The organism is Bacillus sp. A01H (genome assembly GCF_045277205.1).
GTDB classification, from domain to species: domain Bacteria; phylum Bacillota; class Bacilli; order Bacillales; family Bacillaceae_G; genus Bacillus_A; species Bacillus_A paranthracis.
In genome coordinates, this window is record NZ_CP117702.1 from 1,925,095 (window position 1) to 2,040,437 (window position 115,343).

General features: G+C 33.9%; 112 protein-coding genes, 2 pseudogenes, 2 riboswitches and 2 other annotated features (2 of these 118 only partly in view). Of the genes and pseudogenes, 92 read left to right on the forward strand and 22 right to left on the reverse strand.

What is annotated here, in order from left to right:
* The 3 genes from PSR14_RS10195 to PSR14_RS10205 all read left to right on the forward strand — a co-directional run.
* On the forward strand, nt 1 holds a 1-nt sliver of the coding sequence (locus tag PSR14_RS10195; RefSeq protein ID WP_000695279.1) for a cell wall metabolism sensor histidine kinase WalK. Its footprint begins 1,067 nt before the window's first position; just 1 of its 1,068 coding nucleotides falls inside the window; its start codon lies beyond the left edge, outside the window; only part of the stop codon is in view: it crosses the left edge, with 1 base visible at nt 1.
* Between the two features lie 82 nt (nt 2-83).
* Nucleotides 84-944, forward strand: a complete 861-nt coding sequence (locus PSR14_RS10200) for a M23 family metallopeptidase (RefSeq protein WP_000265703.1) — start codon at nt 84-86, stop codon at nt 942-944.
* Between the two features lie 12 nt (nt 945-956).
* Nucleotides 957-1,805 carry an alpha/beta fold hydrolase gene (locus tag PSR14_RS10205; protein ID WP_000263701.1) on the forward strand — a complete coding sequence of 283 codons (849 nt, stop codon included), beginning with the start codon at nt 957-959 and terminating at the stop codon, nt 1,803-1,805.
* 68 nt (nt 1,806-1,873) lie between these two features.
* On the opposite strand, the gene PSR14_RS10210 is transcribed toward PSR14_RS10205, so the two are convergent.
* Nucleotides 1,874-3,169 (reverse strand): Nramp family divalent metal transporter, encoded by a 1,296-nt coding sequence (locus PSR14_RS10210; RefSeq protein WP_001030647.1) that lies wholly within the window; start codon nt 3,167-3,169, stop codon nt 1,874-1,876.
* Between the two features lie 476 nt (nt 3,170-3,645).
* Here PSR14_RS10210 and PSR14_RS10215 point away from each other — a divergent pair, with 476 nt between their 5' ends.
* Nucleotides 3,646-4,605, forward strand: a complete 960-nt coding sequence (locus PSR14_RS10215) for a rhodanese-related sulfurtransferase (RefSeq protein WP_000246227.1) — start codon at nt 3,646-3,648, stop codon at nt 4,603-4,605.
* Nucleotides 4,606-4,797: 192 nt separating this feature from the next.
* Here PSR14_RS10215 and PSR14_RS10220 read toward each other — a convergent pair whose 3' ends face one another.
* The gene (locus PSR14_RS10220; protein WP_000387465.1) at nt 4,798-6,273 is read right to left on the reverse strand and encodes a hypothetical protein; all 1,476 of its coding nucleotides are present in this window, start codon (nt 6,271-6,273) and stop codon (nt 4,798-4,800) included.
* A 175-nt stretch (nt 6,274-6,448) separates the two neighbouring features.
* Between PSR14_RS10220 and panE the strand changes: the two genes are divergently transcribed.
* Nucleotides 6,449-7,393 (forward strand): 2-dehydropantoate 2-reductase, encoded by a 945-nt coding sequence (gene panE / locus PSR14_RS10225; RefSeq protein ID WP_001221880.1) that lies wholly within the window; start codon nt 6,449-6,451, stop codon nt 7,391-7,393.
* A 55-nt stretch (nt 7,394-7,448) separates the two neighbouring features.
* On the opposite strand, the gene PSR14_RS10230 is transcribed toward panE, so the two are convergent.
* A complete protein-coding gene (locus PSR14_RS10230) occupies nt 7,449-7,577 on the reverse strand; it encodes a hypothetical protein (RefSeq protein ID WP_000031869.1) in 129 nt (42 codons plus the stop codon).
* Nucleotides 7,578-7,716: 139 nt separating this feature from the next.
* A riboswitch (cyclic di-AMP (ydaO/yuaA leader) is annotated at nt 7,717-7,863 on the forward strand.
* A gap of 144 nt (nt 7,864-8,007) precedes the next feature.
* On the opposite strand from PSR14_RS10230, the gene PSR14_RS10235 reads away from it, so the two are divergent.
* The 11 genes from PSR14_RS10235 to PSR14_RS10285 all read left to right on the forward strand — a co-directional run bounded on the left by PSR14_RS10235 (nt 8,008) and on the right by PSR14_RS10285 (nt 20,858).
* Nucleotides 8,008-9,834, forward strand: a complete 1,827-nt coding sequence (locus PSR14_RS10235) for an APC family permease (protein ID WP_000254902.1) — start codon at nt 8,008-8,010, stop codon at nt 9,832-9,834.
* 599 nt (nt 9,835-10,433) lie between these two features.
* Complete coding sequence (gene nheA, locus PSR14_RS10240; RefSeq protein WP_000751839.1) at nt 10,434-11,594, forward strand: non-hemolytic enterotoxin NHE subunit A; 1,161 nt, start codon at nt 10,434-10,436, stop codon at nt 11,592-11,594.
* Nucleotides 11,595-11,625: 31 nt separating this feature from the next.
* On the forward strand, nt 11,626-12,834 hold the full coding sequence (nheB, locus tag PSR14_RS10245) for a non-hemolytic enterotoxin NHE subunit B (protein WP_000162969.1): 1,209 nt from the start codon (nt 11,626-11,628) through the stop codon (nt 12,832-12,834).
* A 107-nt stretch (nt 12,835-12,941) separates the two neighbouring features.
* Nucleotides 12,942-14,021, forward strand: coding sequence for an HBL/NHE enterotoxin family protein (locus PSR14_RS10250; RefSeq protein WP_001172007.1), 1,080 nt, complete (start codon nt 12,942-12,944; stop codon nt 14,019-14,021).
* 162 nt (nt 14,022-14,183) lie between these two features.
* Nucleotides 14,184-14,810 (forward strand): LysE family translocator, encoded by a 627-nt coding sequence (locus PSR14_RS10255; RefSeq protein ID WP_000433004.1) that lies wholly within the window; start codon nt 14,184-14,186, stop codon nt 14,808-14,810.
* Between the two features lie 356 nt (nt 14,811-15,166).
* The gene (locus tag PSR14_RS10260) at nt 15,167-16,117 is read left to right on the forward strand and encodes a sugar-binding transcriptional regulator (RefSeq protein ID WP_000356563.1); all 951 of its coding nucleotides are present in this window, start codon (nt 15,167-15,169) and stop codon (nt 16,115-16,117) included.
* A 306-nt stretch (nt 16,118-16,423) separates the two neighbouring features.
* Nucleotides 16,424-17,095, forward strand: a complete 672-nt coding sequence (deoC, locus tag PSR14_RS10265) for a deoxyribose-phosphate aldolase (RefSeq protein ID WP_001017431.1) — start codon at nt 16,424-16,426, stop codon at nt 17,093-17,095.
* Between the two features lie 104 nt (nt 17,096-17,199).
* Nucleotides 17,200-18,381: a NupC/NupG family nucleoside CNT transporter gene (locus PSR14_RS10270; protein ID WP_000876184.1), complete on the forward strand. Its 1,182-nt coding sequence runs from the start codon at nt 17,200-17,202 to the stop codon at nt 18,379-18,381.
* 36 nt (nt 18,382-18,417) lie between these two features.
* Nucleotides 18,418-19,719, forward strand: coding sequence for a pyrimidine-nucleoside phosphorylase (locus PSR14_RS10275; protein ID WP_001983022.1), 1,302 nt, complete (start codon nt 18,418-18,420; stop codon nt 19,717-19,719).
* Nucleotides 19,720-19,752: 33 nt separating this feature from the next.
* Nucleotides 19,753-20,148, forward strand: a complete 396-nt coding sequence (locus PSR14_RS10280; protein ID WP_000358525.1) for a cytidine deaminase — start codon at nt 19,753-19,755, stop codon at nt 20,146-20,148.
* 230 nt (nt 20,149-20,378) lie between these two features.
* The gene (locus PSR14_RS10285; RefSeq protein WP_000561052.1) at nt 20,379-20,858 is read left to right on the forward strand and encodes a CcdC family protein; all 480 of its coding nucleotides are present in this window, start codon (nt 20,379-20,381) and stop codon (nt 20,856-20,858) included.
* 47 nt (nt 20,859-20,905) lie between these two features.
* Here PSR14_RS10285 and PSR14_RS10290 read toward each other — a convergent pair whose 3' ends face one another.
* Nucleotides 20,906-21,136, reverse strand: coding sequence for a DUF896 domain-containing protein (locus tag PSR14_RS10290; RefSeq protein ID WP_000789848.1), 231 nt, complete (start codon nt 21,134-21,136; stop codon nt 20,906-20,908).
* A 188-nt stretch (nt 21,137-21,324) separates the two neighbouring features.
* On the opposite strand from PSR14_RS10290, the gene PSR14_RS10295 reads away from it, so the two are divergent.
* Complete coding sequence (locus PSR14_RS10295) at nt 21,325-22,608, forward strand: aminopeptidase P family protein (RefSeq protein ID WP_000842993.1); 1,284 nt, start codon at nt 21,325-21,327, stop codon at nt 22,606-22,608.
* Nucleotides 22,609-22,705: 97 nt separating this feature from the next.
* On the opposite strand, the gene PSR14_RS10300 is transcribed toward PSR14_RS10295, so the two are convergent.
* Nucleotides 22,706-23,341, reverse strand: coding sequence for a pentapeptide repeat-containing protein (locus PSR14_RS10300; RefSeq protein ID WP_000687264.1), 636 nt, complete (start codon nt 23,339-23,341; stop codon nt 22,706-22,708).
* A 281-nt stretch (nt 23,342-23,622) separates the two neighbouring features.
* Entirely contained in the window at nt 23,623-24,168 is a 546-nt protein-coding gene (locus PSR14_RS10305; RefSeq protein ID WP_000458505.1) for a hypothetical protein, read from the reverse strand.
* 321 nt (nt 24,169-24,489) lie between these two features.
* Between PSR14_RS10305 and topB the strand changes: the two genes are divergently transcribed.
* The 3 genes from topB (at nt 24,490) to PSR14_RS10320 (ending at nt 29,662) form a co-directional block, all read left to right on the forward strand.
* Nucleotides 24,490-26,634 carry a DNA topoisomerase III gene (gene topB / locus PSR14_RS10310; protein ID WP_098486992.1) on the forward strand — a complete coding sequence of 715 codons (2,145 nt, stop codon included), beginning with the start codon at nt 24,490-24,492 and terminating at the stop codon, nt 26,632-26,634.
* A gap of 204 nt (nt 26,635-26,838) precedes the next feature.
* Nucleotides 26,839-28,086 carry a DUF4153 domain-containing protein gene (locus PSR14_RS10315; RefSeq protein ID WP_001024717.1) on the forward strand — a complete coding sequence of 416 codons (1,248 nt, stop codon included), beginning with the start codon at nt 26,839-26,841 and terminating at the stop codon, nt 28,084-28,086.
* Nucleotides 28,087-28,219: 133 nt separating this feature from the next.
* A riboswitch (SAM riboswitch) is annotated at nt 28,220-28,325 on the forward strand.
* A gap of 107 nt (nt 28,326-28,432) precedes the next feature.
* Nucleotides 28,433-29,662 (forward strand): MFS transporter, encoded by a 1,230-nt coding sequence (locus PSR14_RS10320; protein ID WP_000389107.1) that lies wholly within the window; start codon nt 28,433-28,435, stop codon nt 29,660-29,662.
* A 55-nt stretch (nt 29,663-29,717) separates the two neighbouring features.
* On the opposite strand, the gene PSR14_RS10325 is transcribed toward PSR14_RS10320, so the two are convergent.
* On the reverse strand, nt 29,718-30,683 hold the full coding sequence (locus PSR14_RS10325; RefSeq protein ID WP_000103770.1) for an arsenic resistance protein: 966 nt from the start codon (nt 30,681-30,683) through the stop codon (nt 29,718-29,720).
* Between the two features lie 294 nt (nt 30,684-30,977).
* Here PSR14_RS10325 and PSR14_RS10330 point away from each other — a divergent pair, with 294 nt between their 5' ends.
* The 5 genes from PSR14_RS10330 (at nt 30,978) to PSR14_RS10350 (ending at nt 36,460) form a co-directional block, all read left to right on the forward strand.
* Complete coding sequence (locus PSR14_RS10330) at nt 30,978-31,670, forward strand: FMN-dependent NADH-azoreductase (RefSeq protein ID WP_098486991.1); 693 nt, start codon at nt 30,978-30,980, stop codon at nt 31,668-31,670.
* 239 nt (nt 31,671-31,909) lie between these two features.
* Complete coding sequence (gene brnQ / locus PSR14_RS10335; protein WP_000182720.1) at nt 31,910-33,268, forward strand: branched-chain amino acid transport system II carrier protein; 1,359 nt, start codon at nt 31,910-31,912, stop codon at nt 33,266-33,268.
* Nucleotides 33,269-33,351: 83 nt separating this feature from the next.
* The gene (locus tag PSR14_RS10340) at nt 33,352-33,771 is read left to right on the forward strand and encodes a VOC family protein (RefSeq protein ID WP_000750841.1); all 420 of its coding nucleotides are present in this window, start codon (nt 33,352-33,354) and stop codon (nt 33,769-33,771) included.
* A 329-nt stretch (nt 33,772-34,100) separates the two neighbouring features.
* Nucleotides 34,101-35,750, forward strand: a complete 1,650-nt coding sequence (locus tag PSR14_RS10345; protein WP_113732775.1) for a copper resistance CopC/CopD family protein — start codon at nt 34,101-34,103, stop codon at nt 35,748-35,750.
* Between the two features lie 89 nt (nt 35,751-35,839).
* Nucleotides 35,840-36,460, forward strand: coding sequence for a YcnI family protein (locus PSR14_RS10350; protein WP_000821410.1), 621 nt, complete (start codon nt 35,840-35,842; stop codon nt 36,458-36,460).
* Nucleotides 36,461-36,512: 52 nt separating this feature from the next.
* Here the strand turns inward: PSR14_RS10350 and PSR14_RS10355 are convergent, their stop codons facing one another.
* Complete coding sequence (locus PSR14_RS10355) at nt 36,513-37,418, reverse strand: DMT family transporter (RefSeq protein ID WP_000192793.1); 906 nt, start codon at nt 37,416-37,418, stop codon at nt 36,513-36,515.
* Nucleotides 37,419-37,515: 97 nt separating this feature from the next.
* On the opposite strand from PSR14_RS10355, the gene PSR14_RS10360 reads away from it, so the two are divergent.
* From PSR14_RS10360 to PSR14_RS10390, 7 genes are all read left to right on the forward strand, one after another.
* Nucleotides 37,516-38,385, forward strand: a complete 870-nt coding sequence (locus tag PSR14_RS10360; protein WP_061536834.1) for a LysR family transcriptional regulator — start codon at nt 37,516-37,518, stop codon at nt 38,383-38,385.
* Nucleotides 38,386-38,505: 120 nt separating this feature from the next.
* Nucleotides 38,506-38,937 carry an Rrf2 family transcriptional regulator gene (locus tag PSR14_RS10365; protein ID WP_073541027.1) on the forward strand — a complete coding sequence of 144 codons (432 nt, stop codon included), beginning with the start codon at nt 38,506-38,508 and terminating at the stop codon, nt 38,935-38,937.
* Between the two features lie 71 nt (nt 38,938-39,008).
* Nucleotides 39,009-39,659: a DsbA family oxidoreductase gene (locus PSR14_RS10370; protein WP_000216672.1), complete on the forward strand. Its 651-nt coding sequence runs from the start codon at nt 39,009-39,011 to the stop codon at nt 39,657-39,659.
* A 57-nt stretch (nt 39,660-39,716) separates the two neighbouring features.
* A complete protein-coding gene (locus tag PSR14_RS10375) occupies nt 39,717-40,319 on the forward strand; it encodes a nitroreductase family protein (protein ID WP_001277021.1) in 603 nt (200 codons plus the stop codon).
* A 126-nt stretch (nt 40,320-40,445) separates the two neighbouring features.
* Nucleotides 40,446-40,577: a hypothetical protein gene (locus PSR14_RS10380; protein WP_001012837.1), complete on the forward strand. Its 132-nt coding sequence runs from the start codon at nt 40,446-40,448 to the stop codon at nt 40,575-40,577.
* Nucleotides 40,578-40,688: 111 nt separating this feature from the next.
* Nucleotides 40,689-42,299, forward strand: a complete 1,611-nt coding sequence (locus PSR14_RS10385; protein WP_000759428.1) for an amidase family protein — start codon at nt 40,689-40,691, stop codon at nt 42,297-42,299.
* Between the two features lie 178 nt (nt 42,300-42,477).
* A complete protein-coding gene (locus PSR14_RS10390; protein WP_001006585.1) occupies nt 42,478-43,491 on the forward strand; it encodes an AI-2E family transporter in 1,014 nt (337 codons plus the stop codon).
* Between the two features lie 54 nt (nt 43,492-43,545).
* On the opposite strand, the gene PSR14_RS10395 is transcribed toward PSR14_RS10390, so the two are convergent.
* Entirely contained in the window at nt 43,546-44,490 is a 945-nt protein-coding gene (locus PSR14_RS10395; protein WP_000715321.1) for an L-lactate dehydrogenase, read from the reverse strand.
* Nucleotides 44,491-44,691: 201 nt separating this feature from the next.
* Between PSR14_RS10395 and PSR14_RS10400 the strand changes: the two genes are divergently transcribed.
* From PSR14_RS10400 to PSR14_RS10450, 11 genes are all read left to right on the forward strand, one after another.
* Nucleotides 44,692-46,128: a flavin monoamine oxidase family protein gene (locus PSR14_RS10400; protein ID WP_098486990.1), complete on the forward strand. Its 1,437-nt coding sequence runs from the start codon at nt 44,692-44,694 to the stop codon at nt 46,126-46,128.
* 104 nt (nt 46,129-46,232) lie between these two features.
* Entirely contained in the window at nt 46,233-47,156 is a 924-nt protein-coding gene (locus tag PSR14_RS10405; RefSeq protein WP_001044949.1) for a GTP-binding protein, read from the forward strand.
* A gap of 128 nt (nt 47,157-47,284) precedes the next feature.
* Entirely contained in the window at nt 47,285-47,890 is a 606-nt protein-coding gene (locus PSR14_RS10410; RefSeq protein WP_001290794.1) for a TetR/AcrR family transcriptional regulator, read from the forward strand.
* Nucleotides 47,891-47,905: 15 nt separating this feature from the next.
* Nucleotides 47,906-49,396 (forward strand): o-succinylbenzoate--CoA ligase, encoded by a 1,491-nt coding sequence (locus tag PSR14_RS10415; RefSeq protein WP_001161515.1) that lies wholly within the window; start codon nt 47,906-47,908, stop codon nt 49,394-49,396.
* Nucleotides 49,397-49,400: 4 nt separating this feature from the next.
* Nucleotides 49,401-49,817 (forward strand): MaoC family dehydratase, encoded by a 417-nt coding sequence (locus tag PSR14_RS10420; protein ID WP_000219483.1) that lies wholly within the window; start codon nt 49,401-49,403, stop codon nt 49,815-49,817.
* Entirely contained in the window at nt 49,817-50,812 is a 996-nt protein-coding gene (locus PSR14_RS10425; protein ID WP_001020494.1) for a 3-oxoacyl-ACP synthase, read from the forward strand. The genes PSR14_RS10420 and PSR14_RS10425 overlap by 1 nt, the downstream gene beginning before the upstream one ends.
* A gap of 179 nt (nt 50,813-50,991) precedes the next feature.
* Nucleotides 50,992-52,209, forward strand: coding sequence for a substrate-binding domain-containing protein (locus PSR14_RS10430; RefSeq protein ID WP_406644198.1), 1,218 nt, complete (start codon nt 50,992-50,994; stop codon nt 52,207-52,209).
* A 90-nt stretch (nt 52,210-52,299) separates the two neighbouring features.
* Entirely contained in the window at nt 52,300-53,073 is a 774-nt protein-coding gene (locus PSR14_RS10435) for an ABC transporter ATP-binding protein (protein ID WP_000149327.1), read from the forward strand.
* On the forward strand, nt 53,051-53,752 hold the full coding sequence (locus tag PSR14_RS10440) for an ABC transporter ATP-binding protein (RefSeq protein WP_001196704.1): 702 nt from the start codon (nt 53,051-53,053) through the stop codon (nt 53,750-53,752). The genes PSR14_RS10435 and PSR14_RS10440 overlap by 23 nt, the downstream gene beginning before the upstream one ends.
* Nucleotides 53,753-53,773: 21 nt before the next feature.
* On the forward strand, nt 53,774-54,634 hold the full coding sequence (locus PSR14_RS10445; RefSeq protein WP_000382790.1) for a branched-chain amino acid ABC transporter permease: 861 nt from the start codon (nt 53,774-53,776) through the stop codon (nt 54,632-54,634).
* 49 nt (nt 54,635-54,683) lie between these two features.
* Complete coding sequence (locus PSR14_RS10450; protein WP_001997236.1) at nt 54,684-55,637, forward strand: branched-chain amino acid ABC transporter permease; 954 nt, start codon at nt 54,684-54,686, stop codon at nt 55,635-55,637.
* Between the two features lie 98 nt (nt 55,638-55,735).
* On the opposite strand, the gene PSR14_RS10455 is transcribed toward PSR14_RS10450, so the two are convergent.
* Nucleotides 55,736-56,524: a LysR family transcriptional regulator gene (locus PSR14_RS10455; RefSeq protein WP_000405015.1), complete on the reverse strand. Its 789-nt coding sequence runs from the start codon at nt 56,522-56,524 to the stop codon at nt 55,736-55,738.
* 120 nt (nt 56,525-56,644) lie between these two features.
* Between PSR14_RS10455 and PSR14_RS10460 the strand changes: the two genes are divergently transcribed.
* The 15 genes from PSR14_RS10460 to PSR14_RS10530 all read left to right on the forward strand — a co-directional run bounded on the left by PSR14_RS10460 (nt 56,645) and on the right by PSR14_RS10530 (nt 72,906).
* Complete coding sequence (locus PSR14_RS10460; protein WP_000579921.1) at nt 56,645-57,184, forward strand: DUF4865 family protein; 540 nt, start codon at nt 56,645-56,647, stop codon at nt 57,182-57,184.
* 41 nt (nt 57,185-57,225) lie between these two features.
* Nucleotides 57,226-57,633: a tautomerase family protein gene (locus tag PSR14_RS10465; protein WP_001117244.1), complete on the forward strand. Its 408-nt coding sequence runs from the start codon at nt 57,226-57,228 to the stop codon at nt 57,631-57,633.
* 1 nt (nt 57,634) lies between these two features.
* Nucleotides 57,635-57,958, forward strand: coding sequence for a carboxymuconolactone decarboxylase family protein (locus PSR14_RS10470; protein WP_000980847.1), 324 nt, complete (start codon nt 57,635-57,637; stop codon nt 57,956-57,958).
* Nucleotides 57,959-58,111: 153 nt separating this feature from the next.
* Nucleotides 58,112-58,555 (forward strand): MarR family winged helix-turn-helix transcriptional regulator, encoded by a 444-nt coding sequence (locus tag PSR14_RS10475; protein WP_001205511.1) that lies wholly within the window; start codon nt 58,112-58,114, stop codon nt 58,553-58,555.
* A gap of 120 nt (nt 58,556-58,675) precedes the next feature.
* Complete coding sequence (locus PSR14_RS10480) at nt 58,676-59,731, forward strand: LLM class flavin-dependent oxidoreductase (protein WP_000417578.1); 1,056 nt, start codon at nt 58,676-58,678, stop codon at nt 59,729-59,731.
* Nucleotides 59,732-60,332: 601 nt separating this feature from the next.
* Nucleotides 60,333-61,736, forward strand: coding sequence for a cytochrome ubiquinol oxidase subunit I (gene cydA / locus PSR14_RS10485; RefSeq protein ID WP_000448876.1), 1,404 nt, complete (start codon nt 60,333-60,335; stop codon nt 61,734-61,736).
* Entirely contained in the window at nt 61,723-62,739 is a 1,017-nt protein-coding gene (gene cydB, locus PSR14_RS10490) for a cytochrome d ubiquinol oxidase subunit II (RefSeq protein ID WP_000950063.1), read from the forward strand. Before cydA ends, cydB begins: the two co-directional genes overlap by 14 nt.
* A complete protein-coding gene (gene cydD, locus PSR14_RS10495) occupies nt 62,739-64,454 on the forward strand; it encodes a thiol reductant ABC exporter subunit CydD (RefSeq protein ID WP_098486989.1) in 1,716 nt (571 codons plus the stop codon). The genes cydB and cydD overlap by 1 nt, the downstream gene beginning before the upstream one ends.
* A 2-nt stretch (nt 64,455-64,456) precedes the next feature.
* Nucleotides 64,457-66,181 carry a thiol reductant ABC exporter subunit CydC gene (gene cydC, locus PSR14_RS10500; protein ID WP_000073477.1) on the forward strand — a complete coding sequence of 575 codons (1,725 nt, stop codon included), beginning with the start codon at nt 64,457-64,459 and terminating at the stop codon, nt 66,179-66,181.
* 312 nt (nt 66,182-66,493) lie between these two features.
* Nucleotides 66,494-67,642 carry a hypothetical protein gene (locus PSR14_RS10505; protein ID WP_000662729.1) on the forward strand — a complete coding sequence of 383 codons (1,149 nt, stop codon included), beginning with the start codon at nt 66,494-66,496 and terminating at the stop codon, nt 67,640-67,642.
* A 106-nt stretch (nt 67,643-67,748) separates the two neighbouring features.
* Nucleotides 67,749-70,310 carry a glycosyltransferase gene (locus tag PSR14_RS10510; RefSeq protein WP_098486988.1) on the forward strand — a complete coding sequence of 854 codons (2,562 nt, stop codon included), beginning with the start codon at nt 67,749-67,751 and terminating at the stop codon, nt 70,308-70,310.
* Nucleotides 70,311-70,329: 19 nt separating this feature from the next.
* On the forward strand, nt 70,330-71,460 hold the full coding sequence (locus PSR14_RS10515; protein WP_000427955.1) for a DegT/DnrJ/EryC1/StrS family aminotransferase: 1,131 nt from the start codon (nt 70,330-70,332) through the stop codon (nt 71,458-71,460).
* Nucleotides 71,453-72,019, forward strand: coding sequence for an acyltransferase (locus PSR14_RS10520; protein ID WP_073536142.1), 567 nt, complete (start codon nt 71,453-71,455; stop codon nt 72,017-72,019). The genes PSR14_RS10515 and PSR14_RS10520 overlap by 8 nt, the downstream gene beginning before the upstream one ends.
* A 128-nt stretch (nt 72,020-72,147) precedes the next feature.
* The gene (locus tag PSR14_RS10525; RefSeq protein WP_000459104.1) at nt 72,148-72,369 is read left to right on the forward strand and encodes a hypothetical protein; all 222 of its coding nucleotides are present in this window, start codon (nt 72,148-72,150) and stop codon (nt 72,367-72,369) included.
* Nucleotides 72,370-72,459: 90 nt separating this feature from the next.
* Entirely contained in the window at nt 72,460-72,906 is a 447-nt protein-coding gene (locus PSR14_RS10530; protein ID WP_000695301.1) for a DUF6376 family protein, read from the forward strand.
* 35 nt (nt 72,907-72,941) lie between these two features.
* Here the strand turns inward: PSR14_RS10530 and PSR14_RS10535 are convergent, their stop codons facing one another.
* From PSR14_RS10535 to PSR14_RS10545, 3 genes are all read right to left on the reverse strand, one after another.
* Nucleotides 72,942-73,280 carry an EamA family transporter gene (locus PSR14_RS10535; protein WP_001089868.1) on the reverse strand — a complete coding sequence of 113 codons (339 nt, stop codon included), beginning with the start codon at nt 73,278-73,280 and terminating at the stop codon, nt 72,942-72,944.
* The gene (locus tag PSR14_RS10540; RefSeq protein WP_000805123.1) at nt 73,273-73,614 is read right to left on the reverse strand and encodes an EamA family transporter; all 342 of its coding nucleotides are present in this window, start codon (nt 73,612-73,614) and stop codon (nt 73,273-73,275) included. The genes PSR14_RS10535 and PSR14_RS10540 overlap by 8 nt, the downstream gene beginning before the upstream one ends.
* 143 nt (nt 73,615-73,757) lie before the next feature.
* Nucleotides 73,758-74,759: a S66 peptidase family protein gene (locus tag PSR14_RS10545; protein WP_001130816.1), complete on the reverse strand. Its 1,002-nt coding sequence runs from the start codon at nt 74,757-74,759 to the stop codon at nt 73,758-73,760.
* 205 nt (nt 74,760-74,964) lie between these two features.
* Here PSR14_RS10545 and PSR14_RS10550 point away from each other — a divergent pair, with 205 nt between their 5' ends.
* Together PSR14_RS10550 and PSR14_RS10555 are read left to right on the forward strand one after the other, a co-directional pair.
* Complete coding sequence (locus PSR14_RS10550; RefSeq protein WP_000825889.1) at nt 74,965-75,918, forward strand: D-alanyl-D-alanine carboxypeptidase family protein; 954 nt, start codon at nt 74,965-74,967, stop codon at nt 75,916-75,918.
* 243 nt (nt 75,919-76,161) lie between these two features.
* Nucleotides 76,162-76,764, forward strand: a complete 603-nt coding sequence (locus tag PSR14_RS10555) for a nitroreductase family protein (protein WP_001993708.1) — start codon at nt 76,162-76,164, stop codon at nt 76,762-76,764.
* Nucleotides 76,765-76,872: 108 nt separating this feature from the next.
* Here PSR14_RS10555 and PSR14_RS10560 read toward each other — a convergent pair whose 3' ends face one another.
* The gene (locus PSR14_RS10560; protein ID WP_001059583.1) at nt 76,873-77,043 is read right to left on the reverse strand and encodes a hypothetical protein; all 171 of its coding nucleotides are present in this window, start codon (nt 77,041-77,043) and stop codon (nt 76,873-76,875) included.
* A 677-nt stretch (nt 77,044-77,720) separates the two neighbouring features.
* Between PSR14_RS10560 and entFM the strand changes: the two genes are divergently transcribed.
* Nucleotides 77,721-78,989, forward strand: a complete 1,269-nt coding sequence (gene entFM, locus PSR14_RS10565; RefSeq protein ID WP_000755535.1) for an enterotoxin EntFM — start codon at nt 77,721-77,723, stop codon at nt 78,987-78,989.
* 98 nt (nt 78,990-79,087) lie between these two features.
* Here entFM and PSR14_RS10570 read toward each other — a convergent pair whose 3' ends face one another.
* The gene (locus PSR14_RS10570; protein WP_001194298.1) at nt 79,088-79,852 is read right to left on the reverse strand and encodes an alpha/beta fold hydrolase; all 765 of its coding nucleotides are present in this window, start codon (nt 79,850-79,852) and stop codon (nt 79,088-79,090) included.
* 240 nt (nt 79,853-80,092) lie between these two features.
* Here PSR14_RS10570 and PSR14_RS10575 point away from each other — a divergent pair, with 240 nt between their 5' ends.
* From PSR14_RS10575 to hitS, 3 genes are all read left to right on the forward strand, one after another.
* The gene (locus PSR14_RS10575) at nt 80,093-81,853 is read left to right on the forward strand and encodes an ABC transporter ATP-binding protein (protein ID WP_406644201.1); all 1,761 of its coding nucleotides are present in this window, start codon (nt 80,093-80,095) and stop codon (nt 81,851-81,853) included.
* Between the two features lie 88 nt (nt 81,854-81,941).
* Complete coding sequence (gene hitR / locus PSR14_RS10580; RefSeq protein WP_000937025.1) at nt 81,942-82,619, forward strand: envelope stress response regulator transcription factor HitR; 678 nt, start codon at nt 81,942-81,944, stop codon at nt 82,617-82,619.
* Nucleotides 82,616-83,689 carry an envelope stress sensor histidine kinase HitS gene (hitS, locus tag PSR14_RS10585; RefSeq protein WP_001254318.1) on the forward strand — a complete coding sequence of 358 codons (1,074 nt, stop codon included), beginning with the start codon at nt 82,616-82,618 and terminating at the stop codon, nt 83,687-83,689. Before hitR ends, hitS begins: the two co-directional genes overlap by 4 nt.
* Before the next feature lie 24 nt (nt 83,690-83,713).
* Here the strand turns inward: hitS and PSR14_RS10590 are convergent, their stop codons facing one another.
* The gene (locus PSR14_RS10590) at nt 83,714-84,238 is read right to left on the reverse strand and encodes a DUF3139 domain-containing protein (protein WP_001997270.1); all 525 of its coding nucleotides are present in this window, start codon (nt 84,236-84,238) and stop codon (nt 83,714-83,716) included.
* Nucleotides 84,239-84,496: 258 nt separating this feature from the next.
* Here PSR14_RS10590 and PSR14_RS10595 point away from each other — a divergent pair, with 258 nt between their 5' ends.
* From PSR14_RS10595 to PSR14_RS10610, 4 genes are all read left to right on the forward strand, one after another.
* Complete coding sequence (locus tag PSR14_RS10595; RefSeq protein WP_000818985.1) at nt 84,497-85,216, forward strand: 3-ketoacyl-ACP reductase; 720 nt, start codon at nt 84,497-84,499, stop codon at nt 85,214-85,216.
* A gap of 362 nt (nt 85,217-85,578) precedes the next feature.
* Complete coding sequence (locus tag PSR14_RS10600) at nt 85,579-86,451, forward strand: aminoglycoside 6-adenylyltransferase (protein ID WP_001258495.1); 873 nt, start codon at nt 85,579-85,581, stop codon at nt 86,449-86,451.
* Between the two features lie 117 nt (nt 86,452-86,568).
* Nucleotides 86,569-87,396 (forward strand): peptidoglycan-N-acetylglucosamine deacetylase, encoded by an 828-nt coding sequence (locus tag PSR14_RS10605; protein ID WP_000291229.1) that lies wholly within the window; start codon nt 86,569-86,571, stop codon nt 87,394-87,396.
* A 75-nt stretch (nt 87,397-87,471) separates the two neighbouring features.
* Nucleotides 87,472-87,810 carry an SdpI family protein gene (locus tag PSR14_RS10610; protein ID WP_000271090.1) on the forward strand — a complete coding sequence of 113 codons (339 nt, stop codon included), beginning with the start codon at nt 87,472-87,474 and terminating at the stop codon, nt 87,808-87,810.
* Nucleotides 87,811-87,858: 48 nt separating this feature from the next.
* On the opposite strand, the gene PSR14_RS10615 is transcribed toward PSR14_RS10610, so the two are convergent.
* A complete protein-coding gene (locus PSR14_RS10615) occupies nt 87,859-88,467 on the reverse strand; it encodes an NUDIX domain-containing protein (RefSeq protein ID WP_000141389.1) in 609 nt (202 codons plus the stop codon).
* An 82-nt stretch (nt 88,468-88,549) separates the two neighbouring features.
* Here PSR14_RS10615 and PSR14_RS10620 point away from each other — a divergent pair, with 82 nt between their 5' ends.
* From PSR14_RS10620 to PSR14_RS10685, 14 genes and pseudogenes are all read left to right on the forward strand, one after another.
* Nucleotides 88,550-89,188: a pyridoxamine 5'-phosphate oxidase family protein gene (locus PSR14_RS10620; RefSeq protein WP_000510734.1), complete on the forward strand. Its 639-nt coding sequence runs from the start codon at nt 88,550-88,552 to the stop codon at nt 89,186-89,188.
* Nucleotides 89,189-89,424: 236 nt separating this feature from the next.
* Nucleotides 89,425-89,656: a binding site (T-box leader), on the forward strand.
* A 114-nt stretch (nt 89,657-89,770) separates the two neighbouring features.
* Nucleotides 89,771-90,002 (forward strand) — a binding site (T-box leader).
* Between the two features lie 151 nt (nt 90,003-90,153).
* Nucleotides 90,154-91,448, forward strand: a pseudogene (locus PSR14_RS10625) (homoserine dehydrogenase).
* On the forward strand, nt 91,441-92,499 hold the full coding sequence (gene thrC, locus PSR14_RS10630; protein WP_000276440.1) for a threonine synthase: 1,059 nt from the start codon (nt 91,441-91,443) through the stop codon (nt 92,497-92,499). The pseudogene PSR14_RS10625 and the gene thrC overlap by 8 nt, the downstream one beginning before the upstream one ends.
* Nucleotides 92,496-93,389 (forward strand): homoserine kinase, encoded by an 894-nt coding sequence (gene thrB / locus PSR14_RS10635; RefSeq protein WP_000612668.1) that lies wholly within the window; start codon nt 92,496-92,498, stop codon nt 93,387-93,389. Before thrC ends, thrB begins: the two co-directional genes overlap by 4 nt.
* A 113-nt stretch (nt 93,390-93,502) precedes the next feature.
* Nucleotides 93,503-93,712 (forward strand): DUF6366 family protein, encoded by a 210-nt coding sequence (locus tag PSR14_RS10640; RefSeq protein ID WP_000711907.1) that lies wholly within the window; start codon nt 93,503-93,505, stop codon nt 93,710-93,712.
* A 211-nt stretch (nt 93,713-93,923) separates the two neighbouring features.
* A complete protein-coding gene (locus PSR14_RS10645; protein ID WP_000738160.1) occupies nt 93,924-96,221 on the forward strand; it encodes a glycoside hydrolase in 2,298 nt (765 codons plus the stop codon).
* Between the two features lie 205 nt (nt 96,222-96,426).
* On the forward strand, nt 96,427-97,428 hold the full coding sequence (locus PSR14_RS10650) for an LCP family protein (RefSeq protein ID WP_002163688.1): 1,002 nt from the start codon (nt 96,427-96,429) through the stop codon (nt 97,426-97,428).
* Between the two features lie 69 nt (nt 97,429-97,497).
* Nucleotides 97,498-97,962, forward strand: a pseudogene (locus PSR14_RS10655) (sensor histidine kinase); the annotation flags it as partial.
* Between the two features lie 101 nt (nt 97,963-98,063).
* The gene (locus PSR14_RS10660) at nt 98,064-98,885 is read left to right on the forward strand and encodes a peptidoglycan-N-acetylglucosamine deacetylase (RefSeq protein WP_000409387.1); all 822 of its coding nucleotides are present in this window, start codon (nt 98,064-98,066) and stop codon (nt 98,883-98,885) included.
* 14 nt (nt 98,886-98,899) lie between these two features.
* On the forward strand, nt 98,900-99,556 hold the full coding sequence (locus PSR14_RS10665) for a YkyA family protein (RefSeq protein WP_000873557.1): 657 nt from the start codon (nt 98,900-98,902) through the stop codon (nt 99,554-99,556).
* 159 nt (nt 99,557-99,715) lie between these two features.
* A complete protein-coding gene (locus tag PSR14_RS10670; protein ID WP_000119508.1) occupies nt 99,716-100,396 on the forward strand; it encodes an MgtC/SapB family protein in 681 nt (226 codons plus the stop codon).
* 93 nt (nt 100,397-100,489) lie between these two features.
* Entirely contained in the window at nt 100,490-101,014 is a 525-nt protein-coding gene (locus PSR14_RS10675) for a GNAT family N-acetyltransferase (protein WP_073536147.1), read from the forward strand.
* 266 nt (nt 101,015-101,280) lie between these two features.
* Nucleotides 101,281-101,487, forward strand: coding sequence for an alpha/beta-type small acid-soluble spore protein (locus tag PSR14_RS10680; RefSeq protein ID WP_000113545.1), 207 nt, complete (start codon nt 101,281-101,283; stop codon nt 101,485-101,487).
* 236 nt (nt 101,488-101,723) lie between these two features.
* The gene (locus PSR14_RS10685) at nt 101,724-102,953 is read left to right on the forward strand and encodes an MFS transporter (protein WP_033670231.1); all 1,230 of its coding nucleotides are present in this window, start codon (nt 101,724-101,726) and stop codon (nt 102,951-102,953) included.
* Between the two features lie 53 nt (nt 102,954-103,006).
* Here PSR14_RS10685 and PSR14_RS10690 read toward each other — a convergent pair whose 3' ends face one another.
* Nucleotides 103,007-103,621 (reverse strand): LysE/ArgO family amino acid transporter, encoded by a 615-nt coding sequence (locus PSR14_RS10690; protein ID WP_001287306.1) that lies wholly within the window; start codon nt 103,619-103,621, stop codon nt 103,007-103,009.
* A gap of 150 nt (nt 103,622-103,771) precedes the next feature.
* Between PSR14_RS10690 and PSR14_RS10695 the strand changes: the two genes are divergently transcribed.
* Nucleotides 103,772-103,939, forward strand: a complete 168-nt coding sequence (locus PSR14_RS10695) for a DUF3933 family protein (RefSeq protein ID WP_000816383.1) — start codon at nt 103,772-103,774, stop codon at nt 103,937-103,939.
* Between the two features lie 106 nt (nt 103,940-104,045).
* On the opposite strand, the gene PSR14_RS10700 is transcribed toward PSR14_RS10695, so the two are convergent.
* Together PSR14_RS10700 and PSR14_RS10705 are read right to left on the reverse strand one after the other, a co-directional pair.
* Nucleotides 104,046-105,011, reverse strand: a complete 966-nt coding sequence (locus PSR14_RS10700; RefSeq protein WP_000686816.1) for a patatin-like phospholipase family protein — start codon at nt 105,009-105,011, stop codon at nt 104,046-104,048.
* Between the two features lie 88 nt (nt 105,012-105,099).
* On the reverse strand, nt 105,100-105,240 hold the full coding sequence (locus PSR14_RS10705; protein ID WP_000540423.1) for a YjcZ family sporulation protein: 141 nt from the start codon (nt 105,238-105,240) through the stop codon (nt 105,100-105,102).
* A gap of 224 nt (nt 105,241-105,464) precedes the next feature.
* Between PSR14_RS10705 and PSR14_RS10710 the strand changes: the two genes are divergently transcribed.
* The 4 genes from PSR14_RS10710 (at nt 105,465) to PSR14_RS10725 (ending at nt 108,317) form a co-directional block, all read left to right on the forward strand.
* A complete protein-coding gene (locus tag PSR14_RS10710; protein ID WP_001041265.1) occupies nt 105,465-106,217 on the forward strand; it encodes a YwqG family protein in 753 nt (250 codons plus the stop codon).
* 145 nt (nt 106,218-106,362) lie between these two features.
* On the forward strand, nt 106,363-107,523 hold the full coding sequence (locus PSR14_RS10715) for a transglutaminase domain-containing protein (RefSeq protein ID WP_000520841.1): 1,161 nt from the start codon (nt 106,363-106,365) through the stop codon (nt 107,521-107,523).
* A 103-nt stretch (nt 107,524-107,626) separates the two neighbouring features.
* Nucleotides 107,627-107,824, forward strand: a complete 198-nt coding sequence (locus tag PSR14_RS10720) for a DUF4083 domain-containing protein (RefSeq protein ID WP_001048096.1) — start codon at nt 107,627-107,629, stop codon at nt 107,822-107,824.
* Nucleotides 107,825-107,855: 31 nt separating this feature from the next.
* The gene (locus tag PSR14_RS10725) at nt 107,856-108,317 is read left to right on the forward strand and encodes an NUDIX hydrolase (RefSeq protein WP_000035006.1); all 462 of its coding nucleotides are present in this window, start codon (nt 107,856-107,858) and stop codon (nt 108,315-108,317) included.
* Between the two features lie 48 nt (nt 108,318-108,365).
* Here PSR14_RS10725 and nadE read toward each other — a convergent pair whose 3' ends face one another.
* Nucleotides 108,366-109,184 carry an ammonia-dependent NAD(+) synthetase gene (gene nadE / locus PSR14_RS10730; RefSeq protein WP_000174879.1) on the reverse strand — a complete coding sequence of 273 codons (819 nt, stop codon included), beginning with the start codon at nt 109,182-109,184 and terminating at the stop codon, nt 108,366-108,368.
* Nucleotides 109,185-109,455: 271 nt separating this feature from the next.
* On the opposite strand from nadE, the gene PSR14_RS10735 reads away from it, so the two are divergent.
* The 3 genes from PSR14_RS10735 to PSR14_RS10745 all read left to right on the forward strand — a co-directional run bounded on the left by PSR14_RS10735 (nt 109,456) and on the right by PSR14_RS10745 (nt 112,965).
* Nucleotides 109,456-111,336, forward strand: coding sequence for an ABC transporter permease (locus PSR14_RS10735; protein WP_001026023.1), 1,881 nt, complete (start codon nt 109,456-109,458; stop codon nt 111,334-111,336).
* A gap of 116 nt (nt 111,337-111,452) precedes the next feature.
* A complete protein-coding gene (locus PSR14_RS10740; protein WP_000648330.1) occupies nt 111,453-111,740 on the forward strand; it encodes an AbrB/MazE/SpoVT family DNA-binding domain-containing protein in 288 nt (95 codons plus the stop codon).
* A gap of 274 nt (nt 111,741-112,014) precedes the next feature.
* Nucleotides 112,015-112,965: a serine protease gene (locus PSR14_RS10745; RefSeq protein WP_001089047.1), complete on the forward strand. Its 951-nt coding sequence runs from the start codon at nt 112,015-112,017 to the stop codon at nt 112,963-112,965.
* Between the two features lie 40 nt (nt 112,966-113,005).
* On the opposite strand, the gene PSR14_RS10750 is transcribed toward PSR14_RS10745, so the two are convergent.
* Complete coding sequence (locus PSR14_RS10750) at nt 113,006-113,314, reverse strand: helix-turn-helix transcriptional regulator (RefSeq protein ID WP_001259894.1); 309 nt, start codon at nt 113,312-113,314, stop codon at nt 113,006-113,008.
* Between the two features lie 107 nt (nt 113,315-113,421).
* On the opposite strand from PSR14_RS10750, the gene PSR14_RS10755 reads away from it, so the two are divergent.
* Nucleotides 113,422-114,357, forward strand: coding sequence for an aldo/keto reductase (locus tag PSR14_RS10755; RefSeq protein WP_000877956.1), 936 nt, complete (start codon nt 113,422-113,424; stop codon nt 114,355-114,357).
* Between the two features lie 49 nt (nt 114,358-114,406).
* Nucleotides 114,407-115,343: the 5' portion of an MFS transporter gene (locus PSR14_RS10760; protein ID WP_000832291.1), read on the forward strand. The gene runs 239 nt beyond the window's last position; only the first 937 of its 1,176 coding nucleotides appear in the window; it begins with the start codon at nt 114,407-114,409; the stop codon falls past the right edge of the window.

Here is a 115,343-nt window from a genome sequence, read left to right on the forward strand (position 1 = left end):
AGAAAGTCGTAAGTATTTCTTACGTATGTTGTAATTTTCAATTCGTATCATGTAGAACAAGGATATGAGAGTGGGGATATAACATGTGGAAGAAATATGTGTTGGTAATTTTAGTTGCTTTTTTACTTACAAGTTGGAGTGTAATTTATTTAGTTAATGGTATTATATCAGTCGTTTTTTGGTGGAGTATACAAGCCTTTAGCTTCGTATTAAGCTTTATTTTGATAGGGTCAGTATTACTATTTGTGTGGAAAGGCATTTTCAGAAAGCGAATAGATAGAACGCTACTCTTCATTGTGCTTTTTTCTATAATTGGAGCTTGGCCCTTAGGATGGTTCGCTAACATAGGCGGACTTGCTTACCCGGCAGATGTACATTCTACGAGCCCTAAAGTAGTCGTGCGCTTTCCTTTAAATGAACGAGCATTAATAGGTTGGGGTGGTGATCGTTTAGAAACGAACTATCACGTTATCAAACCAAATGAGCGCTGGGCATATGATATTCTCATTCCTCCTGCTGAAGTGAAAAGTAGTAAGTTGGATGATTATGGAATATATGGAGCGAAAGTAATGGCACCAGCTTCTGGAACAGTTGTATCAATTAATAATGATGAAAAAGATTTAGTTCCGGGATCGGATGATTTTCAGTCAATGGCGGGAAATCATATTTATTTACGACTAGATGAAACAGGGACATTTTTGGTTCTTGCGCATTTAAAGAAAGGGTCAATTAAAGTGAAGGAAGGACAACATGTAAATGAAGGAGAATTTCTTGCTCAAGTAGGTAACTCAGGAAGTTCAAGTGAGCCACATTTACATATTCATCATCAAAGGCAGGATCCATCCAAGGTAAGCATATTTTTTTCGGAAGGATTACCACTTTACTTTCGAACTGAGAAGGGTGTGATAATGCCGGAAAAAGGAGAATATATAAAAAGACATTAGGGGGAAACGCTGATGTGGGAGAAATATTATATCGAAACTGATAGAGGGAAATTTGAGTATTTTCAAAAGGGAGAAGGAAAACCACTTTGTGTAACACATCTATACAGTGAGTTTAATAGTAATGGTAATTTATTTGCTTCTGCATTTACGAATCATTACACAGTGTACCTTATAAACTTAAGAGGATGCGGAAATTCTACACATGACACCACCAAATATAATTTGGGAATGGTAGATGCAGTACGTGATTTAGAAGCGATACGTGAGGCGTTGAATTTTAAAGATTGGACATATGCAGGTCATTCAACAGGTGGAATGCTAGCTTTACAATATGCGATAATGTGTCCAGAGAGGCTTGTAAAAATTATAGCTGGCGGATTATGTGCATCAGCTGAGTATATGAATCATAAAAATAGTATTTATTGTAGAGATAATGATCAAAATGCTCGTTTAAGAGAAATATTTGCAGTGCTCAGGGACGTAGCTTCTACAATTGATGAGAGGCGTGCCGTAAATAAAGAGTGGACAATGATGTCTTTATATAATGAAACAGCGTATGATGAAATGATTGCTAGACCGAACAGCGGTAAAACAGTATCAAAGCGTCTTGATTATTTTTCTTATAAGGAGTTACCTACATTTGATTTACGTTTACAATTAGAGAATGTAAATATACCAGCCCATATTTACGCTGGAATTTATGATGCACAGTGTCCGTATGAATTTGCAGTGGAAGTAGCGGAGCTTATGCCAAATGCGATAATGTCGACATTTGAATATAGTAATCATTTTCCATTTATTGAGGAGGAAGAAGAGTTTATAAAATTTGTTGAAAGCACGGTCTGTCATGTAAATGGATGATGAAAATCTATAATTTAAAAAGAAGAAGGCTGTCTTTAACAGAAATTTGAGACAGCCTTCTTCTTTCATTACCCTACAAATGTTTGATACAGTAAGAAAATATTTAAAATGATAACAAGTACAGCAATGATCCAAGCGATAAAGGTAGTTATGCGATGGTTAACGAGTGCCCCCATAATTTTTTTACTACTTGTAAACATAATAAGTGGTACTAATGCAAAGGCAATACCGAATGATAAGACGACTTGACTCATGACTAGAGCGTAAGTTGGATTTACACCTAAAGCGATAATAACTAATGGTGGAATCATTGTAATAAATCGGCGTAAGTATAACGGAATATGCATTCGAATGAAACCTTGCATAATAATATCACCTGACATTGTACCGACAGAAGAGCTAGATAGTCCTGCTGATAAGAGACCAATTCCAAATAAAGCAGCTGATACAGGACCGACTAAGTTGCTAAACTGGTTAAAAGCGACATCAAGATCTTCGACATGCAAGCCGTTTTTAAAGAATAGTGCAGCAGCAACAATTAACATACTTGCATTAATTGCTCCAGCGATAATCATTGCGATAATGATATCTATAAATTCGAATCGGAAAATCTTTTTCTTTTGTTCATCATTTGTTCCGACTACGCGGCGCTGCGTTAAGGCGGAATGTAAATAGATTGCGTGTGGCATAACTGTCGCACCTAAAATTCCGGCTGCAAGTAATATACTGTCTACGCCTTGGAATTTTGGGATGAAAAGTCCTGAAAGTAGGGGACTTAATTCCGGTTTTGCATAAAAGACTTGTACACCAAAAGCGATAACAACGATAAAAATCATTCCTGTTATAATAGCTTCTAATGGACGGAAGCCTCTACGTTGAAATTCAAGAATAATAAATGATCCAGCAGCTGTAATTAAAGCTGCCGGTAACATCGGAATCCCAAATAATAAGTACAATCCGAGTGCAGCTCCAATAAATTCAGCTAAATCAGTCGCCATAATAACGAGTTCACCTTGTATCCATAAGCCGATGGAAACAGGTTTTGGGAAGTTTTCTCGAGCAATTTCAGGAAGGTTTCTACCTGTAGCGATTCCTAATTTAGCTGATAAAGTTTGGATTAATACAGCCATTAAATTAGAAGCAAGAATTACCCAGAGTAATAAATATCCATATTGTGATCCAGCGGCAATATTTGTCGCGAAATTGCCAGGGTCAATATAAGCGACTGAAGCAATGAAAGCAGGACCTAAGAATGGTAAAAGTCTTTTTAAGCCTTTCGTTTGTCCGCTTAATGCTAAATGCGCTGATTGAACAGTTGTACTTTGAGAAGGGACATGTTCATCTTTTGATATATCTTTATTCATAGTAGTTTTCCCCTTTGAAATGTTAACTTGATGAAATTATTGTAAGTATTCTTATTGTTTATTTCAATACATTTAAATGTATTAGATGATATTTTTATTTGAACATAAATGTTTCCTTAGTGCAAATTATATGTCTTTATACAATGAATGGTGTGGCATTATTAAAAATTGGGAGTTTATGGTGTGATGAGGCGGGGAAACATAATGAATTAAAGGGCTATTTTTGAAATTTATGTGAACATAAAGCCGATAATACAGCATATTAATTGATGGAATTGCATTTGTATGATATATAATATATTGGGATTACAACATAACCACAGTGTTTTGGTGTGTAATCTTGTTTTTTATTTTTGTTAACTGATAGAAAATAGTATAAAGAGAAGGAAATGGGATTCATTTTCTTATTATATATGTTTTGATATGAACGTTAACTTATACATGATTTTAAAAATTAGATAGGTGGTAGAAATACATTGGCAACTACAAAACCATACAGAGTATTACTATATTACATGTACACAACAATTGAAAACCCAGAAGAATTCGCGGCAGAGCATTTAGAATTTTGTAATTCACTTGAGTTAAAAGGAAGAATCCTTGTAGCTAAAGAAGGTATTAACGGAACTTGTTCTGGTACTGTAGAGCAAACAGAGAAATACATGGAAGCAATGAACAATGATCCACGTTTTGACGGTATCGTGTTTAAAATAGATGAAGCTGATGGTCATGCATTCAAGAAAATGCACGTGCGTCCTCGTCCAGAGTTAGTTACACTTCGTCTAGAAGATGACATTAACCCACACGAAATAACTGGGAAGTATTTAGAGCCAAAAGATTTTTATGAAGCAATGAAACAAGAAGATACAGTTATCATTGATGCGCGAAATGATTATGAATTTGATTTAGGTCACTTCAAAGGTGCGATCAAACCTGATATCGAATCATTCCGTGAATTACCAGATTGGATTCGTGAAAATAAAGAAATACTTGAAGGCAAAAAGATTTTAACTTATTGTACAGGTGGAATTCGTTGCGAGAAGTTTTCTGGTTGGTTAGTTCGTGAAGGCTATGAAGATGTAAGTCAGCTTCACGGCGGTATTGTAACGTACGGAAAAGACCCAGAAGTACAAGGTGAGCTTTGGGATGGACAATGTTATGTGTTCGATGAGCGTATCGCTGTACCAGTAAACCAAAAAGAACATGTTATCGTTGGTAAAGACCACTTTACAGGTGAACCTTGTGAGCGCTATGTAAACTGTGCAAATCCAGAATGTAACAAGAAAATTTTATGTTCTGAAGAAAACGAGGCGAAATATTTACGTGCATGTTCTCACGAATGCCGTGTAAGCCCACGTAACCGCTACGTAATACAACATGAATTAACGGAAGAACAAGTAGCTGCTGCATTAGAGAAAATCGAAGCAGAGAAGTAAGAGGGAAAAGGCTAATCTAAATTTTTGGATTAGCCTTTTTTATATTTGATTTTTGGCGTTTTTTGTCGGTAAGTCGATATATTTAAATAATCGCTGATATATTTCGAGTTGCGCCGATATAATTTAAAAATCGCTGATAAAAATTTCAATTACTGTAGCGTACCACATACTTCAATGTAAAAATACTCTTCTTTACTTCTTATCATCTTTCTCTCTCACAGCAGAAAGTACAGTTTGTTTTACCCATGCTTTTCTTCGTTTATGTTGTAGACTCCATTGGTATAAACTTTGCGCACCTAAAATAAGTGAAATGACTATGCCGCTAATTGCTATTAACAGCGCGAAAAATTCAAGTGGCGATGATATTTTGTTTGAATCGGTGTTTCTTAACAGATCAATCATAGTAAACCCTAACATTTGGCCTACTACAGAGTAGAGCGTTAAAATTAATAGTAAAAGGCTATCTTTTTTTGAAGCAACATTTTCTTGATATTTAAACAAACTATCAAGATTTTGTTTTGCATTCGAGTATAGTATCTCGATGTTAAAAAGCTTTCTTAAGCGGAAGAAAATATCTTCACTCTGTGATTGGGATACTAGCTCTAAAGAAAAGTAATTCGCCGTAAACGAATTGATTGAATAAATTAATTTCTCTATTTCATTTGTATCTTGTTCAATGTTTAATTCAGCATAAGCGTTTGCCATTTTCAATAAAACAATTTTATGAAATAGATTTAATAATAAAGCGTAATAAAACTCCCCATACATTTGACTCGCAAGTTTAGTAAATTCGCGTTCTCCTTCATTTGTTACACATGTGAATATATGTTCTTCCATTATGAAATAGCGATTCGGAGCCCATCTTTGGTAAGCGTGTTGTTTTAAATAATCATGAATATAAGGCAGATTATTTGCACTCACATATGCCTTGCCATCACTTGTTAACCCGGAAAGACTAGAAGTACGATAAACATCCACTTCATTCAGTTCCATATCTTCTTTTATAGATAATAAAGTTTGTACGTACATTCGCTGATCTTCAAAGAAAGGAAAGGTTTGAAAGTAAGAACTTCTTAATCTCTTCTTCTCAAAGAAATCTGTTACGCCATGAAATAAATAACCAAAAATGAATCTTTCCACTTGGGAATACTTTTTTCCGTTACATTCAATACAAATAGTCTCATTTGTATCATTTTTAGTTTCAAGTACACGGAAGCGAGCAGCGAATTCGATTGCTTCGGATAAAGTCATGTTTGGAGCAGTGTTTACTTCTGTTCGAATTGTTAAGAAGCCAAGTTCATAAGGACAAAGTGTTACATCAATAGAGTGTATCTTGAATGGGATTGAAATAAGATTTGTTGTTAAATGTCCAGCTAAGTTAAGGTCCTTTGAATAACGTTGCAAGCCCTTTTGATGCTCTGAGTGAGGAAAGAGAATTTTATTGGTAAATGAAAGATAGTATGCTTCCATATTTTGATGTGAAACTTTAAACTCCCCATAATATGTATTTTCATCATCGAGATGATCGAGCCGAAAAGGACGAAAATCATTTTTTTGTAAGAAAGGGAACATCTGTTGTTCATATCCAGCTTTAAACGAAAACGGGAATATAAATTGAAATATAGCTGTTGCTACATCTTTTTCCTCAATTACTTGTATTGCCTCCATCTATATTGTTTCCTTTCCATATATGCTATAGAAACAACATGCCCAAATTTATTTGAAAATAACCACTGTTTTATACTCAATTGAGAATGAAAATTCAGCTTATTTAGTAGGGGACATGTATAATGTTATGTATACTGAATGTTATAAAATTGTATTTTGAAAAGGGGGATGTTGTATGCGTATTTTAGTATTAGGAGCGGGAGGCGTTGGAGGATTTTTTGGGGGACGCTTAGTAGAAAAAGGAGAAGATGTTACTTTTCTTGTTCGTAGTAAACGGAAAAAACAATTGGAGGAAAGGGGACTTGTAATCCGAAGTGTTAACGGAGATTTTTCCTTTCAACCGAAATTAATAACGAAAGAAGATCAAACTGCTCCATTTGATGTGATTCTATTTTCAACAAAAGCGTATCACTTAAACGAGGCAATTCAAGATTTGAAGCCGTTTGTAGGTGAAAGTACTGTAATCATTCCGTTGCTAAATGGTATTGCTCATGTATCGCTATTACAAAAGGAATTCGGTGAGGAAAAAGTAATTGGTGGTTTATGCTTTATCGAGACGACGTTAAACAATCAAGGAGAAATTGTACAAACTAGCGCTGCAAATAGACTTATGTTTGGAGAAATGAAGTCTCAAGATTCAGAGAGAATAAAGCATATTTCTAAAGCATTTGCAGGTACGAAATCTAGTTTTATTTTAAGTGAAAACATTACGCAAGATATGTGGCATAAATATTTATTTATCACTGTAATGTCAGGTGTGACAACATTAATGCGTGCACCGATAGGACCGATTCGTGAAAGCGAAGGTGGACGCGATTTTATCCAAAACTTATTTGAAGAATGTATGGAAATTATGAGATGTGTAGGAGCACCAATTAAAGATAATATTGTCCAAGAACATATGAAAATAATTGATAAAATTTCGTATAATATGAAGTCATCGATGCAGCGTGATATGGAAAAAGGTTCGTCTATTGAAGCGAAGCACTTACAAGGATACTTACTAGATGTAGCGGAACAATTTTCTATAGAAGCACCATTATTAGGAGCAGTATATCAAAATTTGAAAGTGTATGAAGAAATGACCTTTAACAAATCAGCAATACAATTGGATGTATGAAAAAATAAAAAAGAAAGCAATATATAAGTGTATTGCTTTCTTTCTTTATGACAAATCATTTATTTCTTTTTGTTCTATCTGTCAAATTTATTTCCTGTTCACGTTTACCGTATAATTGATTAATTTCATTTGCTAATGCATCTAAATAGGAATCGGAAAAAATAGGCTTCTTTTCTTTAGACATATAGATCTCCTTTATTGATTTTTTAGTATTCATTATGTATATTTACCAGCGGATTATGCGCCATCATTTTAATTTTTTCTTTTTAAAAATTTTTGTTTACATTTTGAAAATAAAGGAGTATTATAATCCACAGTTTCAATTTTCTAAATCGCTGAAACCGCATGGTGCGGGGGACCCGTTCTTATGGATTAGTTCTTAATCCAATGGGGTGAATCCTTGAAAAAGGTAGGGCTACTCATAGGCCCGAATCCGACAGCTAACCTCGTAAGCGTTATATTGAGAAGGAAGGTGGAGCTTGTGCGACAAAAAAAATAATGTCTACAAGTCTATTTCGTTATGGCTTGTAGACATTTTTTGTTTTCTGAAGAAATCGTTTATCCGCTATAACTAGCAGAAAAGTTCGTACAAAATTATTGGAGAGTGGACAGCAGTGGTTTCATCTATTAAAAGATTTTTAATTGGAAGACCGTTAAAATCAACAGAGCTTGGAGAACAGAAGCTTAATAAAACGAAAGCTTTAGCTATTTTATCTTCTGACGCATTGTCATCAGTTGCTTACGGTCCAGAGCAAATTTTAATTGCTTTAGCAGGTGTTGGAGCGATCGCTTATTGGTATTCCATTCCGATCGCTGTTGGGGTATTAGTGTTATTGACGGCCCTTATTTTATCTTATCGTCAAATTATTTTTGCTTATCCGCATGGCGGGGGCGCGTATGTTGTATCAAAAGAAAATTTAGGGATGAATCCAGGCTTAATTGCTGGAGGATCTTTATTAGTTGACTATATTTTAACTGTTGCAGTAAGTGTGTCTGCAGGTACAGATGCGCTCACATCTGCTTTTCCTAGTTTACATGCACATAATGTAATCATTGCGATTATATTTGTTATATTTATTACCATCTTAAATTTAAGAGGTGTAACGGAATCAGCTTCCGTTTTAGCATATCCTGTTTATTTATTCGTTTTGGCACTATTTATATTAATTGGTGTAGGGATATACAATATTTTAACGGGGCACGTTTCGCAGGCTTTACACACGCCGATTGGAACACCAGTTGCAGGGATTAGTTTATTTTTATTACTAAGAGCATTTGCATCAGGTAGTTCTGCTTTAACAGGTGTTGAAGCAATTTCAAATGCAATTCCGAACTTTAAAGATCCTGCGCCAAACAATGCAGCGAAAACATTGCTTGCAATGGGTGCATTACTTGCAGTTTTATTTTCAGGAATTGTGTTCTTAGCTTATTATTACGGAATTTCTCCAAGTAAAGAAGTAACAGTTGTTTCACAAATTGCTGAACAAACATTTGGACGTAATTTCATGTACTATTTCATACAAGGTACAACAGCTTTAATATTAATCCTTGCTGCTAACACAGGATATTCTGCGTTTCCGTTATTAGCAGTAAACCTTGCAAAAGATAAGTTTATACCAAGAATGTTTACGATTAGAGGAGACCGCCTAGGTTACTCAAATGGAATTATTATACTTGGAATCGCATCGATTATTTTAATTGTAGCTTTCCAAGGGCAAACAGAGCATTTAATTCCGTTATATGCAGTAGGTGTATTTATTCCATTTACCCTTTCTCAAAGTGGTATGGTATTAAAATGGCTTCGTGAAAAACCGGAAGGATGGGCTTTACGATTAACGGTCAATTTAATTGGTGCAGTCATTAGTTTTATCGTAATGAGTATGTTCTTTTTAACTAAATTTGCACAAGTTTGGTCAATCCTTATTTTCTTACCTGTAATTATCTTCTTATTCCACCGAATTAAGAAGCATTATGATGCAGTAGGAGACCAACTAAGTTTAAAAACTTGTGAACGGATTGTTCCGATTGAAGGAAATGTAATTGTCGTTCCAGTAGCTGGTATGACACATGTGGTAGAAAACTCATTGAACTATGCAAAGTCTCTTTCAGCAGATCAAGTTATTGCTGTATATGTCGCTTTTGACAGAGAAGAGGAAAAGAAATTTGAAGAGAAATGGAAGAAGTGGCAACCTGAAGTAAGGCTTGTTACTTTACATTCTCATTATAGAAGTATTATTCAACCGCTAACAAAGTTCATTGATACAGTACAGTATAAAGCGAGTGAATCAAATTACCGAGTTACGGTCGTTATACCACAATTCATTCCGAAAAAAGGTTGGCATAACATTCTTCATAATCAGTCTAGTTTACTCATTCGTGCGTATTTACTCTATAAAAGAAATGTTGTTATTACAACAGTACCATATCATTTGAAAAAATAAGAAGGTTTTTTAAGGATAGCTTTACGAAAGTGAAGCTATCCTTTTTGTGTATACGCTATGCATAATTGCATACGAATCCGAAAGATATATTGATATAATTTTTACATCTGTGAGTAAGTAGAGGTTTTTGTTGTGATATATGGATATTTCAATTGAAAAAGTAAAGTGGATTATATTTTAAAATAAAGACATGAAAGCTTGAAAATAAAGGGAATGAAAATACTTCTTTACGTTATATAAATAGCTGTGTTTAAATGACCTTACAGTATAAAACTTATATGAAAACAAAACGGAATTTCATATTTACGTACGTTATTTAGTTTAATATGAATAATATTTTTATGTAATATATTCACTGTGTGAATGTGGAAATTGCTATAAAATAGAAATTTTATACAATGTTATTCATACTAATCACATATGAAAAAATAATAAAATGTTTTGTGAAGATAAGTAAGTACTGTAGCAATACGAGAGAGGTGGTTCATACATGGATTGCGGTGAGAACGTTCTCTATTTTAACCATCTCAAATTATGGGGAAGAAAATAGAATAATAAAATGCGATAGTAATAGTTGCTAATACATAGGAGGAGTTAAAGTGAAAAAGACTTTAATTACAGGGTTATTGGTTACAGCAGTATCTACGAGTTGTTTTATTCCTGTAAGCGCTTACGCTAAGGAGGGGCAAACAGAAGTGAAAACAGTATATGCACAAAATGTAATTGCTCCAAATACATTATCGAATTCAATTAGAATGTTAGGATCACAATCACCACTTATACAAGCATATGGATTAGTTATTTTACAACAGCCAGACATTAAGGTGAACGCGATGAGTAGTTTGACGAATCATCAAAAATTTGCAAAGGCAAATGTAAGAGAGTGGATTGATGAATATAATCCGAAGTTAATCGACTTAAATCAAGAGATGATGAGGTATAGTACTAGATTTAATAGCTATTATAGTAAGCTCTATGAACTAGCAGAAAACGTAAATGAAAATGAACAGGCAAAAGCAGATTTTACAGGCGCATATGGAAAATTACAATTGCAAGTACAAAGCATCCAAGAGAGTATGGAGCAAGATTTATTAGAACTAAATCGATTTAAAGCAGTATTAGACAAAGATAGTAATAACTTATCGATAAAGGCTGATGAAGCAATAAAAACACTACAAGGATCAAGTGGAGATATTGTGAAGTTAAGAGAAGATATTAAAAGAATTCAAGGGGAAATTCAAGCTGAACTAACTACTATATTGAATAGACCTCAAGAAATTATTAAAGGTTCTATTAATATCGGTAAACAAGTATTTACAATTACAAATCAAACTGCACAAACGAAAACAATTGATTTTGTTTCTATCGGTACTTTAAGTAATGAAATTGTAAATGCTGCCGATAGTCAAACGAGGGAAGCGGCTCTTCGTATTCAGCAAAAACAAAAAGAGCTTCTACCACTTATTCAAAAATTATCACAAACTGAAGCAGAGGCGACACAAATTACATTCGTTGAAGATCAAGTAAGTAGCTTTACAGAACTAATTGACCGTCAAATTACAACTTTAGAAACGTTGTTAACGGATTGGAAAGTTTTAAACAATAATATGATCCAAATTCAAAAAAATGTTGAAGAAGGCACATATACAGATAGTAGTTTACTACAAAAACATTTCAACCAAATTAAAAAAGTAAGTGATGAAATGAATAAACAAACGAATCAATTTGAAGATTACGTTACAAACGTTGAAGTACATTAAAAATAAGTAACGATATAGGGAGAGAAGAAAAATGACAAAAAAACCTTATAAAGTAATGGCTCTATCAGCACTTATGGCAGTATTTGCAGCAGGAAACATTATGCCAGCGCATACGTATGCAGCTGAAAGTACAGTGAAACAAGCTCCAGTTCATGCGGTAGCAAAAGCTTATAATGACTATGAGGAATACTCATTAGGACCAGAAGGCCTAAAAGATGCAATGGAAAGAACAGGTTCAAACGCTTTAGTAATGGATCTGTACGCTTTAACAATTATTAAACAAGGTAATGTTAACTTTGGAAATGTATCGTCTGTTGATGCTGCTTTAAAAGGAAAAGTGATTCAGCACCAGGATACAGCTAGAGGAAATGCGAAGCAATGGTTAGATGTATTGAAGCCACAGCTTATTTCAACAAATCAAAATATCATTAATTACAATACGAAATTCCAAAACTATTATGATACTTTAGTTGCTGCGGTTGATGCAAAAGATAAAGCGACGCTTACGAAAGGGTTAACTAGATTATCAAGTAGTATTAATGAAAATAAAGCGCAAGTAGATCAGTTAGTAGAAGACTTAAAGAAATTCCGAAATAAAATGACGTCGGATACGCAAAACTTTAAGGGTGATGCAAATCAAATTACATCTATTTTAGCTAGTCAAGACGCTGGAATTCCGCTATTGCAAAATCAAATTACAACGTACAATGAAGCAATTAGTAAATATAATGCAATTATTATCGGTTCATCAGTTGCGACAGCTCTAGGGCCAATTGCAATTATCGGTGGTGCAGTAGTTATTGCTACAGGTGCAGGAACGCCGTTAGGAGTGGCGTTAATTGCAGGTGGTACAGCAGCTGTAGGCGGTGGTACAGCTGGAATCGTATTAGCAAAAAAGGAGCTTGATAATGCACAAGCTGAAATTCAAAAAATAACAGGACAAGTTACAACTGCTCAATTAGAGGTAGCAGGATTAACAAACATTAAAATACAAACGGAGTATTTAACAAATACAATTGATACTGCAATTACAGCGTTGCAAAACATTTCAAACCAATGGTACACAATGGGGTCAAAATACAATTCTTTACTTCAAAATGTAGATTCAATTAGTCCGAATGACCTTGTTTTTATTAAAGAAGATTTAAACATTGCGAAAGATAGCTGGAAAAACATTAAAGACTATGCAGAAAAGATTTATGCTGAAGACATTAAAGTAGTAGACACAAAAAAAGCATAATCGAATACGAATCGTTAGAGCGTTAAGTGTTGATGAATGATTTGAAGCTCCTGTTCAGTTGTGAGCAGGAGCTTTTTATACTCTTATAAAGAAACTAGGTGAAAAGTATGCAGAAACGATTTTATAAGAAATGTCTTTTAACATTAATGATTGCTGGGGTGGCAACGAGTAACGCATTTCCTTTACATACTTTTGCAGCAGAACAAAACGTAAAAATACAACAAGAAAATGCGAATGATTACTCTCTTGGCCCAGCAGGATTCCAAGATGTAATGGCACAAACAACATCGAGCATATTCGCGATGGATTCATATGCAAAATTAATTCAAAATCAGCAAGAAACGGATTTAAGCAAAATAAGTTCGATTAATGGTGAGCTTAAAGGGAATATGATTCAGCATCAAAGAGATGCAAAAATGAATGCGGCGTATTGGTTAAATAGTATGAAGCCTCAAATTATGAAAACGGATCAAAATATTATTAATTACAATAATACTTTTCAATCGTATTATAATGACATGTTAATAGCGATTGATCAAAAGGATAGCGGAAAATTAAAAGCGGATTTAGAAAAGTTGTATGCGGATATTGTAAAGAATCAAAATGAGGTAGATGGATTATTAGGAAATTTGAAAGCTTTTCGCGATAGAATGGCGAAAGATACAAATAGTTTCAAAGAGGATACAAATCAGTTAACAGCGATATTGGCAAGTACGAATGCAGGTATTCCAGCTCTAGAGCAACAAATAAATACATATAACGATTCGATTAAAAAGAGTAATGATATGGTTATTGCTGGTGGCGTACTTTGCGTAGCTCTAATAACATGTCTTGCTGGCGGACCGATGATTGCCGTCGCGAAAAAAGATATCGCAAATGCAGAACGAGAAATCGCTAATTTAAAAGATAGAATTTCTGGAGCGCAAGCAGAAGTCGCAATTTTGACAGATGTAAAAAATAAAACAACAAATATGACTGAAACGATTGATGCAGCAATTACAGCACTGCAAAACATATCAAATCAATGGTATACAGTAGGGGCAAAATATAATAACTTATTACAAAACGTAAAAGGAATTACTCCTGAAGAGTTTACGTTTATAAAAGAAGATTTACATACAGCAAAAGATAGCTGGAAAGACGTAAAAGATTATACAGAAAAATTACATGAAGGCGTAGCGAAGTAAACAGTGGACTAGTTCTGCTGTTTATTTTTTTATCCTGTTTTTGTGAGAGGTGGACTTGTAATTTGATATATAAATTTCTGATCAAGTCTTTTATATTTAATGTTTTAATGAAAAAAGCTATACTGTAAGCAAAACTAAAAATTGGAAAGGAAATACTAGAACATGGAAAATTATCTATTATTTATCCTTACAGCAATGTTAATCATAATGATGCCTGGTCCTGGTTTTGCACTAGTTACAAAAAATACTATCTCGCATGGTAAAAGTGGTGGGATAAAGACAGTTTTAGGAACGATATCTGGAATGATGATTCATACAATAATGGCTACGTTAGGACTCTCTGCTATTCTAATGAAATTTGCTATGTTATTTACATTTATAAAATGTGCTGGGGCTTTTTATTTAATTTACTTAGCTGTAAAGTCAATTAAAAGTGCCTTACATAAAAAAGAAGATATGTCAGGTCCAATAGAAATGGACTCTAAGAATATTGGGGCAATTAAAAGCTTTAGACAAGGATTTACTACGGCAATTTTAAATCCAAAAACTGCTGTGTTCTTCCTTAGTTTTTTACCTCAATTTATTGTAAGTAATCAAAATCATTTCCTCCAATTTCTTTTATTAGGAGTCACATTTACGACTTTGACCGCAATATGGTATTTGCTTTATATCTCGCTAATACGTCAATTAAGAACTTTTTTAAGAAAAGAACGAGTGAACCGTATAATGGAGGGTATTACGGGCGCAGTATTATTAGTATTTGGGGTTAGATTATTTTTCCAAAAATAAATATGTATATGAAAAGAGAAATAATCAATAGTGGTTATTTCTCTTATTTATTCTAATACTATTTCACACTTACATACTAATTTGAGTTTTAAAAATGAGTTTCTTAATAATCCGACCTGTTTGCTTAATAAAAAGATTCTACATTATGGGAGATAAGTCGCCCGTAAACGCCTAATTTGTGAGGGATGATAATCAGTAGGGGAGGGACAAACTCCCCATTGATTAAATTTCATTGTATATACTAAGCGGAGTAGAAGTTCAGGTATATAAAATTCAGTAGTCGAAATTTCTTGCATAAAGCTGTATAATGCTTGTAACGAAAAGGAAATACAGGAAAGGATTTGTATTGAGTTACTATGGATAAAGATAAACAACAATTAAGTGTTGAAGTTGCAAGATTATATTATCAATCAGATTATAGTCAGCAAGAAATTGCTAACAAATTAAATATTTCAAGACCGACAATTTCTAGACTATTAAAGTACGCGAAAGAAAAAGGATTTGTTCAAATTAGTATAGCCGATCCATTTGCTGATTTAGATAATGTCGGCAATTTACTGAAAGAAAAATATAACTTGTTAGAAGCACATGTTGTATTTTCCCCAGTGCCAGAATATGCAACGATTACAGAGTATATAAGTAAATATGCAGCTGAGTATATGGAAAAGACGGTTAAAAACGGTGATATCGTTGGTGTAAGCTGGGGAATGACGATGTATGAAATCGCTAGAAAAATCGTACCACAACATGTAAAAGGTGTAGAAGTTGTCCAGCTAAAAGGTGGTATTAGCCATTCGAGTGTAAATACATATGCAAATGAAACCATTGCATTATTTGCAGATGCTTTTCAAACGACGCCAAGAAATCTACCTCTTCCAGTTATATTTGATAATGCAGTGACAAAAGAATTAGTAGAGCAGGATCGACATATTCATCACATTATCGAAATGGGGAAACAAGCGAATATTGCAATTTTCACTGTAGGAACAGTGCGAGACGAAGCGCTATTATTCCGATTAGGTTATTTCGATAAGGATGAAACGAGTTTACTCAAAAAACAATCGGTCGGTGACATTTGTTCACGTTTCTTTGATGGAGACGGAAATATTAGTAGTGAAGAAATTAATAAGCGAACCATCGGAATTGAGTTAGAAGAACTAAAATTAAAGAAACGCTCTATTTTAGTTGCAGGTGGTAATAGAAAAATAAAAGCAATTGATGGTGCGTTACGTGGCGGATATGCAAATGTATTAATTATCGATCAGCATACGGCGAAAGAATTGTTACATTATCAAAAAGAAGATTAGAAATAAAAGGCTTTCTCAAGATATTCATTTTGAGAAAGCCTTTTATTTTGTTATGTATGAATTATGGGATTATTTTTGAATACAAATTGCCTTTTTTAAAATAATTATGGATATTGAGATACATACTACCATTGTTAATATAAAAAATTTGAATTTATATATGAAGTATTTCTTAGTTAGAATGCGCTTTATTTACTAGAAGGAAATTCCTTTTTAAAAAGAATGAACAAAATTTCAAAAGTATATTTACATTTGTTCAACTAAGAGTTAGAATGAAGTTGTTAAAAGATATGAGGAGTGAAGATAATGAATATTGCAAAGTTAATTGACCATACAATTTTAAAAGCTAATGCTACAAAAGAAGATGTTATGAAAGTAATCGAAGAAGCAAAGGAATATAAATTCGCTTCTGTTTGTATTAACCCAACATGGGTAAAGCTAGCTGCTGAGGAACTAGCTGGACATGATGTAGATGTTTGTACTGTAATCGGTTTCCCATTAGGAGCAAGCACGACTGAAACAAAAGCATTTGAAACAAAAGATGCTATCGCAAAAGGTGCAACTGAAGTTGACATGGTAATCAACGTAGGCGCTTTAAAAGATGGCGACGACGAACTTGTTGAAAAAGACATTTATGAAGTAGTACAAGCAGCAAAAGGAAAAGCTCTTGTAAAAGTAATCATTGAAACTTGTCTATTAACAGATGAAGAGAAAGTACGCGCTTGTGAATTATCAGTAAAAGCTGGTGCTGACTTCGTAAAAACTTCAACTGGATTCTCAACTGGCGGAGCAACTGCTGAAGATATCGCATTAATGCGTAAAACAGTAGGACCAAACGTTGGTGTAAAAGCATCTGGTGGTGTTCGTACACGTGAAGATGCAGACAAAATGGTAGCTGCTGGAGCTTCTCGTATTGGAGCAAGTGCTAGTGTTGCAATCGTATTAAATGATGCAAAAGGTGCTACAGATAACTACTAATCATTAGTGAAGTCAAGGGCAATAGATACACAAAGTAAAGTGTATCTATTGCTTTAACAATTGAAAGAAATGTAAGCGGATACGAACACGGGAGGAGATGGCTTATGAAATACTTAATCGGTGTTTTTGGCCTCGTATTGATTTTAGGTATCGCTTGGCTTGCTAGTAATGATAGAAAGAAAGTCAAATATCGTCCAATCATAACGATGGTTATATTACAATTCATTTTGGGGTTTCTATTATTAAATACAAGTGTAGGGAATATATTAATTAGCGGAATAGCAGATGGTTTTGGAGAGCTATTAAAATATGCCGCTGACGGTGTAAATTTCGTATTTGGTGGATTAGTAAATCAAAAAGAGTTTTCATTCTTTTTAAGTGTATTAATGCCAATCGTATTTATATCAGCTTTAATCGGTATTTTGCAACATATTAAAGTGTTACCTATTATTGTGAAATCTATCGGTCTAGCATTAAGTAAAGTAAATGGAATGGGGAAACTAGAATCATATAACGCTGTTGCTTCTGCGATTTTAGGACAATCTGAAGTGTTTATTTCAGTTAAGAAACAATTAGGATTATTGCCAGAGAAAAGAATGTACACATTATGTGCATCTGCAATGTCTACCGTTTCCATGTCTATCGTTGGATCGTATATGGTGTTATTAAAACCCCAATATGTTGTAACCGCTTTAGTGCTTAACTTATTCGGGGGCTTTATTATTGCTTCTATTATTAATCCTTATGAAGTTACTGATGAAGAAGATATGTTAGAAGTACAAGAAGAAGAAAAAAAGACTTTCTTTGAAGTATTAGGGGAATACATTATTGATGGATTTAAAGTTGCGATTACAGTAGCAGCTATGTTAATTGGTTTCGTTGCTCTTATCGCATTCATTAATGCAGTATTTAAAGGTGTAATCGGTATTTCATTCCAAGAAATTCTCGGTTATGCATTTGCACCATTTGCATTTATTATGGGTGTACCTTGGCATGAAGCAGTTAATGCCGGAAATATTATGGCAACAAAATTAGTATCAAATGAATTTGTCGCTATGACAGATTTAGCACAAGGAAACTTTAATTTCTCAGATAGAACGACAGCGATTATATCTGTATTCTTAGTTTCATTTGCAAACTTCTCTTCAATTGGAATTATTGCAGGGGCAGTTAAGAGCTTAAATGAAAAGCAAGGGAATGTAGTCGCAAGATTTGGTTTGAAATTACTTTTCGGTGCAACATTAGTAAGCTTCTTATCAGCAACAATCGTAGGCTTATTATTTTAATAGATTCATATCATATAAAAAGGAATGGTGATTGTAATGAGAATGGTAGATATTATTGCGAAAAAACGTGACGGCAAAGAATTAACAACTGAAGAAATCAAATTCTTTATTAATGGTTATACAGACGGAAGTATACCTGATTATCAAGTAAGTGCACTTGCAATGGCAATCTTCTTTAAAGATATGACAGATCGCGAACGTGCAGATTTAACGATGGCAATGGTGGAGTCTGGAGAAACAATCGACTTATCTGCAATTGAAGGAATTAAAGTAGACAAACATTCAACTGGTGGTGTTGGTGATACAACAACATTAGTATTAGGGCCATTAGTAGCTGCTTTAGATGTACCAGTAGCAAAAATGTCTGGTCGTGGTTTAGGACATACGGGCGGAACAATTGATAAATTAGAAGCAGTAGAAGGATTCCACGTTGAAATTACGAAAGAGCAGTTCATTGATATTGTAAACCGTGACAAAGTAGCTGTTATCGGACAAACAGGAAACTTAACACCTGCAGATAAAAAGATTTATGCATTACGCGATGTAACAGGAACTGTTAACTCAATTCCTCTAATTGCAAGTTCAATTATGAGTAAAAAAATTGCAGCTGGAGCTGACGCAATCGTACTTGATGTAAAAACAGGTGCTGGCGCGTTTATGAAAACAGAAGAAGATGCAAAAGAATTAGCACATGCAATGGTACGTATCGGAAATAATGTAGGACGTCAAACAATGGCTGTTATTTCTGATATGTCACAACCACTTGGTTTTGCAATCGGTAATGCTCTAGAAGTGAAAGAAGCAATTGATACATTAAAAGGTGAAGGTCCAGAAGATTTAACAGAATTAGTACTCGTATTAGGAAGTCAGATGGTTGTACTTGCGAAAAAAGCTAATACATTAGAAGAAGCGCGTGAAATGTTAATTGAAGTGATGAAGAACGGAAAAGCAACTGAGAAGTTTAAAGAGTTCTTAAGCAATCAAGGTGGAGATAGCTCGATTGTAGACAATCCAGAAAAAATGCCACAAGCGAAATATGTAATTGATGTACCTGCTAAAACTTCAGGTGTTATTTCTAACATTGTTGCTGATGAAATCGGTATCGCAGCTATGCTACTTGGTGCTGGTCGTGCAACAAAAGAAGATGAAATCGATTTAGCAGTAGGATTAATGTTACGTAAAAAAGTTGGAGATGCAGTAAAAGAAGGCGAGCCATTCGTAACGATTTATGCAAATCGCGAAAATGTAGAAGATGTAAAAGCGAAAATTTATGAGAACATTTCTATCGCTGAAACAGCAGTGGCTCCTAAATTAGTTCATACAGTTATTACTGACTAATCATAATTACACTTACTTTGAGGGGGAAATAATATGGATAAGAAAAAATATATTGAAGAAGCAAATAAGATGTTAGAAAAAGCATATATTCCGTATTCAAAATTTCCTGTTGGGGCAGCATTAGTTACGAAAGAAGGTAAAATTTATACTGGTTGTAATATAGAAAATGCTTCTTATGGTTTATGTAACTGTGCAGAAAGAACAGCAATCTTTAAAGCAGTATCAGAAGGTGAGCGCGACTTTAGTTACTTAGTTATTACAGGAGAAACGGACGGACCAATTTCACCATGTGGTGCTTGTAGACAAGTAATTGCTGAATTTTGTGATCCGAAAATGCCTGTATTACTAACGAATGTAAAAGGCGATGAAAAAGAAGTGACTGTTGAGCAATTACTTCCAGGTGCTTTTACAAATGACGATTTAAAATAAGTTAAAAGCCATTTTGCAATATTAATTGCAAAATGGCTTTTTTGTTTGAAAATTGAATGTAATATTTTGTTCATATTCCGTTCATAAACTTTGCGTAAAATGATTGCAGCGAATATGGAAAGTTTACAGCAGGAGGGATATAATGAAGAAATTCTATAATGGTGCTTGTAGTTACTTATTAATTTATGATTTTGCTCAAAAAGTCATTTAAATAGATAGGAGTGGAAAGTATGATAGCACTTTTATCAAGTATTGTAGCAGTCTGTATGGCTGTTGGTGTCATGTTTCTTCGCTTTAAAGCAGCGAAAAAACCGGTAACGAAAAAGAAAATTATATTGCCCCCATTTTTTATGAGTACTGGTGCTATGATGTACTTCTTACCAGCGTTTCGGTTAACGTCATTAGAAATAGTAGAAGCAATTACTGTAGGACTTATTTTCTCTATATTCCTTATTAAAACAACGAAGTTTGAAATAAGAAATGAACAAATATATATGAAACCGTCAAAAGCATTTATATTTATTTTAGTTGGATTATTAGCAGTGCGAGTAGTAATGAAATCGTATTTAAGTCAATCGATTGACTTAGCAGAGTTAAGTGGAATGTTTTTCTTACTCGCTTTTGCAATGATTGTATCGTGGAGAATTGCTATGTATCGCTCGTATGCTAAATTAGAAAAAACAATAAAAAGAGCTGGAATTTCTAAATAGGAAATCCAGCTCTTTTTATGTTTTATTGAAATTCTTTTGCGCGGAACTCATTTGCTTAATTTTAAACGTATTTGAGCATCTTGTAATGCGGCTGGTGTCACGTTAAGACCATTTTGATCAACAATTTTTGTGTTTAATAAAATGGAATCTAAGCTTCCACGAAATGTTTGTGTATAGTTTTGACGTAGCATTTGTTGTTCTTGTTTTTCATCAACTGTTAATCCAGTTGCTTTTTCTTTTTTTGATAATTCGTTAATACGTAATAAAATGTTTTTCATTTGTTTCACCTCTAATTTAATTTAATTACATTAGTTGCTTACTAATGTATAGTTATTTTAACGTGTAATTTTAATTATGTCAACACCATCAAAAAAGGTTAAAAATTGACGAAAAATTGTAACAATAATAAAATGAATTGATTAGATAATTATTTTTTAATCATACATAGAACGCTAGGGGGATTATTATGAAATCAACATTTTTTGCTCAAAATAGAGAACGATTAGTAAACACATTACCAGATGAATCGATTACAATTTTATTTGCTGGTCAAGCACCTCATATGTCAGCGGATGCACATTATAAGTTTGTGCCGAATCGGAATTTTTATTATGTAACAGGAATCGATGAACCAAATGTTATTTTTATGCTGAAAAAGTTTGGGAATTGTGTAGAAGAGACACTTTTCATTGAAAAATCAGATCCAGTAATGGAAAAATGGGTCGGTAAAACAGTTTCTAAAGAAGAAGCAGAGAAAATTTCTGGTATAAAGAAAGTTGTATATTTAGATAGTTTTGAGAAGACAATGTCAAATATACTCTTCACAGAAAATGTGAAGCATCTATATTTAGATTTAGAGCGTCGTGAGTGGAATGGTACAGAGACAAAAACGCTAGCATTTGCTAAACATGTAAGAGAACAATATCCACACGTAACAATTGGTAATGTATATCCGAATATTTGTGAATTGCGAGTGTTTAAAACAGAAGAAGAAATTGAAATTATGAAAGAAGCGATTGCTGTAACGAAAGACGGTATTTACAATGTACTTAAGCATGCAAAAGCAGACATAATGGAATATGAATTAGAAGCTCAGTTTGATTTCACACTGAAGTCATCTGGCATTAAGCATCATGCGTTCAATACAATTTTGGCAAGTGGGAAAAATGCTACAGTTCTTCATTATGAAGATAATGATGCGCAAATTCAAAATGGTGATTTAGTATTACTAGATTTAGGCGCTCAAAAAGACTACTATAACGCTGATATTAGTTATACATTCCCAGCAAATGGAACATTCTCTAGTCGCCAAAAACAAATTTATAATATCGTATTAAAAGCATTGAAAGAAACAACAGAGATTATTAAGCCAGGCTTAAAGTTCGCTGCATTAAATGAGCATGCTAAAAAAGTACTTGCAGAAGGGTGTAAAGCGGTTGGTTTAATTCAAGAAGATGAAGAGTTATCAAAATATTATTATCATGGTGTCAGCCATTTCCTTGGTTTAGATACGCATGATGTAGGGACATACAAAGATAGAGTATTAGAAGAAGGCATGGTTATTACAATTGAACCTGGTCTTTATATTGAAGAAGAATCGATTGGAATTCGTATTGAAGATGATATTCTTGTAACGAAAGACGGATACGAAAACTTGTCAAAAGATATCATTAGAGAAGTTGAAGAGATTGAAGCGTTTATGAGTGTAAATAATGAACATGTCAAAGGAAAACAAGCTGTAGTTAAATAATAAGAAAGTCATCACTAATTTATTTGAACTTTATCTCGAATCGTGGACAATTAAAAAATCCATGATTCGGGATAGGGTTCTTTTTATCTTCGAAATACTAATCTTTAATTATTAATCCTAATAAAGTCGCAAACTGAACAGCTTGATATGTAGATACTTTACATCCCCTTAAATCGCTCACTGAAACTGTCAGAGTATTAAAATTAGAAGAGCTAATATCGATCCCCTTCAGTGATGTCTGGTCAAAATTAGCTTCGTCAAGGCTACATAATTGGAATTCAACTTTTTTTAGTTTACAGTCAAAAAAATCTGCACTATTTAATGAAGTTTCATTAAATACAATCTTTTCTAGTTTAGAATTTCCAAATGCAGCTAAGTTCAAAATAGAATTCTCAAATTTAACATTTCCTAAGCTAGATTCTGTAAAATTAACCCCGATTAATTTACTGTTTTTAAATTCAACTCTGTGAACAGAAGAATTGCTTAAATTAACATTTGATAAATCACAGTTTTCAAAACAAACATCTGTAATATCAATATTGCTAAAGTCTGTATTCGTGAACTTACAATTCTTTATCACGGCATCATATAATCGTACTCTATCCACAGATTCATTTTCGAAAGTGGAATCGATAATTTCACACATTTCTAGTGTAGGATCTTCTTCATAAAAAATATCTTGAAAATTTTTTGAAGATAACTCTGGTGAAATTTTGGGTCTATCAATTTTCATGGTATATCAATCCTCTTCTATTTGATATATAAGTGTAATTTAGGTTTAGTGAATCCCCGAAAGGAACATTAGTTCTTATTATACACAATCATACGTTTTTTTGTGAAGAGGATTTTGGTTACCTTTTTCTAATTTAATAATCACAGTGTTATTGTTTCTTAAGAAATAAAGCCCTAATAAATAGGAGAACTGCTAATACATTCGTTACAGAGAAATCCTCTTGCATACCTAAAAGTATGGCTTCTTCTAAGGTTTCTGATTTAATAATTTTGTTTTAAGTGTTAGTGCATATGTTGTTTATACTCGTGTGAAGTTGAAGGAGTAAAATCGGGGAATGTTATGAATACCGAAACAATAATTACAACACTAATTGAAAGCAATAACAAAAAGCATCGGTGGATCACAGTAGAAAACCTTTCTGATAAAATTTGAATTATAAATGACATAGTAATCGTTATAGTAAATAAAAGGCTGATAAACAGTATACTATGAGCTTGTTGCGCATTTAGCATTTCTGTAATCATTGCTCCCATCATACTTGCCATTACCCCAGAGAACATTCCTTCTAAAGCAGTATATAGATGAAAACGTAGACCAACTAAAAAGCCGATACAACCACTAATTAAAATCGCAAGCAAAGTAGAATATAGCAATTCTCCTTTAAATAGAATACCTAAATAAAAACCTATACTTAAACCGATACTCATACTAAAAGACATAATAAATACCATATACTCCATTAGGGTACCACTACGTTTCGAAATATATGATGTAATAATAATTGAGATACAGCAAAGCATTAAGGCAGTTAATGTATAAGCAAACATCATGATACCTCCCTGTCCTATCATTCACTTCATCATATGTTCATATAGAGAGTACTTATGCTTATTTATATCTGCATATTATCTGCACAATTTCATAAATGAAAGCAAGGTGGCGTTTGATTTTTTTACGTGTGAACATGTGAAAGAAAGTGTTATATAATGAGTTTCTATTGTGAAGCAATAAAGAATAAGCGTATAATATTATAGTTATCCCATTACTTGGGACAACCCGCGAATGATAAATAAGATTGTTGTTTTATCATCGCTTCTAAACAGATAGACAATGAAAGTAACAGTGGAATACAGATAGGGAGTTATAAAATGAAATTAATTATTGCCGAGAAACCAGATCAAGGTTTGGCTCTTGTTTCACAATTTAATTATCGCCGGAAAGATGGATATTTAGAAGTAGAAGCGAATGAGTTATTTCCAAATGGAGCGTACTGTACATGGGCAATTGGTCATTTGACGCAGTTATGTAATCCAGAACATTATCATGCAGAGTGGAAAAAATGGTCACTTGATACGTTACCGATGATTCCAGAGCGTTTTCAATTTGAAGTAACAAAGTCGAAGTATAAGCAATTTAACGTTGTGAAACAGCTGTTACATAATCCACAGGTAACAGAAATTATTCACGCGGGCGATGCTGGGCGTGAAGGGGAATTGATTGTACGAAATATTATTAACCTTTGCAACGTGCAAAAGCCAATGAAGCGTCTTTGGATTTCCTCTTTAACGAAGCAAGCTATTTACCAAGGATTTAAAAACTTGCTTGATGAATCAGACACGATTAATACGTATTACGAAGCATACACAAGATCTTGTGCTGACTGGGTTGTTGGTATGAATGCATCGCGTGTGTTTAGTATTTTGCTAAAGAAAAAAGGAATGAATGATGTATTTTCAGCTGGTCGTGTACAAACACCGACACTCGCGTTAATCGTAAAGCGTGAAAAGGAAATAGAAAACTTTAAGTCAGAGCCGTTCTGGGAAGTGTTCGCAACCTTTAATATAGAAGGAAAGAAGTATGAGGGGAAATGGGAGAAGGATAGTGAATCCCGCTTAAAAGACCCTGATATGGCGAATAAAATTGCGGCATTTTGCCAAGGTAAAACGGCAGTAGTGAAGGAAATGAAAACGGAGCGTAAAGAATTTCAGCCGCCGCTTTTATTTAACTTATCATCACTGCAAGCAACGGCAAATAAAGCCTTTAAGTTTTCACCGAAAAAGACGCTTGATATAACGCAAGCACTATATCAAAAAGGGATTGTTTCTTATCCTCGTTCGGATTCCAACTATGTTACACAAGGTGAAGCGGCAACATTCCCTGATATTTTACAGAAGTTAAGTCAGTTTGATGAATATAAAGGTTTATTACCAGCTCCGGTTGAATCGATTATGAATAATAAGCGTTATGTGAATGAAAAGAAAGTAACAGATCACTACGCCATTATTCCGACAGAGCAAGTTACAAACCCAAGCAGATTATCAGGTGATGAAAAGAAAATTTACGATATGATCGTAAGAAGGCTTATTGCAGCTCATTATGAAGTTGCAATCTTTGACTATACAACAATTGTAACGCTTGTAGATGAACGTGCTGAATTCATTTCAAAAGGAAAACAGCAAATTCAAGAAGGATGGCGTAAAGTTATTTTCCAAGACGATAAAGATGACGAAACCATTCTTCCAATTGTAGCTGAAGGTGAAGAAGGAAAAGTTGTAAAGGTGAAAGTGAAAGAGGGAAAAACACAACCACCGAAGCGTTATACAGAAGGACAACTTATTACGTTAATGAAAACAGCTGGTAAGTATTTAGAGAATGAAGAGCTGGAGAAAGTATTAAAGAAAACAGAAGGTTTAGGTACAGAAGCGACCCGTGCAGGTATTATTACGATGCTAAAAGACCGTAAATATATAGATGTGAAGAAGAACCAAGTGTATGCGACCGATAAAGGGAAAGTATTAATTACCGCAATCGGTGACAAAATACTAGCTTCACCAGAAATGACCGCAAAATGGGAGCAACGTCTTGCGGAAATTGGGGAAGGTACAGCATCACCAGCAACTTTTATGGAACAAACGAAAAAATTATCAGCTAAAATTATTGAAGATGCGGTTGAAATGTCTGAGAAGTGGGATTTCACTGGATTACATGTTGAATCGATTGAGCGAAAAGGATCGAAATTTACAACAGGTAAAAAGGTTGGTAGCTGTAAAAAATGTGATGGCGATGTAATTGATAAGTCAACGTTTTACGGCTGTTCTAATTACAACACGACACAATGTGACTTTACCATCTCGAAGAAGATATTAAGTAAAACAATTTCGCAAAAGAATATGACAAAGCTCTTAAAAGGTGAGAAAACCGATTTAATTAAAGGCTTTAAAAAGGGCGAGAAAACATTTGATGCGAAATTAGAGTGGAAAGATAATAAGATTAATTTTGTATTTGAGAATTAATTTGTTAAAAGAGCATGACATAAAACTGTCATGCTCTTTTGTTTTTCTTTTATATAAAATTTAACGATAAAAAAAAATCTTTAAATAATAATTTTTTATTGTAAAACGATAAAACTTGTATTAAAATCAAAATCATAATAAATGAGTGAGGTGCTTTTGTTAAAAGGTAACAACCTTATTTTTAAAATTAGAGGAGGTATAACTATGAACATTAACAATTTGATTGTTAAAAATATGGATAACCCCCATGAGTTGGAGAAGATGTATAGAAAAGATCCGAAAGCTTTTAAAAAAGCATTCTCACAAGCATGGGACCAAAACCCTGATTCTCAAGTTCTAGGTGCTTGGTATGAAAGGTTGCATTTCAAGGAGAAAGTAAATAAAGAAAAAACATCTTTGTTTCAAAAAGGTTTCTTATTCATGGGCCTTTTAGCTATTCTGGCCGGCATAAGCACCAGGATCATTTTCCACTTTGTAGAGCAGGAAGCAATTGCTCCAATTAACCTAGCTTTTGGTGTAATTCCCTTTATCGCTGCTTATTTTGTTTACAATAATACCCCGAAAAAAAGTATTATTTATTTCCTTGCAGCGTTGTTCCTAATTGCCGGGTTGTATCTTAATATGTTGCCATTAAATTATAAAGACAGCAGTATCCTTGCGTATTTACATCTTCCTATATTGTTATGGGTCTTATTGGGACTTGCATTTACAGGAAATGAATATTCAAAAGGTAATACAAGATTAGCTTATATTAAATTTAATTTAGAATATGGTCTTCTCTACGCGAGCATGGCAGTGAGTGGAATGATACTAGCAGTATTCACCATGCGATTATTTAGTTTTGTTGACTTGGATATAGGAGAGTTCTATTTTAGTAATGTTGTTTTATTTGGAGCTGCCGCTCTCGCTGTAGTGGCTGCATACTTAGTATCATTGAATCTTAAACTTGCTAAAAATATTACACCATACATATCTAAAATTTTTAGTCCACTTGTCTTGATTACGTTGCTAATCTATCTTATAACGGTTATATGGGTCGGGAAAAATCCTTTCTTGGACCGCAATTTCTTAATGGCCTTCAACGGAATACTCCTTGGCGTGTTGGCCGTTACCATATTTTCTATCGTTGAGAGTGATTCGGATGAGAAAAAGAACATTTCAGATTATATAAATTTTGCCTTAATTGTTCTGGCGCTTATTATTGACACTGTCGCTTTATCAGCCATTGTATTCAGACTTTCTTCTTACGGGATTACACCTAATAGACTTGCTGTTTTAGGGGTAAACATACTGATCTGGGCAAATTTAATTTGGATTATGTTTTCCTATATGCGTTTCTTGCAAAGCAAATCAGGACCGACAGCTATCCAAGATGCCGTTACGAAGTATTTACCAATTTACGGACTTTGGGCAGCTTTCGTTATATTTACGTTTCCTATCATTTTTAATTAGAAAGGTCTTGTTAACGTAACGACAAAATTGTTAAAAGAAGATGATAGATGTCATCTTCTTTTAACTGTATAAAAAAACATATTGAAATTATTTTGATGTAAAATATAATGAATTTAGATAATTAAATAAAAACTTCTTATTAAGAGAGGTGGAGGGACTGGCCCTTCGAAGCCTCAGCAACCTTATGTGATATAAAGGTGCTAAATCCTGTAGGATCTAAAATTCCTAATAGATAAGATGCGGTTATAAGTAAACCTTCTTCTTATTTTGAAGAAGGTTTTTTCTCATTTAAATAGAGGTTTTGAAAGGTGGTGAGGAAGAATTAAAGAAAATATACAAGAGGAAAATGGAGGATGCAGTGAATAATGAAATTGAGGATTTAAAAGAGAATAGCACAAGTATTTGGAGCAATAAAATTTTTTCGTATTTTTTCTTAGCAAGTTGCATTTCTTTAATAGGTAATTCTATGGTTACGCTCGTTTTACCGTTATGGGTAATGAAATTAACGAACTCTCCATTACTTGTTTCTGGAGTAAACGTTGCAATTGCGACGACGGCGATTTTATTTGCACCTGTAACAGGAACGTTAGCAGATCGAATGTCAAGAAGAAAGCTTATGATAATTGCGGATGTTATGAGATGTATCGTCATGATTTTAATTGCAGTTATAGCATTTTATAATAAAATGCTATACATTCCGTTACTAATTTTACTTATAATACGCTCAATTGGGAGTGCTTTATTTACTCCGGCTTCAAATGCAGCATTAGTAACATATGTGGAAGAAAAGCATGTTCAACAGGCGATTACGCTGAGGCAAATATCAATACAAACCATATCGGTAGCCATTCCTTTAATGGCTAGCCTTTTAATTAGTATTTTTAATTTTCATGGAGTATTTTTGTTAGATGCAATTACATTTTTTATATCATTTTTAATTTTAATGAAAATTAAATTTCCACGTGAATTAAAAGTAGAAAAGAAAAAGCCTTTTTACGAAGACTTTAAAGAGGGTTTCTCCATATTTAATAGTAATCAATCATTGAAAACATTGCTTATGAGCGCTGCGCTTATTAATTTACTTGGAGCGGCGTGTATGCTTTCGCTACAAGTAATAGTTGTTAGAGAAATGGACCTTTCTACGGGATGGTATAGTATAGTTTTTGCGGCATCACCGATAGGGATTTTAATAGGAGCATTTATTACGAAAAAGATTCGTACATATAAAACGATTACGACTGCTTTTATATTTACAGCTATTATGGGGGTTTTTAATGCTGCAATGGGTACGACGTTAAATCCGGTATTATTTTCAGTTTATTATTTTCTGTCAGGAATTGCATTTGGGGTAAGTAATATATATTTTGGAGTGTTGTATAGAAAGTTAATTCCAAATGAAGTGCAAGGAAGATTTTTTGGTTTTTTAAATTCGTTATTATTAGTATCAACCCCGGTTGGAATTGCAATAACGGGATATTCCTTAGAGTTAATTTCAGCTTCTATTGTATTTATTATAATTGGTATTATTACGTTTCTAGTTTCGGTTATTTCATTTGTAATGATAAATAAGAAATAAGTGTTGTATGAGATTTTTCAAAAATAAAAAACGTCCTGCTATAGGACGTTTTTTATTATATATATTGCCGTCTTTTCTTAATAAGTAACAACACTTGTGAAACACAAGCAAGTACTGGCAGTTCAATTAACGGTCCAATAACGAGTGCAAGTGCAATAAGAGGCTCGTCAGGGAAAGCAGTCACAGCAATAGCAAGAGCAACAGGTGAGTTTCTTGCTAACGTTGTTAAATTTAGACTTACTGTATCTTTATAAGATAAACGCATAACGCGCCCGATAAATTGTCCTAGTACAAAATTAATGATGAAGAACAATAGAACAGGAATGAGTAATAATAAAACGACACTCATATTTTGTAGTAAATATTTACCTTGTGATGCAAACATCGCTACGATTGCTAAACTTAAAAATACAATTTGGGCAGAGCTGAAAAACGGAATGAGTTTATTCTCGAGCGTTTCAGCTTTTTTCAGTTTATTCATAATGAATTTTGTAGCGTGTGCAAGTAAAAATGGTAAGACGATTACGATAACAATACTTTCTACTAAAACAGAAACCGCTACAGTCTTCATAACACCAGCGAATAAAAATAAATAAATGGGAAGTAGTAGTACTTGCAAAATTAAATTTACTGGTAAAATCGCTGTAGAAAGTGCTACATTACCTTTTGCTATTTCAGTAAAGATTAAGTACCAATCTGTACATGGAGTAACCATTAGCATTATAAATCCAATCCACAGTGCTGGGTGATCTGAAAGAAATAGTGCTCCTAATCCCCAAGCGAGTAAAGGTGTCCATAAAAAGTTAATAGTAAGACTTGTTCCAGCAAATTTTAGATTGTGAAATCCGTTTTTTATTTCTTTTAATGGGATGCTGAGGAATAATCCATATAGCATGAAAAATAAGAAGGGGACAATAAATCGCTCTGAATACATATGTATGAAATTAAATTGCCCGAGTATGATGCCGCATGTAACAGCAAAAAGAATAATAAAAGTTTGAATCTTTTCTATCGTGCTCATGAATGAATCCTTTCTAAATATGAATTTTCCTCTCTAATTTTATTATACAAGTAATAAGGCTGTAATTTGGTGTTCAATTGTATTTTAGTAAATGTTTTTAATTTGAGATTTATTTTTTTATTAAAAGTTACTTGACTAAAGTAAGTGACTATATTACAATCACTTACATAAGGTAATTAAATAACAAAAAGTTTTAATTAACTTTCCTTAAGGTATCAATTGGAACTTTTTATTAGAATAAGAATTTTTATGATGATGAATAATGAATATGATAAGAAAGTTTAGGTGAAGAAAATGGGATTATTTAGCTCGTTATTTGGTAAAAAAGAAGAAAATCAAAAAGTAGAGGAGAATAAAACAATGTCAAAAGTATTATTTGTAAAAGCAAACGATCGCCCAGCGGAGCAAGCAGTTAGTTCAAAAATGTATGAAACATTTGTAAGTACTTATAAAGAAGCAAATCCGAATACAGAAATTACAGAGTTAGATTTATTTGCATTAGATCTTCCTTATTACGGAAATATTGCTATTTCAGGTGGATACAAACGTAGTCAAGGTATGGAATTAACAGCAGAAGAAGAGAAGGCAGTTGCTACAGTAGATCAATATTTAAATCAGTTTTTAGAAGCTGATAAAGTTGTATTTGCATTCCCATTATGGAACTTTACTGTACCAGCACCATTAATCACATATATTTCATATTTATCTCAAGCTGGAAAAACGTTTAAATATACAGCTAATGGTCCAGAAGGCTTAGCTGGTGGTAAAAAAGTAGTTGTGTTAGGTGCTCGTGGTTCAGATTACTCTTCAGAACAAATGGCTCCTATGGAAATGGCAGTTAATTACGTAACAACTGTATTTGGGTTCTGGGGAATTACAAATCCAGAAACTGTTGTAATTGAAGGACACAACCAATATCCAGATCGCTCACAACAAATTGTTGAAGAAGGTTTAGAGAACGTTAAGAAAGTAGCGGCGAAATTTTAATTAATTGATAGTAAAAATGGAAAAACCAACATGGATGACCATGTTGTTTTTTTAGTCTATTTCTATGTTAAAAAATGTATATTTATAAAATGAATGAAAAGTTCGAAAATAGTATTGCAAAATATTAAGTATCAAACTATAATGAGTTCAAGAATAGTTGATACTTAAGTTAAATATTCAGAAAATTCAATTAGTTAAAAATGGAAATGACATAGGTTATATTGAATGGAGGTTATATTATGACGAACAAAGTACCGTTTTCGTTCATAGTTGTTATTGGTTTAATGTTATTTGCACTATTTTTCGGGGCAGGAAATTTAATATTCCCAGCAATGCTTGGTCAATCGGCAGGAGAGAATGTATGGATTGCTAACGCTGGATTTTTAGTAACAGGTGTAGGTTTACCGTTGCTAGGGGTATTAGCATTTGGAATTTCAGGTAAAGAAGATTTACAATCGTTAGCAAGTCGTGTACATCCAGTGTTCGGCATTGTATTTACGACAGTTTTATATTTAGCGATTGGTCCACTATTCGCTATTCCGAGAACAGGCAGCGTTTCTTATGAAATTGGTATGAAGCCTTTTGTACCAGAAGCTATGGGTTCTTCAGCACTCATTCTTTTTACAATTATATTCTTTAGCATTACTTGTTTTTTTTCGCTAAATCCCGCGAAAATTGTCGATATTGTAGGAAAAATCTTAACGCCAATTAAATTAACGTTTATTGGGATTTTAGTAGTATTTGCTTTTATTCATCCAATGGGAGAAATGCAAGCACCTGCAGAGGCATATACATCACATGCGTTCTTTAAAGGATTCCAAGAAGGTTACTTAACAATGGATACGTTGGCATCATTCGTATTCGGTATTATCATCATCAATGCGATTAAAGAAAAGGGCGCAAAAACAAAAAAAGACATTATGATTGTTTGTGCAAAAGCAACATTGATTGCTGCATCTATTTTAGCAATGATCTATTCAGCACTTTCATTTATGGGAGCTTCAAGTGTTGCAAAACTTGGTCATTTAGATAATGGTGGTGCAGTATTAGCAAAAGTTTCAAACTATTATTTTGGGTCATACGGCGGAATTATATTAGGGATTATGGTTACAGCAGCATGTTTAACGACTAGTGTAGGACTTGTTTCAGCGTGTTCTTCATTCTTCCATAAACTATTCCCGAATGTTTCGTATAAAAAGATAGCAATCATCTTATCAGTGTTCAGTGCAGTTGTTGCGAACGTAGGTTTAACGCAATTAATTGCAATTTCTGTTCCTGTATTAATCGCGATTTATCCATTAGCAATCGTCTTAATTTTCCTAACGCTCCTTCATCCATTGTTTAAAGGACGAGCAGAGGTGTATCAAGGTAGCTTATTAATTACATTTATTGTAAGTGTGTTCGATGGATTGAATGCAGCTGGTATGAAGTTAGCAGTAGTAAATGATTTTCTTACTAAAATACTTCCAATGCATGAAGTTGGGTTAGGGTGGATTTTACCAGCACTTATTGGCGGATTGATCGGGTATGTCATTAGCATTGTGAAAGCAAAAAATCAAGTTCAACCAGCAGCTAATGTGGATAAGAAAATAGGTTAAATAAAAAAGTTATAGAACTTGTTTCTATAGCTTTTTTTGTTACTATTAATAATGAAAGAAAATAAAGTAGTAGGGGAAATAAAATGAAAAAAACAATTGATCATATCGGCATCGCAGTTCGAGATATAGATAGTACGATACGTTTTTATGAAAAAGTGTTGTCAGGAACTTTAATAGATCGTTACGTAAGTGAAGCGCCTGGTGTTGAAAGTGAAGTAGCCATTCTTGAAGTGGATGGAGATAGAATTGAATTGCTTGCGCCGACAAATAACACCACTTCACCAATTGCCCGATTTATAAAACAAAAAGGTAAAGGTGTTCATCATGTTGCATATCGAGTAGATGATTTAGATGTAGCTTTAGAGGAATTGAAAAAACAAGACATTCGAACGTTAGAGCATACGCTTCGAATGAATAAACACGGCAGAAGATTAATCTATCTTAACCCAGCGGATACAGAGGGAACAATTATAGAGTATTGTGATTATCCGGAAGAGAAGTAGAAGAAAGATATTTTTAAGAAGGTATTACGTAATAACGTAATACCTTTTTATTTATGCATTTCACACTTTCTTCACAAATGATTCACGATAACTTTTCCTCTTCAAGAACTTACATAAATATATTTTATGATATAATAACAATCGACTTTAAAAATATAAGTTGTATCTATCAAGGTAGTTACTATTGTATTGGAAGTTTAGAGGTGAGAGAGAAATAAATAGTTATACTGTATAGAAGATTATATTTAATCAGGTTAATATTTCGTCCAAGAATCCAACTCGGGAAGTAAAAATAATGAAAATATAGCGATGAGGAAGAAAGAAGTGAAATGAGTGTGAAAGTAATGAAAAGGTTAGGGACATTGTTATTTATTGTATGTGTGCTTATCGTATTGATACCGAAAAGTGCATCTGCTCATGCATACGTTGTGAAATCAAACCCTACTGAAAATGAAACATTGAAGAAAGCACCGTCTGTTGTGAAAATCGAGTTCGATGAGGACATACAAGTTTCAAGTTTTAATACATTGTACGTGAGAGATACATCAGGTAAAAGGGTCGATTTAAAAGATGCTCATATTGATAAAAATAATAAAAAGCTATTAGAAGCCGGATTAAAAGAGAATCTCAAAAACGGTCTCTATTCTATTCAGTGGAAAGTAATTTCAGCTGATGGACATCCAATTCAAGGAGTTATTCCATTCCGTATTGGATTAGCGGAAGCTGGAGCAGATGATATACAAGTAGAAGAGGTGGGATATGTTCCGCAAATTGATATGATCATGGAACGTGGAATTTTATATACAAGTTTCTCACTATTTATAGGAGTGCTATTCTTTAATCTTATTATGTATAAAGGGAATGCAACCTCGGTTCGATCAAGGAGTAAGAACATAATATGGATTTCTTTATTAGGGATATTTATTAGCTTGTTATTCAATCTACCACTACAAGCGAAAATAAATGCGGATGTTTCATGGCTAGAAGCATTCAATCCTTTACTATTAAAAGAAACATTACAGCTTTCTGTCTTTGGTTATATATGGATTACTCAAATGACTCTTATTAGTTCGCTTATAATCGTTACGTATTTTGCAATGAGGCGTGAGAAGCTGTCGTCGTTTCAAGTATGGAGCGTTCCAATAGTATTGTTTATTGGTCTACTTGTTATGAAAGCATGTAATAGTCACGCATATGGTTTAAAGTTTAAAGAAATTGCTGTTGTTATGGATTTTTTACATTTATTCGCAGCTTCATTATGGATTGGTGGTCTATCATCTATTATTCTTCTTTTACGTAAAGAGGATGATAAGTGGAGTATGTATTGGGATATGATTAAGCGTTTTTCACCGTGGGCAATATGTGCTGTCATTGTGATTTTCATAACAGGTCTTTTTAACAGTACATTTTTTATTCCAACAATCCACTCGTTATTTGATACGAAGTATGGATTAGCTTTATTAGCAAAGATACTTTTATTCATTTTCATGGGGATATTAGGAATTATTCATTATGTGAAAGGGAAAATGAGAGCGGAGCAAGGATTAGGTGCTACGGTGAAAGTAGAGTTTATCATTGGAATTATCATTTTCGTAATCGTAGCTTTTATGACAAACGTACAAACACCACAGATGCCTCCTACTGGACCTTTTACAGAGAGTAAACAATTGGATAATGGATATGAAATGACGCTAAATGTAAGTCCTAATAGAGTAGGACAAAATATATTCCATATTACTTTAAAGGATGAGAACGGACAACCTGTTACTAATATGGAACAAATCATATTAACAACTCAATCGTTAGATATGAATATGGGAAAGGGATCATTTAAAGTTTCGGCAGTTTCACCGGGAGAATATGAAGCAGAAGGTATGTATATTAACATGACAGGCAACTGGAATATACAAGTACATGGATTAACGAAATCGCTTGATAGCTTCGATACGGATTATAAATTTATTGTAGGTGGCAGATAAAGTGAAACTTTAAGCAGCCCTCATCAATTGGGCTGCCCGGCGAATAGCGGGATAAAGAGTAGGTATAGATAAAAAGGAGCTAATTGAAAATGAAACGCATAAAAAAATTAGGAACAACAATGATCGCAACAGTAATTGCAATGGGAATTTTTTCGTTACCTGTTAGTGCGCACGTCACTGTGAAGCCAGCAACTTCTGACATCGGCTCTTGGGAGACTTACACGATAAAAGTACCAGTTGAAAAGAATGTAGCAACAACAAAAGTTACACTGAAAATACCGTCTGGTGTGGAATTCCAACAGTATGAACCAGTGCCAGGGTGGAAAATGGAAGAGCAAAAAGATAGTGCCGGAAAAGTGAAAACTGTAGTATGGGAAGCAACAGGAGAAGGGATTTTACCTGGCCAATTCCAGCGGTTTACTTTCGTCGCTAAAAATCCGGATAAAGAACAAAAAATAGCTTGGGATGCATATCAACAATATAAAGACGGAGAAATTGTTGAATGGACAGGCGATGAGAAAGCTGAAAAACCGCATTCACTTACTACAATTGCAAAAGGTACGTCATTAACAGGAGAACATGGTGAAGTATCTAATGTAGAAAAGAATGAAGGTACTAGTAATATGCAATTGATAGCAATTGTTTTATCTATTTTGGCGATTGTATCTTCGGTAGGTACGTGTGTTTTTATGGTACGTCGTAAAAAATAAGTAATAACGATAAGAAGGAGCCTACAATCAGTAGGCTCCTTCTTATGTTAATTTACTTCACTTCAATCCGCTGCCCTACAGCAAGTGTTTTCGGCTTTATATTTACGAAACAAATACTCACTACAATAAATAATAGTCCGATAAATAAGCTAATAGTAATGGCCTCATGTAAGAAAATTGAACTTACAATAATAGCGATTAGAGGAATGAGAAATGTATAAGCCCCAACTTTACTTGCTTCACCAGCTCCAACGAGTGTGAAGTATGCAAGCCACCCCATTGCAATAACAAAGAATGAAATAAAGAGTAGTACACTAACAAACGGCATACTCCAAGCGATACTAGACCAACTTTCAAACTCTGATCCACATCCAATTAAGCAAAGTCCGCCAATAATAAGTTGCAGTGTTACCATCCAAATGGAATTAACGCGGTGCCCAGTCTTCTTAATAAATACGGTTCCAAGTGCCCAGCCAATAGCGCATCCTATCGCGAGAAGAATCCCGATAATAGAAATATGTCCAGTTAAACTGCTTGAGCTAATAACACCTACGCCAATAAATCCGAGTATAAGCCCGAAAATTTTTAAACCGTACATTGATTCTTCAAGCCATATCCACGAGAAAATACCAAGTAAAACGGGTTGTAGAAATACGATGGCGGAAAATAGACCAGCGGGCATATATTGAAGGCCGACAGTTTGTAATCCGTAAAATATAATGATATTAAGTAAAGAAGAAATAACGTATAAATGCCAAGTTTCTTTTAAGTGTAACTCTTTGTATTTCGGTAATGCGAACAGGAGTAAAATGAATCCTCCAATTAAAGTTCGAACGCCTGCAAATAAAACGGGTGGTGTATAATGCAGGGCAAACTTAGATAAAGGCCAATTGATTCCCCACATGAAAACGAGAAAGGTAAGGATGATGGCCGTCTTAGTTCGAGAAAGCTGTGTCACTGTAAGACCTCCTTGATGTTATTCATTTCACTATGATATGATATCGACTGTAATAAATAAAATGAATCTTTTTTATGAGGAGTATAAGCGATTAGTTATGACCATTACACAACTACAAGTATTAATAAAAACTGTTGAGTTAGGTAGTTTTACGAAGGCTGCTCGGGTGTTAAATATGACGCAGCCAGCAGTAAGTCATGCGATTTCAAGTATTGAGTCAGAGTTAGGAGTTACGATTCTTATACGTGATAAACGACAAGGATTACTCGTTACGGATGTAGGAAACAGAATTCTTGTACATATTAGAGAGATTTTGAACGGTGTAGAGAAGATTGAACAAGAAGTTGCGATGGAGAAAGGACACGAAGTGGGGACGATTCGAATTGGGAGTTTTCCGAGTGCTTCTGCACATTTCTTACCGAAAATGATAAACCATTTTAAGGAGAAGTATCCGAACTTAGAAGTCGTTCTTTGTGAAGGAACGATTAAAGAAGTTGAAGATTGGTTAGTATCGAGGGTTGTTGATATAGGGATTGTTATTTTACCTAATAAAGAGATGGAGATTGTTCCATTAACGAAGGGGAAAATGGTTGTTATTTTAAGAGAGGATCATCCTCTTTGCAAGAAGGATGCTATTACAATTCGTGATTTGGAGAATGAACCGATCATATTATGTAAGGGCGGATACGAACCACCCATTATCGATATGTTTAAACAAGCAAACGTACCACTTCGGGCTGAGTATGTAATTTCGACAGTTACGACAGCTTTAAATATGATTCAAGAAGGATTAGGCATTGCAATATTAGCTGAATTATCTTTAACGAATTTACCACAGAATGTGCAAACGAGAGAATTGGAACCGCAAGTATGGAGAGAAATTGCTTTAGCTGTTCCTTCATTAAAGGATTCTTCAATCGCTGTGCAGCTATTTATTGAAGAATTTCAGGCGCTATTTGCAGAATAAAAAGAGGTGTCTCGTATATTATAATGGGACACTTTTTAATTTACTTATAAAAAATATGTGAAAAGGATTGACTTATTTTTTGGTTGTAACTATAATGATTACATCGAGGTGGTGATTACGATGAAAATTAGTAGCCGCTTTTCCATAGCTATTCATATTTTATCTATTTTGAAAAACAATCCATCTTCACTTTGTACTTCAGACTATATGGCTGAGAGTGTCAATACAAATCCAGTAGTCATTCGTAAAATGATGTCGTACTTGAAACAAGCTGGCTTTGTTTACGTAAATCGTGGACCGGGTGGCGCAGGTTTACTAAAGGATTTACATGAAATCACATTGTTAGATGTGTATCATGCAGTGAATGTAGTGGAAGAGGATAAATTATTTCACATTCATGAGCAACCGAATCCAGATTGTCCAATTGGGGCGAATATTCAAGCGGTGTTAGAAATTATTTTAATTCAAGCACAATCCGCAATGGAAGAAGTTTTGAGAAATATTACGATGGGGCAGCTGTTTGAAACTTTGCAAGAAAAAATGAATGCTTAAATCATATTTATATTTTTTTAATATTAATGTAACTTATGTAGTTACAACTATAAAGGTAAGGTGTAAAAGTTATGACTGTAAAAATGAAAGTATACTCAGATTTTATATGTCCATTTTGTTTTTTAGCAAAAGGTCCATTAGATGAAGTAGCGAAAGAGAAAGATGTAGAAATTGAATGGATGCCATTTGAATTACGTCCAAGTCCATATTCAAAAATAGATCCATGGAATGAGCCAGAAAAATTAGGTTCATGGGATGCTTTCATTCTTCCGACAGCGAAGAAGTTAGGAATTGATATGCGTTTGCCACGTGTTTCTCCGCATCCATATACACATTTAGCTTTCGAAGGGTGTCAATTTGCGAAAGAACGTGGACTAGGTAATGAGTATCATCACCGCGTATTCACAGCATTTTTCCAAGAAGAGCAAAACATTGAAGATATTGATGTGTTAACAAAATTAGCGGTAGAAGTAGGACTTCCTGAGGCGGAATTTAAAGATGCTTTAGTAACTCGTAAATATAAGGAAAAGCATCAAGAAGCAATTCAGCACGCATATGATGAAGCGAATATTATGGCTGTTCCAACTGTCATGATTGGAGATGAAATCATTCAAGGGCTTGCTAGTAAAGAAACGCTACAAAGGGTCATTGATAAAGAAATTGAAAAGGATAAAACAAATTCATTTGAAGGTATGCAATGTAATACCGATGGATATTGCTAATTCGCTTGTTATGAAATAACAAAATAAATTATAAAACAAACATTTGGAGGAATTAAAATGTCAGCAACTACAACAAACTTAAAAGAAGCAATCGTGAACCGCCGTTCCATTCGTAAAGTAACAAAAAATGATGCAATTACGAAAGAAAGAATTGAAGAAGTGCTAAAAACAGCTTTACACGCACCAACATCTTTCAACATGCAAAGTGGTCGTATGGTTGTATTAATGGATGGGGAGCATGAAAAGTTTTGGGATATTGTGAAAGAAACATTAAGAGCCCGCGTACCAGCAGAAAACTTTGAAGCGACTGTTGAAAGACTAAAAGGTTTTCATGCAGGTGTAGGGACTGTACTATTCTTTGAAGATCAAGCAACTGTAGAAAAAATGCAAGAAAACGCACCATTATATAAAGATCAGTTCCCATTCTGGTCTCATCAAGGAAATGCAATGTTACAACATACTGTGTGGATGTTATTATCTGCTGAAGGAATTGGGGCATCATTACAACATTACAACCCAATCGTAGATGCTGAAGTGAAAGAAACTTGGAATATTCCAGCAGAGTGGAGCTTAGTAGGTCAAATGCCATTTGGTGAACCAAACGAACAACCAGCAGAAAGAACGTTCTTGCCTACTGAAGATGTAGTGAAATTTTATTAAGAAATACAATATGTAACGAGAAGGAAGCTGTGCTTAAAAACAGCTTCCTTTTTTGTAGTGGTGTTAATTTATGCGCATTTAGGGAAGAAATATAAGAAATAATCCGGTGAGAAGGGAGCTAGAAAAATGAATGGTGAGAAAAAATATACAGTGGTAGGTACTGATGTCGAGGAAGTAAAGCGTTTAAATAAAAATTCAGGGTTAACGTATAATCAAGTGAAAGAAATGTTAGCGAAGCAAATGCAAAAAAAGAAGTAATTAGATTGAAATCTTTCATTTTTTCATTTGGCATTTCGATTGGAGAGAGTTAAGTAAAAAGTAACTCTCTTTTTCGTATAACGAAGCACCTTATAGAGTGGAGGAAGCAACATGAAGAAATGGGTAAAGGGAACGCTGTCTATCGCTGGAGGCGTTGTCTTATTAGCGTGTGCCGGCGGATATTACATGTATAAAAATTATTTTCCAAAGGAACCTGAGCGTATTGTATATGATAAAGAAAGAGTGCTACAACCGATACATAATCAGCTTAAAGGAATTAATATAGAAAATGTAAAGATGAAAGAAAAAGAAGTCGTAAATGCGACTGTAGATGAGCTTCAAAAAATGATTGATGATGGAAAGTTGTCATATGAAGAATTAACGAGTATTTATCTCTTTAGAATACAAGAACATGATCAAAATGGAATAACATTAAATGCTGTTACAGAGATAAATCCTAATGCGATGGAAGAAGCAAGAAAGTTAGATCAAGAGCGAGGTAGAAACAAAAAGTCGAATTTATATGGTATTCCTGTCGTTGTAAAAGATAATGTACAGACGGAAAAAGTGATGCCGACTAGTGCAGGAACATATGTGTTAAAAGATTGGGTTGCAGATGAGGATGCGACGATTGTGAAAAAGTTGAAAGAAGAAGGTGCTTTTGTTTTAGGAAAAGCGAATATGTCTGAGTGGGCAAATTATTTATCCTTTACAATGCCTAGCGGATATAGCGGGAAAAAAGGACAAAATTTGAATCCGTATGGTCCGATTACGTTTGATACATCAGGATCAAGCTCTGGATCTGCTACAGTAGTTGCGGCAGATTTTGCACCGCTTGCAATCGGGACAGAAACGACTGGATCAATTGTAGCACCAGCGACGCAGCAATCAGTAGTTGGGTTACGTCCATCACTAGGTATGGTGAGTAGATCAGGCATTATTCCGTTAGCTGAAACGCTTGATACAGCAGGGCCGATGGCAAGAACGGTAAAGGATGCGGCAACGTTATTTAACATAATGGTAAGTTATGATGAAAAAGATGCTATGACAGAAAAAATGAAAGATAAAGAAAGAATGGATTATACGAAGGACTTATCAATAGACGGTTTGAAAGGGAAAAAAGTAGGAGTACTATTTTCAATAGATCGACAAGATGACAATAGAAAAGAAGTAGCACAAAAGATAAGAAAAGACCTTCAAGATGCAGGTGCAATAGTGACTGATGATATTCAGTTAAACGCTGAGGGTGTAGATAATCTACAAATATTAGAATATGAATTCAAACATAATGTTAACGATTTTCTTTCAAAGCAAAAAAATGTACCGGTAAAATCGTTAGAAGAGATTATAGCGTTTAATAAAAAGGATAGTAATAGACGAATAAAATATGGACAAACATTAATTGAGGGATCTGAAAAATCTGCTACAACGAAAGATGAGTTTGAAAAAGTAGTGCAAACGAGTCAAAAAAATGCAAGAAAAGAGCTAGATAGATATTTAGTAGAAAAAGGTTTGGATGCTCTAGTTATGATTAATAACGATGAAGTTCTTCTATCCGCTGTAGCTGGTTATCCGGAATTAGCGGTTCCTGCTGGATATGATAAAAATGGAGAACCAATCGGTGTAGTGTTTGTAGGGAAACAGTTTGGTGAAAAAGAGCTTTTCAATATTGGATATGCGTATGAGCAGCAGTCTAAAAATAGAAAACCACCTAAATTGTAAAAGGTTAAACGAAAAAAAGAGCTCAACTGAAGTAATTAGGTGGGCTAATATAAATAGAATCTAACAATATAAAAAGAAAAAAAGGATTCTTTCTAATTAGTAAGAAAGATTGTCTATAGAAGTTCATAAAATGTAATATATTCAATTTCCATCCATTGAAGGGGGAGGTTAAATCTTAATGAATGAAGTGAAAAATTTTTTTCGAAGTAGAGGGTTTCAACGGTTTCTCGTTTTAATAATAGTAGCGCTTGTATTATATGGATTAAAAAGTATGATCAACTTAATATTAATTACGTTTATACTGACATTTTTAATGGATCGATTTCAACGTTTTATTTCAAAAAAATTGAAAGTGAACCGGAAAATTGTTATCGCCTGTTTGTATATCATATTAGTTTCCTTTATTGGCACGACATTGTATAAATATTTACCTGTGTTAACGATACAAATTTCGCAATTGATTTATCAATTTAAATTGTTCTTTCAAAACCCGCCTGATAATGAAATCATTAAATATGCACTTTCGACAATTAACGGAATGGAAGTATCAAAGTATATAGAACAAGGTGTAGATGTCATCTATCAATCGATAGCAAATATAGGGAAGGTAAGTTTACAAATATTATTGTCTCTCATATTAAGCTTATTTTTCTTATTAGAGAAGGAGCGTATTATTACCTTTACTTCTAAATTTAAAGAGAGTAAGCTAAAGATTTTTTATGAGGAAATCGCATATTTTGGCGAAAGGTTTGCAAGATCGTTCGGTAAAGTAATTGAAGCACAGTTTTTAATTGCGGTTGTAAATTGTATTCTTACTGTTATTGCATTAATTGTTTTAGGATTTCCGCAGCTTCTCGTATTAGCTGTTATGATTTTTCTACTAGGGTTGATTCCAGTTGCAGGTGTGATTATTTCTTTATTTCCACTTAGTATCATTGCTTATAACGTAGGCGGAGTTATGTACGTTGTATACATACTTATTTTCATTACAGTCATCCATGCTCTTGAAAGTTATTTTTTAAACCCGAAGTTTATGTCTGCGAAAACGAATTTACCAATCTTTTATACATTTATAATTCTCATCTTTTCAGAACATTTCCTTGGAATATGGGGGCTTATTATCGGGATACCAATCTTTATCTTTTTCTTAGATGTACTTGATGTAAATAATGAGGAATCGATTAAAAAATAGAAAATAAAGTAAAAAGCAATCCGAAATAATTTGGATTGCTTTTTGCTATACATATTAAAGAACAGGAGCCATTGTTTCTTTCAACACTTGAACTGAGTGATCGAATTTTAATTCTTCGTCTTCACTTAATTCTACTTCTAAAATTTCACGAACCCCGCCGCGATTTAAAACAGCAGGTACACCAATATACACATCTTTTTGACCATATTGACCTTCTAAGTAAGCCGATACAGTTAATACACTATTTTCATCATTTAAAATCGCTTTAGTAACACGTAGAAGTGACATACCGATACCGTAGTAAGTTGCACCTTTTCGCTCAATAATATGGTAAGCTGCATCACGAACGTTTATGAAAATTTTGTCTAAATCTTCTTGATTATACGTGTTGTCTTTTTCAAGCAGTGTCTGTAGTTTTTGGATACCAACGGAAACGTGGCTCCAAACTGGAAGTTCAGTATCGCCATGTTCTCCGATAATATAGGCGTGAATGTTGTGTGGACCAATATCGAAGTACTCACCTAACATATAGCGGAAACGAGCAGAATCAAGCGTTGTACCAGAACCGATTACACGTTCTTTCGGTAAACCAGATTCTTTCCAAGTTACGTAAGTTAAAATATCTACAGGATTTGTTGCGATTAAGAAAATGCCATCAAACCCGCTATCCATAATACTGCGAACGATTTGTTTAAAGATTTTAGCGTTTTTCTCAACTAAATCTAAACGTGTTTCACCTGGCTTTTGTGGTAATCCAGCCGTAATGACTACAAGGTCAGCATCTTTACAATCTTCGTAGCTACCTTTCCATACTCTAGTTGGAGCTGGAGCAAATGGAACGGCATGACTTAAATCCATCGCTTCTCCTTCAGCTTTTGCTTCGTTTACATCAACTAAAACAAATTCTTCAGCTACAGCTTGGTTAATCATGCAGTAAGCATAACTACATCCAACTGCTCCTGTTCCGACTAATACAACACGGTTAATACCTTTTTTCATTTCAAAATTCCTCGCAATTTCATTGATTTTATTATGTAAGATAATACGTCTTACTTCTATAGATTCATATCTAGTTTATTACATTTTATAAAAGATATTCAAGTATTTGAAAATGTATCCGTGCAATTTCTTGCATAAAACATAGGAAGTAAGTTAACCGAATATAATGCAATAAAATCCTTTATTGAAGGGGAAAAGGCCATGATGCAGCCATTAACGATGGAAAGAATGCTCCATATTATTCATGTGGGGCTCGTTAAAACGAAGGAGCCAAAACAGATTATTGTTGTTGGTGCAGGAATTTCAGGATTAGTTGCAGCATCGTTATTGAAAGAAGCAGGTCATAACATAACAATTTTAGAAGCGAATAATCGAATAGGCGGAAGAATATATACGATAGGTGAACCGTTTAGCAGAGGTTTATATTTTAATGCAGGACCAATGCGAATTCCTGATACACACAAGTTAACTTTAGCTTACATTCGTAAATTTAAATTACCGTTAAATCTTTTTATAAATAAAACCGCTTCAGATATTATTTATACGAATAATATTAAAACGAGATTAAGCATATTCGAAAAAAATCCAAGTATACTTGGATATCCTATTTTAGAGAGGGAAAAAGGTAAAACGGCAGAAGAGTTAATGTTAGAGGTATTAGAACCGATTCTAAATTATATTAAGAAAGATCCTAATAAGAATTGGAGTATTGTTGAGAAAAAGTATAAAGCATATTCGCTCGGCACATTTTTAACTGAATATTATTCAGACGGTGCAATAGATATGATTGGTGTACTTCTTGATATGGAAGCGTATATGGGAATGTCTTTAATTGAAGTATTACGAGAAATGGTCTTCTTTACTTCAACGACGAAATATTATGAAATAACGGGCGGGATGGATGCATTACCAAAAGCATTTTTATCGCAGTTAAATGAGAATATATTTATGCGGTATAAGGTTGAAAAAATTATACAAGAAAATAGCAAAGTGATGATGCAAGTAAACTATGAACAAACTATTGAGAGATTTATGGTTACAGGTGATGTTGCAATTGTTACGATCCCATTTTCAGCTTTACGTTTTGTTGAAATTCAGCCTTACAATCTATTCTCTTATTATAAAAGACGAGCAATTCGTGAATTAAATTATATTGCTGCAACTAAAATTGCGATAGAGTTTAAAAGTAGATTTTGGGAGAAAGCGGGACAGTGTGGAGGTAAATCTATTACAGATTTACCGATACGGTTTACATATTATCCGAGTTATGGCATTCATACACCAGGGGCAGCTATCGTTTTAGCGAGTTATACGTGGGCAGATGAGGCGTTAACATGGGATAGTTTACCGGATAGAGAACGCATTCGTTACGCATTAAAAAATTTAGCAGAAATATACGGTGATATCGTCTATAGTGAGTTTGTTACGGGAACATCTTTTAGCTGGAGTCAAAATCCGTATTCTTGCGGTGCATTTACAGCTTTTGAACCAGGTCAAGAGCTCGAGTTATTTCCGTATATTACACCACCATCTGGAAAAGTGCACTTTGCAGGAGAGCATACGACATTAACACATGGGTGGATGCAAGGAGCAATAGAGTCTGGAATTCGAGTTGCATATGAAGTAAATGAACAGTGAAGATATATTTACAAATCACGACTCTTTTAATAAAATAATAAATATAAATCGTAATTATTACGCTTTGAATGCGTTTTGAAATAAAGAAATGGATGGTAGATCAAATGAATAAAGTAGAAATTCATATATTAGGTGGCTTTTTAGGTAGCGGAAAATCAACATTATTACAAAATTTATTGTTAGCGGAGAAAAAGAAGAATAGAAAAGTTGCAGTGTTAATGAATGAAATTGGTGAATACTCAGTAGATACAGATATTATTGGAAAAGAGAATGTTTTAAGGGAACTTCTTAAAGGGTGTATTTGTTGTACGTTAAAAGAAGAGCTTGAAATACAATTACATTCGTTATATCAGCAAGAAAGACCAGATGTCATTTATATAGAAACGACAGGTGTTGCGCATCCAATTGAAGTGTTAGATGCATGTGTATCACCAATTTTAGCACCTTTCTTAGAAGTGAAATCAATAGTAGTCGTTTTAGATGCAGTAAGGTGGTTAAATCGAAGTATATTAAGTGCAAATGTGCAACAGCTACTGCATGAGCAAATGAAATTTGGTAGCCATATTTTAATTAATAAATCAGATTTACTAACATTTGCGGATAAGAACAAAGTAATTGAAGACGTGAAAGCAATAAATAATCATGCAAAATTGTTTGAAACAAAATATTGTAATATATCTTTAGAAGATATAGAAGAAGCTGAATTTATGAATGATGGGGAACATGAGACACTACATGTCAAACAGCATTTACATATACAAACGATGACATATCAATTTACGAAATCGATTGATCAAGACAATTTATATGAATGGCTTTCAAATTTACCAGATAGTATTTATCGTGTAAAAGGATTTGTGAAATTCCATGGAGATAAATACCCGCACCTATTCCAATATTCATTTGGGGTACCAACTTTACTGGAACAAGACTTCGGTTTCCCGACGAACTTAGTAGTAATAGGGGAAGGGCTAGATAAGAAACAATTGGCTGAAGGATTAGAGAAAGTAGAAAATAATTCTAATTAAGATGAAAGGCCTAACTTATTTTTAAGTTAGGCCTTTTGTATGTAGAAAAACACTTGCAGATTTTGTCTAACGGTAATAATTGTAAAATTCAGAAATTTATTTATAATCAAATCTAAGAGGTGATTCAGGTGTCAGAAAAAATAATAATGGATGTAAAAAATCTAACAACAAAAGGGTTAGAAACGAGAGAGAAATTATTGTGTGCTGCAGAAGAGATATTTGGTAGTAAAGGATATTACGAGGCTTCTATCGTGAATATTACACAAGAAGCAAAGGTAGCACACGGAACTTTCTATAATTACTTTCCATCTAAAAAAGATATATTTGATGAATTGATTCGCAGATTGAACCGTGAGTTACGCTTAATTATTAAAGAAGAAATGAAGGGAATATCAAGTTATGAAGAGGCACAAAGAAGAGGTTTTCAGGCTTTTTTTCGGTGGGTGAAAGATCGACCTAATCTATATAATATTGTACAACAGGCAGTAGTTGTTGATGATAACTTATATAGATGGTACTATGCAAAGCTCGCAAATGGATTTTTAAAAAGTTTATCGGCTGGTATGGAAGCGGGAGAGTTTAAACAACTTGATAAAGAAACAATTGCGTATTGTCTTATGTCAATTGGGCAATTTCTAGGAATGCGATGGGGTTATTGGGAAGAGAAAGATGTTCCGGAAGATGTATTTGAAGCAGCGATGTCATTAATATTTGAAGGATTGAGAAAGAGATAAAGGAGTGGGGGAAATATGCAGGGCATTGCTTATTGGATTGAAAAACGGTCCTATTTACATCCAGATCGCATTGCCATTATTACAGAAGAGGAGGAAATGACATATAAACAGTTACATGAGTATGTAAGTAAAGTAGCAGCCTATCTAATTTATGACTTGAATGTGCAAAAAGGAGAAAGGATAGCCATTTTATCACAAAATAGCTTGGAATATATTGTACTTTTGTTTGCTATAGCAAAAGTAGAATGTATTGCTGTTCCACTTAATATACGGTTAACAGAAAATGAACTTATCTTTCAGTTAAAAGATAGTGGAACTACAGTTTTATTTGTAGAGGAAACCTTTCAAAATATGGCACTGTCAATGCATAAGGTATCGTATGTTCAAAGAGTTATTTTGATTAAAAGTTTAAAAGAAATAGAAGATAGAAAAAGTGACAACCTTGAAGAGATAAATGAAAGCGCATCCTTTATTATATGTTATACCTCAGGGACAACGGGAAAACCGAAAGGAGCTGTACTTACACAAGACAATATGTTTTGGAATGCGCTTAATAATACATTTGCGATTGACTTAACTATGCACGACCGCTCTATTGTATTATTACCTTTATTTCATATTGGTGGAATTGGTTTATTTGCATTTCCAACTTTATTTGCAGGCGGTGTAATCATTATTCCAAGAAAATTCGAACCAACCACAGCTCTTTCCATGATAGAAAAACATAAAGTGACCGTAGTGATGGGAGTACCTACAATTCATCAAGCATTAATGAATTGCGAAAAGTTTGAGACTACAAATTTACAATCAGTTCGCTGGTTTTATAACGGTGGTGCCCCTTGTCCAGAAGAGTTGATGAGGGAATTTATAGATAGAGGATTTTTATTTGGTCAAGGCTTCGGTATGACTGAAACATCACCAACCGTATTTATGCTTTCAGAAGAAGATGCAAGACGTAAAGTAGGCTCGATTGGGAAACCTGTTCTGTTTTGTGAGTATGAACTTATTGATGAAAACAAAAATAAAGTTGAGGTTGGTGAAGTTGGGGAGTTACTAATAAGAGGACCGAATGTAATGAAAGAGTATTGGAACCGGCCAGATGCAACAAAAGAAGCGATTCAAGATGGTTGGTTATATACGGGTGATTTAGCTAGAGTTGATGAAGATGGTTTTGTATACATTGTCGGTAGAAAAAAAGAAATGATAATTTCCGGTGGTGAAAATATTTATCCACTTGAAGTAGAGCAAGTCATTAATAAGCTTTCGGACGTATATGAGGTAGCGGTCGTTGGTAGGCAACATGTAAAGTGGGGAGAGACTCCAATCGCCTTTATTGTGAAAAAGAGTAGCAGTGTATTAACTGAAAAAGAAGTCATTGAGCATTGTCGTTTATTTCTAGCAAAATATAAAATACCGAAAGAAATTGTTTTTCTAGAGGAATTGCCAAAAAATGCAACTGGTAAAATTCAAAAAGCACAGTTAGCAAATCAATTGAAAAGCAGGTGAAGAGATGACGGTATATATCACTGGTCAACAGGCGTCATGTAGTAAAACAATTACAGAAACAGATTTTGTATTATTTGCAGGTTTAAGTGGGGATTTTAACCCAATCCATATTGATCATGAGTATGCGAAACAAACTAGATTTAATCAAAGAATAGCACATGGTTTACTAACTTCTAGTTTATTATCGCAATTGCTTGGTATTCATTTACCTGGAAAAGGATCCGTTTACATGGAGCAAACTATTAAATTTACAGCACCAGTTTTTATAGGAGATACAATTACAGCAACGGCTACAGTACAAGAATTTATGATGGAAAAGAGAGTTTTGAAATTGTTAACAGAGTGTCATAACCAAAAAGGAGATTTAGTATTAACAGGTGTAGCTACAATGATGGTGCCAAAAGAAGGAGGGGTATTCTAATGAATATTGGGATTGAAGCGACTGGTGTTTTCTTCCCAAAAGACGTAGAGACGGCTGCAGACCTATCTAAAAAAACAGGTATTCCTGAGCATATTATTATAGAAAAGTTTGGATTATATGAAAAACATGTCGCAGATGAAACGATGCATGCATCAGATTTAGCTATTGCTGCTGCAAAACCAATATTATCACAAGTAGATCCTCAATCTATTGATGTAGTCATTTATTTTGGCAGTCCACATAAAGATTACCACGTATGGTCAAGTGCCCCAAAAATTCAGCATGAACTTGGATTGAAAAATGCTTATGCTTTTGAAATTATGAATGTTAGTTCTTGCTTTCCTATTGCTCTCAAAGTCGCAAAAGATATGCTCTACTCCGATAACTCAATTGAAAATATATTATTAGTAGGTGGATGTAAAGAATCTCAAATTGTAGATTATGATAATCCACGTTCGCGTTTTATGTTTAATTTCGCTGATGGCGGAAGTGCAGCTTTAGTGAAAAAAGACGCTAGAAACGGTGAAATATTAGGAAGTGCGATTATAACAGATGGTTCATTTCATGAAGATGTTCGTATTCCAGCAGGTGGATCGAAGCAGGTTGCGAGCTACGATACAGTTGAGAATCGACAGCATTATATTGATGTAATAGATCCTATTAGTATGAAAGAACGTCTAGATCGGGTTTCAATCCCTAATTTTGACAAGGTGATTCGGGAGGCATTAAGAAAAAGTGGGTTAACTCCTAAAGATATTAAAGTATTGTTACCACTGCATACAAAACGTTCTATGTTAATAGAATTGATACAGGGGCTAGGGCTAGCAGAAGAACAAGTTGTATATTTAGATCATTATGGACATATGTCAGCGCTTGATCCTTGCATTGGTCTTCACTTTGCAAATGAACAGGGGAAATTACAGGCCGGAGATATTGCAGTAGTAGTTAGTGCAGGGACTGGGTATACGTGGGCAGCTACTGTGATTAGGTGGTGAAAAATACTAAATGAATATATGGGAAATGGAGGTATTTGGAAAGGGGCGGCGAATGTAATGGTACTTCATTAATTTTTTAATAAATTTGTTTGTATGATTCAAAGAAAAAGTCATAATTACGGATGGGGAATTTTGGCGTGTTTGATTCTATCAGAAAGAAAAGTATGGGGAGGATCACAATGTCGATGAAAAAACGTAAATGGCTAAAAATGATGGCTACTGGTTGTGTTTTAGGATCGTTATTCATAACGGCAGCTTGTTCAGGAAAGAAAACAAGTACAGAGGATGAAAAGACGATTAAGGTAGGGGTTCTTGCATCATTAACAGGTCCGTTAGAATCATATGGAAAACAAACAGTGAACGGATTTGAATTAGGGTTAGACTATGCGACGGATGGAACTGGGAAAGTGGAAGGAAAGAAGATTAAGTTTGTTGTAGAAGATACAGAAACAAAAGCTGATGTAGCGGTTAAAAAAGCTACGAAGTTATTAGAAGAAGAGAAAGTTGATTTTTTAGTCGGATCGTCTAGTTCAAGTGATACATTAGCGGTTTTACCACTAGCTGAAGAATATGAAAAAATAATGGTTGTAGAAGCGGCGGTAGCTGATAGTATTACCGGTAAGAACTGGAATAAATATATTTTTAGAACAGGTAGAAATTCATCTCAAGATGCAGTCGCTGGTGCTGCAGCAATTGCTAAAAAAGATGTGAAAATAGCAACGTTGGCACAAGATAACGCATACGGCCGTGAAGGAATTGCGGCGTTTAAAGCTGGAGCAAAGAAATTAGGTGCGAACATTGTAAACGAGCAATATGCAGATACAAATTCGACTGACTTCACAGCTAATATTCAAAATATCATTAGCTCAAAACCAGATTATTTATTTATCGTTTGGGCAGGGGCGAATTCACCTTGGAAACAGTTGAAAGATATGAATGTGGAAGCGCAAGGTATTAAAATTTCTACAGGTGCACCAGATATACCAGCATTAAAAACGATGGATGCATTAGTAGGAATGCAAGGTTTTTCTGTTTATTATCATACACTCCCGAAAAATAAGGTGAATGATTGGTTAGTGGAAGAACATAAAAAACGATTTAATGGTGCGGTGCCAGATTTATTTACAGCAGGAGGAATGTCAGCGGCAATTTCAATTGTAGAAGCTTTAAAGAAAACAAAAGGTGATACAGATGTAGATACATTAATTAAGAAAATGGAAGGAATGGAATTTGATACACCGAAAGGAAAGATGAAATTTAGAGAGAAGGATCATCAAGCGATGCAGACGCTGTATTCTATCACATTGAAAAAACAAGATGGTGTTGATTATCCGGTGCCAGTGTTAGAGCGAGAATTAACGATGAAAGAAACAGAACCACCAGTTCAAAATAAATAGACTGAATTTTCTGTTGTTTACGTATAAAGAGGGGTACACCCTCTTTATACGTATTTCTTTCATACTGAAAGTTTTAAAGGGAGGGATTTCGTGACACATTTGCTAGAAACGAAAAATCTTAGTGTATCTTTTGGCGAGCATCATGTTATTAAAGATGTAAATTTAACTGTACAAAAAGGAAAACTCATTTCTATTATCGGGCCAAATGGTGCGGGTAAGACAACATTATTTAATTTACTAAGTGGACAGATTTCACCCACAACAGGTGAAGTGTATTTTAAAGGGCAAGATATTACAAAACTATCGATTTCAGATCGAACACGCTTAGGAATCGGTCGCTCTTTTCAGCTTACAAACATATTCCCAGAATTAACGGTACTTGAAAATGTCCGTTTAAGTGTTCAATCATTCGTACAAGATTACTATAGTTTTTTCCCGAGTCCAGCAAAATTAAAGCAACAAGTTGGAGAGGCGAGACGTTTCTTAAAAACAGTATTACTTCAGGAGAAAGAGAATGTATTAGCGAAAGATTTGGCACATGGAGAGAAAAGAAAGCTAGAACTTGCGATGTTATTAGCTTTAAAAACAGATGTGTTATTACTTGATGAGCCGACGGCAGGTATTTCGGTCGAGGAAGTCCCAGCTATACTACAAGTGATTGAAAATATTAAGAAACATCCAGAGAGTACAATTGTACTTATTGAACACAAAATGGATATGGTACTAGGTTTGTCAGACCATCTAATCGTTTTATTTCATGGAGAGTTATTGGCTGAAGGTTTACCCGAAGAAATTATGAAAGATGAGCGTGTACAAAGTGCTTATTTAGGGGGATTATATAGTGGCACTATTACAAGTGAATAATATAGAGACGTATTTAGATCAGTTTCATATTTTACAAGGGGTATCTCTTACTGTCGAGAAAGGAACGATTACTGTACTGTTTGGAAGAAATGGGGCAGGGAAGACTACGACGTTACGTTCGGTTATGGGGTTTCACCATATCGCACATGGTGAAATTTATTATGATCGTACACAAGTAAATGGATTATCTACACATTTAATTTCAAGGAAAGGGATAGGGTATGTACCAGAAAATCAAGGTATTTTTCACGATCTGACAGTAGAAGAAACATTCGCTCTTGCTAGAGGTAAGGGTGAAGAAGCGGAAGAAAAAATAGAATGGATGCTTGAACTATTTCCAGATTTAAAGCAATTTTGGCACAAAAAAAGCGGACTCTTAAGCGGGGGACAAAAGCAAATGTTAGCAATTTCAAGAGCATTTATTAATAGTGATGGTTTATTACTTATTGATGAGCCGAGTAAAGGCTTGTCTCCTATTATGATAGAAAAGTTAATGATAGCTATTTTGAAAATGAAGGAAAAAACAACAGTTTTACTCGTTGAACAAAATTTTATGATGGCTAGTCAAATTGGTGATTATTTTTATATTATGGATAACGGAAAAATTGTTCATAACGGTTTTATGCATGAATTAAAAGAGGATAAGGAAATGTGTCACAAATATTTAGGAATCTCTTAACATGAATCCGGGGTGAGAAGGATGGATGTGTTAATCAATTTATTTGTAAATGGGATTTCAACAGGGATGCTCATTTTTTTATTAGCATCAGGTCTTTCACTTATTTTCGGTTTAATGAGTGTTCTAAACTTCGCACATGGTGGTTTATTTGCGTGGGGAGCATTTACAGGTGTTTGGCTATTTAATATGACAGGGAGTTATGTGTTAGCTTTAATTGGAGCAATAGCTATGGGAATGTTCCTTGGATTTATTTTAGAAAGATTCCTTATTAGACCGGTATATGGAAATCATGTTCGACAGCTTCTTGTTACGCTTGGAGGAATGCTTGTACTTAGTGAATGTATTAAAGTATTTTGGGGACCAAATCCAATTGGGGCAAAGTTACCGTTATGGCTACAAGGAAGTTTTACATTTGGAGGCGTTATATTAATTAAATACCGTCTATTCGTTATCATAATTGGGGTTATCATATACATTGCATTATTATTATTGCTCAAAAAAACAAAGATAGGTCTTATGATACGCGCAGGCGTAATGGATAAAGAGATGGTTCAAGCGCTCGGTATTAACGTAAAAGCGATATTTTCTTTCGTCTTTTTATTAGGCGCAGGAATGGCAGCGTTGGGAGGCTTCTTATTAGCACCGTATTCAGGCGTTATTTTCGCCGAGATGGGTATGCAGTATGCGATTTTGGCTTTCATAGTAGTAATCATTGGAGGGTTAGGAAGCGTACAAGGTTCAGCAATCGCTTCTTTAATTGTCGGATTGGCGGGTGTTTTTACAGCGTATTTTATACCGGATTTATCACTTGCAATCAATATGTTAATGCTACTGTTTTTCTTAATCGTGAAGCCAAATGGACTTGTTGGTGAAAAGGGGTGAAATGGTGAACAGCACATCAAATCGAATTAAAGTATACTTCGGAGTATGTATGCTCATTTGTTTAAGTGTATTTCCATTCGTAAATGATTCACGGAGCTTGTTAATTTTGTTCACTCAAATCTTCATCTTTGCTATTTTTGCAATGAGTTTTGATGTATTGCTTGGATATACAGGAATTGTATCATTCGGCCATTGTATGTTCTTTGGAATCGGAGCATATGGCGTAGCACTTTTATTTGATCGACAAGGAGTATCCATAACGAACTTTTTAATAGGGATAGTAGCTGCAATTATCATTTCAGCCATTGTTAGTTATATAATTGGTTTGCTTTCTTTACGGCTGAAAAGTCATTTTTATGCAATGTTAACACTTGCTATTTCACAGTTGTTTTTCGTACTTGCTGAAAAATGGCGTGGGCTCACTCACGGAGGAGATGGTTTTACATTTGGTGTACCAGACGTATTTCGTGAGCGTTTTACGTTTTATTATGTAACACTTATATGTTTACTTATCATTTTTGTTCTGTTACGTCTTTTTACCAAATCTTCTATTGGAAAAGTATTAAAGGCAATTTCACAAAACGAGCAACGTGTTGAAGCACTAGGATATAAAGTTCTTCATTATAAAATTATTGCTAGCATTGTTGCAGGAGTAGTAGCTGCAATTAGCGGTGGTTTATTTGTTATTACACTGCGCTTTGTTAATACAACTGTATTTTCAATTGAAATGACATTAAATGCATTATTGATGACGATGATTGGAGGCGTTGGAACGTTAATTGGAGCCATTGCAGGAGCTGGAATTATTGAATCCCTAAAATATTATTTATCAGAACTAGCTACAGAGTATCCGATCTTTGAACGATGGACGATTATTCTTGGTGTATTGTACATTATCGTATTGCTAGTTTTCCCGAAAGGATTAGTTGGCACGGTTAAGGGACTGAAGAATATGAAACGGAATAAGAAGGAGAAAAGTGCAGAAGTGGAGCAAAATGTGTGAAAAATCAATTGTATAGAATATGAAAATCCCTCTTTTAGATTCGGAAAGGAGGGATTTTTATTGCTGTATGTAAATTTAGTTCTTTTATAAATATTATATTAATTAAATAGTTCATCAGGGATTTGTTTGATAGAATTTTGGTTCGTAAAGAAATGAACAGCTAATTTCTCAATTGGAACATCTTCAATTGGTACTAATTTATCATTTTTAATTGGTAAAAAGGCTATTCCTTTTCCGTCCTGAATAAACTCTTCTATAAGCGAATAAGAATCTAATTGTTGAAGTTGGCACTGAGATAAATTATTTTCTTTTAGAAATTGTATCGTCTTATTCCTAAAAGGGCACTTTTTGTCATTACTAACGAAGAAGAGTTCCTTTGAAAATTCAATGGTACACTTTTCTTTCGGTTTTAATAAGCCGATAGAAATTGAAGTGGAAAATACTTTTTTAAACGATATGTCTGGGTAATCCTCATAAGTAATGACCATATCAACTTTTTGTTGCTGCAGTAATTTTTGCAAATGACTACTATTTTCTACATATATTTGATAACTCCTAAAATTTTCTTTAATGCGCTTGCTTACATAATTAGTCAAAATAGATTGTGACGTTGCGATTATATAAGAAGACCCACTTGTTTTAATTTTATTTTTTGCTTCTTCTACTAGCGTTAATATTTGATTTGTGTAGTCTAATAAAATGTCACCAGAAGGTAATAAAGAAACGCCTTTGTTATCTCTATGTAGTAAAGGTGTTTCTAACTCTTGTTCTAATTTTTTAATTCGCTCAGTTACGTTCGGTTGAACATACCCTAACTCTTTCGCAGCTTTACTAATAGAACCTTCGCTAGCCACAGTTTTGAATATAATAAGATCATTTATTTCCATTTATCACAGCCCCTTATACGATATCATTATAAATGATACCAAACATAATTTATACCTATTTTACGTTAGTCAATCATCGGTTTATCATTGTGTATATAAGATGGAAAGTGAGTGATAAACATGATTGGAATGCAATATAAGGTCATTTTGCCGAAATATTATGATATGGAGATTATTAAGAAAAGGGTAAAGGATAATGGGTATAAAACGGATGGTTTTCAAGACTTGAATTTTAAAGCTTATTTAATTACTGAGGCAGATAAGGACGGAAATTTCTATAACTGTTATGCACCTTTATATATTTGGAATGGTCATGAAGGAATGAACAAATTTATCTTTGAAGGGTATTACGATAATATTTTACAATCTTTTGGGTGGCAACAAATAAATATAGGTGTTCCATTAGTTGTTAATTTAAAAAATGATTTTAAGAAATGTAGATATGTTGTTGAATATGAAGGAAGTATTTCTCAAAGTGAATCATTGATTGGGACTCAATCTACCATTGTGGATCAAAAGGTAGAGAATTGTTTAGGCAATGTAATAGTATATAATCCAGATAAATGGGGATATAGTAAGTTTAATTTTTATGAAGAAAAGCCTGATATGATAACGAATAAAGGTACTACAGTATATGAGGTTTTGTACATTTCACGATGAAAATATGTTGAAGTTAAATTAAGAAAAAGGAATGAAAATATATGCCTTTTGTGAACGTTTATTATCATGAAAATATATTAAATGAAGAAGAATTGAAAAAGATAGGTGAATGTATTCATCTTTCATTAATTAAACATTTTAACATCCCTGAAAATGATTTTTTTGAAATGTTTTTACCTTATCAACAAAATCATTTTTTATATGATCCATATTATTTATTAGAAAGGGGAGAAAAGAGAACAGAGAATATGATTTATGTTTCTATTACATGTGGACCGGGAAGAACGATAAAACAGAAACGCGATCTGTATCAGTCAATATCTTTGAGGGTTTCTGAATGTTCTAGTATAAAAAGTGCAGACATTTTTATTACACTTAACGAGACAGCCGCTGAAAATTGGTCGTTTGGTCAAGGATTGGCGCAATTGGTAAAAGTGAAGGGGGAGTGAAATAATGAATGAATCCATTGAATATTGTATTCAAGAGAAAATGAGAGAAAAGGCACCTGCATTTGCTCATTATAGTGAAAAAATATTGTTCGAGGAAGTGTGGCGAGATGACACTTTAACATTAAGAGAAAGGAGTTTATGTACAGTGTCGGTATTAATCAGTCTTGGTAATACAGAACAATTACCATTTCATTTGCGACTGGCCAAACAAAATGGAATTAAAGAAAATGAAATGATTGCATTAATAACACATATGGCTTTTTATGTTGGTTGGCCCAAAGCAGTAGGCGCTTTACATATAGCAATGAATGATATGGAAAGTTAAGAATAACGATAAGAAAGAATTCATTTAAACATGAATTCTTTCTTATCGTTATTTATGTAATACTTTAATGAGATATTTTTCACGTTTTCTCTTGCTTTTTTATCACTTGCGTAGTAAAGTGATAGTAAGATTCACGATAGGAAGTGATCAAACATGCGTGATAATACGATAGGATCATTAATATGGTTACGTTTAATACGATTTACGAACCAAAGTAATCAGATGTCAAATGAGTTTTTAAAACGTTTTGATTTAACAACTGCTCAATTTGATGTGCTTTTGCAAATACGTACGTATCAACCACTAACACAAATGGAGTTAGCTGAAAAGGTAACTGTTACACAAGGCGGTATTTCTCGAATGTTAGCGCGTCTTGAAAAAGAAGGATATATTGTACGAAAACAAGATTGGAAAACGAAAACAATTAGTCTGACAGAGCAAGGGGAAGCTGCCTTAGAGAAAGCATTGCCAGAGCAACTTGCATTTCAATCATCGTTTTTTGATGACGTATTAAATGAAGAGGAACAGAAAATGTTATACGAGCTAATGACAAAGGTTCATAAGCATAGTGAAAAAAAAGAATTACCGCAAGAGTAATTTTTTTTACACTATCAATTGACTAATCAAGTGAAGTTATAGACAATAGGAAAATACATTTGACTTACAAACGTTTTTAAAAGAGAAACTAATAACACTTTATTAAAGGAGAGAGTAATGATGGAAAAATACCGTATGGATACAAGTAAAGGGATGGAGTTTGGATTATATTCGATTGGGGATCATGTTTTAAATCCGCATAATGGAGAGAAAATTAGTGCAGAACAAAGAATTCATGAATTAATTGAAACAGCAAAGTTAGCGGATGAAGCTGGACTTGATGTATTTGCTGTCGGTGAAAGTCATCAAACGCACTTTACAACGCAAGCTCATACAGTTATTTTAGGAGCGATTGCGCAAGCAACGAAAAATATAAAAATTGCAAGTTCAGCAACGATAATAAGTACATCTGATCCGGTACGAGTATACGAGGACTTTGCTACACTTGATTTGATTTCTAATGGACGTGCAGAAATTGTGGCTGGTCGTGGATCTCGTATTGGGGGATATAGTTTACTTGGTTATGATGTGAATGATTATGAAGAGTTATTTGAAGAGAAGATGGATCTTTTATTAAAAATTAATAAAGAGGAACATGTAACATGGAATGGACAGTTCAGAGCACCGCTTGCGCATGCATCGGTTATTCCAAGAGCTAAAAATAATAACTTACCAATTTGGCGTGCAGTTGGTGGCCCACCAGCTAGTGCGATTAAAGCAGGACGTGCAGGTGTACCAATGATGATAACAACACTAGGTGGTCCAGCTATTAACTTTAAAGGATCAGTAGATGCTTACCGTGAGGCGGCTGAGCAAAGTGGATTTAATCCAGCGAGTTTGCCAGTTGCAACAACGAGTTTATTTTATACAGCGAAAAATTCACAAGATGCACTTAGTGAATACTACCCTCACATTAATGCTGGTATGCTTACGCTACGCGGTGGTGGGTATCCGAAACAACAATTTACAAATGCAATAGATTACCGTGACGCGTTAATGGTTGGTAGCCCACAACAAATTATTGAAAAAATGCTTTACCAATATGAATTGTTTGGGCAACAACGCTTTATGGCAGAAATTGATTTTGGTGGCGTACCATATGATAAAATTGAGAAAAATATCGAGCTAATTGCTACTGAAATTTTACCGGCTATTAGAAAACATACAGCAAAATAAATAAAAAAATACCGAGAGTCCAATGGATTCTCGGTATTTTTTTATTTATTTTAGTTTGAAAAAATGACAAAAAAGTGAATTTTTAATCTGAAAAGAGGAGGTTATTTCCTATTTTTGAATAACAATATTTCATGTTTGAATTTTAGAAATACATTTTTCTCTTGACAAAAAAATAACGAAATTATCCATTGGTTAATAGGACATTTTTTCGTAGAAAAGTCAAGTGTATAAAGAGAGAAACGATTATTTTATTGATGCAAAGATAAGTCTCATATTAAAAAAACACATTTTATCGATGAGAAAAATCTAATTCAAAAAAATACCAAAAGACATATTTCAGACAAAATGATGTCAATAATACGTCAAAAATCAGCTGAATTTACTATGCAGGTATATTATACAATTCGATTAACGAATAAAACACTACAGAAATAGTGAAAAGGTAAAAAATAGCATTACAATAGTTTGAAAAACTGAAACTTCGTATTTTTCGACAATACATACAAAATGTTTTTGTCTTTTCGTATTTCTTAATAATTGAGCTTGATAAGATTGCTCAATTAACTTTTATTATAAAAACTATGAAGGAAGTGATTGTAGTATGGAAACGCTCGAATTGGCACGAATACAATTCGCATCAACAACGATTTTCCATTACTTTTTTGTTCCGCTGTCTATTGGTTTAGCTTTTATCATTGCGTTAATGCAAACGTTATATGTGGTAAAGGGACAAGAAATTTATAAGAAGATGACGAAGTTTTGGACACAAATATTCCTTGTTAACTTTGCGGTAGGTGTAGTAACTGGTATTTTACAAGAATTCCAGTTTGGTATGAACTGGTCAACCTATTCACGTTTCGTAGGTGATGTGTTTGGTCCATCACTTGCGATTGAAGGTTTATTAGCATTTTTCATTGAGTCTACATTTTTAGGTTTATGGGTATTCGGTGAGGATAAATTACCGAAGCGCATTCACCTTTTATGTATTTGGCTCCTTTCAATTGGAACAATGTTATCAGCATTTTGGATTTTAACTGCAAGTGCATTTATGCAATCGCCAGTAGGATATGAAATGGCAGCAGATGGACGTGCACAAATGAATGATTTCTTAGCAATTATTCAAAATCCACAATTATGGGTACAATTCCCGCATACCATTACAGCGGCAATTGCAACGGGTGCATTCTTTATTGCAGGTGTGAGTGCATGGAAAATAACGAAAGCCCAAGAAACGGAAGTGTTTAAAAAATCATTCCGCATTTCTATCATTGTTGGAACACTTACAACGGCGCTAGTATTATTCTTCGGTCATGCGCAAGCGCAACAATTAATCAAAACACACCCAATGAAAATGGCGGCTGCTGAAGCGTTATGGAATACGAGTGAAGATCCAGCGCCATTTACTGTATTTGCGAAAATTGATGCAGAGAAGAAAGAAAATTCGTTTGAAATTCAAATCCCTTATATGCTAAGCCTATTATCATTTGATAAATTTAGCGGTCAAGTAGAAGGGATGAATCAAATTCAAAAGCAATATGAAGAAAAATATGGGCCTGGAGATTATATTCCGCCAGTACACACGATGTTTTGGAGTTTTAGAGCGATGGTAATGAGTGGAACATTTATGCTTCTTCTAGGAGCGTACGGTTGGTTCTTATCCAAAAAGGACCGTTTAGCTGAAAAAACTTGGTATTTAAAATTAATGGTGTATGCAATTTCACTACCGTTTATCGGTAATACAGTAGGATGGATTATGACTGAAATGGGACGTCAGCCTTGGGTAGTCTTCGGTGTTATGAAAACGGAAGATGCTGTATCTCCAAATGTTACGTTCGGAGAAGTGTTATTCTCTTTAGTTTCATTCACATCACTATATTTAATTATAGGTGGAATTACCATTTACTTATTCGTTCGTATCATTAAAGGACATGAGAATAAGAAAGCGAAACAGGATTCTCAAAGCCATGATCCATTTGATAAGGAGGATGAGTATGTTATCTCTTAATGAGTTGTGGTTTATCATTATTGCAATTTTATTCGTAGGCTTCTTTGTACTTGAAGGTTTCGATTTCGGTGTAGGTATAGTTTCAAGGTTTTTAGGAGAAAACGATTTAGAGAAAAGGATTTACTTAAATACAATTGGCCCATTTTGGCATGCGAATGAAGTATGGCTTGTTTGTGCAGGTGGCGCTATGTTCGCAGCATTCCCGCACTGGTATGCAACTTTATTTAGTGGGTTTTACATTCCTTTTGTATTTATGCTTCTTGCTTTAATTATAAGAGGTGTTTCCTTTAAATTCCGTGCGAAAATAGACAATCATAAATGGAAAGGTTTTTGGGATTGGGGTATGTTTTTAGGAAGTTTATTACCACCTATCCTTTGGGGAGTTGCCATTGCTAACTTTATGGTAGGTATTCCAATTGATGAGACGAAAAATGCTGTAGGTGGATTCCTACAATTACTTCATCCCTTTGCATTACTTGGAGGAGTTATGTTCCTTCTGCTATGTATTGTTCACGGCTTGCAATTCCTTACAATACGTACAACTGGTAAGTTAAGAGAACGTGCACGTATTGCTGCATTGAAAATTGCACCACTTGCAATTATAGCGCTTCTTATTTTTGCTAGTGTAGGGTTATGGAAAACAGATATTTTCACTGGTCATGGTACAGAATGGATTATGGTTCCGATTGGAGCTTTTGTAGCATTATGTGTGTCAACATTATTAAATAAAAGAAGAAGAGATGGTTGGGCTTTCTTTATGACAAGTTTAACAATCATTTTACTAAGTGCGAGTGTGTTTGCCGGCATGTTCCCGCGTGTCTTAATTAGTTCGTTAGGGTCAATATACGATTTGACAATTTATAATGCAGCATCAGGAGATTATGCACTAAAACTGATGACGTATTTTTCAATTGCTATATTGCCATTTGTATTGGGAAGTCAAATATGGAGTTTCTATGTGTTTAGACAACCTGTTAAGTCAGATAAAGATTTGGAGTACTAATGAAAAGAAAAAGAGGACTTCCGTCGTATCCTGGTAGCCGAGTTTTATATGTAGTGCTAACAATCATTAGCATGTTAGAAGCTTTTAGTATTATTGCACAAACAGTGTTTTTAGCGCGGGCTATTACGTTTTTATTTCAGGGAGAAGCAGTGCAATCTATGTTAAATGAAACTGTTTATTTTGGAATCACGTTTGCAGTACGTCATTTGCTAGTTCGAATGTCACAAATATTAGTGGAACGTTTCGCTGAACAAACAGGATCGCTACTGAGAAAACAATTAATAGAGGCGTATTTCACATTAGGTCCATGGTATGTTCAAACTGTTGGAACAGGTCATCTGGTTACCTTATCGATAGAGGGTATTGAGAAATTTAAAACATATATTGAATTAACAATTCCTAAAATGATTAGAAGTAGTATCGTACCAGGACTAATTGTACTATATGTTTTTACACTAGATATTGAGTCAGGAATCATTTTAGTTGTAACGATTCCTATCGTAATTATTTTTATGATCCTACTAGGATTAGCAGCGCAGAAAATGGCGGATAGCCAATATGAAACATATCGTGTTCTTTCTAATCATTTTGTAGATACGTTAAAAGGATTAGAAACATTAAAGTATTTAGGTCAAAGTAAACAACACGAAGGAAAGATTGAAAAAGTAAGTAAAAGATATAGAAAAGCAACGATGCGTACTTTGCGAGTTGCTTTTCTTTCTTCATTTGCATTAGATTTCTTTACGAGTTTATCAATTGCATTTGTAGCGGTCGGATTAGGGATACGTTTAATAGATGGAACAATTGTACTATTGCCAGCCCTTACGATTTTAATTTTAGCTCCGGAATACTTCTTGCCGATTAAACAAGTTGGAGCAAATTATCATGCTACGTTAGATGGACAACTTGCAATGGAGCAAATAGAAGAGATTTTACAGCGACAAAAAGAAATAGGGAAGAAAGAATCTAATGTAGACTTAATATGGAATTCAACTAGTAATTTGAAATTACAAGATGTAAAAGTAAAGAATGATGAATCTGAAAAAGCTATATTAGAGGAAATTGATTTTACTTGGAAAGGCACTGGCGCTATAGGTGTAATTGGTGAAAGTGGAGCAGGAAAATCAACGTTAATCGACGTATTAGCAGGGTTTTTAACTCCTTCAGCTGGAAAGATGATTGTAAATGGTGTGGAAATTGACGGGGCTACTCGTGAAGAGTGGCAAAAGAATATTGCTTATATTCCGCAGCAACCTTATATTTTCCCGCTTTCATTAAAAGATAACATTTGTTTCTATGAAACAAATACAACGGATGAAGAAGTGGAAAGAGTTATGAATGAAGTTGGTCTTCGTTCACTCGTTACATCGCTTCCAAATGGAATGTATGAAAGAATTGGAGAAGGTGGGCGTATGCTGAGTGGCGGACAAGAACAACGTGTCGCAATGGCACGAGCCCTTTTAAGCAAAAAGCCAATTATTTTATTAGACGAGCCTACAGCACATCTTGATATTGAAACTGAATTTGAAATAAAGCAAGCGATGTTACGTCTGTTTGAAGGTAAGTTAGTATTTCTTGCAACACATCGTCTTCATTGGATGAAACAGATGGATCATATTCTTATTTTAAATAAAGGGAAAATGATAGAAAGCGGAACGTATGAAGAACTTGTAAAGAATGAAGCATTACATTTTCGCAGGAAAGAGAGGGGATAGAGATGAGTAACTGGATTAAACCGTATATACAGCAAAATAAAGGTAGAATGACTGTAACTATTTTCCTTGGTCTTCTTGGAGTTAGTTCAGGTGCGATGCTACTTTTCATTTCAGGTTATTTAATCTCTAAATCTGCTCTTAGACCAGAAAATGTAATGGCTGTATATGTTCCTATCGTTGCAACACGTGCGTTTAGTATAGGACAAGCGGTATTTCATTATGTAGAGCGTTTAGTTGGACACGATGTTGTATTACGCATATTAGAAAAGATGAGAACGAAACTATATGGGATAGTAGAACCACAGGCGTTATTTTTCCGTTCACGATTTCAAACGGGCGATATGTTAGGCGTATTATCCGAAGATATAGAGCATTTACAAAACCTATATTTACGTACAATATTTCCTAGCATATTAGCATTAGTTGTATATAGCATATTCGTACTTGTTATCGGTACATTTGACGTAGTGTTTGCACTTATTGCAGCATGTATGTTGGCTATTATCGTTTTTCTTCTTCCATTTATATCATTACTTTTAATGAAGAAACATCATGTTACTTTAAAGCAAGGAAGAAACCGTTTGTACCAACAACTAACAGATGCTGTTTTTGGATTATCTGATTGGCAAGCAAGTGGTAGAAAAGATGAATTCATTGATAAGTATGTAGATCAAAATGCTCAGTTGTTAAAAACGGAAAAAAGAATGAAGCGCTGGAATCATATTCGGGACAGTATTATTCAATTAGTAGTGGGTATTGTAGTTATTTCAATGATTATATGGACTGGAAATGAGGCGGCGAGTGAACAGATTGCTCCTACCGTTATTGCGGCTTTCGTCTTAATGACGTTATCTGTCACAAACGCGTTAATTCCTCTGTCAGATGCTATCGATCGAATTCCATCATATGTAGAATCCGCTCATCGTCTCAATCAAGTAGAAGGTAATGGTATTTTACAGGATGAAAAGGGATTACCTAGAGATAAAGATTATGTTGCACCAAAACATATAGACATTGAATTAAATCATGTATCGTATCGTTACCCAGATAGCAATGAATTTGTATTGAAAGACGTATCATTACAAATAAAAGCAGGAAAAAAAATCGCCATTTTAGGAAGAAGCGGAACTGGAAAATCTACTTTGTTAAAATTGTTAACAGGTGCACTAAGCCCATTACAGGGTGAAGTTTTATTGAATAGTGAACATGCTCACACGAATCTTTTATCAAAATATATTTCTGTATTGAATCAAAAGCCGCATTTATTCGATACGACAATTGGGAATAATGTGCGAATCGGCAAACCAGAGACAACAGATGAAGAGATATGGAATGCTTTAGAGAAAGCACAATTAGCTTCGCATGTTGCTTCTCTTCCAGATAGATTACAAACAAAAATGCATGAGATGGGGAAAAGGTTTTCTGGCGGGGAAAGACAACGGGTTGCTTTTGCTAGAACGCTAATGCAAGAAGCACCAATCATTGTACTAGATGAACCTACAATCGGCTTAGATCCAAAGACAGAATTATCTTTAATAGAAACAATGTTTTCTGCAACGGAAGAAAAGACAGTAATTTGGATTACGCACCATCTTGTAGGAATGGAGCATGTTGATGAAGTAATATTCCTTGATCGTGGTCAAATTGTGATGCAAGGTAGTCATGAACAACTTCTGAAAGAAAATGAAAAGTATCGTATGCTTTATGAGTTAGACAAAGGAATATAATTTTATCCGACTTTAATGGGCAGTAAGACCCCCACCTTAAAATGCAGTGAAAGCAAAGAAGTTAGGTGGGGGATCAACTGCCCATAAAAGTCCGATTGGTTCAACTAATAATCAGTGGGGGATGAAAAACCCCCCACTGATTAAAGCTTCACTTTATTAAGTATGTAATGGAAAAATAGCTACGCCTAATGGTGGAGCTATTTTTTGTTTTAAAATAAATATTCTATTCTTTTTTTGATGGATGGCAAATGTATATGATCGTTACGAATGAAAAATGAATTTCATATTATACATATAATGGAGGGGATATACGTGAAGGAGCAGTGTAAAATTATTGTTTTAAGTGATGAATTATCAAGGGAGAAGATTCAAAATACATTAGACAAAAATAAATGTAAAACAATCGTTCATGTTGTAGACGTTTCAGCTATTGTTCGTATAGAGAGTTCTTTTCAATATATAGTTATTTGGAGAGTGGACGCAGAAAAACTTGTAAATGAATTAATAAACAGGGGCGTGCAAAGTACAAAAATTATTAATTTAACAAAATACATGTATGAATGGAGGAATAAATTAATTTCTATCTATCAAATAAATCCGGATCTTATGTCTCTATACATTTCTATGAAAAAAGCAAAGGGTGATCCGACATATGAATTGTTTGCGACGGGCTTGTCTTATCCGCATTGTGGCATAAGTACAGAGCTCCTCTCAAAAAAGTCAATAAAACTAACACTTCCATCGCAAGATTTATACTATGATTATTTAATAGCATCACAACTTCTATCAAACGATCATTCCTTTCAATATTGTTTGATAGGAATAGCTTATTTCTCGTTTTACTTTGACATGTCGTTATCATCTGAATCATATAGAATTCACAAAGTATATTATCCATTGTTTCAAGACGGCCATCATACTGTAGTTCATTCTCCTCTATCCACTGATGGATTCTCACATCTAGATACCCCGAAACCACTTTTTTCTATTTTTAATTTGCATTTTGAATATATTTTATTAGACGAACTAACAGATGAATCATTGATATTGCCCTGGATAAATGCTGAATGGAATATCACTCCTCTTCACATTCCTTTTGAAGAACACGGAAAAATAAGAGCAGCTTCACATGCTAAATTGTCATATCCTCATACTTTAGTTGAAAATAAAACAATTTTTAAAACATATTTAGAATTACTTTTAAAACATGATATAAAACCACTAATTGTTGTATTCCCTGTTACTTCACATTATTTCAATTGTAGTAGTAAGAAATTAAAAGAAGATTTTTATAAAGTTATAAACGATTTTCAAGCTCAATATTCTTTTCAAATTATAGATTTATTTGATTCGCCATTATTTTGTGATGAAGATTTTTATGATAGTGATCATATGAATAAAAAAGGTGCAAATAAAATGTCCGTGTTATTAAATATGTTTATTCAGGAACGAAAAGTATGATATTTCGTTTCATTTCTGCATAAAAGTATATAGGCTCCATTCGGTTACAGTAATGTGATTTTTGTGTCGCGTATATAAATAATATGCGAAGAGGTGAGAGAGTAAAATGAGAACTCGTATTGAAAGAAATGAAGAGGTGGTAGATCAACTTCCGTTGGTAAGTGTATTAATTCCTACATATAATCGTCCTCGCTACTTTGAAGAGGCGTTACGTAGTGTGCTGGAACAAACGTACTCTAATATAGAAATTATAGTTGGAGATGATAGTACGAATGATGAAACAGAAAAGGTGTTACAAAAATACTTATGTGATCATTCAAATATTACTTATATAAAAAACAGGTCAACTCTCGGACAGTTTGAAAATGCTCTAATGTTATTTAATAAAGCGAGCGGTGAATATATAAATTTTTTAACGGACGATGATATCTTTCATGTGGATAAAATTGAAAAAATGATGAAGTATTTTTTCAATGATTTAGATAATGAAATTAAGCTTGTAACATCCCATCGTCAAGTAATTGATGAAAAAGGGAAAGAACTACGACATATTTATTCAACTGTCCGTTTATTTAAAGAGGATACGATTATAGAGGGAACAGAATTAGCAAATAGGGTAATTGTCGATCAAAAAAATTATATTGGAGAACCGACAACAGTTTTATTTCGTAAAAATGATTTACAAGAACCGTATGGGATTTTTGATAAGAGGAGGTATCTTTGTAACGTAGATATAGCTTCATGGTTATCTTTATTAAGTAAAGGAAAAGCGGTATATATTGCAGAGACACTGAGTTACTTTCGATTACATCCAGATCAACAGTTAAATGAATCTAATAAAATGATGGATGGATTAGAAGATTTTTCACATAGTATTATAGCTGGAGAAAAATATGGTTTCTTATCTAACGAAAAAGAGTTAGATGAAGCGATAACTAATTTTCTAGAATATGCAAGAAGGATAGTTCCATCATCAATATTATATACATTAGACTATTATCAAAAAATTAAAGAAAAGAAAATAAACATAGAAAAGAAAAAACAATATATAAATAATAATTCTCCTTTACCGAAAGTAAGTATACTTATTCCTGCGTACAATAGACCGTATTACTTGGAATTGGCGCTTAATAGTGCTCTGAATCAAACATATGAAAATATTGAAATTATTATTTCTGACGACAGTACAAATAATGAAGTCAATGCGATGATTCAACCGTATTTACGTGAATATAAGTGTATTACATATGTTAAAAATGAAACGCCGTTAGTTGCTGAAAACTTTAATAAGTGTGTAGAACTTGCGAATGGGGACTATATAAACTTTTTATTAGATGATGATTTATTTCATCATGAAAAGATCGAGAGAATGATGAAATACTTTTTGACGTTAGAAAATATTTCATTTGTGACGTCATATCGTGAACTGATTGATGAGAATGGAGAGATATTACCACCTTCAACATTAAATATGAAAATCGCGAAAGAAACTACGCTTTTTGAAGGAAAAGAATTAGGGAATTATATGTTAAAAAATTTGAAAAATATAGTTGGTGAGCCGACAACTGTTTTGTTTAATCGGGAATTGTTTGAAGGGAAGTTTGGGTATTTTAAAGGGAAGGCTTATTCTGCTATTAATGACATTGCAACTTGGCTAGACATGATGAGGAAAGGAAAAGTAGTTTATATACAAGAACCTCTTAGTTATTTTAGACAACATAGTGGACAAAATCAAAAACAAATGCATTTTATTTTAATGACAATTGACGAGTGGATTGAATTAATTATAGATGCATATAATAGTGGTTTTTTAAGTTCTGAAAGAGATTATAAAGAGAGCTTATCCTATTGTTTAGAGAATGCGGGATTTATAGTTAAGGATGCAGTAAGAAATGGAGAACTAGATCAAATTTATAATGAAAAGATTAAAAAGGGGTTAAACAAACTAGTTGCCCATATGTTTGAGAAAGAATGTTGTTATTGTCAATATTGCAATCAACAATTTGAAAAATTTTCACCTTGGCCAGCACGTTATGATTTTCCAAAATATAAATTTGAGATGTGGAATAAAGATACAGGGATATGTCCAGTTTGTAGTTCGATGGATCGTGAAAGATTGTATCGTGTGTACATTGAAACGGAAACGGACTTGTTAAGTAGAAAATATACTATGCTTCATATTGCACCTGAAGCGAATGTAAGAGATTGGTTTAACGAGTATAAAAATATTACGTATGTATGTGGGGATTTAGAGCCAAAGGATCCATTAATGAAGGAAATTGATGTTACAAGCATTACATATGATAGTAATACTTTTGATGTAATTTTATGTAGCCACGTATTAGAACATGTTCTTGATGATGGCAAAGCAATGCGAGAGTTATATAGGGTTCTAAAACCAGGTGGATGGGGAATTATTCAAGTACCCATCGTAATGAATGTGGATTCTATTATAGAGAATGAATTAATTGTAACTCCACAATTGAGGAAATTAGCTTTTGGTCAAGAAGATCATGTGAGAATTTATAATCAATCAGGGTTCATTCAACGATTAATGAATGCGGGATTTAAGGTGGAATTATATAACCTAGCTGAAAAACAAGGGATGAAAAGTGCTAGGAAATTTGGCTTATCTGAAACAGATATGCTCTATATTGTCCGAAAATGATAGGAAGGAATAGATAGATATGGAGAATATTCCTTTTTTACGTGCTTCAACTGTACCTGTAATTGAGTATTTGGATGAATTGAAGGAAATTGATACATCTCACATATATACGAATTACGGACCTATAAATCAACGTTTTGAACAAACAATTATGTCGGGATTTTTTCAGAACAGGGGAGCTGTTACAACAGTAGCAAACGCAACGTTAGGGTTAATGGCGGCCATTCAACTTAAGAAAAGAAAAAAAGGAAAATATGCTCTCATGCCTAGTTTTACATTCCCAGCGACTCCATTAGCAGCTATTTGGTGTGGATTGGAACCTTATTTTATTGATATTTCAATAGATGATTGGTATATGGATAAAACAGTACTTTTGGATAAGATTGAAGAATTAAAAGAAGAGGTTGCGATTGTTGTCCCGTACGCAACTTTTGGATCATGGATGAACTTAGAAGAATATGAAGAATTAGAGAAGAGGGGTGTTCCGGTTGTCGTAGATGCGGCACCGGGATTCGGATTGATGAATGGAAGTGTGCATTATGGACAGGATTTTAGTGGAATGATCGTATATAGTTTTCATGCAACAAAGCCTTTTGGAATTGGTGAAGGAGGGCTCATATATAGTAAAAATGAAGAAGATATACAACGTATTAAAAGAATGGGGAATTTCGGATTTGATACAAATCGTGAATGTACGATGATGGGGTTTAATTGTAAAATGTCTGAATATGCAGCCGCTATTGGGATTGCAACTATGAAAAAATGGGATGACAAATTAAAAGAACGCACCCGTATTTCTGAATGGTATAAACAATTGTTACAAAGTAATGGATTAATGAAAAAAGGGTGGCAACTCCAAAAGACAGAAGTAGTTATTCAGCAATTTATGCCTATTCTTTGTCCGGAAGAAGTTCGCAACAAACAAGTAATAGAAGACCTGAAAAAACAGAAAATAGAAGCTAGATTATACTTTTCGCCCTCTTGCCACCAACAAGTTCTTTTTAGAAACTATAAGTCTACAGATTTAACAAGAACGAATAAAATAGCAAAACGAATAGTAAGTTTGCCTTTATGGGAAGGAATGACGAAAGAAATAGTAGAACAAATTGTAAGATGTTTAGGTCAGAGGGCGGTGTTGGCAGATGAATAGTTTTTATAGTCAAGAAGAGCTAAAGAAAATTGGATTTTTATCAATTGGGAAGAATGTATTGATTAGTAAAAAAGCAAGTATATATAATCCAGGTGTTATATCAGTAGGTAATCATGTAAGGATTGATGATTTTTGCATTTTAAGTGGCAAAATTACAATTGGAAGTTATTCGCATATATCAGCGTATACAGCGTTATATGGAGGGGAAGTTGGGATTGAAATGCATGACTTTGCAAATATCTCAGCTAAAACAATCGTATATGCAGTACTAGATGATTTCAGTGGGAATACATTAATGGGACCAACTGTTCTGAGTCAATATAGGAATGTGAAAACAGAAAAAGTTATTTTAAAAAAACATGCGATTATTGGTGCTAATTCTATTATTTTTCCAAATGTAACTATAGGAGAAGGTACGGCAGTCGGTGCGATGAGTATGGTAAAAGAGAGTTTAGATGATTGGTATATTTATGCGGGAGTTCCCGTAAGAAAAGTAAAACCTCGTCAAAGAAAGATGCTAGAGTTAGAAATTGATTTTTTAAAAAACATTCATTCTTAACAAAAAGAAGGAATGTTTTTTATTTTTATGGTGCAGCATAGTGTGTATATAAACGTATTATGTTTTAAATTTTGCTGACCAAGGCAATACTGAGCCATAGTGAATGTAAAGTTGGAGGGCGAGCGTATATGTTTGATGAGGATGGGATTGTTTTAATTATGGAACCGGCTGATGAAAGAAATCTGAGGAGATTTATTTTTTCAGTACCAAAGTCAGTGTATGAAAAGAAGGGGCTTACATTACACTATGGAACAGCTATAGGACAAGGATATACGGATATAATTGAAGATATTATTAGCGTACATATAGAAGTAGATGTTGTAACAGTAATCGGGCATGTAAGAGGGTAAATAGCTATTTGAAAAAAGGTTATAAGTAATGTAGCTAGAAGTTAGGATAGAGAAACTTACAGACAATTATAAAGACGAAGGGAGCCTAAAATGAAAATAAAATCAACTTTAGTAGTATTTATAGTTACAATTGGCTTAATGGGATGTTCACTAGTAGAACAAGGAAAGAACTCCATAGATTATGCTCAAAAAGCGACAGACTATATAAATGAAATAAGTGCGTTTGCAAATGATGCACCAGCATTAGCTGAAAAGGCTGTTAATGATAGTGAAGCTCGAAAAGAATTAGAAGCGAAGCTTAGTGAAATTAAACAAGATATACCCGCTTTTAATGAATTAACACCGCCTGATGTAGCAAAGGATCTTCATCAGCAAATCGTCGGATATAACGAAAAGTTAAATACGTTAATTGATACGGCGATGACAAAGATAGAAGAAGGGAAAGTGAATGTAGAAGAGTTTAAAAACTCGGAGCTTATGCAGACGGTAGATCAAGTTCGAGATTTGAAAGAGAAGGTGCAAAATTTAGGTCAATAGTAAAAGGCTCCGTTTGTGATAAACGGAGCCTTTTACTATTGGATACAATAAACGATTACACCAACGATAATAATCATGTTGCCGATGAGTTTACGTTTCGTTATTTTTTCTCCTAGGAAATACCAACCGAAAATTAATATGATGATATAACTTAAGGATTCTAATGCTGATGCTTGTTTTAATGCCATGCCCTTCATGGCGATAACATTTAATCCAGCGTTAATTACAAATAAAGAGTAGCCGATAATAACATAAGGATTCACATATTCTTTTATTCTAGAATCGTATTGTTGCAAAGTAGCTTTTTTTAATAATATTTGTGAGTAATTAGCTAAAATTATCCCGAAAATAAATAATAACATATAACTATTCATCTTTTGTCACCACCACAATTCCGACGATAATAATAGCTGCACCAAGTAAATGATTCCACTGAATCGTATCTCCAAATAGAAATACTGACCAAAGCATTGACCATAGTATAATAATCCCGCGATGTGAATATGCTTTTGATATTTCGAAATGTTTAATTACTTGTTGCCATAAAATTGCATATCCAAATAAAAGTATAACTAGTCCGAAATAAGCCATAAAAAATGAGATGGAAGCAATGGGGAATTTAGCCGCCCATTTCATGTAAACCATAATGATAGAATATATCAAAAAAGCTACATGTAAAAATAAGTAATTTTTAATAGTTGGTTTCATTTATTCACTCTCTTTTGCATATAAATATATATTTATACCTAATTTTTTTAATGATAGATATTGGAACGTATTTAGTTTAATCTTTCACATTCCAAATTATATAGTATCATGGCTTTTATTGTAAAACAATAAAAGCCATGTATTCATTTTTTCCAAGGTTCTACAATATGTATCGTTTTATTTGTTGCATCCAATTCTACTTGAACACCGATAGGCATGGTAATCATTGGATGTGTATGACAACAATCGAAGTCGGCTAGAAAAGGAATTCTTTGATTTTGAAGTACTTCTAATAGTATTTCAAAAGGTTTTCGATTTGTACCACAATCATCAAATTGCTCATGCTTTCCAAGAATGATACCTGAAATTTTATCAAATACACCGTTAATTTTAAGGAATGAAAAGCTTCTTTCAATAGTAGCTGCATCTTTTGAACTGTCCTCAATAAAGAGAATATCGCCTTCTTGAATACATGGCATAAAAGAGCTGCCCCAAATTCCTTGTATTGTATTTAAGTTGCCGCCAATTATCCGTCCGGTAGCTTGTCCATTTGTTACAGAAATCCAATTATTTGGTCTAAGTTCTTTTTCTTTCGTTTTCTCTTCCCAATTAATAAATTCGTCTGACCAAAATAAAGGTTGTTTTATGTTGTATGGAAGCGCTTGATCATGCAGTAATGTTTCTACAAAATATTTGTATGTATCATCTACAAAAGGCTCAAATTCTCCAAAGGAGGGAACGAGTGCCGGGCCGTAAAATGTAGGGAGTCCTGTTTTTGCATAAATCCCTAGTAATAAAGCTGTTGCATCTGAATACCCAATCATTATTTTAGGGTTATTTAGAAAAGCATCATAATCAATATAAGGCAATAAGGAATTTGAATTCATGCCACCAATTGTTGACATGATACAAGAAACATTCGGGTTTCTTATTAAAGCATTTAGTTCCTCAGCACGCTCTTGTATACTACCCGAACGATAATAATCATATCGACCTGTTAGTGAACCTTCTAATATATGAAATCCTTTCTGTTGTAAGTAAGATTTCGCTCGTTCAAATCTTTTAGGAGAAGTGTAGGTTACTGGAGAAGAAGGGGAGTAAATCCCAATTGTATCTCCGTATTTTAATGATTTTGGAAGTGGCATTTGTATGAATCCCTTCTATTAATAGTTTTATTCATAAGGTTTATCATTGAATATTCTTATATTTCGGTATTGTTATTGTAACATACATGCATTGAAATAATAATTGCTGTAGATGAATAAATATGCTTTTTACCTTGACGATATAAAGGGAAAGTTGTTATGGTTAAATGTGAGTGTATAAAAGGTTTGTTAAAGGAGTTTTGAAATGAAGCGGTTAAAATGGGGAAGGCTGACAGTCCTATTAGTCATTGTTTTAGGGATATGTTGGTTCTTATTCCAAGGAACTCAAAAGAGTGCAACAAGTTTAGAGGGACAACCTTTACAAGTGGCAGAACTACCTAAAACAGGATTAGTTGAAAAAGTAGTCCCACCAAAGTACATACCACCGGAAATTGATGCAAAAGCAGCTATGATTATTGATGCGAGTAATGGAGATATTATTTATCAACATAATGAAAATGAGGCTTTTGCGCCAGCAAGTATGTCTAAGATGATGACAGTATATCTTCTATTAGAAAATGTACATAATGGGAAAGTTCGCTGGGAAGATCCGGTGAAAATGAGTGCGAAAGCGGCACAAACAGAGGGAGCGAGAATCCCAGTACAAGTTAATGACACATTAACTGTTAAAGATTTATATCATGCATTAATGATTGAGTCAGCTAATAATTCAGCTGTGGCTTTAGCAGAACATATGGCAAAATCGGAGAAAGATTTCGTTCAGCTTATGGATGCAAAAGCGAAACAGTTCAAAATGTCGGAACATGCTAAATTTGCAAATGCTTCTGGATTACAAGAGCCAGATGGAAGTGAAACAAAAATGACGGCTGGTGATGTAGCAAACTTGGCGTATCATCTTATAAAAGATTACCCAGAAATATTAGAAGTGACTCACTTACGTCAAAGTCAGTTAGCATTTAATAATATTAATGTTATAAGTACAAATGATATGTTAAACAAAAATAATAAAGCTTTATATATAGAAGGAATAGACGGATTAAAAACAGGATTTACAGATAGCGCAGGGTATTGTTTTACGGGTACAGCAAAACAAGGTGATACTCGTATTATTACAGTTGTTATGGGGACAAAAGGTAAAACAAAGCGTTTTACAGAGACGAATAAGCTAATGTCTTATGCATTTGGCTTAGTTAATTAAGTGAAATACTGAGTTGGATCATCATATAAAAAAGGCAATTTGTTGTTACGTACTATCGGTAACAGCAAATTGCCTTTTATTTTTTAGCACTAATAAAGTAAAAAGGTAAAAAATGTGAGTGTTATTATTTGAGTTTATTATTGTTTGTTTATATTATAAAGTTAGAAACTTATTAATGATAAGTTTTGAGGGGCATATGATGTGTACATAGGAAAAAGCCTCAAATGAAAATTGGAGGGAATTATGATGGCAAAAGATTTTTACTCAGCGATTGAAGACAGAAGATCTATTTACGCAATTAGTAAAGAACAAGTAGTTTCGGATGAAAAAATTCAAGAAGTGATTTATCATGCTGTAAAACATACACCTTCAGCTTTTAACTCTCAGAGTGCTCGCGTTGTCGTCTTGCTTGGAGAACAACACGATAAGTTATGGGATATTACGAAAGAAACGTTACGAAAAATTGTACCTGAAAATAACTTCGCTTCTACGGAAGAAAAAATGAATGCATTTAAAAGTGGTTATGGAACAGTTCTATACTTCGAAGATAGTGAAGTGGTGGAAGAACTGCAAGAAAAATTTGCATTATACAAAGAGAACTTTCCAATTTGGTCTCAGCAATCCTCTGGAATGTTACAATTTGCAATTTGGACAGCTTTGGAAATTGAAGGGTTTGGTGCTACATTGCAACATTACAATCCATTAATTGATGAAGAAGTGAGAAAAGAATGGGGAGTTCCAGAAAATTGGAAGCTTATTGCGCAAATGCCGTTTGGTAAACCGGTTGTACCTGCAGGTGAAAAAGAATACCAGCCTTTAGAAAACCGTGTAAAAATTTATAAATAATGTAGGAACGAGTGGGGGAATTGTTTATCCCCCACTAATTATTATTTGAACCAATCGGGGTTTTGCTACTTATAAAAAGGTGAACAGGGATACAACCTGTTCACCTTTTTATAAGTAGTAAGGATTTTTTTGATAGGAATTTTTCATCTGATTTTTTAATTCGTTTTTACGTGTTTCAATAGTTGATATTTTTTGTAAGGTAATAATTGAAACGAATTGAAAAAAAGCATAGTACAGTTCTATATTTTTATTTATAGGATCATCTATTATGTTATTCATAAATATACCTCCCTTTTGATTCCACTATTTGCAAGCAATAAAACGCTCATCTTAAAATTCAATTGCTTTCCGTGTAGGGTAAATAAAATGTGTATAGATTAAGACGCTACTATATATATGATAATATAAATACCCTATAAATTCCATAGACAGTTAAAAATGGGTAGCGGAATGTGTACTTTCGTCAAATTAGAACAGAATTTTTGAAGTTAAATCTTACAAATCGTCAAATCTTTTAAAAGTGATAGATAGTATCAAAAATAGTTTTCTAAAAATATTATACTATTGATAAAAAAAGTGTTTTTTGTCATGATAAGAGTATGCTTCATGGGAGGAACTATACTAAGTAATACATTCTTTGCATTGTGTTAGATGAATAGAATTTTTCAAAGTGGATAGAAAAATATTTACTAAGATAATGAATGGTATGTCGAATTTTCAATGAAATACATAAGAAATATGAAAAAAGCATTGCAAAAAGAGTAAGTTTAATGGTAAAGTTCACATGAAGTTCACACGGATTTCACTTCATTCATTTAAAATGAACTCTGTGTGAAAAATAAAACTCTTGCTAAAAAATGGAACTTAATGAATATTTTACTTTGATAATATTGTAAAGTATTAAGTTTATAAGTTTTTTTAAAGAGGATAGTAGGGAAAGGAAGTAAAGACAACTTATGAAAAAAGTAATTGCAGGTTTAGCAGCAGCTTCTGTAGTAGGTGTTGCAGTTCCAGGTATGGATTCTGCTCAAGCACAAGTTTCAAACGAAGCGCTAAAAGAAATTAATGGACAAACTCAAACTCAAACTCAAACGACTGTAACTGAAACAAAAACTGTAGAAACAAAATCTGACTTAAAATACACAGTAACTGCTGATGTATTAAATGTTCGTTCAGGTGCTGGTACAGGACATAGCGTTATTTCTAAAGTAAAACAAGGTCAAGTACTACAAGTAATTGGACAAGAAAACGGTTGGTTCAAAGTAACTGTAAACGGTCAAACTGGTTATGTAAGTGGTGACTTCGTAACGACTGGTGGTAAAACAGGAACTACTGTTCAACAAGGAACTGGTACTTACACAGTAAACGTTTCTTCACTTAACGTACGTACAGGCCCAAGTACATCTCATACAGTATTAGGCTCTGTAAATAAAGGTAAAACAGTACAAGTTGTTGGTGAAGTACAAGATTGGTTTAAAATCAACTTCAATGGTGGAACTGGATACGTAAGCAAAGACTTCGTAACAAAAGGTGGTTCTGCTGTATCTAACCAAACACAACAACCAACTACAAACAACAATACTACTACAGTTCAAACTGGTGGTTCTTATGTTGTTAACACTGGTGCTCTAAAAGTACGTACAGGCCCAGCTACATACAACGCTGTAATTGGTGGCGTAACAAACGGTACAGTATTAAACGTTACTGGCGCTGAAAATGGTTGGTACAAAATTAACCATAACGGCCGTGCAGGTTACGTAAGTGCAGACTTCGTTAAGTTTGTAAAAGGCGGAGTAAACAACGTTACGAATAACGTTCAACAACCAGTTAAAGACGTACAAAAACCAACAACAGGTGGAAATACATCTTCAATCGCTGGTTTCGCTAGATCTTTAAATGGTTCACCATACAGAACTGCTGGTACAACACCTGCTGGTTTTGACTGCAGTGGATTCATTCACTACGTATTAAATCAAACTGGTCATAAAGGCGCTCGTCAAACAGTTGCTGGATACTGGAGCTCTAAAACAAAAACTAGCAATCCACAACCAGGTGATTTAGTATACTTCCAAAACACTTATAAATCAGGTCCTTCTCACATGGGTGTTTACTTAGGAAACGGTCAGTTCATTAGTGCAGAAACTGATGCAACTGGCGTACGTATTAGTTCAGTAAGCAACTCTTACTGGAGCAAGCACCTTTTAGGTTACACAAAAGCATACTAAGAAAAAGTAGTTTATATACTTTTCGAATAGAGAAAAGGCTTTCCAGGGAAACTTGGGAAGCCTTTTTATAGTTGAATAAATTGGGAGTATAGTAGTTTTTACTTTAACTTCCCGTTTAAAAATCGATCGTATAGGTCATGGAAATAGTTAGGGCGAAATAAATTTGCTGCATGTCCTGCTAACGGTATTTCTTTATATAAAACGTTAGGAAGAATGGACTTTAAATCAAAAAGACAAGATTTATAGAGATGATCATGTTCACCCATTACCCATAGTATAGGGTGGGGAAGTGATTTTAATTTAGATTTTAAATCGAATTCTAACCGATGTCGTAATGATTGGACAATAATTGATGAATGTAATTGCAATCCGAAACGGTAATAAATATTTCTTGAAATGACTGCAAATGGGTTTGCTTTTAGTATACCACTTGGAAAAATGGTATTTGCGTATTGAGAGAGCCATTTAGAGTAATCGTCTCCTCGTTTCTCCCAAAATTTTTGAAATACGCTATATAAAAGAGAAGGATTATTATAATGGCCGCCAATATGACAAATGCTTAATACTTTTTCTGGGTGCATTTGTGCAAAAATGGTAGAGATATAACAGCCATAGCTTAAGGCGCAAATATGAGCTTTTTGAATGCCTTCTTTTTCGTATAAATTCAATAATTGATCAACGAGGCGTTGTAATGAAAATTCGATAGCTTCACCTTTATCATCGCCGTGACCTAATAAATCATACGTAATAATGTTGTAGGAGGTTGAAAATCGTTTATGCTCTTTTTTGAAGGCACGACGATTGCCAACTAATCCATGAATAAAAATGATTGTTTCCTTTTCGGAATGTATATTTGTTTGCAAAAAGGATACTCCTTTCAATAACTGGAGATTTATATAGTATTTTAAATTAGTTATTTATAATTCACATAGAATAATATTAAGTACCAGGTAATAATATCAGATGTTTATATCTGTTGTAAAGATGAGTTTTTATGTATATTTTGTAAAAATACAAAATGTGTGTTTACATTCAGTTTACATTTGTATTGTATTCTATTTTTAGAAAGAACAGTTTTGTTTAACACGAGGAGATGAACATGAATGGAAGTTAGAGATGAAATAAAGAAAAAAGGGAATTGGAGGCAGTTTTTACGCCTTATTCAAGATACAAAGCCTCCGAAAGGGATTCTTATTTTTGCGTTATTAATGAGTTTGCTTTCTACGGGAGCAAGTTTATTTATTCCGATGTTAACAAAAGGGTTAGTAGATAATTTTTCACTTTCCTCAATTAGTACAGGACAAATTGTTGGATTAGTTGCATTCTTTATTATGCAAACTATAGCTGCAGGATTGTCTATATATTTATTAAATTATATAGGACAGAAGATTGTAGCTGGACTGAGAGAACGTTTGTGGAAAAAGGTACTTATATTGCCAGTATCTTATTATGATCAAAATAGAACAGGCGATACAATTAGCCGAATGACAAATGATACAGGTGTTGTGAAGACATTAATTTCTGAGCATTTGTCAAACTTACTAACAGGTGGTATTTCAATCGTCGGATCATTAATTGTATTATTTGTTTTAGATTGGAAAATGACACTTTTACTTTTAACGGTTATTCCATTATCAGTACTGATTTTAGTTCCACTAGGAAGAAAAATGTATAAGATTTCAAAAGCGCTTCAAGATGAAACAGCTTCTTTTACAAGTGTGCTAACGCAAGTATTATCAGAAATTCGTTTAGTGAAATCTTCGAACACAGAAAAAAGAGAATATGAAACTGGAAATAAAGGTATCGAGAAGTTATTGCAATTTGGTTTGAAAGAGGGAAAAGTGCAAGCGTTAATTTCACCAGTTATGTCGTTTGTTTTAATGGCACTGCTTGTTATTATCGTAGGATATGGTGGGATGAGAGTTTCTAGTGGTGCATTAACAATTGGGGAACTAGTAGCGTTTATTTTATATTTAGTTCAAATTATAATGCCGATGAGTCAATTATCTATGTTCTTTACACAATTCCAAAAGGCGATTGGTGCAACGGAAAGAATTAATACAATTTTAGAATATGAAGTAGAAGATCATGAAACTGGTGTGAAAGTCACAAATGCTAAGCAACCAATTGTTCTTGAAAATGTACATTTCGAGTATAACGAAGAAGAGCAAGTGTTAAAGAATATTGATTTCACAATTGAATCTGGAAAAGTAACAGCAATTGTAGGACCAAGTGGTAGCGGGAAAACGACGTTATTCTCACTATTAGAACGTTTTTATGAGCCAACTAGCGGTGCCATTAAATTAGGAAAAGATGCAATTACGAACTATTCATTACAGTCATGGCGACGTCAAATTGGTTACGTTTCACAAGATAGTCCGTTAATCGATGGAACAATTCGTGATAATATTTGTTACGGTGTTGAGGGGGAAGTAACAGATGAAGAAATTGAAAAAGTAGCAGCGATGGCATATGTTGATGCATTTATTCATGATTTGCCAAACGCTTATGCAACAGAAGTTGGAGAGCGTGGTGTGAAGCTTTCCGGAGGACAAAGGCAGCGAATTGCCATTGCCCGAGCATTACTTCGAAATCCACAAATTCTTATGTTAGATGAGGCAACTTCAAGTTTAGATAGTAAGTCCGAGTCCGTCGTTCAAAAGGCATTAAATAACTTAATGAAAGGCAGAACAACGTTAGTTATTGCACATAGACTTTCTACTGTAGTAGATGCAGATAAAATTATCTTTATAGAAAAAGGGAATCTTACAGGAAGTGGTACACATGATGAATTGTTACGCACACATGACATGTATCGTGAATTTGCAACGCAACAATTGAAAATTAAAGAGGGCGTATTATAAAATGAATCATCAGTGGGGCTTATACTCCGCTGGTGATTCATTTTTAAAAGTTATATAAAAGATGCTACGTAGAAAGGAGAGGTTTTCTTTGCTACCAAAAATTTTAATAGTAGATGACGATCCACATATTAGAGAACTTGTTTCTGTATTTTTAGAGCGGGAAGGATTTCAAACATATGAAGCAATTGATGGTCTAGATGCACTTCAAAAAATAGATGAAGTGAAAGTTGATATGGTTATTCTTGATATCATGATGCCGAATATGGATGGATTTGATGTATGTTTTGAATTAAGGAAATACTATGATATTCCGATTTTGATGTTAACTGCTAAAGGAGAAACGTCTCAAAAAGTAAAAGGATTTCATCTTGGAACGGATGATTATCTTGTAAAACCATTTGATCCGATAGAACTAGTAGTGAGAGTTAAGGCGTTATTGAAACGTTACCAAATTACAGTATCGCAATCAATTCAAGTTGGAAATGTACTGTTAAATCGTAAAACATTTGAAGTTACAATTGGAGAACAAACAGTTACGTTACCACTAAAAGAATTCGAATTGCTATTTACTTTAGGCTCTAAAGCGGGAAGAACTTGTTCGAGAGAGCAATTAATTGAAGATGTATGGGGATATGATTTTGAAGGAAATGAGCGAACATTAGATGTTCATATGAATCGGTTACGTGAGAAGTTCCAAGAAGAGAAATCGAGATTTAGTATTAAAACGATAAGAGGCTTAGGATATCGCTTAGAGGTAAGTAAATGAGAAGAAGAGAGCGAATGAGTAAATTCAAGATGCTAAAAGTAACGGGAGCGATAATAGCACTCTTTTCTTTTCTTACTATTATTTGGTCTACAGCATTTTATGTATCATCTAGTATATTGGATGCACTTGCAATACATTTATCTCCTTTTGTTACCTACCTCATTAGTGACATACTCAGTTTTATATTTATGATTCTTCTTTGGATATTAATTGCAGTATTAATGAGACCGAAGCGAGAGGCGATGATTTGGACTATTATTGAACCGATACAAAAAATTGCAAAAGGGGACTTCTCCGTAAAAATACGAAATGAAGAGAAATATGATGGAGAAATTGGTGTGCTCGTAAAAAGTATAAATGATATGACAGATGAACTAAATGCGATGGAGAAAATGCGCCAGGAATTTGTATCGAATGTTTCTCATGAAATACAGTCACCATTAACTTCTATAAAAGGATTTGCTAGAGCGCTACAAGATAACAATCTTTCCGAGGAAAAGAGAGAGCATTACCTTACCATTATTGAAACGGAAACGACGAGATTATCTAAACTAAGTCAAAATTTACTGAAGCTTACCCTTTTAGAGTCGGAAGAATATACACCAGAAAGAGTAACTTATCGATTAGATCAACAGTTAAAGCAAATTGTGTTAAATAGTGAACCGCTCTGGGCTGAAAAAGAAATTGAATTGGAACTTAATTTAGGGAAAGTGCACATTACTGCTGACCAAGAAAGTATGAGTCAAGTTTGGATTAATTTAATTCATAATAGTATTAAATTTACTCCAAGTGGTGGCACAATTACAATCCAGTTAAAAGAATATGAGAAAGTAGTGGAAGTGCGTATTCGCGATTCGGGAATTGGAATATCTGAAGAACAGAAGCAACATATTTTTGAGCGTTTTTATAAAGCGGATTCTTCACGAAATCGTGCTTATGGAGGGAGTGGCTTAGGTTTGGCTATCGTAAAAAAAGTACTCGACCTTCATCAAGGAGAAATAAAAGTCGAGAGTGAGGAAGGCAGTGGTACGGAATTTATTGTACGTATTTCGAATCATGAAGAGAAATAGTGTTAGAAGGGGAACATTCTAACACTATTTTTCTTTAAAAATACATTTCCCATTACTGCAACTATATTGATAAGCTTTTCCTTCATTATTCATACGGTATGAATAATCTGATTTTTCATCTTTCTTAAAGTCAACGTATGCTTCTGCATCGTTTTTATCATCATCTATATCAATGAAATGAATGTGTCGTATAGAATAATCCTTTTTTTCACTTAAACCTCTTTCTTGTAAGTTCGTATGAATCCCTTGTATTAGTTGATCGAACAGTGAACAATTTAAATTAAGATGCTCAAATGATTCAGTATGTCTTCCTAAAATGCCATTGTCTTGTATTATTTTTTTATTATTATCGTATGTATAAGAGTATGTAAAATAAGGTTCGTCTTTATATACTACCTCTGCATAATAGCCGATATTATAAAGGGAAGTATATTTTCCGGTTATGCTTTGTATTTCTTTTTGCTTATATCCTTTTATAGTATGGAGATATTCGTTAGTTTCTTTTTCTATTACTTTATAATATAGTGGATTACCAAATATAAAGTACATAGCCAAAAATATGCTAAATAGTCCGACTGCAGATAGTGACAAGAACCATTTTTTCTTTTCATACGCATATGCTCTCCTTTGTGGAATTTATTTCTATTTTACATGAATTATGGAAAAAAGATGAGAATTATAAATAAGAACTTTCTATAGTTACCTACAAGTAACCTACGCACATGAAAGTGCATCATTGCCTTTTTACATAAACATAGATACAATTTTAATATAATACATAACTGAGATGATTAAGGAGTGTTATACTTGGCAGAATTATTACAAGGCAAAAATGCTTTAATTACAGGAGCAGGTAGAGGGATTGGTCGCGCTGTAGCGATCGCATTAGCGAAAGAGGGCGTAAATGTAGGTCTTTTAGCTCGCTCAGAAGAAAACTTAAAAGCTGTAGCGAAAGAAGTAGAAGCAGAAGGCGTAAAAGCTGTTATTGCGACTGCTGATGTTTCTTCATATGAAGAAGTGACTACTGCAATTGAGACGTTAAAAAACGGTTTAGGATCTATCGATATTTTAATTAATAACGCTGGTATTTCTAAGTTCGGTAAGTTTTTAGAACTAGACGTTGCTGATTGGGAAAAAATCATTCAAGTAAACTTAATGGGTGTATACTATGCAACTCGTGCAGCTTTACCAAGCATGATTGAACAACAATCTGGTGATATCATTAACATTTCATCTACAGCAGGACAAAAAGGTGCACCTGTAACAAGTGCATATAGTGCTTCTAAATTTGGTGTTCTTGGCTTAACAGAATCGTTAGCGATGGAAGTTCGTAAACATAACATTCGCGTAACTGCTTTAACTCCAAGTACAGTAGCAACAGATATGGCTGTAGATTTAGGGCTAACTGATGGAAATCCTGATAAAGTTATGCAAGCAGAAGATATTGCAGAGTTTATCGTAGCGCAGCTGAAATTAAATAAACGTACATTTATTAAATCAGCAGGACTTTGGTCTACTAATCCGTAAGGGATACATGTATAAACAAAAGAAGGGATATCTATTTTGTAATGAAGTAGATGTCCCTTCTTTATTTTTTGTATATAAGATAGAATTTTCTGTATAATTGAAAGTGAATAGTAGAAAAGTATTGAAAGCGATGGTATTTCCATGAGTATGATTGAGAAGTGGACGGCTGTTGATCAATACATGAGTGATGTATGAATACCGAAAGATTTTACATTTTCGTAAAAGAATAACGAAAGGAGATAAATAGAATGAAAAAGATGTTTGAAAAATTATAACTTGTATCGTATACAACGCAGTTAGCTCGTGGACCTCCTATATACATATCACTATATTTTATATAAAAAATTGGAGGTTGTGAGTAGATGAGAACAGAAAAAGAAATGATAGACTTAATTATGAATACAGCAAAAGAGGATGAAAGAATTCGAGCTGTCATCATGAATGGATCGCGTGTAAATCCAAATGTGAAAAGAGATTGTTTTCAAGACTACGATATTATATATGTTGTAAAAGATATACGCTCTTTTACGTCTAATCATAATTGGATTCATAGGTTTGGAGAAATAATGATTGTACAAATGCCAGAAGAAATGTCATTAGTTCCACCAGATGGAGACGGGAAGTTTCCGTATTTAATGCAGTTCATGGATGGAAATCGGATTGATTTAACATTAGTTCCGGTTGATTTAATAAAAAAGTTCGTTGGACAAGATAGTTTAAGTAAATTACTTCTCGATAAAGATAATTGTATGGAAGAATTCCCGCCAGCAAGCGATAAAGATTACTTAATAAAAAAGCCTACAGAAAAAGAGTTTTTAGGTTGCTGTAATGAATTTTGGTGGTGTAGTACGAATGTGGCAAAAGGGTTATGGAGAGAAGAGCTTTCTTATGCAAAAGGAATGCTTGAAGGACCAGTGCGAGATATGTTCATAGTAATGCTAGAATGGCATATTGGTATGAAAACAGACTTTACAGTTAATGCAGGTAAATTTGGAAAGCATTTCGAGAAATATATTGAAAAAGATATGTGGGTGCAATTTAAGAGGACATTTTCTAATGCGGAATATGAAAACATATGGGAGTCATTCTTTGTCATGGGTAATTTATTTAGGGAAGTGGCGAACGAAATTGCTAACGCTTATGGATATCCGTACCCGCAAGGTGATGATGACAGAGTGACAAGTTATTTAAAACATGTGAAAGCTTTACCGAAAGATAGTACATCAATTTATTAATAATAGTCAGCAGTAAGACTGTCCAAATGACGGACAGTCTTATTTTTGTTTATGAATAACAATTTCTCTAACAAAGTGCAGAGGAATCACATATGAAAATTTAGGGAGGTTTTTATCATGTATTATTTTTATTCGCCACAAATGTTTACTCCATATCAATGGGGACTAGAACGAAATGTTTCGTATGCTTATATGCCATATAACTCATTTTATTATGGAGACTATATAAACTCATTGCCATACGCATATACCCCTCAAAATTATGAAGTACAAATGAAAGCAGATGAGCGTGGATCGTGGACGCCATTTTCTTGGGTTGAAAAATATGCGTACGCATTTTCAGGACCGTACAATAAAGCGGAAGTCGCACTTACATTTGATGATGGACCGGATTTAGAATTCACGCCAAAAATATTAGATAAGTTAAAACAACATAATGTAAAAGCGACTTTTTTCCTGCTTGGTGAAAATGCAGAAAAGTTTCCAAATGTAGTAAAGCGTATTGCGAATGAAGGGCATGTAATTGGTAATCATACGTATAGTCATCCTAATTTAGCGAAAGTAAATGAGGATGAGTACCGTAATCAAATTATAAAAACGGAAGAAATATTAAAACGTATAGCCGGCTATGCTCCTAAATTTATACGCCCGCCGTATGGTGAAATACTTGAAAATCAATTGCATTGGGCAACTGAGCAAAACTTTATGATTGTACAGTGGAGTGTGGATACAGTTGATTGGAAAGGTGTAAGTGCTGATACGATTACAAATAATGTGTTAGGGAACTCATTCCCTGGTAGTATCATACTTCAACATTCAACTCCAGGTGGACGCCTGCAAGGATCTGTAGAGGCGCTAGACAAAATGATTCCGCAGTTAAAAACGAAAGGGGCGCGCTTTGTAACGCTGCCAAGTATGTTCCAAACATCGAAAGAGCGGAAGTGAATGTGTTGTTAAATTGGAAAAAACAGGATTTTGTCGTATAATGAAGCTGTAGGTTGTTAGGAGGGAATATAATTGATGTATGCACTAATAAACATAGGAATGAGTATTTTAATAGGTATTATATTTATACTTGCGGCGATTGTCCTTCAAAAAAATCCACCGACCGATATTAATGCGGCATATGGTTATCGTACGAAACGATCTATGAAAAATAAAGAATTATGGGATGTAGGTAATAGGTATAGTGCAGAAGTGATGAAGCAAAACGGATTCATTATGATGTTAATTGGAAGTGTTGTTAGTATACTGTTTAGATATCCACATACAATGATAGCGATTATGGTGATTATGCTGTTATTAATCATTCGTTTATTTATACGAGTAGAGAGTAGATTAAAAATGCTTGAACAATAATGAAAAAATAGGACTTCATGCAATATAATGCTAGAAGTCCTATTTTATTTATAAACTATTATTTTCTAGTAAGTCTTTTCCTTGTTCAACAACAAATTCATAGTATGCAAGATCATATGGATAGATATCATCAAAAGTTATCGTTAGCGGTTTATTGCTCAAAACAGAAGTAGCTGTAAAAGATGGAATCTCTCTTTTTAATAGCTGTAGAAAAGAAGTTGCATGTATTTTCATCACATCGTCTACTTCTTCACCTGGTGCGAATGGAAGTGGATTGATGACATTGTGGAAATACATATGACAAAACTCGCGATCCGTAAGATTTGAAATTTCATAATCTATTTTAAAGATGCCCTTATATGCTAAATCAGTCGTTTGAAAAGAAAGCCCCAATTCTTCTTCAATTTCACGAAGACCACCACTTTGTACATCTTCATCATGCATAATATGTCCAGCTGAAGTAATATCCCAAATGTTCGGAGCTTCTTTTTTATTTTTAGAGCGTAATTGGAAATATAAAAACATATCTTCATCATCTTTTTCTACAAACCAACAATGAAATGTTTCGTGCCAATCACCGTCACGGTGCACTTCATCACGTAATTTCTTCCCAAGTGTATTTCTTTCAGAATCAAATATCGTTAACCACTCTGTCATTTTAATTCCCCTTTCTGCAAATTTTATTATACAATATTTGTAATTGATTTTGGGAAAATAAAGAAAAAAGGAGAGGGTATAAGTGGGTATAGAGAGGACGGAAATAAAATCGATTATTTCAACTGAGGTAGAATTACGGAAAATATTAGGGGAACCAAGTGAGCGAGCTTTGAAAAAGGTTATTTCATCATTAGACCACCATTGCGTAGATTTTCTGTCTAAATCTCCTTTTCTAGTATTATCTACAGCAAATAAATTAGGAGAGTGTGATGCTTCACCGAGAGGAGATGCACCTGGATTTGTTTACGTATTAAACCATAATAAAATTATCATTCCAGAAAGACCAGGCAACCGCCGTATAGACTCCATTTTGAATATTATTTCCAATCCACGTGTAGGATTAATCTTTTTCATCCCAGGTCTTGGGGAGACACTCAGAATAAATGGCCGAGCGTATATAACAAACGACGAAGAAATTTTGCAAGAAATGCAGGTAAATGGACGCAATCCGCTACTTGGAATTGTTGTTGAAATAGAAGAGTGTTATATTCATTGTGCAAAAGCTTTTATTCGTTCTAAAATGTGGGATCCGGAATCTTGGTTACATAAAAAAGAGTTACCTTCAGCAGCAAAAATGTTGTTGGAGCATGCGAAAGTGAATGCTTCAGAAGAAGATGTTGCACGTTCTTTAGAAGAAAGTTATAGGGAAAGATTATATTAAAAAAATACTTTTTAAATATAGTGTTGAGGTGTGAAACTCTAAACGTTTTAGAATGAGACTTTAATATCAATCTTGTTAGTTTGTAAGTGATGAATACATGTGCAAGAGTAGAAATCTATATTAGATGATTTGTTATTTTAAAATAAAATGATTCGTATTTTTAAAAATAATGAACAAAAATAGGCTTGCTTTTTAAAAGATTGATAACTATAATAAGTTAACAAATAGACATGAACGAAAAAGTAATGATAAGGACACGAAATCATTTTTACGGTTTACAGAGAGGGAAGTCAAGGGTGTGAGCTTCCTAACACGAGAAATGATTTTACCACCTTTGAACTTCAATAGTGAACGAGTAATCTAGTAATTATTGACGGTATCAGCCGTTATCTGAGCTTGAGCAATCTAGGAGGAAATATGTCTGGATTGGAACAAGGGTGGAACCACGAAAACACATTCGTCCCTTTCCTAGGGATGAGTGTGTTTTTTTATGGCTTGCAGATTGAAAATTTAAAATAATTAAAAAATGGTATTGATTTTGTTTTTTATGCGAGTATAATGAGTTAACAAATAAACATGAACGAAAAAGTAACGATAAGGACACGAAATCATTTTTACGGTTTACAGAGAGGGAAGTCAAGGGTGTGAGCTTCCTAACACGAGAAATGGTTTTACCACCTTTGAACTTCAATAGTGAACGAGTAATCTAGTAATTATTGACGGTATCAGCCGTTATCTGAACTTGAGCAATCTAGGAGGAGATACGTCTAGATTGGAACAAGGGTGGAACCACGAAAACACATTCGTCCCTTTCCTAGGGATGAGTGTGTTTTTTTACTTTGAAAGGAGGTGCAGTAAAATGAAACAATTTGTACGTACGGAAATAACCACCACCTGCATGATTGAAAAGCAGAGTAAGGTGATTGATAAAGATAAAAAATAAAATTGTAGGAGGAGATTAGAAGATGAATAATGTTGTTAATGTAGGGGTGTTAGGATTAGGTACGGTCGGAAGTGGTGTTGTCCATATTTTGAAAGAACATTATAAAAAAATTGCACTTGATACAGGGTATGAAGTGAAAGTGAAGACAGTTGCTGTACGTGATTTAGAAAAAGAACGTGATGTTTGTATTGATGGAATCGTAGTAACAAGTCATGTTGATGAAGTTCTAAATGATTCAAATATTGATATTGTAGTAGAGGTAATGGGCGGAATTGAAGAAGCGAAGCAGCATATTGTTAAAGCTTTACGAAATAAGAAACATGTCGTAACAGCAAATAAAGATTTAATGGCTGTATACGGTGCAGAACTTCTCCAACTGGCGAACGATAATGATTGTGATTTATGTTATGAGGCAAGTGTAGCGGGCGGTATTCCGGTGTTAAGAGGGTTAACAGACGGATTAGCATCAGATCAAATTGAAAAAATAATGGGGATTGTAAATGGTACAACAAATTACATGTTAACAAAGATGAGTCAAAATGGATGGTCGTATGAAGAGGCTTTACAGGAAGCACAAAAATTAGGTTTCGCAGAATCAGATCCGACAGCGGATGTAGATGGGCTAGATGCGGCGAGAAAGGTAGCGATTCTTGCAAACTTAGGTTTTTCGATGAATGTTTCTTTAGATGATGTGCAAGTAAGAGGGATTCGAAAGGTTGAAAAGAAGATTTACAAATGGCTGAAAAGTTAGGGTTTACAATGAAATTAATTGGTAAAGCAGAGAAACAAGGATCAGCCATTCATTTAAGTGTAGAACCGACTCTTTTACCTAGTCATCATCCATTATCGAATGTAAATAATGAATTTAATGCAGTATATGTTCACGGTCAAGCAGTAGGGGAAGTAATGTTTTACGGACCTGGAGCTGGGAAGTTACCGACTGGTTCTGCTGTAGTAAGTGATATTATTTCAATCGTTAAAAATATGAATCAAGTTCAGAAAAATAAAAGTGCGTTAAAAGAACCAGAGCCGTACGAATTACAAGGGGATGAAGAAGTCGTTTCGAAATATTTCTTACGTATCTCATTACGAGATGAACCTGGGATGTTGCAAAAAATAACAGAATGTTTCGTTAATTATTCTGTAAGTTTAAAAGAAGTGATTCAATTACCTTTAAATCGTGAACTTGCAGAAGTCGTTGTTGTGACACATCAAACTTCAAAGTATCAATTTGAACGAGTTTTAGGAGCGATAGAAGATGTCGCAAGTGAAATAAACAGTTATTACATTATTGAGGAGGAAAAACAATATGTATAAAGGATTATTAAAACAGTATGCTTCTTATTTACCAGTGAATGAAAATACACCTGATGTGAGCTTAATGGAAGGGAATACACCGCTTATCCCGTTATTAAATATATCAAAACAATTAGGAATTCAGTTATACGGTAAGTATGAAGGAGCGAATCCGACAGGTTCTTTTAAAGATCGTGGTATGGTAATGGCAGTTGCGAAGGCGAAAGAAGAAGGTTCAGAGGCCATTATTTGTGCGTCAACAGGTAATACATCAGCATCGGCCGCAGCATACGCGGCACGTCTTGGAATGAAATGTATTATCGTAATCCCAGAAGGGAAAATTGCACATGGAAAATTAGCGCAAGCAGTTGCCTATGGTGCTGAAATTATTTCAATAGAAGGAAATTTTGATGATGCACTAAAGGCTGTAAGAAATATTGCTGCAGAAGAGCCAATCACATTAGTTAACTCGGTAAATCCTTATCGAATTGAAGGGCAAAAAACAGCAGCATTTGAAATTTGTGACCAATTGCAAAGTGCACCAGATGTTTTAGCGATTCCTGTTGGGAATGCTGGGAATATTACAGCGTACTGGAAGGGTTTCTGTGAATATGAGAAAGAAAAAGGATATAAGAAGCCAAGAATTCATGGATTTGAAGCGGAAGGAGCAGCTGCTATTGTAAAAGGGCATGTAATTGACGAGCCAGAAACAATTGCAACAGCGATTCGCATCGGTAACCCAGCAAGTTGGTCATATGCAGTAGAGGCTGCTGAGCAATCTCACGGTGAAATAGATATGGTATCAGATGAAGAAATTTTACATGCGTATAGATTATTAGCAAAATCGGAAGGGGTTTTCGCTGAGCCAGGATCGAATGCTTCATTAGCTGGCGTAATGAAACATGTTCAATCTGGAAAAATCAAAAAAGGAGAAACAGTTGTTGCAGTTTTAACTGGAAACGGCTTGAAAGATCCTGATATCGCAATTTCTTCTAATACATTAGATATTGCAAGTGTTTCAAATAATATAGAACAAATTAAAGAGCATATTAAAGGGGTGATTATGTCGTGATACCATTAAGTATTCGTGTTCCTGCTAGTACAGCGAATGTTGGACCTGGATTCGATTCAGTAGGAATAGCTTTGTCATTATATTTACATGTAGTAGTTAAAGAAAAAGCTGATAAATGGCAAGTAATCCATTCCTTTGAAGATTCAATTCCGACAGACGATAAAAATTTAATTGTTAGCACGGCATGTAAAGTATGTCCTTCTTTATCACCCTATATAATAGAAGTTACTAGTAACATTCCGCTAACAAGAGGTCTAGGAAGTAGTGCATCAGCAATTGTAGCTGGGATAGAGCTTGCGAATCAACTCGGAAAATTGAACTTAACGACTGATCAAAGAGTTCAAATTGCTACAAATTTTGAAGGTCATCCTGATAATGTTGCTGCTTCTATATTAGGAGGAACTGTAATCGGAGCACTTGATGGGAAGAATGTTTCGGTTGTAAGAATTGAAAGTAAGGAATTAGGTGTTATTTCTCTTATTCCAAATGAAGAGCTAAATACAGATGAAAGTCGATCTGTATTACCAGATGTATTCCCGTTTCATGAAGCTGTTAAGGCTAGTGCAATAAGTAATGTATTAGTAGCTGCTTTATGTCAAAAGAAATGGAAAGTTGTAGGCGAAATGATGGAAAGGGATCATTTTCACGAGCCGTATCGTTTAGAGCTTGTACCGTTATTACCATCTATTCGTAAATGTGCAAAAGAATTCGGTGCATACGGTACAGCGCTTAGCGGTGCAGGACCATCTATTTTTATATTAACGCCGTATGAGAAACGTCAAGAAATTGCTGAGCAATTAGCGAGAGTATTTACGTCTATGAAAGTGTGTGAGCTAGAAATTGATCATAGAGGGATTACTGTAAATAAAGAAGAACATATTGGATTATAAAGAAAGCTAGTATCGCTAGCTTTCTTTATGTTGTAAATATGTTTGCATATAAAAGAAAAATATGAATGTATAATTTAGTAAAGAGTATATTAACTTGGAGGTGAACGGATCATATGAAGAAAGAGTTACCGGAAGAAAAAAGAGAACGTATAAGGCAAAGTGAATTGAAAAACAATTCTACCGGTTCTTTACATGATGGGCTCAACAGAGCTGAAACGGGTAGTCCAGTTGATATGGCGGGTGGTATGAATTGGAAAGGTACAGCGATAGTAATTTTAGTGCTAGTTTTAGCGTATATTATATACACTTATTTTTTTAGTTAAGAAATGCATGTTAAAGCTTTGAATGATTTGCTTTTATAATTAGTGAGGATGAAAAAACACGGTTATTGTACTATATATATTCAGCAGATTATAGTTGCCCATATATATTTATTTTTAATCCCAAAAATAGAGCTAGCATTATGCTGGTTCTATTTTTTTGCCACATTCCTGTAACAAAGCCTCTGTATATTCAGTGGTGGAGGTGCAGAAGATGAAAAAAATGATAGCAATATGTCTTCTTACAACGATGTCATTTTCGACTTTAGTCGGGTGTGATGTAAAAGGTAGCAATACTGTTCAAGAGTCTAAAATAAAGAAAGCAACGTATAAAGAATTTACTTATGATGTCAATCCAGAGACTTTCACGTTAATTGTAGAACATGATGGCGTAAAGGCACTGGCATCACAGCCCTTGCCGAAAATGAAGGTGTTGAATGTAAAAAAAGAAAAGGATCGTACATCTTGGGAATATCCAGATCAAAAAGTAAAAGTGAGTCTAGAGAAGAAAAAAGATCACTTAAATATTGAAGTAGAATCGACTGGTGCAGAAAGCTTTACTTGGCCGAAAGTACAAGCTGAAAATTATACACTTCCGTTATGGGAAGGGAAGCAAATTTCGAGTAATGATGAAAATTGGAAGAAGTTTTTAAAGGATGATGCATATTCATTTGCTGAATCATTTTCTATGAAGTTTTTCGCATTAAATGGTTTGAAATATTCAATTGTATATATCGCGAACAATATGTTTAATAATGAGGTGAAATTTCATTCGGATCCGAAAATCGGGTTTGATTTTATACATGAATTTCCGCGTATAAATAAAAATAAAACATATGGATTTCAAGTATATGTGACAAATAATGATGTAGTAAGTATTGCTAAACTGTATAAAGACAATATCGCTCGAAAAGGTGAATTTAAAACATTAAAAGAAAAGGCTAGAAAAAATAAAGAGATAGAAAAGCTTTACGGTGCAGCTCATTTTTATTTTTGGAATCAAAATGGCTTATCAGAAAGTAATGTAAATTGGCCAAAGCTAAGAGAGAAAATAAATAGCCCTTTGTTTAGCCATATAAAAGAGCTTATTCAAAAATATAGTTCAGAGCCTGGGGAATTGAATGTATTAGATCAAGTAAGTAAACAAGATTTCATTGATAAGTATCAAAAAAATGTTATTTTACGTTATATAAACGAAGTGTTATCAATGAAAGAATTTTATAAAGATGATATTTTTCAAAACGTTAATCAGGAAGCTAGTGTGCTATTAAAGAAAGGTGTAGGTCACTTAACGAATACAGAATTGTATAGCTTAAATAAGCATTTATTAAAGTCGCTACTTGGTGATGCGGTTGAAGAGGTAAGTAAATGGGGTAATGCAGATGGAACGGACATACTAAAGGAAATGAAAGAGGCAGGAATAGAAAAAGCGTGGATTGGTCTGCCAAACTGGGAACAAGGATTTATGCAACCTAATTTCGTGACAGAAGCTAAGGAAATGGGGTATTTAGTTGGTCCGTATGACTCATATCATTCCATTCACGAAAAAAGTGATAAAAATTGGAACACAGCATCCTTTAATGACCCATCATTATACGAAGAGGCTACTGTAACGAAGAAAAATGGAGAAAAGGTGCAAGGGTTTTTAGGTAGAGGGCGAAAATTAAATCCAACTTTATCTCTTCCTAGTGTAAAAGAACGAATGAACGATATATTACAAAATGGACCTAAATATAATTCATGGTTTATTGATTGTGATGCGACAGGTGAAATTTACGATGACTATTCAGCGAAACATATAACGACACAAGAGCAAGATTTAAAAGCACGTTTAAAACGAATGGACTACATTGCGCAAGAAAAGGGTATGGTCGTTGGTTCTGAAGGCGGAAATGATTTTGCTAGTAGTACGATTGCATTTGCTCATGGTATTGAAACGCCTGTAATTAAATGGGACGATGAAGATATGAGGAAAAATAAAACAAGTCCGTATTATGTAGGTGGATATTGGTCACCGAATCAAAATGTTCCAGAAAAATATGCGAAACAAGTACCGTTAAAAGAAGAGTATAAACAAGTATATTTAAATCCTGCATATTCAGTACCATTATATAAATTAGTATACAATGATTCTGTAATTACAACGCACCACTGGGAATGGGGAAGCTTGAAAGTAAAAGATGAGGTTAGAAACCGTATGTTATACGAATTATTGTATAACGTTCCTCCGTTGTACCATTTAGATAAAGTAGAGTGGAATAAGCATAAACAAGAAATTACGCAGCACCTGAAAGTTTGGAATGAAGTTCATGAAAAGGCAGTAAAAGAAGAAATGACGAACTTTGCATATTTGTCAGAAGATAAGTTAGTACAATCAGCTTCGTATGGAAAAAATATTGAAATTATTGTGAATTTCTCAAATGAAGAGATAGAAATACAAAAGACGAAAATAAAAGCAAAATCAGCTTTCATTATTAATAATGGAAAGCAAACTATGTATACACCAAACTAATAAAATTATAATATATGAATTTAAAAAATAATTTTATATAAATAGTGACTTGCCAAAAATAAGCACGAGAGTATAATGTGAAATGGAGTACATATTGGATTTGCGCAGTAACCTTACAAAATTGTAAGGTAATTGAAAGGAAATTCAATATGAAGGTTAATAGACTTGCATTATAATTGGGAAAGAGAAAGAGAGGCGAATGGATATGAGCTCTGAATTAGAACAGAATACGAGAAGCAGTAAAAAACGTTCTAAAAGAAAATCAATAAAATGGTTCATTATAATTCCATTGTTCTTACTTATTTTTGGTGGAGTAGGATATGGATCGTTAATATATAATAAAGCAAAAGCAGTAGTAAGTGATGCATATGCACAAATTGATAAATCATCGAAGCGTGATAAAGAAGTTGAACCTTTAAAGGATAACATTTCAATTCTAATTATGGGTGTTGATGGTAGTGAAATGAGAAAAAGCCAATACGGAGAAGCTGTTCGAACAGATGCACTTTTATTAGCAACAATTAATAAAGATGATAAATCAGTTAAATTAGTAAGTATTCCGCGTGATTCACGTGTATATATTCCATCTAGAAAGAAATTAGATAAAATTACACATGCACACGTATTTGGTGGTGTTGAAAGTACACGCGATACAGTGGAAAGATTTTTAAATGTTCCTGTTGATTATTATGTGAAGTTTAACTTTGAATCATTCGTACAAATTGTCGATTCACTTGGTGGTATTGATATTGATGTACCAGTTACTTTCACTGAACAAGATAGTAAAGACCAAGCAGGTATGATTCATTTAGAGAAAGGCTACCAACATTTAAATGGAGAACAAGCACTTGCGCTTGCAAGAACGCGTAAAATTGACAGTGATGCAATGCGTGGTCAAAGACAACAACTTGTAATTGAAGCAATTGCTAAAAAAGCGATGTCTGTTCAATCTATTAGCAAAATGGGCTCTTTACTTGATGCGGTTGATAAAAATATGAAAACGAACTTAACTTTCGATGATATGCTTGCTATTACGAAAAATATGGCAGGATCTAATTTGGAAATGGAAAAAATGCAAGTGGAAGGTACGGATAAACGTATCGGAGGCATTTATTATTACATTCCAAATGAAAAAAATGTGAAAGATATTTCGAAAAAATTAAATGAACATTTAGGTGTAACACCAAAGCCAGTTCGAAATGAATAATAAAAAAAGATTGGCCTTTGCCAATCTTTTTTTATCGAGATGGATTTGTAACTTTTCTGTAACGATTTTTTATACTTAAATCATTTCAATTTACATAAACAAAAGGTGCAATTATACGATATACTAGAGGAGAAGATTTGGCAATTAACTCCTAATGCTGAAGAGAAGCAAATGCAATTCATCAAAACTATAGAAAGAATCGAATTGATAGGAGATCGAAATAGACTAAAGCAAATTTTCTTGAATATTGTTTAAAATGCCATTAAATATTCACATAAAAATGGTAAAGTATATATTGAAGTGACTAAAAATAAAGGACAAGCAGTGATAAAGGTGAAAGACGAAGGGATTGGAATTGCTAAAGAGCATTTACTGTATATAGAACAGTCATTTTACCAGATTAATAATTATGCTACAGGTGCGGGTCTTGGTTTAGCCATCGTTAAAAAAATGGTGGAGCTTCATGGAGGTACAATAAATATTATAAGTAAAGAAGGAATAGGAACGACCATTTTGATAAAACTCCCATTATAATACATATATAGGTCTGTTTATATAGTGTAATAAAATAAATAGATGTATAATTATATTGGGTGATTTATATATAAGATTAATAGGGAGAGGAATTCGATAGAATGGAAAAAGCTTTTAAAATTAAACGAGTAGTATTCGTTTTAATAGCGATTGCAGCAGTAGCTATTGGGTATTTCATGTTTCAATCCATTACTTCACCAGCAAAGGCTGTTGCAAAACAAGAAAATGTAGTACAACTCGCAAGTGAACAACCGAAAGTAGAAATGAATAAAACGGCACCAAGTCGTTTTAATGGCAAGGAAAGAAAAGTTGCTTATCTTACATTTGATGATGGCCCGGGGAAATATACGGCTGAATTATTAAATACGTTAAAACAACATGATGCGAAGGCGACATTCTTTTTAATTGGAGCGAATGTAAAAGAGTTTCCAGATTTAGTGAAACGAGAAAATGCAGAAGGTCATTATGTAGGAATGCATAGTATGACGCATAATTTTGCAAAGTTATATAAAAATGGCGAGTATGTAAATGAGATGAAAGAAGATCAAAGCTTAATCGCCAATATTATTGGGAAATCACCTAAATTAACACGTCCACCATACGGTTCAATGCCTGGATTAAATGAAAGTCTTCGAAATAAAGTGGTAGAGGGCGGCTTTAAAGTGTGGGATTGGACAATTGATTCATTAGATTGGAAATATAATAAAATGCAAGTTGATGCAGCTGCAGCACAAATTGCTCAAAATGTATTAACAAATGCAACAAAACCACAAGAAGTCATTTTAATGCATGATATTCATCCGCAATCAGTTGCTGCTGTGCCAGCAATTTTAAAAGGGTTAAAAGAAAAGGGTTATGAGTTTGAAGCTTATCATGAAGAGAGTCACTTCCCAGTGAATTTCTGGCATGATAACCGTATGTAATGGAGGAATGAACGTTGAAGTATGGAAAAGTAGCAGTAGTTGGAGCACTATCAGTAGGACTATTAACAGGTTGTTTCGGTGAAAAACCAGAAGAAAACCTATATACAGCTTTTGAAACAGCGGCGACACAAGAGAAATCATTAGTTGATGAAGCGAAAAAATTAGAGAAGTTAGAGAAGGAAGGCCAAGAACTATATTCTCAAATTTTACAAGAAGGTAAAGATCATAATGACGCTGTTATGAAGAAAATAGAGCAGGCTACTGCCAATGTAGATAATCGTGAAAAAGCTTTGAAAAATGAGAAAGAAATGCTAGAAAAAGCTCAGAAAGAAACGAAATCTGTTCAAGGAAATATAGAGAAGCTTGAAGATAAAAAGTTACAAAAACAAGCGAAAGCAGTAGAAGAGTCGTATAAAAATCGTTATGATGCATTCCAAAAGATGAATGAAAATTATACGAAGGCGTTAGCGACCGAAAAAGAATTGTATGAAAAATTAAAAGTAAAAGAAACGAAATTAAAAGAGATTGGTGAAAAAGTTAAGGCTGTTAATGAATTAACTATGGAAGCACAAAAATCAAAAGAGCAATTTAACAATTTTACAAAAGAGTATAATGACAGTAAATTAGCATTCTACAAAGATGCAGAGATTAAGATTAAAGATAAGAAATAAAGAAGAGTTTTAAGCGTAATAAAAAGCCGGAGAAACATCGTCACAAATGTTTTTTCGGTTTTTTACGTTAAATGAATAGAAAAGACTGGAATTGATATCATAAAAGAGTTATAGTGAATTATTCCAAGGGAAACATTGTAAAGTAAGGAGACTGGAAATATGTCATATGAATTTTTACTCAAATTAGGTTTAGCACTCTTTTTAGGATTATTCATCGGGATAGATAGGCAGCTAAAGAATAAACCACTTGGTGTGAAAACAAGTATGGTTATTTCTGTAGCAAGTTGTTTAATTACGATGGTTTCAATTGAATCTGTACATGTATATTCTGTTCCAGGGCATACAAATATGGATCCCATGCGTTTAGCTGCTCAAATTGTGAGTGGAATTGGTTTTCTTGGAGCAGGTGTTATTTTACGAAGAAGTAATGACGTTATTTCTGGATTAACGACCGCCTCTATGGTGTGGGCTGCTTCAGCTTTAGGTATTGCGATTGGAGCAGGATTTTATTTACAAGCGACGGTTGCTATGATTTTAATTATTTTAGCAATTAATGTACTTCCGCAACTTGTGAAAATTGCAGGACCGTATTCATTAAGACAAAAGGACTTGTCTATTAAAATTACTGTAAAAGAGCATCATGAGTTAGATGGTATATTTAAGCAGATTAAAAATTTAGGAATGCATGTAAAACGCGTGAAGATTAAAGATATAGATAGTGGAGCATTTCAGCAATTAGAGATGGTTATTTTAGCTCCAGAAGATTTATATACAACTGAGTTATATAGCTCACTAAAAGAGATAGATCGTGTTGTTTCAGTTGAAGTGGAAAGTAGATAATTGTAACAAAAAAGAGTGAAGTGAATTCACTCTTTTTTGTTTGGATTTTTAAGGAAGTAAATTGATATAATGATGAGTAAACGAGGGGGAGAAATGATGGAAATACATATTAGAAGAGCGATAAAAGATGATATACCAGGTATAGCAAAGGTCCACGCTGATAGTTGGAAAACGACATATCAAGGCATATTCCCTAACGAGATTTTAGAAAATATAACATATGAGAAACGGGAAAAACAATGGGAAAACATTTTTCAAAAAGAAAGTAACCATCAATTTAGATTTGTAGCAGAGACGTTAAATGGAGAAATAGTTGGATTCATCGATGGAGGAGCAGAAAGAACTGGTACATATAATTGTGATGGAGAATTATATGCGATTTACCTTTTACAAGAGTATCAAGGCATGAAAATAGGACAAAAGTTATTTCAAGCTTTACTATCTGAATGTACAAACAATAATATGCAATCACTTTTAGTATGGGTTGTTACGAATAACCCTTCTAAAACGTTTTATGAAAAGTTTAATCCAGAAAAAATGGATACAAAATTTTTAGAAAGATTACAGGTGGAAGAGACAGCGTATTGTTGGAAAGATATTAATAATATTATTATGTAAAGTGTATGTTTGAAAGAGGTATACCAATTAAAGTATACCTTTTTTGTTTCACTCGAATGGTTGGGACATAATGCGAAAGATATATGAAAAGAAGAAATGAAAGTACTAACAAATAGAAATTTAGAAGTAGTAACTTCTTAGTATAAAATGATGTAAGAGTCTCTCATTGTAGAGACTCTTTTTTTTAAATGAAAATAACCAAAAATTACCATGTATTTAAATTAAAATTTAACACAATTTATATATAAATAAGGAGGTGATTGGTAATGGCTAGAAATCGTAATTCTAATCAATTAGCATCACATGGAGCACAAGCGGCTTTAGATCAAATGAAATATGAAATTGCACAAGAGTTTGGTGTACAACTTGGCGCTGATACTTCTTCACGTGCAAACGGTTCTGTAGGCGGTGAAATTACAAAACGCCTTGTAGCGATGGCAGAACAACAACTTGGTGGCGGATATACTCGCTAATTGTAGAAGGTTATAGGAGAAAGGAAGGATTCTTCCTTTCTTTTTTTTTCAATTAATTGGTATGGATATATTGTGAACTGGATTCAAAGAATAGGAATAATACTATATTTTCCCCAATTTCTTTTGTTGTGAATGGGAAGTAGTAAAAATGTAATAGCCCTGGTGGAATGAAAAGTTACGTTCCAGCAGGGCTATTATATGGTAAGAAATATATGATGAAAGGTTTCGAAGCCAACATGTTAAAAAAAGAAAACTGTTGTTTGATTGCGCTTGCATCAGTTCCACTTGTTATGACATTAGGGAATTCAATGCTCATTCCAATTCTGCCGACTATTGAAAAGAAATTACATATTTCATCGTTTCAAGTATCCATGATTATTACCATTTATTCTATCGTAGCCATTCTACTTATACCGATTGCTGGTTATTTATCAGATAGATGGGGACGAAAGATGGTAATGGTTCCGAGTTTGCTGATTGCGGCTATAGGAGGAGCGATAACTGGTTGGGTATCTTGGAAAGTTGATAATCCCTACACTTGGATATTGATCGGTAGAGCGATTCAAGGTATTGGTGCTGCTGGTGCAATGCCAGTTGTTATACCGTGTGTTGGTGATTTATACAAAGATGAAAAACAAGTTAGTACAGGTTTAGGAATCATCGAAACATCCAATACATTTGGGAAAGTGTTGAGCCCTATTTTAGGGTCTGCTCTGGCTGCCATTGTATGGTTCTTGCCGTTTTGGGCGATTCCAGTTTTATGCGTAGTATCAATTGTTTTATTACTTGTTCTAGTAAAGGCAAAGAAACAAGAAGGAGAAGTACCACCGCTTAAAGAGTTTATAAAATCAATTCTTGCTACGTTTCGAGAAAAAGGAAGATGGTTAATTGCCATTTTTGCATTAGGTGCAATTATTATGCTTATTTTATTCGGAATTCTCTTTTATTTGTCAACTATATTGGAATCAAAGTATGACATTCATGGTATTTGGAAAGGGTGTGTACTTGCAATCCCGTTACTTGTACTCTCACTTAGTTCATATATGGCTGGCAAAAAAATTGGAGATAACCAAAATGTGATGAAGAAGTGTATTTACATTGGTTTTTTAATGGCTGCTGCATCAGTCATCATTCCTTTATTTATAAAAGGAATTTATTTACTACTTCTTTGTCTCGTTATTATGGGGGTAGGAATTGGTATGGCACTCCCATGTTTAGATGCTCTCATTACACAAGGAATTGAAAAGGAGCAAAGGGGGACGGTTACGTCATTTTATAGTTCTATGCGATTTATCGGTGTAGCAGCTGGACCACCTCTATACTCTTTTTTCATGAAAGGTGCTGACCATGAAGTGTTTTATGTAACAAGTATTCTCGCTGGGATTGGTGCTGCTATAGCAATCATTTGGATTAAACCAGCAAAAGATGCAAAGAACGTAAAAAAGAAACCAGAACCTACTTCATAATTTGTAAGAGAATTGCATGATGTTTTCAGTAACATGCAATTCTCTTTCGTTCATTAGGAATAAATAACTTGTTTTAACATATAAAGTGCGACACTCCATATGATGAGACCAGAAAATTTATTTAATAATACGATTGTCTTTCCGGTTGAGTCTAGCCTTTTTAGAAATTTCCCCGCTAAAGCTAAGCTTATAAACCAAATCCAAGAAACGATAATAGTTGCAAGTGTGAAAGCCCATTTTTCATTTCCTATGTATTGAATCGAATTTGTTCCAATTACACCGATTGTATCTAAAATTGCATGTGGATTTAATAATGAAACCGATGCAGCGAAAAGTATTTGTTTTTTTACTGGCATACTTTTTTCTTGTTTTACATCGTTGGAAGGGGTACTTCTCCAAATAACAAAGCCCATGTATAGGAGAAAGAAAAATCCAATTATATATAACGAGTTAGTTAGCCAAGAAAAAGTAAGGAGTACAAGGGAAACACCTTGTACCGCTATCAATATGAGTAACGTATCACATATAGAGGCAGTTAATACGACAGGGGCTGCCCTCCAAATGTTTGGTTGGCTCGCACCTTGGTTAAAGACGAAAACATTTTGAACACCTAATGGAATGATAAGACCAAATGCAAGAATGATCCCATGAATAATTGCTTCACTCATCATATTTCCTCCTATTTAAATTTATTATGATAGTGTATATTGTATAGAAGAAATGAAAATTTGTATCCATATTCATACGCAACATTAGAAGAAATTGAAATAGGTATAAAAAAACTTGCACAACTAATGAAAAAGTAAGAGGAGAAAGTAATGAAACAATATGTAATTTGCCAAATTATCAATGGAGAAAAATATTTAGCTGCTTATGCGGAGACGAAGCAGGAAGCAATTGAAAAAGCAGAATTGTTAGGATTACGAACGGGAAATCGATACACCGTTATTACTGCAGAGGAAGCAGAAGGGTTAACTTATCCTTAAACAACGTATAATAATGATACAGAAAGTAAATAAGCTTAGTAATATATTATATTACTAGGCTTATTTTTTGAAAGCGTTACGTGTTCTCGTATAAAAGATAATAATATTATGAGTCAAGTTGACGGAAATAACGATTTGATTTTCGATCCTGATTTCCGTTTCTATAGTTATCAATATATTGTCTGAAATTCCACGATTGTAAAAACTTATTTGCGGCGTTATAACCAGAATTGTATAGCCACTCTTTTTCTTCCATTGTTAACTCAAAGTTTGTACTAGTAATGGATCCTGTTGGGATTGTAATTGTTCTTGCTTTTGATTCCTTGTCTAAATGACGTAAATCATGGGCTTGCATCATTGTTTTAAAAAGTCCTTTGAACATGGAGATAGGCTCGTTGTAGTGGGCTGGGTCAGCTTGAATCTCATCTTTTACGAAATGAAACCCAAAAGTCGGCCAGCGGGGAGAGGTAGGGGAGTCGAAAATCCAAATTGGATAATTGCTTAAAATTCCTCCATCAACCATATAACAAGGCTGCTTCCATTTTGGGGTTCTCCATTTTACCGGTTCAAAAAAGAAGGGGATTGTACTACTCATTCGTACAGCTTTAGCAATAGAGAAGCGATAATTTAAAAATCCGTAGTTCGGTAAGTCATCAGGAAAGATAACCATTTTACCATTACTTATATCAGAAGCGATAATTTTAAGCTTATTTAAATCAGGTAAATCTGTAAATAAGTGAACTCCTTTTTTTCGAAGTAATTCTTCAATCCATTCTTCGATAAAAATATTAGAGTAAATACCAAGAGTAGTCCATGCGCTTAATCCTTTTCCAATAAACGGGATTCTGTCAATAAAGGTTCTCTTCGTAAATTTATCATAATCAATATTTGTTATAATCGTTTTTAGCTCTGAGCAAGAGTATCCTGCTGCTAGGAGCGCAGCGATAATCGAACCAGCTGATGTTCCAGCTACACGTTCCCATTCATAGCCTTTTTCAGCTAACGCGCAAATTGCCCCTACATGCGCAATTCCGCGTACACCGCCTCCTTCAAAAACACCATCAATCTTCATAAAGTCATACTTCCTTTCACATAAAATATTTGAAAATGGCAAAAAAGCACGTATTATACGTGCTTTTTTACAATAGTTTTTAAATTTACTAGCAGCCTACAAAGCCACCCCAACAGCTAGCTCCGATGATGATTAGAAGGATAAATAAAACGATTAATAAAGCGAAGCCTCCATAACCACATCCACCACAACTACCGCCGTAACCGCCGCAACTATATCCGTAACCCATGTGGAATTCCTCCTTAAATTAAAAATAAAAATGAACGAGGGGAAAATGTACTGGAAGAAATAATGAACTATCGTGTTTGTAGGAACAATGTATACTATGCTTTTTTTAACTTGTTCGCGTATGAAGGAAGAGCCCGTTTTTTTGGAGGCTTGTTGTTTTTATAAAGAATGGAGTATAATTTTTGTGCGATGATACAAATAAGTATGTAAATATAAGGAGAATGTATGAATAAACAAATTGAAGTATTAATTGATAAATATGGGCTGACGCATTTAAAAGAGGAACTTATGAATACTGTATTTCCTTGTATAAAAGTTGTGCCAAAGCAGGAGGAAACAGTAGCGATAGGTAGTTCGAAAATGGGAGGGGTTCCTGACTTGCCATTTACATTTGAATATCCAACGCATAAAGGAAATACGTTACAGTTTATTGCACAATTTAATTTAAAGGATTTACAAAATATTGGTATGAATCACGATCTTCCTAAGACGGGGATGTTATATTTCTTTACCGTGGAAAATTACTTTGAAGAAGATGTGAATCCAACTGGAGCGGGGCGTGTGCTTTATTATGATGTTCCTGTAGAGCAATTACGAAGAGGAGATGAATTGCAAACGAATTATAACCAGTGTGCAATTACTTTTGAATTAACGTATAAATTGCCAGAGCTTTTCATTGAAGATGAGGCTGATTCGGACCGTTTCTTGCAATTACTTGAAGAGCTAATCCCAGACAACTATGATAACCATCAAATATTTGGTGAGCCATTTTCTGTACAAGATGAGGTATTATACGAGACTGGACAATATATGGACATAGATCCGCAGCAAATGACGCTTTTATTCCAAATTGATTCAGATACTAAAAATTGTAATATGATGTGGGGAGATTTAGGGATGCTTTATTTCTGTATAGGAAATGAAGACTTGAAAAATCGACGTTTTGAAAATGCATGTTGTGTATTACAAACTTGTTAATGAAAAGGGTTGTTCTTGTAAAAAGAACAACCCTTTTACAATGTTAAATATGCATAATCTCATATGACCTATACGAAAAAGTATTGTATACTCTGAAACTATACGATACTTTTTCGTATAGTTATAGAATGTAAGGAGTGACATGATGGGAAAGACAAGTAAGTATGTGACAGCTGCCGCACTTTGTTCAACTATAGTAATGGGGGGCTTACACGCGTCATCTGTATCTTATGCAGCTACAAATCAAACTGTAGCGACATCGCAATCAGATACAAAGTTGTTAAATGATTTCAAAAAAGAATTAAAAAAACAGGTTGATAATCGAGAAGAAAATATTACAATCACATATAAAACAAAAGATAGAAATGCTAGAAGTATTATGGATGAATTGTATGGCGAGTTTAATAAAATTGTAGATGCAGATGAGTATGTAAAATATAATGTAGCGTCTACTAGATATTCCATTAAAGGGTTACCAGGAAACTATACATTTACACTGCAAGTGAAGTACCGTGAATCGAAAGAGCAAACACAATATGTAAAATCTCAGGCAAAAGCGATTATCGGCTCGATTGTAAAACCAGGGATGGATGATCATGAGAAAGTAAAAGCTATTCATGATTACGTTGTAAAACATGTATCATATGATACGTCTTATCAAGCATATACAGCATATGAAGCATTAGCGAATCGCTCTGCTGTTTGCCAAGGATATACGTTATTAACATATGAATTGCTAAAAGGAGCAGGTATCCAAAACCATATTGTAACAGGTACAGGAAATGGACAAGCTCACGCATGGAATTTAGTGAACATTGAAAACAAATGGTATCATCTTGATACAACATTCGATGATCCAGTACCAGATAAAGCTGGGCGCGTAACATATTCATATTTTAATATGTCTGATGAACAATTAAGTAAAGACCACGATTGGGATCGTAGCAAATATCCAGCAGCAACTACAAGCTACTTTAATGAATTAACAAACAAAATAAAAGCGGGTAGTTCAAAGACTGCGGCGTATGAACAAATGTTAAAAGAAACAAATTTAAAATATATGTCTACACAATACGGAGCAGAGAATTATAGTGATTTTAAGAAGAAATTACAGCAACAATTTGCTTCTAAGCCAGAAAAGGTAGAAGTACGATATAAGCAGTCTATGGATGGGACGATGCAAGATATAAAGAAAGTATTAAATGAAATAAATTGGCCAAAAGGTGCAAAGCGTGTGTCTTATCAAGTAGCACCTTATAGTGCGATGGCAGATTATTCATTAGCGACAATTACATTTACGTATTAATCGGTGAAAGAGAGCATCTGTAAAGGATGCTCTTTTCCTTATGTATTACTACAAAAATCAGAATTATATGATAAAATGAAAGGAGGAAGGATGTGGAATCTAAATGAATTTGTTCGAGAGTGATATTTTTACATTGATATATACTTGTTTAGTAATCGGACTTATCGTTTTGTTTTTCCTATCATTTACTTTGTTTATTAGAAGAGTATTTCTAAACAGCGCTGCAAAAAAACAACAAGTGATGCATATGAATCAGAAGCTAGATCGAATTATTGAATTGCTTGAAAAAGATAAGGAATAGCGATAAAAGAAGTATGAAAAGGGGAAAGAGAATGGCCAATTATATAAAAGAATTACGCGAAAAAGTAGGGCATGATTATGTTTTCTTAAACTTTGCCGGTGGTTTTGTATTTAATAAAGAAGGAGAAGTATTACTGCAAAAAAGAGGTGACTTTAACGCTTGGGGCTTTCCAGGGGGGGCAATGGAGATAGGAGAATCGGCTGCAGAAACTGCAATTCGAGAAATAAAAGAAGAAACCGGGTATGATGTAGAAATAAATGAACTTATTGGAGTGTATACAAAATATTTTCAATCATATCCAAATGGAGACAAGGCGCAGTCAATTGTGATGTGTTTTTCATGCTCAATAGTTGGAGGCGACAAAAAAGTAGATGGTGATGAAACGTTGGATTTGAAGTTTTTCCCGTTAGACAACATGCCACCGTTATTTTGTAAACAGCATGAAGATTGCCTGCAAGATTTATTGGAGAAAAGGGTAGGGGTATATCGTTAACATATAAAAAAGAAGCTAAATGAGATTAGCTTCTTTTTTATGTTTTATTTATTTCCACCAATCATCAAACATTGATGCTGGTACTTGTCTTTTATGCTCACTCACTGTGTAACGTTTTTCAATCTTTTCTGCAACGTCAGCTGGAACTGTTTTACCTTCTAAATAGTCATCAAGTTGATCATACGTAATACCTAACTCTGTTTCATCAGCTTGACCTGGCTTTTCATCTAATAAATCAGCTGTTGGCATTTTTAAGTAAAGTCGCTCGTCCGCACCTAATTCTTGTAATAGAGCGCGTCCTTGGCGTTTCGTTAATCCCGTTAATGGTAATAGGTCTGCACCACCATCTCCGAATTTTGTAAAGAATCCTGTTACAGCTTCTGCAGCGTGATCTGTTCCGATAACAAGGAGCCCTTTTTGTCCACCGATTGCATATTGTGTAACCATGCGGATACGTGCTTTTACGTTACCTTTATTGAAATCTGTTAACGATTCATCTAATAAGTTTTCGTATTGATTTGAGAAAGCATCAACAGTTGAAGCGATATCAAATGCAACAGATTGATCAGCTTGAATAAATTGTAATGCTAATTGCGCATCATCTTCATCTTTTTGCACTTTATAAGGAAGGCGCACGGCGATAAACGTTGCATTACCACCTTCATTACGAATTTCCTCCACTGCAAGCTGAGCTAAACGTCCAGCTAATGTAGAGTCTTGTCCGCCACTAATTCCAAGTACAAATCCTTTCGCACCTGTTTTTTTTACATAATCTTTTAAGAAATCAACACGTTTACGGATTTCTGCTTTCGGATCAATTACAGGTTGAACGTGTAATGCTTTCATAATCTGTTCTTGTAATGTCATTATGTTTTCCTCCTATTCATATTAAAGCGGTAAATAAGTTTATATGTATATTGGTACATACTTCTATCCTTTATTATTTCGCAAAATTAACGAATATACAATAGGATGTGTGTATGAATATGAATGTAGTCATTATAATGAAACTGCATCATTTAAGCAATTTTTTTGAAACCTTTCAATAATGTAAGGTTTTTGTCATTTGAATCGATGGAAGGGATTTCCGTACTTTACTAATATAAGAACATAGTTAGTAGAAGGGCGGAGAAGTAATATGAATATTAGAGAACTCGCATATCGGAATGTGACGCGAAATAGACGAACATATTCAGCATATTTTTTAAGTAGTGCATTTGCTATTATGGCCTTTTTTGTTTATTCGTTTTTTGCGTTTCATCCGGCATTAAGTGCTGGAGAATTGGGACGATATGTGTTCGTAAGTATGTCTTTTGCACAGTCCATTATTTACTTATTTACATTTTTCTTTATTTTATATTCGATGGGAATGTTTTTAAAAACGAGAAAGCGTGAACTAGGAATTTTAATGATGTTAGGTATGACGAAATATCAATTAAAGCGTCTTATCTTTTTTGAAAATATTATGATTGGAATAGGGGCAATTATTTTTGGGATACTTGCTGGAATGCTATTTTCCGGAATATTACTATTTATAGCTCCAATGATATTAAAGTTAGATATTTCCTTATCTTATTACATTCCAATGAAAGCCATTGTTGTAACGAGTATTATGTTTTTCGTATTATTTATGATCATTTCATTGTTTAGTGCAGGAATGATTCGAAAAAATAAAATTATGAAATTGTTTAGAGGATCGGCAGAAGCGAAGCCGGAACCGAAAACATCCATTATTTCTTCTATATTAGCAGTTATATTGCTTAGTGCCGGATATGCAGGAGCGCTTATGTCACACGGTGCAATGGTATTTATCATGATGATTCCTGTTACAACGGTAGTCATTATTGGTACGTATTTGCTGTACAAGCAGTTGAGTGTTTTTATTATTAGACTATGTAAAAAAAGTAAACGTTTTTATTGGACACAGACAAATATTATTACGTTGTCAGATTTAGCTTACCGTATGAGAGATAACGCAAGAATGTTCTTTATTGTAACGATAATTTCAACTGTAGCATTTTCAGCAATAGGTACATTAGTTGGCTTTACATCAATGACAAAGGCGGTTATGGAGAGACCAATTGCGTTTCACTATCATTCTAAGCAAGGAAATAGTAATGAATCACAGCATTTGAAGATGATTGACGAAGGGTTAAAGAAACATAGTATAGCAGCTTCAAAAACTAATATTTCAACAAAGAAAACGGAGGAGCAGTCGTTAAGAAGCGCCACGTTTATAAAGGAATCAGACTATAAGGAATATGCGAAGTTAACAGGAGAACCCTTTCATGAGGGATCCAAAAAAGAAGTTTTATTTTTGGCAGTTGATATACCAGGACCACCGATGAAAGAAAGAAAAGAAATTACGTTGCCACATTTGAATGAACCTTTAAAAGTGAAAAAAATTAATACGTCTTCATTAAGTAAAATAATAAGAGGTAACGTTTATGTAATCTCTAACAAGCAGTATGATGCATTACAAGATGGATTTAAAGAGGAAAAAAATTATGTATACAAAACAGAGGGAACGAAAGATGAAATTGAGGTTGGGAAAGAACTAACGCATCAGATGAAACCTTATGAAGAACATGCAACGTTTAGTGCAGAAGAGTACGCACAAAACCAAAGTTTACAAATTGCAGGACCAATTCTATTTGTAGGTTTCTTTATCGGTATTGTATTTTTTGTATGTGCAGGAAGCTTCCTTTATTTCCGGTTGTTTTCTGACTTGGAGGACGATACTCGTTTGTTTGAAATGATTCGAAAAGTAGGCTTAACAAGTGGAGAATTATCGAAAGTAGTTACAATTCGATTGGCGCTTTTATTCTTTGTTCCAATAGGTGTTGCAACATTACATGGGGCAGTAGCGTTAACTGCACTCGGACAGATGTTTGAGTACTCACTATTTAAAGAAAATGCGATTGTATTAAGTATTTTCGTAGGAATTCAAGTTGTATATTTTTTACTGATTCGATTTCGTTATTTAAAACAATTGAAAGAGAGATTACGTATTCGTTAAATGTGTTTTTTTAACTTGAGTACAAAATTTTCTAAAAAGAGGCAGGTATTACCAAAAAGTGATAAAATGGAAAAAGCGAGGTGAAAAAATTAATAAATAGTAAGGGAGGAAGTAATATGAAAGCAACAGGAGTTATTCGAAAAGTAGACGAATTAGGACGAATTGTAATTCCTAAAGAATTACGTGATGTATTGGGAATACAAATTAAATCACCGCTTGAAATTTTCGTAGAAGAAGACAAAGTCATTTTACAAAAATATCAACCTTACAATGCTTGTCAAATAACAGGTGATGTTTCAAATCAAAACATATCATTAGCAAATGGAAACATTACTGTTAGTATAGATGGAGCGAAATATTTAATAAAAGAAATAGAGAAGTTTTTAAACAAGAGTGAGGCTTAGTCTTAATTTATATTATTTTAAAAATTTCATATCATTCTTGAAAGACAGTAAAAGGACCAATTTAGTGGTCCTTTTATTTTGGTTATTGGTTGTACCAATCGGATTTTTGATGTCTACAAATTACGAGATAAATAAAAGAGTAGTATAAATTTCGTAAGCCTTATTGAGAAACATTTTTAAGGAAGGAAAACGAAACACATAAAACGAATGTTAAATGTAAGTGTTTTCAAAAGTGGTCTGAAATGAAAATAATATATTTTCAGGAGGGATTACAATGAATAGTAGTACAGCGAATAAACAAAAAGGTATACAATTGATTCCTTTTACAGTAGATAAGGTGGTTGAACAAGTAAATGAAATTCCGCCAGGTGTACAACTCATTCATGCTCCACAAGTATGGGAGAAGAGTACAAAAGGAAAAGATATTGTTGTTGCAGTATTAGATACAGGGTGTGATATGAATCATATAGATTTAAAGGATCGTATTATCGGCGGAAGAAATTTCACGAAAGATTACGAAGGAGATCCAAATATTTATCTTGATAATAACGGACATGGTACTCATGTAGCTGGGACAATTGCAGCGACTGAAAATGGAGTTGGTGTTTTAGGAGTCGCACCACTTGCTAAAATGTTAGTGTTAAAGGTTTTAGCAGGAGATGGTTCTGGAAGTTATGAGCAAATTATTGAGGCGATACATTATGCTGTAAATTGGAGAGGGCCTAATAAAGAAAGAGTTAGAGTCATTTCCATGTCACTTGGTGGCCCGCAAGATGTTCCAGAATTACATGAAGCAATTCAAAATGCAGTAAAGCAAGATGTTCTCGTCGTATGTGCTGCTGGAAATAATGGAGATTGTAATGATAATACGGAGGAACTAGATTTCCCAGGTGCATACTCAGAAGTAATTGAAGTGGGTGCCGTCAATTTAGAGCGGAAAATCGCATGTTTTAGTAATTCAAATCAAGAAATTGATTTAGTGGCGCCAGGCGATGAAATATTATCTACGTATCCTGAAGGGAAATATGCGGTATTAAGTGGAACTTCTATGGCCACACCGCATGTCGCTGGAGCACTGGCATTGCTCATAAAGCAGTGTGAAAGGGAATATGGTAGAAAGTTATCAGAACCAGAAATATATGCACAACTTATTAAAAGAACTGTACCTTTAGGATATGAACGTACATCTGAAGGGAATGGTTTATTAGATTTATTAAAAGAATAGAAAATACTAAACAACATCTCATATTCCTATGAGATGTTGTTTAGTATGGTTCTGTCGCATGTATTATGACATCTAATAAACCGGGGAATCTAGCATTTAAGTCATCTTCACGAATTGAAATGAAACGTTGAGTTCCTTCAAGGCGTGTATACATAACACCGGATTCACGTAAAACTTTGAAATGGTGTGATAAAGTTGATTTCGCGATTGGAATGTTTAACGCGCCACAAGATTGTTCGTTTTTTTCTAGTAGCATAGTTACAATTTGTAAACGAATTTGATCGCTAAGTGCATATAAAATAGAAGAAAATTGAATTTCTTCTCGATTTGGATGATAGAGAGTACGCATTTTTTCACCTGCTCGTGTAAGTAATATATTTGCACTATAACATATAAAGTGGTATATTTCTATTTTTCGAATATATTCGAACAATAGAAATATAGGGGGAGAAAAAAATGAAGTATACAAAATTGCAAAAGGCAGGACTAAATATTTCAAAGTTGGGGTTAGGAACAAACGCTGTAGGGGGACATAATTTATATGCTGATGTGAATGAGGAAGAAGGAAAACGATTAATAGAAGAAGCTATGGGGCAAGGGATTACCTTTATTGATACAGCAGATTCATACGGTTTCGGCAGATCAGAAGAATTGGTAGGGGAAGTATTGAAGGGAAAACGCCACGAAGCTGTACTTGCTACCAAAGGTGGAATACAACCGTTATTAAATGGAGAGGTTTATATGAATAATGAACCGAGCTATTTAAGAAAAGCTGTAGAAAATAGCTTAAGAAGATTACAAACTGATTATATTGATTTATATTATTTACATTTTACAAACCCAGAAACAAGTTACATAGATTCAATTGGAGAACTTACTCGCCTAAAAGAAGAAGGGAAAATTCGTTCAATTGGAATATCTAACGTAAACGTAGAGCAATTAAAAGAAGCAAATCAGTATGGGCACATAGATGTTGTACAATCACCGTATAATATGTTAGATCGTACTGCTGGGCAAGAACTTTTGCCATATTGTATAGAATCAGGTATTTCATTTATTCCTTACGGGCCTCTTGCTTTTGGGATACTAGGTGGTAAATATACAGAAGATTTCAAATTGAATAAAGGAGATTGGCGTCAAAGTGTAAATCTATTTGAAGAGAATACATATAAGAGCAACTTTAAGAAAGTTGAAAAGTTAAAAGACATAGCTAAAGAAAAGGATCTCGAATTATCGCATTTAGCTTTAGCGTGGTTATTAAACCAAAAAGGAATTGATACTGTTATTCCTGGTGGGAAACGAGCGGAGCAAATAAGAGAAAGTGTAAGAGCGGTGGAAGTTTCATTGAATGAAAATGTCATGAAAGAGATTGAATCTATTTTAGAAGATTAGTTGAAAGGAGGGATAATTCCCTCTTTTTATATAAAAGGAGAAGATTTAAATGAAAAGAGTACTAGCTGTATTCTTTACAATCATGTTTATGATCGGTACAGATACTTTCTTAATTTCACCACTTTTACCCACATTACAACAGGTGTATCATATTTCAACTGAGTTGTCAGGGTGGATGGTGAGTTCATATGCTTTGGGATATGCTGCATTTGCACTTATCGCTGGTCCTATATCAGATAGTTTAAACAGAAAAAAAGTGATGGTAATAGGGATGAGTTTTTTTGCGTTAAGTACGTTTTTATGTGGAATTGCACCGAGTTTTCTATGGATGTTAATATTGAGATTTTTAGCAGGTGTAAGTGCAGCCTTTGTATCTCCACAAGTGTGGGCATCTATTCCGCTCCTTATAGAGAAGGAACAAATTGTAAAGGCAATTGGGATTGCAACAGCAGGATTGTCACTCTCTCAAATTTTAGGACTGCCAGTTGGATCATATTTAGCAATGATACACTATACAACACCATTCTTCATCATTGGTATATTATCAGCACTACTTGTTATTCTTATTTATGCAGTATTACCAGAAATACAACCGGGTTATATAAATGGAAATAAAACAAATATCTTAAGGCGTTATAAACAATTACTTTCAGATTCTAAGGTTTCACTTTCTTTTTTTGCATATTTTGTTTTTCAAACTGGTAATTTTGCTGCATTTTCATTCTTCGGTGTGTGGCTGTCTATTCAATTTGGCTTGCAAATTCATGAAATAGGAACAGCTATGCTCGTATTAGGATTAGGAAATTTAACTGGTAATATTTTTGGACCTAGAATCGTAAATAAAATTGGTTATAACCTTTCATTCTATGGTGGAATTATATTTACAGCAGTTCTATATGCATTACTTCCTCATGTAAACAACATTATAATTGTGGAGTTATTATTTTTTGTTTTGTTTTTTGTGACAGGAATTTTGTTTGTATTAA

Bases quoted from the DNA above. Each gene is read 5' to 3' on its own strand.
- PSR14_RS10370 (WP_000216672.1), top strand. From the start codon at position 39,009: ATGACTGTAAAAATGAAAGTATACTCAGATTTTATATGTCCATTTTGT.
- PSR14_RS10325 (WP_000103770.1), bottom strand. From the start codon at position 30,683: ATGAGCACGATAGAAAAGATTCAAACTTTTATTATTCTTTTTGCTGTT.
- PSR14_RS10205 (WP_000263701.1), top strand. From the start codon at position 957: ATGTGGGAGAAATATTATATCGAAACTGATAGAGGGAAATTTGAGTAT.
- PSR14_RS10645 (WP_000738160.1), top strand. From the start codon at position 93,924: ATGAAAAAAATGATAGCAATATGTCTTCTTACAACGATGTCATTTTCG.
- PSR14_RS10290 (WP_000789848.1), bottom strand. From the start codon at position 21,136: ATGAAAAACATTTTATTACGTATTAACGAATTATCAAAAAAAGAAAAA.
- PSR14_RS10610 (WP_000271090.1), top strand. From the start codon at position 87,472: ATGTATGCACTAATAAACATAGGAATGAGTATTTTAATAGGTATTATA.
- PSR14_RS10385 (WP_000759428.1), top strand. From the start codon at position 40,689: ATGAAGAAATGGGTAAAGGGAACGCTGTCTATCGCTGGAGGCGTTGTC.
- PSR14_RS10720 (WP_001048096.1), top strand. From the start codon at position 107,627: ATGAATTTGTTCGAGAGTGATATTTTTACATTGATATATACTTGTTTA.
- PSR14_RS10515 (WP_000427955.1), top strand. From the start codon at position 70,330: ATGGAGAATATTCCTTTTTTACGTGCTTCAACTGTACCTGTAATTGAG.
- PSR14_RS10210 (WP_001030647.1), bottom strand. From the start codon at position 3,169: ATGAATAAAGATATATCAAAAGATGAACATGTCCCTTCTCAAAGTACA.
- cydD (WP_098486989.1), top strand. From the start codon at position 62,739: ATGAAAAGAAAAAGAGGACTTCCGTCGTATCCTGGTAGCCGAGTTTTA.
- PSR14_RS10480 (WP_000417578.1), top strand. From the start codon at position 58,676: ATGGAAAAATACCGTATGGATACAAGTAAAGGGATGGAGTTTGGATTA.
- PSR14_RS10375 (WP_001277021.1), top strand. From the start codon at position 39,717: ATGTCAGCAACTACAACAAACTTAAAAGAAGCAATCGTGAACCGCCGT.
- thrC (WP_000276440.1), top strand. From the start codon at position 91,441: ATGTATAAAGGATTATTAAAACAGTATGCTTCTTATTTACCAGTGAAT.
- PSR14_RS10555 (WP_001993708.1), top strand. From the start codon at position 76,162: ATGATGGCAAAAGATTTTTACTCAGCGATTGAAGACAGAAGATCTATT.
- PSR14_RS10365 (WP_073541027.1), top strand. From the start codon at position 38,506: ATGAAAATTAGTAGCCGCTTTTCCATAGCTATTCATATTTTATCTATT.
- cydB (WP_000950063.1), top strand. From the start codon at position 61,723: ATGTTATCTCTTAATGAGTTGTGGTTTATCATTATTGCAATTTTATTC.
- PSR14_RS10285 (WP_000561052.1), top strand. From the start codon at position 20,379: ATGATAGCACTTTTATCAAGTATTGTAGCAGTCTGTATGGCTGTTGGT.
- PSR14_RS10450 (WP_001997236.1), top strand. From the start codon at position 54,684: ATGCTCATTTGTTTAAGTGTATTTCCATTCGTAAATGATTCACGGAGC.
- PSR14_RS10380 (WP_001012837.1), top strand. From the start codon at position 40,446: ATGAATGGTGAGAAAAAATATACAGTGGTAGGTACTGATGTCGAGGAA.
- PSR14_RS10430 (WP_406644198.1), top strand. From the start codon at position 50,992: ATGTCGATGAAAAAACGTAAATGGCTAAAAATGATGGCTACTGGTTGT.
- PSR14_RS10280 (WP_000358525.1), top strand. From the start codon at position 19,753: ATGGATAAGAAAAAATATATTGAAGAAGCAAATAAGATGTTAGAAAAA.
- PSR14_RS10200 (WP_000265703.1), top strand. From the start codon at position 84: ATGTGGAAGAAATATGTGTTGGTAATTTTAGTTGCTTTTTTACTTACA.
- PSR14_RS10575 (WP_406644201.1), top strand. From the start codon at position 80,093: ATGGAAGTTAGAGATGAAATAAAGAAAAAAGGGAATTGGAGGCAGTTT.
- PSR14_RS10250 (WP_001172007.1), top strand. From the start codon at position 12,942: ATGCAGAAACGATTTTATAAGAAATGTCTTTTAACATTAATGATTGCT.
- PSR14_RS10295 (WP_000842993.1), top strand. From the start codon at position 21,325: ATGAAATCAACATTTTTTGCTCAAAATAGAGAACGATTAGTAAACACA.
- PSR14_RS10600 (WP_001258495.1), top strand. From the start codon at position 85,579: ATGAGAACAGAAAAAGAAATGATAGACTTAATTATGAATACAGCAAAA.
- cydA (WP_000448876.1), top strand. From the start codon at position 60,333: ATGGAAACGCTCGAATTGGCACGAATACAATTCGCATCAACAACGATT.
- PSR14_RS10330 (WP_098486991.1), top strand. From the start codon at position 30,978: ATGGGATTATTTAGCTCGTTATTTGGTAAAAAAGAAGAAAATCAAAAA.
- PSR14_RS10445 (WP_000382790.1), top strand. From the start codon at position 53,774: ATGGATGTGTTAATCAATTTATTTGTAAATGGGATTTCAACAGGGATG.
- PSR14_RS10675 (WP_073536147.1), top strand. From the start codon at position 100,490: ATGATGGAAATACATATTAGAAGAGCGATAAAAGATGATATACCAGGT.
- PSR14_RS10550 (WP_000825889.1), top strand. From the start codon at position 74,965: ATGAAGCGGTTAAAATGGGGAAGGCTGACAGTCCTATTAGTCATTGTT.
- PSR14_RS10530 (WP_000695301.1), top strand. From the start codon at position 72,460: ATGAAAATAAAATCAACTTTAGTAGTATTTATAGTTACAATTGGCTTA.
- PSR14_RS10520 (WP_073536142.1), top strand. From the start codon at position 71,453: ATGAATAGTTTTTATAGTCAAGAAGAGCTAAAGAAAATTGGATTTTTA.
- PSR14_RS10405 (WP_001044949.1), top strand. From the start codon at position 46,233: ATGAATAAAGTAGAAATTCATATATTAGGTGGCTTTTTAGGTAGCGGA.
- PSR14_RS10275 (WP_001983022.1), top strand. From the start codon at position 18,418: ATGAGAATGGTAGATATTATTGCGAAAAAACGTGACGGCAAAGAATTA.
- PSR14_RS10345 (WP_113732775.1), top strand. From the start codon at position 34,101: ATGAGTGTGAAAGTAATGAAAAGGTTAGGGACATTGTTATTTATTGTA.
- PSR14_RS10460 (WP_000579921.1), top strand. From the start codon at position 56,645: ATGATTGGAATGCAATATAAGGTCATTTTGCCGAAATATTATGATATG.
- PSR14_RS10750 (WP_001259894.1), bottom strand. From the start codon at position 113,314: ATGCGTACTCTCTATCATCCAAATCGAGAAGAAATTCAATTTTCTTCT.
- PSR14_RS10535 (WP_001089868.1), bottom strand. From the start codon at position 73,280: ATGAATAGTTATATGTTATTATTTATTTTCGGGATAATTTTAGCTAAT.
- PSR14_RS10545 (WP_001130816.1), bottom strand. From the start codon at position 74,759: ATGCCACTTCCAAAATCATTAAAATACGGAGATACAATTGGGATTTAC.
- PSR14_RS10650 (WP_002163688.1), top strand. From the start codon at position 96,427: ATGAGCTCTGAATTAGAACAGAATACGAGAAGCAGTAAAAAACGTTCT.
- PSR14_RS10525 (WP_000459104.1), top strand. From the start codon at position 72,148: ATGTTTGATGAGGATGGGATTGTTTTAATTATGGAACCGGCTGATGAA.
- PSR14_RS10540 (WP_000805123.1), bottom strand. From the start codon at position 73,614: ATGAAACCAACTATTAAAAATTACTTATTTTTACATGTAGCTTTTTTG.
- PSR14_RS10465 (WP_001117244.1), top strand. From the start codon at position 57,226: ATGCCTTTTGTGAACGTTTATTATCATGAAAATATATTAAATGAAGAA.
- PSR14_RS10660 (WP_000409387.1), top strand. From the start codon at position 98,064: ATGGAAAAAGCTTTTAAAATTAAACGAGTAGTATTCGTTTTAATAGCG.
- PSR14_RS10320 (WP_000389107.1), top strand. From the start codon at position 28,433: ATGGAGGATGCAGTGAATAATGAAATTGAGGATTTAAAAGAGAATAGC.
- PSR14_RS10305 (WP_000458505.1), bottom strand. From the start codon at position 24,168: ATGTTTGCTTATACATTAACTGCCTTAATGCTTTGCTGTATCTCAATT.
- PSR14_RS10455 (WP_000405015.1), bottom strand. From the start codon at position 56,524: ATGGAAATAAATGATCTTATTATATTCAAAACTGTGGCTAGCGAAGGT.
- entFM (WP_000755535.1), top strand. From the start codon at position 77,721: ATGAAAAAAGTAATTGCAGGTTTAGCAGCAGCTTCTGTAGTAGGTGTT.
- PSR14_RS10605 (WP_000291229.1), top strand. From the start codon at position 86,569: ATGTATTATTTTTATTCGCCACAAATGTTTACTCCATATCAATGGGGA.
- PSR14_RS10690 (WP_001287306.1), bottom strand. From the start codon at position 103,621: ATGAGTGAAGCAATTATTCATGGGATCATTCTTGCATTTGGTCTTATC.
- PSR14_RS10350 (WP_000821410.1), top strand. From the start codon at position 35,840: ATGAAACGCATAAAAAAATTAGGAACAACAATGATCGCAACAGTAATT.
- PSR14_RS10640 (WP_000711907.1), top strand. From the start codon at position 93,503: ATGAAGAAAGAGTTACCGGAAGAAAAAAGAGAACGTATAAGGCAAAGT.
- PSR14_RS10695 (WP_000816383.1), top strand. From the start codon at position 103,772: ATGAAACAATATGTAATTTGCCAAATTATCAATGGAGAAAAATATTTA.
- PSR14_RS10615 (WP_000141389.1), bottom strand. From the start codon at position 88,467: ATGACAGAGTGGTTAACGATATTTGATTCTGAAAGAAATACACTTGGG.
- PSR14_RS10395 (WP_000715321.1), bottom strand. From the start codon at position 44,490: ATGAAAAAAGGTATTAACCGTGTTGTATTAGTCGGAACAGGAGCAGTT.
- PSR14_RS10735 (WP_001026023.1), top strand. From the start codon at position 109,456: ATGAATATTAGAGAACTCGCATATCGGAATGTGACGCGAAATAGACGA.
- nheB (WP_000162969.1), top strand. From the start codon at position 11,626: ATGACAAAAAAACCTTATAAAGTAATGGCTCTATCAGCACTTATGGCA.
- brnQ (WP_000182720.1), top strand. From the start codon at position 31,910: ATGACGAACAAAGTACCGTTTTCGTTCATAGTTGTTATTGGTTTAATG.
- PSR14_RS10705 (WP_000540423.1), bottom strand. From the start codon at position 105,240: ATGGGTTACGGATATAGTTGCGGCGGTTACGGCGGTAGTTGTGGTGGA.
- nadE (WP_000174879.1), bottom strand. From the start codon at position 109,184: ATGACATTACAAGAACAGATTATGAAAGCATTACACGTTCAACCTGTA.
- PSR14_RS10740 (WP_000648330.1), top strand. From the start codon at position 111,453: ATGAAAGCAACAGGAGTTATTCGAAAAGTAGACGAATTAGGACGAATT.
- PSR14_RS10230 (WP_000031869.1), bottom strand. From the start codon at position 7,577: ATGTCTAAAGAAAAGAAGCCTATTTTTTCCGATTCCTATTTAGATGCA.
- PSR14_RS10745 (WP_001089047.1), top strand. From the start codon at position 112,015: ATGAATAGTAGTACAGCGAATAAACAAAAAGGTATACAATTGATTCCT.
- PSR14_RS10270 (WP_000876184.1), top strand. From the start codon at position 17,200: ATGAAATACTTAATCGGTGTTTTTGGCCTCGTATTGATTTTAGGTATC.
- PSR14_RS10700 (WP_000686816.1), bottom strand. From the start codon at position 105,011: ATGAAGATTGATGGTGTTTTTGAAGGAGGCGGTGTACGCGGAATTGCG.
- PSR14_RS10670 (WP_000119508.1), top strand. From the start codon at position 99,716: ATGTCATATGAATTTTTACTCAAATTAGGTTTAGCACTCTTTTTAGGA.
- PSR14_RS10685 (WP_033670231.1), top strand. From the start codon at position 101,724: ATGTTAAAAAAAGAAAACTGTTGTTTGATTGCGCTTGCATCAGTTCCA.
- panE (WP_001221880.1), top strand. From the start codon at position 6,449: ATGCGTATTTTAGTATTAGGAGCGGGAGGCGTTGGAGGATTTTTTGGG.
- PSR14_RS10390 (WP_001006585.1), top strand. From the start codon at position 42,478: ATGAATGAAGTGAAAAATTTTTTTCGAAGTAGAGGGTTTCAACGGTTT.
- PSR14_RS10315 (WP_001024717.1), top strand. From the start codon at position 26,839: ATGAACATTAACAATTTGATTGTTAAAAATATGGATAACCCCCATGAG.
- cydC (WP_000073477.1), top strand. From the start codon at position 64,457: ATGAGTAACTGGATTAAACCGTATATACAGCAAAATAAAGGTAGAATG.
- PSR14_RS10260 (WP_000356563.1), top strand. From the start codon at position 15,167: ATGGATAAAGATAAACAACAATTAAGTGTTGAAGTTGCAAGATTATAT.
- PSR14_RS10220 (WP_000387465.1), bottom strand. From the start codon at position 6,273: ATGGAGGCAATACAAGTAATTGAGGAAAAAGATGTAGCAACAGCTATA.
- PSR14_RS10590 (WP_001997270.1), bottom strand. From the start codon at position 84,238: ATGTACTTTATATTTGGTAATCCACTATATTATAAAGTAATAGAAAAA.
- PSR14_RS10415 (WP_001161515.1), top strand. From the start codon at position 47,906: ATGCAGGGCATTGCTTATTGGATTGAAAAACGGTCCTATTTACATCCA.
- PSR14_RS10755 (WP_000877956.1), top strand. From the start codon at position 113,422: ATGAAGTATACAAAATTGCAAAAGGCAGGACTAAATATTTCAAAGTTG.
- deoC (WP_001017431.1), top strand. From the start codon at position 16,424: ATGAATATTGCAAAGTTAATTGACCATACAATTTTAAAAGCTAATGCT.
- PSR14_RS10725 (WP_000035006.1), top strand. From the start codon at position 107,856: ATGGCCAATTATATAAAAGAATTACGCGAAAAAGTAGGGCATGATTAT.
- PSR14_RS10340 (WP_000750841.1), top strand. From the start codon at position 33,352: ATGAAAAAAACAATTGATCATATCGGCATCGCAGTTCGAGATATAGAT.
- PSR14_RS10710 (WP_001041265.1), top strand. From the start codon at position 105,465: ATGAATAAACAAATTGAAGTATTAATTGATAAATATGGGCTGACGCAT.
- topB (WP_098486992.1), top strand. From the start codon at position 24,490: ATGAAATTAATTATTGCCGAGAAACCAGATCAAGGTTTGGCTCTTGTT.
- PSR14_RS10300 (WP_000687264.1), bottom strand. From the start codon at position 23,341: ATGAAAATTGATAGACCCAAAATTTCACCAGAGTTATCTTCAAAAAAT.
- PSR14_RS10400 (WP_098486990.1), top strand. From the start codon at position 44,692: ATGATGCAGCCATTAACGATGGAAAGAATGCTCCATATTATTCATGTG.
- PSR14_RS10255 (WP_000433004.1), top strand. From the start codon at position 14,184: ATGGAAAATTATCTATTATTTATCCTTACAGCAATGTTAATCATAATG.
- PSR14_RS10560 (WP_001059583.1), bottom strand. From the start codon at position 77,043: ATGAATAACATAATAGATGATCCTATAAATAAAAATATAGAACTGTAC.
- PSR14_RS10420 (WP_000219483.1), top strand. From the start codon at position 49,401: ATGACGGTATATATCACTGGTCAACAGGCGTCATGTAGTAAAACAATT.
- PSR14_RS10510 (WP_098486988.1), top strand. From the start codon at position 67,749: ATGAGAACTCGTATTGAAAGAAATGAAGAGGTGGTAGATCAACTTCCG.
- PSR14_RS10425 (WP_001020494.1), top strand. From the start codon at position 49,817: ATGAATATTGGGATTGAAGCGACTGGTGTTTTCTTCCCAAAAGACGTA.
- PSR14_RS10715 (WP_000520841.1), top strand. From the start codon at position 106,363: ATGGGAAAGACAAGTAAGTATGTGACAGCTGCCGCACTTTGTTCAACT.
- PSR14_RS10360 (WP_061536834.1), top strand. From the start codon at position 37,516: ATGACCATTACACAACTACAAGTATTAATAAAAACTGTTGAGTTAGGT.
- hitS (WP_001254318.1), top strand. From the start codon at position 82,616: ATGAGAAGAAGAGAGCGAATGAGTAAATTCAAGATGCTAAAAGTAACG.
- PSR14_RS10475 (WP_001205511.1), top strand. From the start codon at position 58,112: ATGCGTGATAATACGATAGGATCATTAATATGGTTACGTTTAATACGA.
- PSR14_RS10680 (WP_000113545.1), top strand. From the start codon at position 101,281: ATGGCTAGAAATCGTAATTCTAATCAATTAGCATCACATGGAGCACAA.